A 113469-nucleotide genomic window follows, 5' to 3' on the forward strand; every position below is an offset into this window, starting at 1 on the left:
TTCGGCGGCGGACAATTGGAGCTCAACCCCAACGGATCCACCCACCCCGTCGGATTCGGCACGTACTGGTACTGGTTCAGTCCACCCGCCAGCTTCACCGGATCCGGCGTCAGGTACCGCCCCACGTCCGGGTCGTAGTACCGGTGCCGGTTGTAATGCAGCCCGCTTTCCTCATCGAAGTACTGCCCCTGAAACCGTAGTGGCTGGTTCAAGTAGTCCTCGGTCGCGAGCTCCAGCGAGGTGACCTTGCCGTAGGCGCTGTATTTGGCTGACCAGACGATCTCGCCGCTGTAGTCGGTCAACTCCTGCGGGGTGCCGAGGTGGTCGAGTTGGTAGTAGAACGGGCAGGCGCGTTTCGGGCCTTTGCCGTCGAGCATGGCCAATGGGCGGAAGGTGCCGGGTTCGTAGATGAAACTGCGGTGCTGTTCCTGGCTGCTTTCGGCGATCAGGTGGTCGCCTTGCCAGAAGAACTCGGTGGTCTGGCCGTTGACGGTTTTGCGGATGCGCCGGCCGAAGGCGTCGTATTGGTAGGTGGCGCTGGTGCCGTCGGGGCGGGTGAGGCCGATCAGGCGGTGCTGGCTGTCGTAGCGGTATTCGGTGACGAGGGTTTGCGCACGGCCACGGCGTTCGCGGATCAGGTTGCCGAAGGCGTCGTAGTCGTAGTGCCGGTCGCCCTGCATTTGCAGGCGATTGCCTTTGATCTGCGTCGGGCCGGGGCGATCCTGCATCAGCAGGTTGCCGGCCGGGTCGTGGGCGAAGGTTTCCGGCACATCGTCGCGGGTGTGGCGCACGCGGATCAGCCGGTCGAGGGCGTCGTAGGTGTAGCTGCGCTGGCCGTGGCGGGTGTCGGCGATGTGTTCGAGGTTGCCGTTGGCGCTGTAGGCAAAGTCGCGACGGTACAGCGCACTGCGTTGATGGCCTACGGCGTGGGCGCGTAAGCGGCCCTGTTCATCGTAGGCATATTCGCTGAGCAGCAGGCCTTGCTGGCGCTGCTGTTCGCGGCCGTTCTGGTAGACGTGACGGGTGAGCAAGGCGCCGTTGAGGTCAATCGCGGTCAGCGCGCCGCCCTTGGCGTAGTGATAATCGAGCTTGCTGTTGTCCGGCAGGCGCATCCGGCTGAGCTGGCCGCAGGCGTCGTAGGTGTAACGCAGGGTGCCCCAGCCCTGATGCTCGCGCACCAGCCGGTCCTGCAGGTCATATTCGAAGGCCAGCGGGTGATCCTGGCCGTCATCCACGCCGACCAAACGGCCTAAACGGTCATACCGGTAGCTGACCTCGACCCCGTCCGGCAGGGTCTTGAGCAGCAATCGCCCAGCAGCATCACGTTGATAGCCGGTGACCAGCGTCGAGCCGTCGTCGCCGAACTCGGTCTTTTCCAGCAGGTGGCCGTTGCGGTCGTAGGCGTAAGCGGTACGCCGGCCATCGAAGCCGGTTTCCTGTCGGATCAGTCCGGTGGGCGTGTAGTCCAGCCGGTACTTTTCGCCGGACTCGTTCTCGATTTCCGTGAGCAACAGCTGCGCATGGTCGTAGCGGTACCGGAGTTGCGTGCCGTCGGGGTTGATCCGCCGGCTGACCAAATGCAGGTCATCGTCATATTCGTAGCGGGTGATGCGCCCCAGTTCATCGCGCTCGGCGGTGATCTGGCCGTAGGCGCTGTAGGACCAGGCGCGGGTGGCGCCATTCGGCGAGGTGGTCTGGATCAGCCGGCCAACGGCGTCCCAGGCGTGACGGGTGACCGCGCCATGTTCGTCTTGAACCGTCGTCCGCCGCCCCAACGCATCGTAGGAAAACTTGCGAACCCCACCGTCCGGCAGACTTTCTTCGACCAATTGGCCCAGGTCGTTCCACACGAACACATGCCGACCCGAATCCGGATAACGGATCGACAGCAACCGCCCCTGTGCATCGCGGTGGTAGTGGGTGACATGGCCATCCGGATCGACCGCCTCGGTGATGTCACCCTGGGCATTGCGCCGGTACGTCCACACCGCATCGCCACGTGAACGACTGTGCAGGAAACCATTGCGGTACTCGTAGGACGTCGGCGCATCGTCCGGCGGAATCAGCGCGATCAGCCGTCCGGCATCGTCGTAGCGGTATTCGGTGACCGCCCCCAGCGCATCCTGCTCGGCGACCAGCCGGCCTTGCGCGTCATAGGCCTTGAGCTGCTCACCACCGTCGGCGGCAACCTGACGCACCATCCGCGCGGTGTCGTCGTGGACGTAAGTTTCTTCAGTGCCATCGACGTAATGCACCGTGACACGGCCGGCGTCATCCCAGACGTAACGCGTATCCATCTGCGAAAACGAGGCCCAGTGCCGCACGCAACGCGCCGCCTTGCCGGCGCGCTCCCACGCCCAGAAGAAGCTCGCGCCGCCGGCCAGTTGCCGTTGCAGGATGACGTGCTGGTCGTCGTAGTCGTAACGCTCGCTTTCGCCGACCGCATTGGTCGCCTCGATCAATCGATGACGGGCGTCGTACCGATAACGGGCGAGGGTCTGCTCGGTGCGCCAGGCAGACTCCCGAAAAACCTGATAATCGACCGCGACCAGATGCGCCCGCTCATAGCGCAGCAACAAGGAACGACCAGCGCCGTTGTCGAGGCGCTCAATGCGATCCAGGCGATCCCGCGTAATACGCAACCGGTTACCGTAGGCATCGCTGACCGCCGTCAGACGCCCAGCCCGAAAGTGATAAAACCGCGCCGCCTCACCCGCCAGCGCAACAATCAGCTCCTGCGGCTCATCCCCCAGAAAGATCGCCGCCCGCGACAAGCTGTTGTGGATTTCCGGCCGCTCGACACTCGGCAACGGAAACCGCGTGCGCCGGTTCTCGTGGTCAACCCAGACCACCGCAGCGCCATCGACCTCCAGCCGATGCGCCAGCGAGTGACTCCAGCCAAACCCCAGCCCGACATCGATCTCGACCGCACTGGTGCGATACAAGCGGCTGAACTCAAACGGCAGCAGCCCGTCGAGCACGCCATCGGTCAGCGTCAGCAGCTCTTCGCCGGTGACCATCGACACCGGACACCCGTTGGTGCAGGTTCGGGGTGCACAATCGGCGCTGTCACCGTTGGGATTTTTCGCCTGATCCGGCGTGTCGTCGTGGTGCTCGTCTTTTTTCAGGGAGGCATTGCGCCGGGCATCCCAGCGCAGTTGCATGCGGCCCTTTTTCACCCCGGCGGCGATGCCCCGCGCGGCGACGGATTTGTACTGGTTCACGTAGCCGATGAAGGTGCTGACGATGCCGAACATCGCCTTCACCAGGCGCGTCACCGCCGACAGCAACTGAGCGCCACGATCCGCCAGACGCAAGGTCAGATACGCAATCCCCGCCCCGGCACCAACGAAGGTCAACACAACGCCGATCAACACATCGATCAGCAGTTGCACCACTACCATCGATACCGCCTCGGCGGTTTTCCCGGCAATTTCACTGGGTGGCAGCATCTCCAGCCAGAGGCTGGCAGTTCGCAGCAACAAACACAGCGCTGCTTCGTCACTGACCAGTAACTGAAGCTTCTCCATCATTTCAGGCGCGGTTTCTGCCAGCGCGATCAGCTGTGCTGCGCCACTGCCCAACCGCTCGGCAAACTTTCCGGGATCCTTGAGAATCTCCGACAGCAACCCGATGCTGTCCCACACCCCCTCGATCGCCGCCCAACTCCCGGCCAGCATGCCGTTCCCGGCTGCCGTGGCCACCGACTGCGACCACTGCGGCTTGAAACCCTGCCACTCGCTGCGCAGCCAGCCATCCAGCTGCCGAGTCAGGCCATCGTAGGATTCGAAAAGCGCATCAACCTGCTGCTCGCTGGCCTCGCCGTGCACCACCACCCGATAAAACTTGCCCGCCTCACCGGTGAACACCCCTTTGCCTTGAGCATCGAGGGTGACCGACTTGACTGCACCGCCCTCCACCGCCACCACATCGACAACGATGTCGCCCAACGGAATGTCGTACGCCGACTCGAACTTGCTCTCGATCTCCATTCGCCCGGAATACGGGCATTGCACGACCGCAGAGGAGAAGCGGTTGTCGTCAATCGCAACCGCCGTGCTGTGCTCGCCGAAACGGATGATCCGCTCCATCCCCATCAGCGAAGGCAGATCAGCCGCATGACTGACGCCGTCTGCCGAGCGACTGAGCCAGTGCTTGAGCTGCTCGCGATAGAGATCAAGGGTGCGGGGAAAGCTGTCGAGTTCTTGCTCGATGCGGGTGACGGCATCCATCAGCGCATTTCCATGCGCATGGCGAAACGAAAAACCGGGTCAAACATGTGCGTTCCCTCGCGCAAAAATCAGGCGAGGGACTTTGCGGGGGATCAATCAGAAAAGAAGTCAGGCGAGTAGGCAGAGGATGTAGGAGAAGTCTGTAACTGCTTTTTTATCGAACTGCAGACGCAAAAACGGGGCGGGAGGTTTCCCTCGCGCCCCGTTCACGGAACAGATGACTTGCTTATCGAGAAGCGTCCCGGCCGGCCAGCTCTTTCAACTTGAGCTCGGCCAACGGATGCCCGGCCTTCGCGGCCATCGTCCACCAGCGAGCGGCTTCCGAAGGATCCGGCGCTTTGCTCGGTGTACCTGCCAGACTGATGACACCCACCTGATACGCCGCTTTGCCATCCCCGGCCAGCGCCGCCAGTCGCAGCAACCGGATACCTTCTTCACGTGCGCCCAGGCCAACCCCGCGAAATGTCAGGATGTGTCCGTAAAAACTCTGCGCGCCGACATCGCCCAGATTGGCCATGCGCGCAAACTGCCCTTCGAGCCAGCGCCAGCCGCGGGGCTGACGGACAAACCACGACCAGTGAAAAAGCCTACGGGCCAGCCAGTAACTGGCCCGCGCCTTGAGTCGTAAAAACACTCAGGCCTCCGCCGATTCCGGGTACTCGTACTCAAAGACCCGCACCACTTCCGAAGCATGCCAGGAGGCGGCGGCAACACCGTCGGACGGCCCGGAAAAACGCCCCAGACGCTCGACACATTCAAAGAATCCGGTGCGTGGCAGGCGACTGGCGCCCTGGCTGATCACCAGCGAGCTGCGCAATGGTTGTTCGGCTTTCGCGTCCAGTGCCGCGAGATGCTCCAGTGCAGCGGTCAATGTCTGCATCGCCGGCGTCGGCAGTTGCAGGCGTTCAAGCAACGCTCGATAAGTCAAAAGATGGCGCTGCCTGCGCGCCTGATCCAGCTCCCCCAGCAATCCGTCCCAATGTTGACGACTGATGCGTACGCTCACGATTGTTCCCTCCACCCTGGCACCGTCAACTCCCAGGCCAGGCTGCGGCGAATCGCGGCGTCGGGCAGACGCTCGCCACTTTCGATCATGGCCAGGTAAGACGGGCTGATGCCTACCGTGCGGGCCAGCGCCTCGATGGCGATGCCCTTCCCTTCGCGCAAACTGCGTAACTGATCCAGACCTGGAAGAATCGGGTCCGGGGTTGCCGCAAGCGGCGCCGGAGCCGGTTGCGACGGTGCTTCGTTGATGCCTGCTGCTTTCAGTAGAGCCTGATACTGAGCCCATGGCAAAACCGCATATTCGGGTTCGCCATCGCGTGCAATTATCTGAATATCCATGACTACCCCGTAGGACAACAACACTTAGCGAGTCGGCACTTTTCCCTAGAAGTGTAATCCTAACAGCGGCCAAGGTCGTGGGGGGTATCTATCTGTGTACGAGGCTGTCGCGATTCAGGACTTTTTCGGCCCCTGAAGCTGAAGTTGCTCGGGCGTATCGGGCAGACGCTCGACCACTCTGAGCTTTTCCGGCGCCTGGCGCTGACGCCACAGGCGGAAGGCATTCAGTTCATCGTCGAGGGTTTTCATCAGCCAGGCGAGGACGGCGATGTCATCGAGCATGCCGAACATGGGAATGAAATCCGGGATCGCATCCACCGGACTGAGGAAGTACATCAGACCGGCCACTACCGAAACGATCGCCTTGGCGCTGATCGCACGGTACTCGCCGCGCCAGTACGCCAGACACAGTGCCTGCAACAGACGCAAATCGTCCTTCAGCTTGCCGAGACGATTGCCTTGGGCGGCGCCTTTGCTGGCCACGGCGAACAACAAGGTCGGCAAGCGGCCTCGAGCCAGCAAGCGGCCGGCCAAAGGCAGGAATCGGGCGAAATTCCATGGCGCTTTCATTTATTTCTCCCGTTGAAATGTTATCCACACAAATTGTGGATAACCTTGTGAACAGAGCTGCATTTCAGCGCTGAGAGCCCCGTTTCATAAGGGCTGCGCTTAAATCGGGCGTTTTTTACTCACATAAAAAATCCCAATATTTCATTGACTTGGCGGTTCCAGACGTCTAGCGCTGACAACCTTAAAGTCTAGGACTGCCCTGGCCGGCATCGGTTCGGTCTGTTTACGCCGACCATCGTCCAGATGCAACAACGCCCCGCATAAGCGAGGCGTTGTTGGGGAAACCGGTGCCGAAGTTTATTGCTTGGCGGCAGCGGGGTCTTCTTTGGCTGGATCCTTGATGGCCAGCAGTTCCAGGTCGAAGACCAGAACCGAGTTGGCCGGAATTGCCGGGCTTGGCGATTGTGCGCCGTAAGCCAGATCGCTAGGGATGTACAGCTTGTACTTCTCGCCAACGTGCATCAGTTGCAGGCCTTCGACCCAACCCGGGATCACACCGCTGACCGGCAGATCGATCGGGCTGCCGCGCTCGACGGAGCTGTCGAAGACGGTGCCGTTGGTCAGCTTGCCGGTGTAGTGAACGGTCACGACATCGGTAGGCTTGGGCTGCGGGCCGTCGGCTTTCTTGACCACTTCGTACTGCAGACCGGAAGCGGTGGTGGTAACGCCAGCCTTCTTGCCGTTTTCTTCGAGGAATTTCTTGCCGGCGGCTGCCGACTCTTCGCTCATCTTGGCCATGCGCTCTTCGGCACGCTTTTGCAGCGCGGCGAAAGCTTCGACCAGTTCTTCATCTTTCAGCTTCTGTTCTTTCTTGCCGACGGCATCTTCGATGCCCTGGGCTACCGCTTTGGAGTCCAGATCATCCATGCCTTCCTGAGCAAGGCTCTTGCCCATGTTCAGGCCGATACCGTAGGAAGCTTTTTGCGCCGGGGTTTTCAGCTCTACGCTGGTCTGCGAATCACAACCCGCGAGTACCAGGCTAACCAGGGCAACCGCCGCCGCCAACCGATGCTGTTTCATGCTATTTCCTTGTTCATGCGCCGAAAGGGCAATCGAGTAAAGCCGCGAGCTTATCAGGCCGCCACGACCAATGGCTACCGGCATGAGAGCAGGAATCTTCCGATAAGTTCAGGGATTAAAAAGCATTTGGCGAAAGGCACGATGAAGCTTCTGTCATCTTTCGCCGACAGTGATTGATGCCGCTTCCCACAACACTTGGCGTAATGGCCACTTGCCGCACACGACCTGGCTCAGGCATAACAGCGCAACAACTCGACAAGGATGTTTATCTTGCGCCTCTTATACCGTGTGTTGACGCTGATCGTGGTGCTGCTGGGACTGGCTCTGGCGGTGGTTGTTTACTATGTCGCCAATCCGAGATTGCCCTTCCCCGCACCTGCAAAACAGGTGCATTACCTGAACCAGTGGACTGAGCAAGAGCGCCAGACCTACTACTTCACCCCGCAGGGGACGCAGGTCAAAGGCCTGCGCTATGAATGGTTCCAGGCGCTGGAGCTGCCGTTCTCGCAGCAACGCTTTGCCTCTCCGGAATACCTCGCGCGCTTCGGCTTTCTGATCGATCCGCAACAGAAAGCCACGCCGGACAACCCGGGGAATCTGCCGGTGGGTTTCGCCCGGCACCAGAATCCCGGCAGCTCCGAGCAATATCTCGACATCACTTGCGCGGCCTGCCACACCGGGGAACTGCACTTCAATGGCCAGGCAGTGCGCATCGACGGCGGTTCGGCCCAGCATGTGTTGCCCTCCAGCGTTCCTACATTGCGCGGCGGCAGTTTCGGACAGGCATTGGTCGCCAGTCTCGCCTCGACCTACTACAACCCATGGAAATTCGAACGCTTCGCACGCCACGTGCTGGGCAATGACTACGAAGCACGCCACGAACAACTGCGCAAAGACTTCAAAAGCTCACTGAACACCTTCATCAAAGTGGCCTGGAACGACACTCACCGTGGCCTCTACCCCACCGAAGAAGGCCCGGGCCGCACCGATGCCTTCGGGCGTATCGCCAACGCGACCTTCGGCGATGCGATATCCCCAAACAATTACCGCGTGGCCAATGCCCCGGTGGATTACCCACAGCTGTGGGACATGTGGACCTTCGACTGGGTGCAGTGGAACGGTTCGGCGCAACAACCGATGGCGCGCAATATCGGCGAGGCTTTGGGCGTCGGCGCCACTCTGAATTTCTTCGACGCTAACGGCCAGCCGCTGCAAGGCGATGAGCGCTATGCCTCCAGCGTACGTGTGCGCGATCTGCACAAGATCGAAGAAACCCTGCAAAGACTGCGACCGCCGGCATGGCCTGAAGAGTTGCTCGGCGTCGTCGACAGACCCTTGGCAGCCAAGGGGCGAGCCCTGTTCGCCGAGAATTGCGCCGGATGCCACGTCCCGCGTCAGACCCAGGAAGGCGAGCGTTGGGTGCAACACCTGCACATGCTCCCGGTGGACGTCATCGGCACCGACCCGAACGCCGCCAACAACATCGCCAATCACCGTTTCGACCTGACCGCCCTGCAATGGAACCCGGCAGAGCTTGAACAAATGGACGTGAAGTTGCACCCCACCCCCAAGGAGCCGCTGGATCTCAGCCGGCTGTCAGTGGCCAAGGGACTGGCTTACGTCACCGCCTTCGTGGAAAACCGTGCGTACCGTGAAGCGGGTGTCACCGCCGCCGAGAAACCACAGCTCGATGGCTTCGGCCTGCCGATCGGCGTTCGCGAAAAAGTCGCCTACAAAGCGCGTCCGCTTGCCGGCGTATGGGCCACGGCCCCATTCCTGCACAACGGCTCGGTGCCGAGCCTTTATCAGTTGCTGTCGCCTCAGGACGAGCGCGCCACCACGTTCTATAAAGGCACCTTCGAATACGACCCGCGCCATCTGGGCTATCGCACCGAAGCCTTCACCAACGGCTTCCTGTTTGACACCCGCATTACCGGTAACCACAACAGCGGCCACGAATTTCGCGCCGGCGAGCGCGGCAATGGCGTCATCGGCCGACTGCTGCAGCCAGAAGAGCGCTGGGCGCTGCTCGAATACCTGAAAGTGCTGGGCGGCCCGCTGGAGGCGCAACTGCCATGATCTTCAACTCCTTCAAAAGACCCTCGCTGCTGGCGCGTTTCTGGCTCTGGCTGGGACGGTTACTGGGCAAAACCCTGTTGATCCTGCTGGTGATCGGCCTGATCGGCTGGGCCTTGGCGACCGCCTGGTTCGCCTGGCAGCACCGTGGCCCGGTGTCGGCGCTGGAGCAGATTCCAGATGGCGAAGCCGCCATGACCCAGGACGTGATTCAGACCGCGGTGCGCATCGTCGATCAGCACCGCGAAAGCACCCGCTACCTGCGCGACGCCCATGCCAAGGCCCATGGCTGCGTGAAAGCCGATGTGCAGGTGTTGCCGGATCTGGCTCAGGAACTGCGCCAGGGCGTCTTCAGCGAACCGGGCAAGCTTTGGAAAGCGACGATGCGCCTGTCCAACGGCAACGCCTATCCGCAATTCGACAGCATCCGCGATGCCCGGGGCATGGCGCTCAAATTGCTCGATGTGCCGGGTAAATCCTTGCTGGCCGATCGTCAGGGGCTGCGCGAGCAGGATTTCGTGATGTTCAGCCATCCGAATTTCTTCGTCAGCGATGTCGCCGAGTATCGTCAGAATGTGTCCGCGCAGGCTGACGGCAAGAAGGTCATGGCGTTTTTTCCGGGGTGGGATCCGCGCAGCTGGCAAATCCGGCATCTGTTCATTGCGCTGGCGACCCTTTCGCCACCACCGGAAAGCCCGACCCGCACCACATATTTCTCGGTATCGCCCTACAAGTTCGGCGAGGCCAATGCCAAGTTTCGGGTGATGCCGGATCCGGAGCGCTGCCCCGCGTACACCCTGCCGAAACAGAACCAGGATCTGCCGAACTTCCTGCGCAACGCGTTGAATCAACAGCTGTCGACCGATCGAATTCCGGCGTGTTTTGTGTTGCAGATCCAGCGCCAGGACGCGAACAAGTACATGCCGATCGAAGACACCAGCATCGAATGGCGCGAACAGGACAGCCCATTCCAGACAGTGGCCCGGATTACCCTGCCCCCGCAGGACTTCGACACCCCGGCGCTGAACCTGCAATGCGACAACCTGTCGTTCAATCCCTGGTTCGGCATCGACGCTCATCGCCCGATTGGCGGGATCAACCGCCTGCGCAAAGCGGTGTATGAAGCGGTCAGCGATTACCGCCACAGCCGCAATTCGGCGCAATAGCAGCGCCAGAAACGAAAAAAGCGACCATCAAAGGTCGCTTTCTCATGTTCAGGCCCGGCAAAAGCCAAATCCCGGACAGCAAAAAGCCCGCACTAGGCGGGCTTTCTGTGGTGATCTGGCGTTCAGTGTTCCAGATTACCGAATATGGCGCAGCGGACGGGACTCGAACCCGCGACCCCCGGCGTGACAGGCCGGTATTCTAACCGACTGAACTACCGCTGCGCGAAACGCTTGAAACGAATGGTGGGTGATGACGGGATCGAACCGCCGACATTCTGCTTGTAAGGCAGACGCTCTCCCAGCTGAGCTAATCACCCTTCGCTTCGTTACGGGGCGCATTATGCCACAAATTTTCGTAATGTGTTGATTTAATTGAAGTTTTTTTCAAATAAATCCGAAAACCGGTGAAATGACACATCCCGCAGGTACAACTCGAGGCAGAAAAAAACCCGCCTTGGCGGGTTCTTCCGTGGTGACCTGGCGTTCAGTGTTCCAGGTTACCGAATATGGCGCAGCGGACGGGACTCGAACCCGCGACCCCCGGCGTGACAGGCCGGTATTCTAACCGACTGAACTACCGCTGCGCTAAACACTTGAAACGAATGGTGGGTGATGACGGGATCGAACCGCCGACATTCTGCTTGTAAGGCAGACGCTCTCCCAGCTGAGCTAATCACCCTTCGCTTCGGTGTGGCGCGCATTCTACGGAGCGCCCCAACCTCTGGCAAGCACTTTTTTAAATAATTTTCTTAGCCCTTCCAAAGGCTTAGAGAAGGGTTGGCCTATGACCCGGCGAAGACAATAATGCCCCCCTTTGTATAAAGGAGAGACTCACCCCATGTGGTTCAAAAACCTGCTTATCTATCGCCTGACCCAAGACCTGCCTGTCGATGCCGAGGCGCTGGAAACTGCACTGGCCACCAAACTGGCGCGTCCATGTGCAAGCCAGGAGTTGACCACCTACGGTTTCGTCGCGCCATTCGGCAAAGGCGAAGATGCTCCACTGGTGCACGTCAGCGGTGACTTCCTGCTGATCTCCGCCCGTAAAGAAGAACGCATTCTGCCGGGCAGCGTCGTGCGTGACGCGGTCAAGGAAAAGGTCGAAGAGATCGAAGCCGAGCAGATGCGCAAGGTCTATAAGAAGGAACGCGATCAGATCAAGGATGAAATCATCCAGGCTTTCCTGCCGCGCGCCTTTATCCGCCGCTCGTCGACCTTCGCCGCCATCGCGCCGAAACAGGGTCTGATCCTGGTCAACTCGGCCAGCCCGAAACGCGCCGAAGACCTGCTCTCCACCCTGCGTGAAGTGATCGGCACCCTGCCGGTTCGTCCGCTGACCGTGAAAACCGCGCCGACCGCCGTGATGACCGAATGGGTCACCACCCAGCAAGCCGCCCCGGACTTCTTCGTCCTGGACGAATGCGAACTGCGCGACACCCACGAAGACGGCGGCATCGTGCGTTGCAAGCGTCAGGATCTGACCAGCGAAGAAATCCAGCTGCACCTGAGCACCGGCAAGGTGGTGACTCAACTGTCGCTGGCCTGGCAGGACAAACTGTCGTTCATGCTTGACGACAAGATGACCGTCAAGCGCCTGAAGTTCGAAGATCTGTTGCAGGATCAGGCGGAACAGGACGGCGGCGACGAAGCCCTCGGCCAACTGGACGCCAGCTTCACCCTGATGATGCTGACGTTCGGCGACTTCCTGCCGGCGCTGGTTGAAGCGCTGGGCGGCGAAGAGACTCCGCAGGGGATCTAAGCGTAAAGCGGTTGCAACGGAAGAAACCGAATCAACTGTGGGAGCTGGCTTGCCAGCGATAGCGGTGTTACAGATAGCTCAAATGGCGTCTGACATGCCGCCATCGCTGGCAAGCCAGCTCCCACAATGTTTTGTGGTGTCATTAATAACAAGGAACAGGCCATGCGCGCACTGGCTGCACTGAGTCGTTTTGTCGGCAATACCTTCGCTTACTGGGTTCTGATTTTCGCGGTGATCGCGTTCCTCCAGCCGGCCTGGTTTCTCGGCCTCAAAGGCGCCATCGTGCCGCTGCTCGGGCTGGTGATGTTCGGCATGGGCCTGACCCTCAAACTCGACGACTTCGCCGCCGTCGCTCGCCATCCGTGGCGTGTGGCGCTGGGGGTCGTCGCGCATTTCGTGATCATGCCGGGGATGGCGTGGTTGCTGTGCCAGATCTTTCATCTGCCGCCGGAAATCGCCGTCGGCGTGATTCTGGTCGGTTGCTGCCCGAGCGGCACCTCCTCGAACGTCATGACCTGGCTGGCCCGTGGCGACCTGGCGCTGTCGGTGGCCATCGCCGCCGTCACCACCCTCCTCGCCCCGTTGCTGACGCCGGCGCTGATCTGGCTGCTGGCCTCGGCCTGGTTGCCGGTTTCGTTCATGGAACTGTTCTGGTCGATCCTGCAAGTGGTGCTGCTGCCAATCGTCCTCGGCGTGGTCGCGCAACGCGTGCTCGGTGACAAGGTGCGCCACGCGGTGGAAGTGCTGCCGTTGGTGTCGGTGGTCAGCATCGTGATCATCGTCGCTGCCGTGGTTGCCGCCAGCCAGGCGAAAATTGCCGAATCCGGTCTGCTGATCATGGCCGTGGTGATGCTGCACAACAGCTTCGGCTATTTGCTGGGTTACTTCACCGGGCGCCTGTTCGGCCTGCCTCTGCCACAGCGCAAGTCCCTGGCACTGGAAGTCGGCATGCAGAACTCGGGGCTGGGGGCTGCGCTGGCCAGTGCGCATTTCTCGCCCCTGGCGGCGGTGCCGAGTGCGCTGTTCAGTGTTTGGCACAACATTTCCGGGGCACTGCTTTCGACGTACTTCCGGCGGATGAGCGAAAAACAAGACCGTGAAACGCTGGCGCAACAGACGGCCGACTGATTCCGGATCGCGGTGCGGCGCACATTTTTAGGTAGTATGTGCGCCACGCGGGGACGACCCTGCGGCTCAATCGAGTTTTCAATCTGGGGACGGCCCCGTCAATCGATGGAGGCTTTTCATGTCCTGGATCATTCTGTTTTTCGCCGGCCTGTTCGAAGTCGGCTGGGCCGTCGGCCTGAAATACACCGATGGCTTCAGCCGTCCGCTTCCGACCGTTCTCACCGTTGCCGCCATGGCAGTCAGCTTGGGCTTGCTGGGTCTGGCGATGAAGGAACTACCGCTGGGCACGGCTTATGCGATCTGGACCGGGGTCGGTGCCGTGGGCACGGTGATTGCCGGGATCATTTTGTTTGGCGAATCGATGGCGTTGATTCGCCTGGCCAGTGTCGCGTTGATCGTCACCGGACTGATCGGGCTCAAGGTCAGCGCTTAAGCCACTGGCCTCATCGCGGGGAAGCCCGCTCCCACAGGTTTTCGGTTGTGCACAAAGCTCATGTTCTCTGGAGAGCCTGTGGGAGCCGGGCTTGCCCGCGATGAGGCCGGCACGGCCAATGATTATCTGACAGTCCCGCGCAATTCCCCGACCAACACCTGCAGCTCCGCCGGTTGCGCTGCTTCAACGGCGACCGGTGCACCCGCCACCAGCGTCACCCGCGACCACAAGCGCCGGAACAGTCCTTTATTGGGATCGCGGCTGAAGAAACTCCCCCACAACCCCTGCAACGCCAGCGGAATCACCGGCACCGGCGTTTCTTCGAGAATCCGCGTCAGCCCGCCCTTGAACTCGTTGATCTCGCCATCGGCGGTCAACTTGCCTTCCGGGAAGATGCAGACCAGCTCACCCTCCTTCAGGTACTGGGCAATCCGGGTGAAGGCTTTTTCGTAGATCTGGATGTCTTCCTGGCGTCCGGCGATAGGAATCGTCCCCGCCGTGCGGAAGATAAAGTTCAACACCGGCAGGTTGTAGATCTTGTAGTACATGACAAAGCGAATCGGCCGACGCACCGCGCCGCCAATCAGCAAGGCATCGACGAACGACACGTGGTTGCATACCAGCAACGCCGCGCCCTCATCGGGAATCGCCTCAAGGTTGCGATGCTCCACGCGGTACATGGAATGGCTGAGCAGCCAGATCATGAAACGCATGCTGAACTCGGGGACGATCTTGAAGATGTAGGCGTTAACGCCGATGTTCAGCAGCGACACCACCAGGAACAGCTGTGGAATCGACAGCTTGGCCACGCTTAACAACACGATGGTGACAATCGCCGAAACCACCATGAACAGCGCGTTGAGAATGTTGTTGGCCGCAATCACCCGCGCCCGCTCGTTCTCGGCGGTGCGCGACTGGATCAGCGCGTACAGCGGCACGATGTAGAAACCGCCGAAGATCCCGAGCCCCAGCACGTCGATCAACACCGCCCAGGCATGACCAAAACCGAGCACTTGGGTCCAGCTATGGCCGATAGTGCTTTCTGGAATTCCACCGGAATGCCACCACAGCAACAGCCCGAAAACCGTCAGCCCGAACGAGCCAAACGGCACCAGGCCGATCTCGACTTTGCGCCCGGACAGCTTCTCGCACAGCATCGAGCCCAGTGCGATACCGACCGAAAACACCGTCAGAATCAGGGTAACGACGGTTTCGTCGCCGTGCATCCACTCCTTGGCATAAGCCGGGATCTGCGTCAGATAAATCGCCCCGACGAACCAGAACCACGAGTTGCCGACAATCGAACGCGACACCGCAGGCGTCTGTCCCAGGCCCAGTTTCAGGGTCGCCCAGGACTGACTGAAGATGTTCCAGTTCAGGCGCATTTCCGGGGTCGCCGCTGCTGCGCGCGGGATGCTGCGACTGGCCAGATAACCCAGCACCGCGATGCCGACAATCGCGGCGGACACCACCGGCGCGTAATTGGCCGACGACATCATCACCCCGGCCCCAATGGTCCCGGCCAGAATGGCCAGAAACGTGCCCATCTCCACCAGCCCGTTGCCGCCGACCAGTTCGTCGTCGCGCAAGGCCTGTGGCAGGATCGAATACTTCACCGGCCCGAACAGCGCCGAGTGCGTGCCCATGGCGAATAGCGCCACCAGCATCAATGACAGGTGATCGAACAGGAAGCCGACGGATCCCACGGCCATGATGGCGATTTCCGCCAGTTTGATCAGACGGATCAACGCATCCTTGGCGAATTTTTCCCCGAACTGCCCGGCCAGCGCCGAGAACAGAAAGAACGGCAGAATAAACAGCAACGCACACAGGTTGACCCAGATCGAGCGGTCACCCTCGATGGTCAGCCGATAGAGAATGGCGAGGATCAGCGACTGCTTGAACACGTTGTCATTGAACGCGCCCAGCGACTGGGTGATGAAAAACGGCAGGAAGCGCCGGGTACGCAGCAGGTTGAACTGTGAGGGGTGACTCATCTTCCGTGTGACCCTGTTGTTTTTGGAAAGAGAAGGTAGTCAGTGGCCTGGCTACGCTTATAAGAATCTCGAACCGCGATCCAGGCCACACATTACCTAATCTTCGCAGGTTATTTCTTCAAACCTGCAATGCACGGTGAAACAAACAGCTCGCCGCGCCACGCACCTTGCAGCGTGCGCTTGCCGACGATCAGCCACATCACCGCCAGCAACGCCACCAGCACACAACCGGCCACACTGAAGAACGTCAGGTGCAAGGTGCTGCCCAGTTTCAGGGTTGCCAGCGAATACACGCCCAACGGAAAGGTGAAGCCCCACCAGCCGAGGTTGAACGGAATGCCGTCACGCAGGTAACGCAAAGTGATCAGCAGCGCCATCAACATCCACCACAGACCGAAACCCCACAGTGTGATCCCGGCAACCAGGCCCAGGCCCGAAGCCATTTCGCCGATGCCTGTCAGACCATTGGCCGCGAAGATCGCCGGGGCGTCGCCACCCAGCAGCAACATGCCCAGGGCGCCGGTGCCGATTGGCCCCAAGGCCAGCCAGCTCGAGGCTGCCATGTTTTCGTGGGGCAGCTTGTGCAAGGCCATGCGCAGCAAGAGGATGGTCAGGATGCTGAACGCCACCGGCAGGGAAAAGGCCCAGAGCACGTAACTGGTCACCAGCACCACCAGTTGCGAGTGCGCATCAGCGAGATGCGGCACCAGCAGTCCACCGCTGGCCGCGGCCACTTCTGCCGCCACCACCGGCAGCAGCCAGACGGCGGTCATCTGATCGATGCTGTGTTCCTGACGGGTAAACATCATGTAGGGGATCAGCACACCGCAGGCCAGCGACATCGCCACGTCCAGCCACCACAACACCTCGGCAAGCTGAATCACGCCGTCGCCCCAGCGCGGCAGACCGAACAGCAGAAAGCCGTTGATGATGGTTGCCAGGCCCATGGGAATGGTGCCGAAGAACATCGAAACCGTGGAGTGGCCGAAGATCCGCCGCGCCTCGTCGAAGAACAGAATCCAGCGGGCGGCGTAGGCAGCGGTAAACAGCACGAACAACAGAATGTTGAACAGCCACAGCCCTTCGGCCACGGCGCGCAGGCCGGGAATGGACACCGGCAATTGCGCCAGCGCCAACGCCAGCACGCCGGTACCCATGGTGGCGGCGAACCAGTTCGGGGTGAATTGACGGATCACTTCAAGCGGGTGCTGAAGCTGGCTGAATGGCTTGATGCCGGGTTTGACGCTATTGGGGCAAATCATTATGAACTCCTGTCCTCAGGTGAGGTTGAGTCCATGGTAGAACTAAATCGAATATCTATATAACGGGTAATATCTCTAACTGTTATCTGTTTTGTAGATATGCAGTCAGACACTGCCTTCGGTTTCGATCACCAGAATCCGCGCTGCGCCCTGAGGATGAGCGACGTGTTCAGTGCCAATGGACGCGTAAAAGATGTCGCCAACGTCGAGCAAGGCCTGCTTCTCCTCACCTGCTTCGCGATAGTGCATGAGCACCTGACCGTCGAGCACCACAAACACTTCTTCACCGTCATTGACGTGCCATTTGTAAGGCTGATCGGTCCAGTGCAGGCGCGTGGTGATGCCGTTCATGTTGGCGATGTCGAGCGCGCCCCAGGCGCGCTCGGCGGTGAAGGTTTTGCTGCGGATAATCTTCATGCGTCGATCCGTGAGAAGAAGTGGGGCTGGCCAAGGCTAACCGAATCCGACGGGCTTATGGAGCGCTGCAGGTCTTCGCCGCTTGCGCCCGGAAACTCATCAACAGCGCACCGACCGCCAACACGATCAGCACTGCACCATACACATCGGTGGTGGCCAGCAGACCCACACTGTGGGTGAAGTGCCCGGCCAGCAACGCCGGCAGGCAGAACGCCAGGTAACTCAGCACATAAAATGCCGACATCAAACCCGCACGCTCATGAGGCAATGCCAACGGCACCAGAGTGCGCACCGCTCCGAGAAAACCGGAGCCAAAGCCACAACCGGCCACCAGCGTACCGAAGAAGAACAGCGACAGGCTGGCGCTGTGCACGCCCAACAGAATCAGCACGATACCGGCCGGCAGCAGACTCGCCCCGAGTTGCAGCGCGCGGGAGGCAGGACGATTGCGCAACGTGAAGATCATCAATGCACCGGTCACGGTCAGCGCCGCCACGGTCGCGCCGCCGATCAGATTGGAGGTGGAGCCGGTGGCCGTGCGCACCAGCGACGGCGCCAGCGAGGCATAAAATCCGCCGAGCGCCCAGGTCGCGGTGTTCAGCGGCAACACTCGCCACAGCGTCGAGCGGGCCTGAACCGGCACGTGCAGGGTCGGCCGTAACGAGGCCCACGCTCCGGCCTGCGGCGAGACGCTTTCCGGCAGGCGCCAGACATAAATGCCTTGCAACACAAACAGCGCGAGCAGCAACCAATAGGTCAACTGCAACGGCGCCGGGGCGAATTCCGCCAGCAAACCGCAGCCCATGCCGCCCAACGCCATGCCCAGCAAAGGCGCAACGCTGTTGATCAACGGCCCTTGCTGACGATCAGTGTCCAGCAGTGTCGCGCTCAACACGGCGGTGGCCATGCCGGTGGCGAAACCTTGCAGCACTCGCGCGCCGATCAGCCAACCCACGCTGTCGGCATAGATGAACAACAGCATCGCCAGCGCATTGAGCGTCACGGCGGTGAAGATCACCGGTTTGCGTCCCAGGTGATCCGACAGCGACCCGACCGTCAGCAACGCGGCCAGCAGACTGAGGGCGTAGACGCCGAAAATCAGGGTCAGTACCGCTGCCGAAAAATGCAGCTGATCCTGATACAGGTGATACAACGGCGTCGGCGCAGTGGAAGCGGCGAGAAAACTCAGTAAGGTGATCGCCAGAAACCACAGGCTGGAACGGTTGGAAGCAAGACTGGTCATGGGCACACTCCGCAAAAGCTAATTTTTTGCTTTTGCGGAGTGTGCTCTCGGCTTGCGCTTAAAGCAAATTCTTTGTGTTAAGGTCTGCTGCATGGCTATTAAAGAAGGTTTACGCCCGGGTGGTCGCAGTGCCCGGGTGCAAGAGTCGATTCATTCGGCAGTCCGCGCGCTTCTGCAAGAACAGGAGCGCTCAACGGTGACCGTCCCGCAAATCGCGGCGCGCGCCGGTGTGACGCCGTCGACGATCTATCGGCGCTGGGGCGATCTGGCGACCTTGCTGGCCGACGTCGCCCTCGCCCGCATGCGTCCCGACAGCGAGCCGGCGGAAACCGGCAGCCTGCGCAGCGATATCCGCGCGTGGGCCGAACAATACCTCGATGAAATGAGCTCGGAACCCGGGCGCAACATGATGCGCGACGTGCAGGCGAGTGCAACGCCGGGCTACTGCGTGGCGATCATCGGCGCGCAGTTGCAGACCATCATCGAGCGCCATCCCAAGGAACCGGCGCCGAGCGTGGATCGGCTGATCAATCTGGTGGTGTCCCCCGTGGTGTTCCGCATTCTGTTTTCGGCAGCGCCGCTGGAAGTCGAAGAGCTGCACCGCTTGATCGACATCGCGCTGAAAACGGACTGACCACAAAACTGCCCGGTTCTGTTCCTGCGACACCCCGCCGCGTCACGACCTTGGTCGACACTGACTAACCGCCGCGCCCGTGCGAGACTGTCTGACCGGGCGCGAGTCCGGTCGTTTTCTGTCGGGAGTGTTCCATGTCGTTGTCCACCGGGCTGATCGCCGCCGTCGCCCTGGCCTATATGGCCATCATGTTCGCCATCGCCTTCTACGGCGACCGTCGCAGCACGCCGCTGCCGCCACGGGTGCGTGCCTGGGTGTACAGCCTGTCGCTGGCGGTCTATTGCACCAGCTGGACGTTTTTCGGCGCGGTCGGCCAGGCCGCCGAACAACTGTGGTCATTCCTGCCGATTTATCTGGGGCCGATCCTGCTGTTGCTCGGCGCGCCGTGGGTGCTGCAGAAAATGGTGATGATCAGCAAACAGGAGAACATCACCTCCATCGCCGACTTCATCGCCGCCCGCTACGGTAAATCCCAGTCCTTGGCGGTGGTCGTCGCGCTGATCTGCCTGGTTGGCGTCCTGCCTTATATCGCCTTGCAGCTCAAAGGCATCGTCCTCGGCGTGAATCTGCTGATCGGTGCCGGCGCCGACGCCATGGGCACCCGCGCCCAGGACACGGCACTGATCGTGTCGCTGGTGCTGGCGCTGTTCACCATCGTTTTCGGTACGCGCAACCTCGATGCCACCGAGCACCACCGGGGCATGGTGCTGGCGATTGCCTTTGAATCGCTGGTCAAACTGTTTGCCTTCCTCGCCGTCGGCGCTTTCGTCACCTACGGGCTGTATGACGGTTTCGACGACCTGTTCAATCAGGCGATGCTCGCCCCGCGCCTTGAGGAATACTGGAAAGAAACCATCAACTGGCCCTCGATGGTGGTGCAGACCGGCGTGGCGATGATGGCGATCATCTGCCTGCCCCGGCAGTTCCACGTGACAGTGGTCGAGAACATCGACCCGCAGGATCTGCGCCTGGCCAAATGGGTGTTCCCGGCCTACCTCGCATTGGCCGCGCTGTTTGTAGTCCCGATCGCCCTGGCCGGTCAGATGATGCTGCCCAACTCGGTCATCCCCGACTCTTTTGTTATCAGCCTGCCGTTGGCCCAGGCTCATCCGGCGCTGGCGATGCTGGCGTTTATCGGCGGTGCGTCGGCAGCCACCGGCATGGTGATCGTGGCGAGCGTGGCGCTGTCGACCATGGTCTCCAACGACATGCTGTTGCCGTGGCTGCTACGCCGCAACAATGCCGAGCGCCCGTTCGAAGTGTTCCGCCAGTGGATGCTCTCGGTGCGCCGGGTCAGCATCGTGGTGATTCTGTTGCTGGCTTACGTCAGCTACCGTTTGCTCGGTTCCACTGCGAGCCTGGCAACCATCGGCCAGATCGCTTTCGCGGCGGTCACTCAACTGGCCCCGGCAATGCTCGGCGCGCTGTACTGGAAACAGGCCAACCGCCGCGGCGTGTTCGCCGGCCTCGCCGCCGGTACGTTCCTGTGGTTCTACACCCTGGTCCTGCCGATCGCTGCGCGCAGCCTCGGCTGGTCGCTGGACAGTTTCCCCGGCCTCGCCTGGCTGCACAGCAACCCGCTGAACCTGCCGATTACCCCGCTGACCCAAGGCGTGGTGCTGTCGCTGGCGGGCAACTTCACGTTGTTTGCCTGGGTCTCGGTGCTGTCGCGCACCCGGGTGTCGGAGCATTGGCAGGCCGGGCGCTTCATCGGTCAGGAGATCAGCGCAAGGCCAAGCGCACGCTCGATGCTGGCGGTGCAGATCGACGACCTGCTGCAACTGGCGGCACGCTTTGTCGGTGAAGAACGCGCCCGGCAGAGTTTCATTCGCTTCGCTTACCGCCAAGGCAAAGGCTTCAACCCGAATCAGAACGCTGACGGCGAATGGATCGCTCACACCGAACGATTGCTGGCAGGTGTCCTCGGCGCCTCTTCGACGCGAGCTGTAGTAAAAGCCGCCATCGAAGGTCGGGAAATGCAGCTGGAGGACGTGGTACGGATCGCCGACGAAGCGTCGGAAGTGCTGCAGTTCAACCGCGCGCTGCTGCAAGGCGCCATCGAAAACATTACTCAGGGCATCAGCGTGGTCGACCAGTCGCTCAAGCTGGTGGCCTGGAACCGCCGTTATCTGGAGCTGTTCAACTACCCGGACGGCTTGATCAGCGTTGGCCGGCCGATTGCCGACATCATTCGCCACAACGCCGAGCGTGGTTTGTGCGGCCCCGGTGAAGCGGAAGTTCACGTCGCCCGGCGCCTGCACTGGATGCGTCAGGGTCGTGCTCACACGTCCGAGCGTTTGTTCCCCAACGGCCGGGTGATCGAACTGATCGGCAACCCGATGCCCGGCGGCGGTTTCGTCATGAGTTTCACCGACATCACCGCGTTCCGCGAAGCCGAACAGGCCTTGACCGAAGCCAACGAAGGGCTGGAGCAACGGGTCAGCGAACGAACCCAGGAACTGTCGCAACTCAACGTCGCACTGACCGAAGCCAAGGGCAATGCCGAGGCGGCCAACCAGTCGAAAACCCGTTTCCTCGCAGCGGTCAGCCACGACTTGATGCAGCCTTTGAACGCCGCACGTTTGTTCTCCGCCGCCCTCTCCCATCAGGCGGACGGCTTGAGCGAGGAAGCGCAGAAACTGGTGCAGCATCTGGACAGTTCACTGCGTTCGGCCGAAGACCTGATCAGCGATCTGCTGGACATTTCCCGCCTGGAGAACGGCAAGATCAATCCGGATCGCAAGCCTTTCGCGGTCAATGAGCTGTTCGATATTCTCGGCGCGGAGTTCAAGGCACTGGCCCAGGAACAGGGCCTGAGCTTCCGGGTACGGGGCAGTCAGTTGCGCATCGACAGCGACATCAAGCTCCTGCGGCGCATTCTGCAGAATTTCCTCACCAACGCGTTCCGCTACGCAAAAGGCCCGGTGCTGCTGGGCGTGCGTCGGCGTAAAGGCGAAATCTGTCTGGAAGTGTGGGATCGCGGACCGGGGATTCCGGAGGACAAACAGCAAGTGATCTTCGAGGAGTTCAAACGCCTCGACAGTCACCAGACCCGCGCCGAAAAAGGCCTGGGCCTGGGCCTGGCGATCGCCGATGGCCTGTGCCGCGTGCTCGGCCATACCTTGCGCGTGCGCTCATGGCCGGGGCGCGGCAGCGTGTTCAGCGTTCGTGTGCCGTTGGCCAAAGCGCAGACCGTGCAGCCAACCGCGGCGGTGGAAATAAACGGTAAATTGCACAGCGGCGCGCAGGTGCTGTGCATCGACAACGAAGACAGCATTCTGATCGGCATGAACAGCCTGCTCACGCGCTGGGGCTGTCAGGTGTGGACGGCGCGCAACCGAGAAGAATGCGCGGCACTGCTCGACGAGGGCGTGCGCCCACAGTTGGCACTGGTGGACTATCACCTGGATCACGGCGAAACCGGCACCGAGTTGATGGCGTGGTTGCGCACAAGGCTGGGCGAGCCGGTGCCGGGCGTGGTGATCAGCGCCGACGGGCATCCGGAAACCGTGGCCCAGGTGCACGCAGCGGGGCTGGATTACCTGGCCAAACCGGTGAAACCGGCGGCGTTGCGGGCGTTGTTGAGTCGCTACTTGCCGCTCTAGCAGAGCGGCTTATTCAGGCAGCTCGACCAGGCCGTCGGCGTCGGTCATCGCGCGTTCCAGCAGATCCGCCGGCAAGCTTTTGCTGGCTCGTGCGCCGAGCAACTTGAGCTGCTCGCTGCGGCTGACCAGGTTGCCGCGCCCTTCCGTCAGCTTGTTGCGCGCCGCGCTGTAGGCCTTGTCCAGTTGCTGCAAGCGATTGCCGACTTCGTCCAGATCCTGAATGAACAACACGAACTTGTCGTACAGCCAGCCGGCGCGCTCGGCGATTTCCCGGGCATTCTGGCTCTGGCGTTCCTGCTTCCACAGACTGTCGATGACCCGCAGCGTTGCCAGCAGCGTGGTCGGGCTGACAATCACGATGTTGCGGTCGAATGCTTCCTGAAACAGCGCCGGCTCAGACTGCAACGCAGCGGAAAACGCCGCTTCGATGGGCACGAACAGCAAGACGAAATCGAGGCTGTGCAAGCCTTCCAGACGTTTGTAATCCTTGCCGGCCAGGCCTTTGACGTGGCTGCGCAAGGACAGCACGTGCTGCTTCATGGCGATCTGGCCGATGGCCTCGTCGTCCGCCGCCACGTATTGCTGATAGGCGGTGAGGCTGACCTTGGAGTCGACCACCACCTGCTTGTCGCCCGGCAGGTAAATGATCACGTCCGGCTGGAAACGTTCGCCATCCGGCCCCTTGAGATTGACCTGGGTCTGGTACTCGCGCCCCTTCTCCAGCCCGGCATGCTCAAGCACGCGCTCGAGAATCAGCTCGCCCCAGTTGCCCTGGGTTTTCTGGCCCTTCAGAGCGCGAGTCAGGTTGGTCGCTTCGTCGCTCAGGCGCAGGTTCAGTTGTTGCAAGCGTTCCAGTTCCTTGGCCAGCGAAAAACGCTCGCGGGCTTCGGCCTGGTAGCTTTCCTCGACGCGTTTTTCGAACGACTGGATGCGCTCCTTCAACGGGTCGAGCAATTGGCCGAGGCGTTGCTGGCTGGTTTCGGCGAAACGCTGTTCACGCTCATCGAAGATCTTGCCGGCCAGTTCGGCGAACTGCGCGCGCAGCTCGTCGCGGGAACCTTGCAGGTCATCCAGGCGTTGTTGATGGCTTTCCTGTTGCTCGCGCAATTCGGCATTCAGCGAAGCGGCCTGGGCGTCCAGGCGGCGCAATTCAGCTTCCTTGTTGGCGCGCTCGAGGTTCCAGGCGTGGGCGGCGTCACGGGCGTCATCGCGCTCGATCTGCAGCAGCTCGACTTCCCGGCGCACGGCGGCGAGATCCGCCTGCTTGGCGGCATTGGCCTGGCCGAGGTCGGCGATTTCATCGCGGCAGGCTTCAAGTTGAGCAGTGAGGCCATCCTGGGCCATCTGCGCCATGGCCAGCCGCTCTTCGAGCAACGCGACTTCAGACTGGTTCTGACTGGCCCGACGTTGCAGTTGCCAGGCCAGTGCCAGCAGCGGCACCGCCGCACCTGCCAGCCCCAGCAGGATGCTGGTCAAGTCCATCGCCATAGTGATTCCCGCCAATCCGATAAAGCCTGAAGGTTAACCAAGGCGTCTGGTCTTGGACAGCTCAGTCTTCGATCAGGCCGAGTTCCTGTTGCGCGCGTCGGTCACCGGCACGGGCGGCCTGGCGCAGCAGGTCCTGGCCGATCCGCCGATCCCGGGCATTGCCGCACTCGCGGCACATCAACTGGCCGAGGCGACTCTGCGCCGCGACCACCCCTTCCCGGGCCGGTTGCTTGAGCAGGCGGCCGGCGAGGTGTTTGGCGTTCTGGCTATCGCCCAGTCGCGGGCTGTCCAGCAGCCATTCGGCCACGCGCACGGAAAATCGCTTGGGAGCGGTAACACGAGGGGGTTGGGAGGTAACAGAGTCTGTAGCTGAACGAAACTTCATAAAGCACTGTGGGGCAGATCGGAAGGCGCGCCACTCTACTCTTTTTTTCGCACAGGTAAAGTCGAAAAAAACCCGGCACGCCCGTGCTAGAGCAAGCGCTCGGGACAATCCACAGAAGCTGTGGATAACTCAGTGGACAACCGCCCCTGACTCGTCGCAAAGCCTTATGGAATGGGGCTCTCAGTCAAACTGACGATTTTTTCACCAGTAAAAAAAAGCGATGTTTTTCATTGACTTAAACTTTCGTTACAGGCAGCCACCAGGGTCAGGATCGTTATGACAGCGCCGTTACAGTCTGCGCAACTAATGTGCACAAGTACCTGTTACGCGGTTATATCGATGCGCCTTTTCGGGTCGTTTTGGCATTCGGCCTGGGGATAGGCCTCTGCGTCGAGCTTCCGCGCCTGCCAGGTTGTGGCGACCGACGGTCATGATCTGAACCGGATCGGGGCAAGTTTCAAGGCCTGGGCGATATCTCGGGATTTTTTTGTTCAGCGGGTTTGCCTTCTTTGGAGCGTTCGGTTAGTATCCGCGGCGTTAGTACCAAGCTGAAAGTCAATTCCGGTCGAATACACCCCCACGGTCAAGGTTCTCTCACAGAAGCCTTCACCGAAAAAAGCGGGATCGACCCCTCGATGGTTTCCAGGTAAATCTTGCGACGACACAGCCTTTGAACTGAATGCAAAGGGTGTTGCGAAGACCATTTACTCTGACCTAACCAACCTGCAAATTGATCAGGATCTTCACCCCGGGCCCAGAACCTCTGCCCTCGATGTGTTGCCTGTCCTCCTAAGTACCTACCTGCCAGCCCAAGCGCGCCAACTTTTATAGCGCTCGAACTGGCTGCCTTGTTCCAGTCGGGTTCTTCGTTCGACCAATGGTGGTTGACGTTACTGGAACGTTTTAACGTTGCACGGTTCTTATCCGTGTCATTTGTAGGAACACCTAATAACTATGTCGACTCAAATCCAGACTCAGGATGCCATTCGCACCCTAACCAACGCTTTTGCCCCAATGAACTGCCTGATCATGGCCGCTCGCAAAGGCTGCTTCAGCTTCACCGTGGTCAATGAACACGGGATCGCCCGCCACAGCGAGCGTCTGTACCCCGATCAATACTCCAGCGCCGAACCGCTGCAGGCCGTGATTGATCGCACCCGTCAGGCATTGATCGCCTGAGAGGCCTAAATGGCTGCAAAAGCAAAAGCCCCGCTGAAAATGCGGGGCTTTTTATTGCCCGATATTTCACCCTTACCCTTTTCGCTTAAGCACCAACCGATATAACGGTTATAACGCCTCGCCGGAAATATTTTAAAAACAGGCCTTTACGTCGTGAATATGACACTACACTTCAACTCAAGCGGCGTGATCCGCTTCCGGCGAGCCTGAGTCGATCCACAGCTGCCAAGCTCCCCTTCAGGCTCGCCGCCCGATAACAAGATCCGAGGGATTTATGGGTATCGCTGCCAGCGAACTGTGCCGCTATGTGATCCGTCCTACGCTGATCTACCTGGGACGTCACTGCGCAACCGCCGAATCCCTGCTGCTGGGTATTGCCGCCAGCCAGTCCGCCCTCGGTTCAGCCCTGCATGACCGCCGTGGCCACGGCCTGTACCGGATAGCCGAGCATCGTCACCAGGCCCTTTGGGACCATTACCTGGCGCTGGATCCGGAACGCGCCAGCCTGGTTCGCGGCCTCGCCAGCCAGCATGCTTTCCTCAGCGGCCCGCACCTCGAACTGACCGTCAATTTGCGTTATGCCACAGCCATCGCCTGGCTGCTGGTCGAAGAACAAAACCCTACCCTCCCCGAGCCGGACGATCTTCTGGGCATGGCGCGTATCTGGCGTCAGACCTTCCAGCCTCAAGGTCGTCTGCGCGACTTCACCTGCGCCTGGCAAACCTGTGTTTCACCGTTGAATCAGGTCGCTTGCTGACCCAGCGGTTTCGCAACATCGCCCAACACGCAGCGAATTTGGTCGGATTGTCCTACAAAACCGCTCTAACTCAAGGCATACGGACTATAGCGCCGGGACGAAAATGTTGGTAATTTTCGCCCCGGTGATCACCAGGAGTTCTAATAATGAAAAAAGTCATGCTCAAAACCACCCTTAGCCTTGCCGTAACCGTGGCATCCACCCAGATCTTCGCGGCTGGCTTTGCCATCAACGAACACAGCATCAGCGGGATGGGGACTGGGTACGCCGGGCGATCTTCTTCTGCCGACGACGCAAGCACTGTTTACGGCAACCCTGCCGGCATGTCGCGCATCACGCGCGAACAAGTCACCGGTGGCGTTGCATTCCTCGATGCAAAAACCGATATCAGCGACGCCAGCTCCAGCCCGAACGGCGGCAGCAACAAAGGCGACATGGTGCCCTTCACCTCCGTACCTATGGGCTACTACGTCAAGCCGATCGACGAGCATTGGGCATTCGGTCTGGGTGTGTACGTACCCTTCGGCCTGATCACCGACTATGAAAACGGCTTCGCCGGCCGTTACTTCGGCAGCAAGTCCGAAGTCAAGATCATCACCTTCCAGCCAACCGTCAGCTACAAGTTCAACGACGTGGTGTCGATCGGTTTCGGCCCGACCATCAACCGTATCGACGGCTCGCTGGAATCCAACCTGTCGATCACTCAGGCTGCGCCGGACGGCAAGGTCAAGATCAAGGGCGACGACACTGCACTGGGCTACAACATCGGCGTGCTGGTACAGGCTACCGACAGCACTCGCCTGGGTCTGACCTACCACTCGAAAGTCGACTACAAGCTCGAAGGCAACACCAAGGTCAACTACGGTGTGCTGGGCGCGATCGGCCTGGGTGCGAACCAGAAGTACGACGCTTCGCTGAAGATCACCACGCCTGAATCCGTGGACCTCTCGGTCACCCAGGCGATCAACGATCGCTGGAACGTCTACGCCGGTACCACCTGGACCCGCTGGAGCCAGCTGGAAAAGATCACCGTCAAGAACTCCGGCGTACAGCCTCTGCTGGCTGGCCAGTTCGGCGAGATCACCGAAGAACAGAACTGGCATGACACCTGGGCTTACGCCATCGGTACGTCCTACCAGTTGAACAAGGAATGGGTACTGCGTACCGGTCTGACGTTCGACCAGTCGCCAACCAACAACGTCGACCGTTCGCCACGCATCCCGACCGGCGACCGGACCATCTTCAGTATCGGTGCCGGCTGGAGCCCGACCGAAGACCTGACCATCGACGTTGCCTACTCGTACCTGAAGGAAGAGAAGGTCAACATTCGCAACGAAAACGATCGTGGCCAGAGCTACAACTCGCAGTATGAAAACTCGGCAAACGGCTTTGGTGTCGGCGCAACCTACCGCTTCTGATGCTGCACGGCGAGGCTAATGCCTCGCCCACTAAAAAGCCCCGCTCTCTTCACAGAGGCGGGGCTTTTTGATGGGTGTCGATCAGGGTTTCAGCGGCTGGGAGGCAATGGCTTTCTCGATGGCTGCGAGAAATTCCGGATCATCCGGTTTGGTCAGGCTGGAGAAGTTGGCGATCACCTTGCCCTGGCGGTCGACGACGTATTTGTAGAAATTCCACTTCGGTGCACTGCTCTGCCTGGCCAGCACCTGGAACAAGTGAGTCGCATCGTCACCCCGCACCTTCTGCGGTTCGGTCATGGTGAACGTTACGTCGTAGTTGGCGTAGCAGACCTTGGCGGTCTCGGCGCTGTCCTTGGACTCCTGCTTGAAGTCATTGGAAGGCACGCCGAGCATTTCCAGGCCCTGGGCCTTGTAGCGCTGATTGAGCGCTTCGAGCCCCTCGAACTGCGGCGCGAAACCACAGAAGCTGGCCGTGTTGATCACCACCAGCGGTTTGTCGGCGTAACGCTGACACAGGTCGATGGATTCCTTGGCCCGCAACTTGGGCAACGAACCTTGCAACAGATCCGGACAGTCCGCGGCCTGGGCCAGTCCGGTCAACGCCATCAGCAACGCGGGAACAGCACACCAGCGCTTGAGCATGTCGGGCATCCTTGAGCAATCGTCAGACCTCGACGTTACTCGCCCTCCCGCCGATCTAGCAAGCACCCATGCCCAACTGCATCAGCGCCAGCCCGCCCTGATGCCAGCCCCACCACACCAGCGCCAGCAACGCGGCGCCGAGTGCGGTGACGACGATCTGCGGCCAGAAACGGTTCATGCAGCGCTCGCACGCGGTTGCAGGCGCTCGACCGGACGCTCGCGCACCGGCCAGTTCAGCGCTGCCGCCAACAGGCTCAAGAGAATCGCCACTTGCCAGATCAAGTCATAACTCCCGGTCCGGTCATACACCACCCCGCCCAGCCAGCCGCCGAGGAACGAACCCAACTGATGGAACAGAAACACGATGCCGCCGAGCATGGACAGGTTTCGCACGCCGAACAAGGTCGCCACCGTACCGTTGGTCAACGGCACCGTCGACAGCCACAGGAAGCCCATCGTCATGCCGAACAGATAGGCCGAAGTCGTCGTCACCGGCAGCCACAGGAACAACACGATCACCACGGCGCGCAATAGATAGAGCCCGGTCAGCAGACGCGGCTTGGACATCCGCCCACCGAGCCAACCGGCGGTGTACGTGCCGAAGATGTTAAACAGGCCGATCAACGCCAGCACGGTGGTGCCGACGGTGGCCGGCAGATGCTGATCAACCAGATACGCCGGCAGGTGCACGCCAATGAACACCACCTGAAAACCACAGACGAAAAAGCCGAAGGCCAGCAACCAGAACCCGGAATTCGAGCAGGCCTCGCGCAAGGCTTCGGACAGGGTTTGTTCATGGCCGAGTACCGGCAGCGGCTTGTCCTTGAGCATGCTCACCAGCGGTACGATCAGCGCCACCAGCAGCCCCAGCACCAACAATGCCGCCGACCAGCCGAGCCAGCCAATCAGCCCGAGAGTACCCGGCAGCATGGCGAACTGGCCGAAAGACCCGGCGGCGCTGGCAATGCCCATGCCCATACTGCGTTTTTCCGGCGGCACCGCGCGGCCGACCACACCGAGAATGACCGAAAACGAGGTGCCGGACAGACCGATACCGATCAGCAGGCCAGCGCTCAGGGACAAGCCCAACGCGGTTTCCGACAGGCCCATGAACACCAGGCCCAAGGCGTAGAGCCCCCCGCCGATCAGCACCACTTTCGCAGCGCCAAAGCGGTCGGCCAGCGCGCCGGTAAACGGTTGCGCCAGGCCCCAGATCAGGTTCTGCAAGGCGATGGCAAAGGCGAACACTTCACGGCCCCAGCCGAACTGGGCGCTCATCGGCGACAGGAACAGTCCGAAGCCGTGCCGCACGCCCAATGACAACGCCAGAATCAGCGCACTCCCCAGCAACACCCAACCGCACGTACGCCACATCGAACTCATTATTATTCTCCAGTCGCGGGTATATACCCGCTTAGATTCGGAAAAACCGGCCCTCAGGCCAGTTCATCCAATAGCCGCAGCAAGGTTTCACGCTTCTCGGCACCCAGTCGGTCGATCAACCGCTGTTGCGCCGCTTCCCAGGCTGGCAGTGCCGCTGCCAGGCGTTGCGCACCGGTTTCGGTGAGCCGGACGATGCGGTTGCGCATGTCTTCGCCTTCAGCCAGCGCCACCAGCCCCTCGCCTTCCAGTACCCGCAGATTGCGCCCGAGGGTGCTGCGATCCAGGCCCATCGCCTCGGCCAGTTCGGAAATGCTCGGTTGATCCAGCCGCTGCAGATTGCACAGCAAAGAATACTGGGCAACGTTGATCCCGAAGCCGTCGAGAGCGCCGTCGTAATGCCTGCTGACGCCACGCGCGGCGCGACGCAAGTTGGTGCACAAACACTGAGATGGAAGCATGATGCGTGTATATACCCGCGACTGTGTTAAATCAAGTTACAGATCAAAGTTACTTATCAAAACAAGGCCAGCCCGACCAGCACTGACATCTCCAGCAATTCCAGCAACGCACCGGCCGTATCACCGGTGGTTCCGCCCAGTCGCCGCACCATCAAATGCCGTAGCCAGATGAACACGACAACCGCCAGCAGCAACGCCACGACAGCGTTGAACCCGGCGATCACCACACACGCCGTCGCACTCACCGCCAGCACCTGCCAACCCGCCTTGCGCGGCAGATGATCGGCCAGCGCCTGCCCCAACCCGCCGGCCCGCACATAGCTCGTGGTGAGAAACAGTCCGAGCAACGCCGCCCGGCCAATCAGCGGCACGATGATCAACGCTATCCCCTGCTGCTGCTCGATCAACGCCAGCAACGCGGCAAACTTGAGCAACAAGACGAGCACCAGCGTCACCACCGCGATCGGCCCGCTACGCGGATCCTTCATGATCGTCAGCGTGCGCTCGCGATCACCGAAACCGCCGAGCCATGCATCGGCGCTATCCGCCAAACCATCAAGGTGCAACGCCCCGCTGAGCAGCACCCACACCGTCAGTAACAACGCGGCATGCAACAGTAAAGGTGCGCCGGCCAGAGCAATGTTAAGCGCCCAGAGAATCACACCGAACAGCAAGCCCACCAGCGGATAAAACAGCAGCGAGCGGCCGAGCTGTTCAGGTGCCGGCATGCCCGGCAGACGAATCGGCAGGCTGCTGAGAAATTGCAGGGCGATCCACAGAGGCAGCATGTCAGAGCACTTCCCTGAGCGAACCGTCGGCCTCGACGATCAGCGAAAACAGCGCGCCGTGGCCGACTTCGACATTGAGCAGTTGTTCACGGGGCAAGCCACGGGCCTGCGCCAGCAACAGACGCATGACGCCGCCATGACTGACCAGCAACACCCGCTCACCCGCGTGCGCCGCGTGCAGGCGCATCACCGCCGCCAGCACCCGCGCAGAGAAATCGCTGACCGGCTCACCCTGCGGCGGAGTAAAGCCATAGGGATCGGCCCAGAACAGCCCCAGCGCTTCAGCATCAGTCTGCATCAGCGCCGCCGCGCTCTGCCCTTCCCAGGCACCGAAATGCAGCTCCTGAAGATTCTTGTCCAGAGATACCGGCAGATCCCGCTGCGCGCTCAACTCTTCAGCAAACCGCGCGCAACGCTGCAACGGCGAACTGACCAGCCGATCCCACGGCCCATGCCCGCTCACCGCCTCACGCATCTGCGCCCAGCCTTTTTCGGTCAACGCATCGTCGAGGCTGCCGCGCAGGCCGCCGCCGAGTTCGGTTTCACCGTGGCGCAACAGATCCAGACGCAAGGTCATGCCGGGCGGTCCGCCACCGCGGCTTCGGCGAAGGTCGCCATCTGACCGTGCAGGTCGCAGGCCAGACGCAGCAGCGGCACCGCCAGCGCCGCACCACTGCCCTCGCCCAGACGCAGACCCAGTTCCAAAAGCGGTTCAGCGCCAAGGGTCTCCAGTACATGACGATGACCCGGCTCGGCACCGCGATGACCGAACAGCAGCCATTCACGGCAGGCTGGATTCAGGCGCACCGCCACCAGTGCGGCGACCGTGCAGATGAAACCGTCCACCAGCACCGCCACACCTTCCTGAGCACAGGCCAGATACGCGCCGACCAATGCAGCAATCTCGAAGCCGCCGAGATTGAACAGAGTCTGCAGTGCATCACCGCGCTGTGCCGCATGCAGCGCCAGCGCGCGCTCGATCACCTGCGCCTTGTGGCTGACGCCTTCGGCATTCAACCCCGTGCCGGGGCCGGTCAGGTGTGCCACCGGGCAGTCGAGCAAAGCACAGGCCAGCGCACTGGCGGCGGTAGTGTTGCCGATGCCCATTTCGCCGCCGATGAACAATTGCGCGCCTGCCGCTTTCGCCCGCAGCGCGCTATCGCGACCGCCCTGCAAGGCGAGTTCACCCTGGGCCCGAGTCATCGCCGCGCCCTTGGCGAAATTCGCCGTGCCCGGGCCGATGTTCAAATGGCGCACACCCGGCAGGTCCAGCGACGGAGTCACGGTGCCCAGATCCACCACTTCCAGCTGCGCGCCAAGTTGTCGCGCCAGCACGCTGATCGCCGCGCCGCCGCTGACGAAATTCAGCAGCATCTGCCCGGTGACCTCCTGCGGAAACGCGGAAACCCCTTCGGCGACAACACCGTGGTCACCGGCAAAAATCGCAATCCAGACCTGATCCAGTGTCGGTTTGACCTGGCCCTGCAATCCGGCCAGTTGCACCGCCACCGATTCGAGCCGGCCAAGAGAGCCGGCGGGTTTGGTCAATTGCTGCTGACGCGCCGCGGCGTTTTCAACGGCGTCCGTATCCACCGGTCTGCACGGGTTCAGCCACCAGGCTTGGGTCATAACGCAGGTCCTTTCAGAGTCAGGGGCAGGCCGGCGACCGTCAGGACGACTCGCTGACAACGCTCGGCCAGAGCTTGATGCAGCCAACCGGCTTCATCGACGTAGCGGCGAGTCAATTCGCCCAGCGGCACGACACCCATTCCGGTCTCGTTGCTGACAAAAATGATTTCACCCGGCAGCGACGCCAGGCATTCGAGCAGGGCCTCGCGTTCGGCGGCGAGTCGTTCGGCGTCATCGAGCATCAGCAGATTGGTCAGCCACAGCGTCAGGCAATCCACCAGCAGGCAGCGCTCGGGGCCGGCGTTTTCGCGCAGTACCCGGGCCAGCTCCAGCGGCTCTTCGATCAACGCCCATTCGACGGGACGACGCGCACGATGATGGGCGACGCGCTCATTCATCTCGCCATCCAGCGGCTGACTGGTGGCGATGTACGTCACGGCCAGCGCACTGTCGGTGGCGAGTTTTTCAGCCAGACGACTTTTGCCGGAGCGGGCGCCGCCGAGGATCAACTGGAGCATGGAGGCATCCTGAAAAAAATTCGTTGAGACAACTGGCCTCTTCGCGGGCAAGCCCGCTCCCACAATGGATTTAGGCCAAACATGGCATTTGAGTACACCTCAGCAACCTGTGGGAGCGGGCTTGCCCGCGAAGAGGCCATCACATCCAGCCTGGATGTCACAGAGTTCACACAACAGATCGGTATCGAGGTGCTTCTCCACCAGGTCCGCCAAGCGCTCGATATCGCGTTCGCGCAGGCCGTGGTAATCCACATCCTGCACATCGTTCAGACCGGCCCAGCGCAACAACGCGGCACTGGCCGCCGGCGATTCGAACAGTCCATGCAGGTAGGTGCCGAAAATCTGCCCGTCGAGACTTTGCGCGCCATCACAACGGCCGTCGTCCAGATGCACGGCAGCATTTTCCAGCGCCGCTCCCGTGGTCACGCCGGCATGAATTTCGTAGCCGCTGACCTCGGCATCTTCCAGCGCCAGACGCCCGCGCACATTGCGCAACTGCTTCTCGGCTTCGAGCTGCGTTTCAAACGCCAGCAACCCCAGACCGGCGCTGGAACCCGGCGCGCCTTCCAGGCCCAGCGGATCGTGCACCTGCTCGCCGAGCATTTGCAGACCGCCGCAGATTCCCAGCAATTTGCCGCCGTAACGCAGGTGACGGCGGATAGCCGATTCCCAGCCATTGGCGCGCAGGTACGCCAGGTCACTGCGCACGCTTTTCGAGCCTGGGAGAATGATCAGATCGGCCGGCGGAATCGCCTGCCCCGGCCCGATGAATTGCAGATCCACCTGCGGATGCAGGCGCAGTGGATCGAAATCGGTGTGATTGCTGATGCGCGGCAGCACCGGCACCACCACTTTCAGGACTTGCTCAGCCTTGTCGGTCTGGCGCTGGTCGATGCCGTCCTCGGCCTCCAGATGCAGGTCCATCACGTACGGCAGCACGCCCACCACCGGTTTGCCGGTGCGCTGTTCCAGCCAGTCGAGACCCGGTTGCAACAAAGCGATGTCGCCACGAAAACGATTGATGATGAAGCCTTTGACCCGTGCCTGCTCGCTCGGCGACAGCAATTCCAGCGTGCCCACCAGATGGGCAAACACCCCGCCACGATTGATGTCGGCGATCAGCAGCACCGGGCAATCCACCGCTTCGGCGAAGCCCATGTTGGCGATGTCGCCGGCGCGCAGATTGATCTCTGCCGGCGAACCCGCGCCTTCGACCATTACCAGCGGATAGACGGCACTCAAACGTTCGTGGGAAGCGAGCACGGCCTCCATGGCGATCGCTTTGTAGTCGTGATAAGCGACGGCGTTCATGCTGGTGACCGCGCGACCGTGGATGATCACCTGGGCGCCAGTGTCGCTGTTGGGCTTGAGCAGCACTGGGTTCATGTCGGTGTGCGGTTCGAGGAACGCCGCTTGGGCCTGCACCGCTTGCGCGCGGCCGATTTCGCCGCCGTCGGCCGTCACCGCGCTGTTGAGCGCCATGTTCTGCGGCTTGAATGGCACCACCGCAACGCCCTGACGGGTGGCCCAACGGCAGAGCGCCGTCACCAGCGTGCTTTTGCCGGCGTCGGAGGTGGTGCCCTGCACCATTAATGTGGTCATGCTGGTTTTTCCATGGAGCAATGCTTGGCGAATGCTTGCAGGGCTTGCTCAAGGCGCGCCTCGTCGGCGGCATCGGCGGGCAGCCCGAATCGCAGGCTGCTGTTGTGCGCGAACAGACGCAGAAGAATGCCGCGTCGGGCCATGAATTCGTGCAGCGCGGCGGCTTGTTCGGTGATCAGCCACTGAAACAGCGCGCAGCCGCCCTGCGGTTTGAAGCCGTGGCGCTCAAGCAGCGCAGCCAATCGTTCGCTGGCCTCGTCGCTGCGGATGCGCTGACGGGTATGGCCTTCTGTGTCGCGCAGACAGGCCTGACCCAGCACGCGGGTCGGTCCGCTGACCGCCCAAGGACCAACCTGCTCGGCCAGCAACCGGAGCAACTTGCGCTCGGCCAGCACGAACCCCAGCCGCACACCGGCCAGACCGAAAAACTTGCCGAACGAGCGCAGTACGATCAAACCCACTTGATGCGCATGCGGGGCAAGGCTCAACTGCGGCGTGTTGTCCATGAACGCTTCATCGACCACCAGCCAGCCGCCGCGCTGGGCCAGCCGCGCGTGCCAGTCGAGCAGACGCGCCGGAGTCAGGTTCAGGCCTGTTGGATTGTTCGGATTGACCACCACCAGCACGTCGAGGCTGTCGAGAAAGAAGTCGACTTCCTGCTCCAGCACTTCACGCACGACATAACCACTGCGCCGCCAGGCTTCGGCATGCTCGGCGTAACACGGCGACAGCACGCCGACCTTGCCGGCCCGGCGCAATCGCGGCAGCAACTGGATGGCCATCTGCGAACCGGCCACCGGCAGCACCTGGCTGGCACCGTAGTAATCGCAGGCCGCCTGCTCCAGGCCGTCATCGTTTTCCGGCAAACGCGCCCAGGCCCGCAGCGGGATCTCCGGGACCGGAAACGGCCACGGCGCCAGGCCCGTAGACAGGTCGAGCCAGTCTTCTTCCGCGATGCCGTATTCGAGCGCCGCCCTGCGCAACCGGCCACCGTGTTCAAGCATAGAATTCAGCCCCCACGCAGAGAATCAGCAGCCATAACCATACCCCGCGCTGGACCAATTGCCAGCCGCGATCAATGGAATCGGCATCCGCCGGCGCGCCCTCGCCCAGTTGCGGACGCTCGTGCAGCTCGCCGTGGTAAATAGCCGGGCCGCCCAGCTCGACGCCCAAGGCACCCGCGCCGGCGGCCATCACCGGGCCGGCGTTCGGGCTGTCCCATTTCGGCGCCTGGGTGCGCCAGCATTTCAACGCCAGTCGGGTTTTGCCGAGCAAGGCGTAGGTCAACGCCACCAGCCGCGCAGGAATGTAGTTGAGGACGTCGTCGATTTTTGCCGCTGCCCAGCCGAAACGCTCGAAGCGCTCGTTGCGATAGCCCCACATTGCGTCGAGCGTATTGCTCAGACGATAGAGCACCACGCCCGGCGCACCGGCCACGGCAAACCAGAACAGCGCGGCGAACACTGCATCGCTGCCGTTTTCCAGCACCGACTCGGTGGCGGCGCGGGCGACGGCGGTGCTGTCCAGCTCATCGGTCTGACGGCTGACCAGATAACCCACACGCTTGCGCGCCTCTTGCAGATCATCGGCGCGCAAGGCCTTGGCCACCGGCTCGACGTGCTCACCCAGGCTGCGCATGCCGAGGGCGCAATACAGCGCAAGAATCTCGACGACCCAGCCCACATACGGCGCCCAGGAAAACGCCGTGGCCAGCAGGGTCAGCGGCAACACCGCGATCACCCACGCGGTGACACCATGGCTGCGCCAACCACGACCAGCGCTATTGAAGCGTTGCTCGATACGCCCGGCGAAATTGCCGAACGCCACCAGCGGATGCCAGCGTTTCGGTTCACCCAGCAGCGCATCCAGCGCAACCGCGGCGACACTCAACAACGCCACACTCATTGACTCACTCCCCAAAAATTTTCATACAGCAGCTCATTCAGCGGACGCGCCTGCGCCCACCCTTCGAGTACCAGCATCGGTGCCGGATAAAATTCCTTGACCGGCCCCAGGCAAAGCACCGCCAGCGGCTTGGCCCCGGCCGGCAGTTGCAGCAGATCGGCCAGCGCCTGTGGCTCGAACAGCGACACCCAGCCCATGCCCAGCCCTTCGGCACGCGCGGCCAGCCACAGGTTCTGGATCGCACAGGACAACGAGGCCATGTCCATTTCCGGCAGCGTGCGGCGGCCGAAAATATGCCGCTCGCGATCATCCATCAACGCGGCAACCAACACTTCGGCGCAGTCGTTGATGCCTTCGACCTTGAGCTTCATGAACTCGTCGCTGCGCTCGCCGAGGGCTTCGGCAGTGCGCACGCGTTCTTCTTCAACCAGGTTCTGGATCTGGCCACGCAACGCGCGGTCGCTGATACGGATGAATCGCCACGGCTGCATCAGGCCGACACTCGGTGCCTGATGTGCGGCCTCAAGCAAGCGGCGCAACAGCTCAGGCTCGACCTTGCCACCGCTGAAGTGGCGCATGTCGCGGCGTTCGGCGATGGCGCGGTAGACCGCTTCGCGCTCGGCGTCAGTGAAGGCGTTGTCGGTCATGGCCCCATCGCTGGCAAGCCAGCTCCCGCAAGGGTTTGCGTTTCTTCAGACATCACACCGCCCACTGTGGGAGCTGGCTTGCCAGCGATGGGAGCCTTATGGTCCGGCGCAAATAATGTTGCGATAGCTGCAGGATTCGACGGGAAATAGAAATGCACGTACGAGGCGGTCATCCGACCTTGCCGGTACACCGCTTCCGCCCCGCGCCCGCCGTTGGGGCTGTGGCCACGGGCAATCGGTGTCAGTTCGGTGGTGGTCAGGGAATGGTGATAGGTGTGGCCGCGCAACAGGCCTTCCGGCAGGTCAACCTCTTGCAGCGCCAGCGCGGCGAGGCGCTTTTGCATCACGGCGTCGCCACTCAACAGGCCGACCAGCTCAGCGCGGGTGCCTTCGACATCAGTCAACGAGTCGAGCAGATAGAGCATGCCGCCACATTCGGCAAGCAGCGGTTTGCCGGCCGCATGATGCGCGCGGATCGCTTCAACCATCGGGGTGTTCTGCGCCAGTGCCACGTGGTGCAATTCCGGATAACCGCCGGGCAGGTACAGGCTGTCAGCCTCGGGCAATTGCGTATCGCGGATCGGCGAGAAGAAACTCAACTCGGCGCCCATCGCCCGCAACAGATCAAGACTGGCGCCGTAGGTAAAGGCGAAAGCTTCGTCGCGGGCGACGGCGATGCGCACGCCTTCGAGCAGCTTTTCGGTCTCAACGACTGCTGGCGCGGCGAATTCCACGGCCGGTGGCAGCGCTACCTCGCAAGTGCCGGCCAGCGCTTCGGCGGCGGCGTCGAGGCGCACATCGAGGTCATTCAGTTCGCTGGCCTGCACCAGACCGAGATGGCGGCTCGGCAGTTCGATCCCGGTTTCCCGGGACAACGCGCCGTACCAGCGCAGGCCTTCAGTGAGGCTACCTTCCAGCAACTGCGCATGACGCACGGTGCCGACACGGTTGGCCAGCACGCCGGCGAACGGCAAGTCCGGCTGATAGCGCGCCAGGCCCAGGGCCAGTGCGCCGAAGGTCTGGGCCATGGCCGTGCCATCGATCACGCCGAGCACCGGTACACCGAAATGCCGCGCCAGATCGGCGCTCGACGGCGTACCGTCAAACAAACCCATCACGCCTTCGATCAGGATCAGATCGGCTTCGGCGGCGGCTTCCCACAACAGGCGACGACTTTCCTGCTCGCCGACCATCCACATGTCCAATTGATAGACCGGCGCACCGCTGGCGCGCTCGAGGATCATCGGGTCGAGAAAGTCCGGGCCGCACTTGAATACGCGGACTTTGCGCCCCTGATTGCGATGCAGACGGGCAAGCGCGGCGGTGACGGTGGTCTTGCCCTGACCGGAAGCCGGTGCGGCGATCAGTACCGCCGGGCAGTGACGTGGTTGATTCAAAGTTCGACGCCTTTCTGCGCTTTGATGCCGGCCTGGAAGGCATGCTTGATCATGCCCATTTCGGTGACGGTGTCGCCCATCTCGAGCATTTCCGGCTTGGCGGCGCGGCCGGTGACGATCACGTGTTGCATCGGCGGACGCGCTTGCAGATCGCTGAGCACCTGATCCAGATCGAGGTAACCGTGCTTGAGCGCGATGTTCAGTTCATCGAGCACCACCAGACCGATCGACGGATCACGCAGCAGTTCGCGGGAGACTTCCCAGGCCGCTTCGGCGGCGGCGATGTCGCGCTGGCGGTCCTGGGTTTCCCAGGTGAAGCCCTCGCCCATCACATGAAAACGTACCTGCTCGGGGAAGCGACGGAAGAACAGCTCTTCACCGGTGCTGTTGCGCCCCTTGATGAACTGCACCACGCCGCACTGCATGCCGTGGCCCATGGCGCGGGCGAGCATGCCGAACGCCGAGCTGCTTTTGCCTTTGCCATTGCCGGTCAGCACCAGCACCAAGCCGCACTCGTCTGGCGAATTGGCGATGCGCTCGTCGATCACGGCTTTTTTGCGCTGCATGCGCGCCAGGTGGCGCTCGTCGCGTTCGGGGGAATCAGTCATGGGGGAGCTCTCCGTTGAGGCTGGATAACGGCGGGCAGGCACAAGAATAGACGGCAACAAGCCTGGCATCGCCCACCGTGATGCCGCTGGATGGATCAGGCCGGTCTCCGGGCTCATGAGCGGCTGGTGCCTGGCTGCGCGCCTTCCCGCTGTTAAGCAGTGGCATCAGGCGCAGCTTTTACTCATTTACCGTTGCGGGGGCAGCGCCGGGATCGTGAGGGTTCTTCGCTCGAAGACCCGCCTCACCGGCTTCCCTGTTTCACTCTGTCGACATGCGCCACAGAGCACCTGAAACAAGCCGCGAAGGTTAGAGGGTTGGGGGTGGAGCGTCAATTGAAGAGGGGCTTGTGCGGCGAATATCTGCCGTCGATCAATTAACTGACGCCAATCTTGTGCCACACTGCCATGAGTGATATCAAAGAGCCATGCTTTTTGACTGCAGAGAGCACATCACAATAACAAGGGAGAGCACCATGCAAGGCATGATCATCAGCAATCCGCGGCTGGAATTCCTGCGCCCGGTGCTGGAACGCTGGTTTGACTGTATCGACCGCTACAACGCCGTGCGCGGCGACAATGACACACCTTATTGGCACGACGAAAAAGCCAACCTCGGCCTGCTGTCGGCCGCTGCCTGGATGGCCGAACTGGTCACCCTGCGCGACACCGCCACCCGCAAACAAAACGAAGAAGGCGAGCGCAATGCCCGCGCCGACCTGTTTATCGCTGGGGCCGAAGATCGCGCCTTCATTCAGGCCACCCAACGCTGGCCGCGCGTCACCAGCCTGAATCTGACCCAGGCCCTGGCGGATATCACCAGCGACGCCAAGCGCATCAGCTACGCCAGCGACCTGAAACTCGGCTGCCTGTTCGTCGCCCCGCAAAAAGCCCAGCACAGCGCCAGCCCGGAAGAGTTGCAGGACATGGTCGACGACCTGCAAAAGGAACACTCCTGCGCCGTCGCCTGGTACTTTCCCTACGCCTACCGCAAATTGCGCAGCGAAGCCGGCAACTATCACCCCGGCATTGCCGTGCTGTTCAAGGAAGCCCGCGGCTGAGGGTTGAACCATCGGGCTTGTGCGCTTCTCTATGATTAGGAATGCATTCATAGGGAAGATCAGCAATGCGCAAGCCCCAGTTCGTTTTCGTCATCATGATCGCCGGAGGGCTCGCCGCCTGTGGTGAATCCTCCAGCCTGCAAGTCTCCGACGGCACCGGTCCGTCACCCAAACTGCCCGAACCGAACAAGACCCTGATCCCGACGGTGAACATCGCCCCGGCCATTGGCTGGCCGGCCGGCGCGAAGCCGACGGCAGCGGCAGGCACTCAGGTGGCGGCTTTCGCCGAAAATCTCGATCATCCGCGCTGGCTTTACGTACTGCCAAACGGCGATGTACTCGTGGCAGAAACCAACGCCCCGCCAAAACCGGACGACAGCAAGGGCATTCGTGGCTGGGTGATGAAAAAAGTCATGGGCCGTGCCGGTGCCGGCGTGCCCAGCCCGAACCGCATCACCCTGCTGCGCGATGCCGATCATGACGGCGTGGCCGAAACCCGCACGGTGTTCCTGCAGAACCTCAACTCGCCGTTCGGCATGACCTTGGTCGGCAACGATCTGTACGTGGCCGATACCGATCGCCTGCTGCGCTTCAACTACGAGCCCGGCGCGACCGAAATCAAGAGCCAGCCGATCAAGGTCACGGATTTGCCGGGCGGCACGCTCAATCATCACTGGACCAAGAACGTCATCGCCAGCAAAGACGGCAGTAAGCTGTACGTCACCGTCGGCTCGAACAGTAACGTCGGCGAAAACGGTCTCGATCAGGAAGAAGGCCGCGCGGCGATCTGGGAGGTGGACCGCGCCACCGGCAATCATCGGATCTTCGCCTCGGGCATCCGCAACCCCAACGGCCTGGCCTGGGAGCCGCAAAGCGGTGCGCTGTGGACCGCCGTGAACGAGCGCGACGAAATAGGCAGCGATCTGGTGCCGGACTACATCACTTCGGTCAAGGACGGTGCCTTCTATGGCTGGCCGTTCAGCTACTACGGCCAACACATCGATGTGCGCGTGGAACCACAGCGCCCGGACATGGTGGCCAAGGCCATCGCTCCGGACTACGCCGTCGGCCCGCACACCGCATCACTGGGCCTGACCTTCGCCGAGGGCAACCGCCTGCCGGCACAGTTCAAGGAAGGCGCATTCATCGGCCAGCACGGCTCGTGGAACCGCAAACCGCATAGCGGTTACAAGGTGATCTTTGTGCCGTTTGCCGCCGGCAAGCCGAGCGGAACGCCAGTGGACGTGCTGACCGGTTTCCTCGACAAGGACGAGAACGCTTTGGGTCGCCCGGTCGGCGTGGTGATCGACCAGCAAGGTGGATTGCTGGTAGCCGATGATGTGGGGAACAAGGTGTGGCGGGTGTCAGCGACCCGCTAGCGTGTTGCAGGCATAAAAAAACCCGTGGGAGCCATTCAGCTCCCACGGGTTTTTATGTATCTGGACTACGGGTTATGCGCCAGATGCTCTGGCTGCAGAACGCGCTTGGCGCTCAGATAGGCTTTCTGCCAATAGGCTTTCGACAAGCTGTCCAGCTTCACCGTGCCGCCAGTGGCCGGCGCGTGAACGAAGCGCCCTTCCCCGACATAGATCCCCGCATGGCTGACCTGAGAGCCGCCGTTGGTGGCGAAGAAGATCAGGTCGCCGGTTTGCAAGCCTTCCTTGCCGACGTTCGGCGCCTGCATGACGATCATCTCGCGGGTCGAGCGCGGCAGGCTGATCCCTGCGGCATCGCGGTAGACAAAGCCGATCAGACCGCTGCAGTCGAAGCCTGAGTCCGGTGTATTACCGCCCCAACGATAAGGCGTGCCCACCAGCCCGAGCGCGCGAAACAGCACGTCTTCGGCAGCGGGTGAAAAGGCCTGGGAGGATCCGAACACGACCGGAGCGCGAACCACCGGCGCGGGCGGCGGAGTGCGGCTGGCGCAGGCGCTGAGCAGCGCTGCGAAGAACATCAGGGCAAAGCGGGCCGACATCGTCATTTGCAGAACATCCTGATCTGGCTGCGGCTTTGACTGCCGATTCGATAGAAAACAAAACCGCCTGCGTTGGGACGCAGGCGGTTTGCCATCAATATAGATCAGGATTCTAGCGGCTACGCGGCAAACTTCAAGTAAGACTTTAACTTCACCTTGTAAAGTTTAGGTCTATTGCCCCTGAAGTACCGCTTGTCGCCATTAGCGTGACGACAAAGGCGTGATTACTTGCGAGCGGTAACCACGGTTGGAGCGTTCGCCAAAGCGCGTTTGGCTTCGATGAAAGTCTTGCTCCAGTAGCTGTCGCCCAGGCTGTCGATGCGAACACCGCCGCTGCGACGAGAGCTGGAATGGATGAACTGGTTGTCGCCCAGGTAGATCCCGGCGTGGCTTACACGACCGCGACGACCGTTGGTAGCGAAGAACAGCAGGTCGCCCGGCTCGAGATTGCTGCGCGAAACCAGCGGCGCATCAACGTTGATCATTTCGCGGGTGGAGCGCGGCAGGTTCATGCCGGCTTCTTCGCGGAACAGGTAGCCGATGAAACCGCTGCAATCGAAACCGGCTTCAGAGGTACCGCCGAAACGGTAACGGGTACCGATCAGGGACATGCCGCGTTCGAGGATGCTGTCAGCCAGAACCGGAAGCTGGTAAGGCTTCTTGCCGTTGAAGTCGGCGAGTTCTTTTTCGGTGTCCAGCTCTTCCTGATAAATAACGGAAGACTGGGCGGTGGCAGAATTTTTAGCCTGTTGTTGCTGCTCTTGATTAACAGGTGAATGAGCAGCGCAACCGAACAACAGGGTGACGAGTGCGAGAGGCACGAGGGGTGCGAAGCGCTTTAGCATGGGCACGACCGTGGCTGATAGTTGTAAAGAAGCCGAGACTATGCCCGCTATCAGCCTCATTTGCAAATTCAATCGATCTTTTTGTGACTTCCCGGTTTCTCGTTAACATCTAAGCGCTTAAGCCTATTTGAATCGAGACGTGGCCTGTGCAACCCACAGGAAAGCGGGTTTTCTGGCGCCTGAAATATGCCAAAACCGGCTGAAAGCCCCGGTTTTACCAGCCCAGGGTTTCTTTCAGGAAGGGAATGGTCAGCTTGCGCTGAGCCTGCAAAGAGGCCTGATCGAGCTGCTCCAGAAGATCGAAAAGCGCGCTCATGCTGCGGGTACCGCGAGTCAAAATAAAATGCCCGACTTCGTCGGTCAGATGCAGACCGCGACGTGATGCACGCAGTTGCAGGGCACGCAATTTGTCTTCGTCGGAGAGCGGACGCATCTGGAAGATCAGCGCCAGGGTCAGCCGTGATTTCAGGTCAGCCAGTTTGATCGGCAGTTCACGCGGCGAAGTGGACGCCGCAATCAGCAGACGCCGACCGCTGTCACGCAGACGGTTGAACAGATGAAACATCGCCTCTTCCCAGTCCGCCTTGCCGGCAATCACCTGCAAGTCGTCCAGACAGACCAGTTCGTACTGTTCGAGGTTGTCGAGAATTTCGATGCCGCGATCCATCAACTCGGCCAGCGGCAGGTACACCGCCGGTTCACCCATCTGTTCGAAGCGCAGGCACGCGGCCTGCAACAGATGCGTACGCCCTACCCCGTGCTTGCCCCACAGATAGATCAGGCTTTCGGTCCAGCCGGCGTCGGCTTCGCATAGACGCTCGACATAGCCGAGTGCAGCGGCATTGGCGCCTGGGTAGTAGTTGATGAAGGTGGCGTCGTCACGCAGACGCACACCTAGGGGCAGCTGAATCGGTTTCATGCTGACTGAACAGTTCCCAAGGAACCGTTAGTGGCCTCTGTGTAAAGTGAGCGAAGTTTATACCCGTGAAGCGGAGCGCACAATGCGACAGACCCCAAGCAAAATCAAAGGTTTGCGTTAACGTGCTGGTTTTATGACAGTTTCTTTGGCGCCATGGCCTGCAGGAGACGGGCCAACCCGGTGATCCACCGGACGGCCCGCGCTTCACGATTACAACTCCGGCTCATCCACCCCGCTATAAATCTCGGAATCCTTGTACAGATCGTGGACATGCCGCACCAGCACCATGATCACCGCCGCCACCGGCAATGCCAGTAGCACACCGGTAAAACCGAACAGCTCGCCACCGGCCAGAATCGCGAAGATCACCGCCACCGGATGCAGACCGATCCGGTCCCCCACCAGCAAAGGCGTCAGCACCATACCTTCCAGCGCCTGACCGACCATGAACACCGCGACGATTCCGATCATCGGATACAGATCGCCACCGAACTGGAATAACCCGGCAATCAGCGCGGCGCCAATACCGATCACGAACCCCATGTACGGAACGATCGCCGCCAGCCCTGCAATCAGACCGATCAACAGGCCCAGTTCCAGCCCGACGATCATCAGGCCAGCCGCGTAAATCACACCCAGCGCCAGCATCACCAGCAACTGCCCGCGCACGAACGCGCCCAGCACTTCATGACACTCACCCGCCAGCGCCACCACCCGCTCTTCGCGATCACGGGGCAACAGGCCGCGGATCTTGGCCATCATCACGTCCCAGTCGCGCAGCAGGTAAAAGCTCACCACCGGGATCAGCACCAGATTCGCCAACCAGCCGATCAGCGCCAGGCTCGAGGCCGTCGCCTGACTCAGCACCACACCGACGATGTCAGTGGTCTGGCCCATGTGCTCGCTGATGGCGGCTTTGACCTTGTCGAACTTCCAGAAACCGTCAGACAGGCCGAGCTTCGATTGCGCCCATGGCACAGCGGTGTGTTGCAACCAGTCGAGCATTTGCGGCGCCAGTTCATAGAGCCGCAGCAATTGCTTGGCGAGCATCGGCACCAGTACCAGCAACAGCGCAGTGACGATCAGGGTGAACAAGGCGAACACCGCAATCACACCCCAGGTACGGGACAAACCCAGACGCTCCAGACGATCAACGAGCGGATCGAACAGGTACGCGAGCAGCAGCGCCACCAGAAACGGCGTGAGGATCGGATGCAGCAACCAGACAAACGCGCAAAGCAGGAGCACCCCACCGAGCCAGAACCAACGCCGCGTATCGGCCATGTAACACTCCATTGCTTATATATAAGAAAGAAAACCTACCAACGGAACCGCAAGGACGGTGCTGCCGGTGTCGGTGTCGGCGCAACGACAGGCGCCGCGCCGGCGACAGCAGGTTGCGGCGGCACCACCGGAGCAGGCGCCTCGGCCGGCAGCTCCTGCAGCTTCGCCAGCGATAATTGCGCCCGCAACTGATCGGCACTGCCGTTGACCCGATACAGAATGCGATCGGCATCGACACTCTGCAGACGCACGCCAAACGGTTCGAGTAACCGCAGCAGCGCCGCGTAGTGCTCCAGATTCATGCCCTGCACTTCCAGAGTCTGCTGGCCGGACGCGCCCGGCTTGGCAACAAAGCGAGGTGCCAGACGCTCAGCGACCGCCAGCATCACCGCATCGGTCACGGCAGCCTGATCCGCGCCCTGCACGTTGCCCGCCTCTTTTTTATCGCCCAGCCACAGTTGCCATTTAGCCTGCCATTGTCCGCCTTCTTCGCGGGCATGCACGGCGAGCAAGGCATCGGCGTTGTAGCGTTCAGAGGCATCGCGCAATGGCGCCGGGTCGGCGCCTTCAAGCGCCGGTGCCGTTGCGACCAATTGCTCGCTCAAGTCCGCCAACGGCAGGCGCAACGGCAAGCCACGGTGCTGGGCCGCACGGCGCAACGGCGCGGCACTGGCCTGACCGTCGCCCACCAGGCTCGTACCTTCGCTCGAATCGTTCAGCCACCAGCTCAGGATCGAGGGCCGATTGGCGCCCCACAGCGCCAGCCCGGCGCGGCGCAACGCCTGTTCGGTGGTTCCCGGGTCGAAATCGACTTTCAGCACTTCCGGCGGCCCGGCATCGAAACCGAACTGACTGATAATTTGCTGCGGATCCTTGCGAACCGGCGCCAGCCCTGGGTTTTGCGGGGCTTTCGGGTCACCGGTCAGGCGCAACACCAGCGTATCCAGTGCGGCCTGGGTCGCGCGATCGCGCTCCTCTGGCGACTGGCCAGTGACCGGTTCGCGCACCTGATAGAGACCTTTGAGATTTTCGGCCTGACTCGCCAGGCTGATCAGCGACAAACCACCCACTAACAGCAATTTACACAAACCCATGGAGAATTCCCGTCGACAAGAGCGGCTGGAACAGGCCGCGTGTACCGTTCTGCAAGCCTGTGACCACAGGCCGTCGCAAAACATTCACACGCGGTCGGTAAGTTTTTGCACAGTCCTAACGATAGACGGTTCCTTATACAGGCACCCGTGATGTCGCCCACAGCGTCAATTGCAAAATTTTTCCATCGATATGCCCCTGCCCGTCGGCGTGAGGATGGCCGCTGCCCCTCAAGCCTGATAAAATCGCGCGCCTTCGCAGACCGGCAACAGCCGGGCACCCCGAACTTCGCGTGAGGCAATCGCCCCTGTCGGATTCGGCGCTCCCGCTGAACTCGGTCGTTACCCCTGAATCCCCTCCCCTAAAGGCCTGGATCATGAGCAAGCAACCCTCCCTGAGCTACAAGGACGCCGGTGTAGACATCGACGCCGGTGAAGCATTGGTCGAACGCATCAAGAGCGTCGCCAAGCGCACTGCGCGCCCGGAAGTCATGGGCGGCCTGGGCGGTTTCGGCGCCCTCTGCGAGATCCCGGCCGGTTACAAACAGCCGGTACTGGTTTCCGGTACTGACGGCGTCGGCACCAAACTGCGCCTGGCGCTGAACCTGAACAAGCACGACAGCATCGGCCAGGACCTGGTCGCCATGTGTGTCAACGATCTGGTGGTGTGCGGCGCCGAGCCGCTGTTTTTCCTCGACTACTACGCCACCGGCAAGCTGAACGTCGACGTGGCCGCCACCGTGGTTACCGGTATCGGTGCAGGCTGCGAACTGGCTGGCTGCTCGCTGGTCGGCGGCGAAACCGCTGAAATGCCTGGCATGTACGAAGGCGAAGACTACGACCTGGCCGGTTTCTGCGTCGGCGTCGTGGAAAAAGCCGAAATCATCGACGGCTCGAAAGTCGCCACTGGTGACGCCCTGATCGCCCTGCCATCGTCCGGTCCGCACTCCAACGGCTACTCGCTGATCCGCAAGATCATCGAAGTGTCCGGTGCCGACATCGAAACCGTTCAGCTCGACGGCAAGCCGCTGACCGAACTGCTGATGGCCCCGACCCGCATCTACGTGAAGCCGCTGCTCAAGCTGATCAAGGATACCGGCGCGGTCAAGGCCATGGCCCACATCACCGGTGGCGGCTTGCTCGACAACATCCCGCGCGTTCTGCCAAAAGGCGCTCAGGCCGTGGTTGACGTGGCCAGCTGGAACCGTCCGGCCGTCTTCGACTGGCTGCAAGAGAAAGGCAACGTCGACGAAACCGAAATGCACCGCGTGCTGAACTGCGGCGTGGGCATGGTGATCTGCGTGGCTCAGGAGCACGTTGAAGTTGCCCTGAACACCCTGCGTGACGCCGGCGAGCAGCCTTGGGTCATCGGTCAGATCGCTGTCGCTGCCGAAGGCGCGGCTCAGGTCGAACTGAAGAACCTCAAGGCTCACTGATGTCCCAGACCTGTGATGTCGTGGTGCTGTTGTCCGGCACCGGCAGTAACTTGCAGGCCCTGATCGACAGCACGCGGACCGGCGACAGCCCGGTCCGCATCGCTGCGGTGATTTCCAACCGCGCCGACGCCTACGGCCTGCAACGCGCCAGTGACGCGGGTATCGCCACCCGATCGCTGGATCACAAGGGATTCGAGGGCCGCGAGGCCTTCGATACCGCTCTGATCGAACTGATCGACGAATTCAACCCCAAACTCGTGGTACTGGCCGGCTTCATGCGCATCCTCAGCGCTGACTTCGTCCGTCACTACCAGGGTCGCCTGCTCAACATCCACCCGTCGCTGCTACCCAAATACAAAGGGTTACACACTCACCAGCGCGCTCTGGAGGCCGGCGACGCCGAACACGGCTGCTCCGTGCACTTCGTCACCGAGGAACTCGATGGCGGACCACTGGTCGTACAGGCAGTAATACCGGTAGAGTTGCACGATTCGCCGCAAAGTCTGGCGCACCGGGTTCACGCTCAGGAACACCTGATCTACCCGATGGCCGTACGCTGGTTCGCCGAAGGACGGCTGAGCCTCGGCGAGCAAGGTGCTTTACTGGATGGCCAGCCATTGCCGGCCAGCGGTCACTTGATTCGAAACTAGGAGATATTATGCGTCGCGCCCTGCTCTTCGCTTGCGCTCTGCTCGCCCTGCCCTTCGCGCAGGCGGCAGACCTTCAACCGTTCTCCGCCAGCTACACCGCCGACTGGAAACAGCTGCCCATGAGCGGCACTGCCGAGCGCAGCCTGACCAAACAGGCCAACGGCGTCTGGAAGCTCAGCTTCAAAGCCTCGATGATGATTGCCAGCCTGTCCGAGGAAAGCACCCTGACCCTGGACAAGGACACCCTGCTGCCACAGTCCTACCACTTTGAACGCGGTGGTCTGGGCAAGGCGAAAAAGGCTGACCTGGACTTCGACTGGGCCAACAAGCTGGTGACCGGCACCGACCGCGGCGACGCGGTGAAAATCCCGCTCAACCGCGGCATGGTCGACAAATCCACCTATCAACTGGCGCTGCAGCATGACGTGGCCGCCGGCAAGAAAAGCATGAGCTATCAGGTGGTCGATGATGGCGAAGTCGATACCTACGACTTCCGCGTGCTGGGCTCGGAGAAAGTCGAAACCAAGGCCGGCCAGATCGATGCGATCAAGGTCGAGCGCGTTCGCGACCCGACACAAAGCAAGCGCATCACCGTCCTGTGGTTCGCCAAGGACTGGGATTACCTGCTGGTTCGCCTGCAACAGGTCGAAACCGACGGCAAGGAGTACAACATCATGCTCCTCGACGGCACGGTCAACGGCAAGACGGTCAAAGGCAGCTGATCCAACGAAAAGCCCCGCAAATGCGGGGCTTTTTTTCGCCTGTCGAACGCTGATCAGACCGAGAACCTGGCGACCATGCTGTTCAGGTCCACCGCCAGCCGCGACAACTCCTGGCTCGCGGCGCTGGTCTGATTGGCCCCCGCCGAGGTCTGCATCGCCAGGTCACGGATATTCATCAGATTGCGGTCAACCTCCCGCGCCACGGCGGCCTGCTCTTCCGACGCACTGGCGATCACCAGATTGCGCTCGTTGATCAAGGTGAATGCCGAAGCGATTTCCTCCAGCGCAACGCCGGCGGCCTTCGCCAGCTCCAGCGTCGAGCGCGCCCGGACGTTGCTCTGCTGCATCGAGCTGACCGCCGAATCAGTGCCCTGCTGGATGCCGCCGATCATCTGCTCGATTTCCTGGGTCGACTGCTGAGTGCGATGGGCCAGCGCCCGCACTTCGTCCGCCACCACCGCAAAACCCCGTCCGGCATCCCCCGCCCGCGCGGCCTCGATCGCCGCGTTCAACGCCAGCAGATTGGTCTGCTCGGCAATCGAGCGGATCACATCCAGCACCTTGCTGATGCTGTAGACCTTCTGCGCCAGATCTTCCACCTGCGTGGCATTCGCCGTGACATCGTCCGCCAGCAGCTCGATGGACGACACGGTCTGCTGGACCTGCTCGCGACCATGCTGGGCAATTCGATCTGATTCACGGGAGGCCTCGGAAGTCGCGACGGCATTGCTCGCCACCTCTTCCACGGCAGCGGTCATCTGATTGACCGCCGTGGCCGCCTGTTCAATTTCCAGACTCTGCTGGTGCAGCCCCCGCGTGGCGTCTTCGGTAACACAGCTCAATTCTTCCGAAGCCGAGGCCAGTTGACTGGAGGACTCCGAGATCTGGCGGATAGTGTCGCGCAGGTTGTGCTGCATGCTCTTGAGCGCATGCAGCAGCCGCGCCGGTTCGTCCTTGCCGGAAATGCTGATATCCCCGGTCAGGTCGCCACCGGCCACCACTTCCGCAACACTGAGTGATTGCGACAGCGGCAGCACGATGCTGCGGGTCAGCAACAACGCCAGGGCGATGGTAATCAGCGCGGTGATGCCGATCATCACCCCGACCCACACCCGCGAGTTAGTGAACACCAAACGTGCGGCCTCAGTGGCCAGATTGGCGTTGTGCTTGTTCAACTCGACCAGTTCACGCAGGGTCACTGCAATTTCATCCGCCAGCGGGCTCATTTGCCCATTGAGAATGGCGGCCGCCTCTTCCACTCGTCCCTGAGCAGACAAGGTCATCACCTGTGCCTGAAACTCCAGATACTTGTGTTCGGCGACCTTGAAGCGGTCGAACAGCGCGCGCTCTTCGGGCAATGCGATCAAGATGTCGTAACGTTGCTGGGCTTCACTCAGCACACCGCGCAAATCATTGAGCTTGGCCACGTTCTGATCCAGCGCCTGCGGATCGCGATTGAGCAACAGGCGCATGGTCAACGCGCGCAGGCGCAGCATGTCCTGGCTCATCTCGCCCACCGCCATCACGCTGGGCAACCAGTTGTTGTCGACCTCGTCGGACTGCGCGCGCATGTTCGACATCTGCAACAGTGCGAACGCCCCAAGGGCAAACACCATCAGCGCCAGCACGCCAAAACCCAGCCCGGCCCGGGGTGCAATATTGAGACTACGGATACTCATTGCTCTGGTTCCTTCCAAAAGCGCTGCATCAACCCTGCAGCTGGTTGCTCTAGAAGGTATCGGCCCTTTTAAAAAATGCGTAAGACCAAAACGCGATATCAAAAGGCCTTGATCCTACGAACCGTCGGCATTAACGATTCAGCGCAGGTTGACCGGACTTGAGCGCTGTTCGCGGCAAGATCGCCAGGAAGTTGTCCCGTGCGACTTTTTTCGCGACTGCCTCAGGCAAGGCGTCGAGAAACGGCTTGAAGCTATGAATTTCCTTACCGAGTTTGTTGAATCGCCCGACCACGTCCGAACCAATCATGAAGCGATCCGGATAGCGCTCCACCAGTTGCACCCACTCGGCTCGCGGCTGTTCCTTTTCATCCAGCAGATAAGGCGTCAGCAGGCTCCACGACAGATCAATGAACAGGTTCGGGTATGTCTCCAGCATTCGCGTCAGGGTCGGCAGCAGAAAATCCAGCTTTGTCTGATGACGATGGATCTCGGCACTGGTGCCGGCATGGGCCCAAATGAACCGGGTGTGCGGATGATTACGCAGCGGCTCTTCGATTTCCTTCAGGTACAGCGGATTCTTCTCACGCTTGGAGGTGATGTTGGAATGCAGCATCACCGGCAGATCGTTTTCGGCGGCCAGGTGATAGATGCGGGTCATGGCTTCATTATTGGCGCGTGGCGTGTCGCCGGAGGTGAGTGCCGTGAGATCGTCGTGACGGGTGAAGACCTCGCCGATGCCCTGCCACAAGCCGGGATACAGATCGAGCATGCGCTGGATGTGCGCGGCGGAGTTCTTGTCGTTGGGGTTGAAGCCTGAAAGAAACGGGTGAAAGGACTGGCGCTGCTCCGGCGTGAGCTTCTGCACCGCGTCGGCGACGATCACGTCCGTCGCGCTGTACCAATAGGCATCGGCATCATCGCCAGCGTAATAACGCGGGCGCTTCGGCTCGTCTTCGTGCCATTTCTTCGCCACGGGAATGCCGGAAATCATCACGTGCTCAATGGAGTTTTCCTTCATGGCCGTGAGCAATTTCGGCATGCCGGCAGTTTCCTGGAAAAAATCCACGTAATGCAGGTGCGCGTCACTGTAGGTGTATTCCCGGGCGCTGGCGGCGCCGGTGAAAACCATCAGGACGGCAAGGCTCAAACGAAACACGGACACAAGCATTCTCCGGCAGACAGGCATAGCCTAGACCCTCGCCGGGCAACGAGGGTTCACCCGGCAAGAAAGTGGAACGCGCCTGTGTGGGAAATGCTCTATACCTGCAAGGTCTTTTTTGATCGAATCCCTTTTCCTACAGCTTGCGAGGTTCACATGACCGTTACCGTCAATACCGTGTCCGCCGAGGGTTTTCGCCACACCGTTCAGATCGATGAGCATGAGCTGTTTGCCGATGTCCCGACGACTGCCGGCGGTGAAGGCTCGGCTCCCGAGCCGCACGATTACTTCGACGCCGCCCTCGGTGCCTGCAAGGCTCTGACCCTGAAGCTGTACGCGAAGAAAAAGGACATCCCGCTGACCGGCGTCGGCGTTGAGGTCAAACGCGACAACAGCCAGGAACAGAAAGGCAAGTACGCCTTGCACGTGACCCTTACCCTGAAGGGCGTGCTCACCGATGCCCAGCGCGAAGAACTGCTGCGTGTTGCCGACCGCTGCCCGATCCACAAGCTGATGACCACCAGCGAAGTCACCATCGAAACCCACGCCCCCGTCGGCTTCGACAGCCAGTAATCACCCCGACGACACCGGCGGGTTATGCTCCACGCATCACCCGCCCAGCCTGGAATGGACTATGGACACCCAACCCCTGATCATCCGCCCGCGCGCCGAAGACGTCGAAGGCCAGCCGATCTTGCGCCCGCTGCCGTCAGCCAAATGCCGCAGCGTCGGGCCTTTCGTGTTTTTCGATCACATGCTCGAAACGGTTTATCCGGCGGGCAAAGGCATGAACATCCGACAGCATCCGCACATCGGTCTGTCGACCCTTACGTATTTGTTCGACGGGCAGATCCAGCACAAGGACAGCCTGGGTTCGGATCAGGTGGTCAGCGCCGGCGATGTCAGCTGGATGACTGCCGGCACGGCGATCGCTCACGTCGAGCGCACGCCCGAACCGCTGTGGGAACAATGCTTCAAGATGCACGGCCTGCAAATCTGGCTCGCCTCGCCCAAGGATCACGAACAAGGCCCGGGGCATTACAGCCACCACCCGGCCTCGACCTTGCCGGTCAGCGATAACCTCGGTGTACAGATCCGCATGATCGCCGGGTCAGGCTTTTGCCTGGAATCGCCGGTGCCGGTGCTTTCTCCTACGCTGTATGCCGAATTGAAGATGCAAACCGCGACCACACTGCTGATCCCGACCGAGCATGAAGAGCGGGCGCTGTACGTGTTGAGTGGTGATGTGCAATTGAATGGCGAAGCGGTCGAACCCCATGCGCTGGTAGTGTTGCCGGCCGGGGAAGAGATGAGCCTGTTCGCCGAAAGCGACAGCCACGCGGTGTTGTTCGGTGGTGCGCCACTGGACGGGCCACGGCGGATCAACTGGAACTTTGTCGCGAGCGATCCGGCGGCGATCGATGAGGCGCGGCGCAAGTGGGCGGCCGGGGACTGGCCTACGGTGCCGGGGGAAGTCGAGCGGATCGAGCTGCCTAAATCGCGCAGCGAGCCGACACCGCTGTAAAGCAACACTCCCACGCCAGGCGTGGGAGTGTGTCAGCCGATTCAGCCCTTGAACACCTCTTCCAGCAAATCATGCATCGACTTGAACGCACGCGCTGCGATCTTCGCGTCGTACATCATCTTGCCCGGCACATTGGCGTGCGGATCGGTGAACGAGTGCACCGCGCCGCCGTAGCTCAGCAACTGCCAGTCCACACCAGCAGCGTTCATCTCGTCTTCGAATGCCGGCAACTGCTCTTTCGGCACCAGCGGATCGGAAGCGCCGTGCAGCACCAGCACCGAGCCCTTGATGTTCTTGGCGTCCGCCGGATTCGGCGAATCCAGGGTGCCGTGGAACGACACCGCCGCTTTCACCGAGGCACCGGTGCGAGCCAGATCCAGCGCACAGCAGCCGCCGAAGCAGAAACCGAACACCGCCAGTTTCGAGGTATCGACCGACGCTTCGCCCTGCTTCTGCAATTGTTCGAATGCGGCCTGCATACGCTTGCGCAGCAGCGCACGATCATTCTTCAGTGGCATCATCGCCGCACCGGCCTCATCAGCGTTCTGCGGACGCACGGCCTGGCCGTATACGTCAGCGATCAGCACCACATAACCCTTGGCCGCCACCGATTTGGCGATCTCTTCAGCGCCAGCGCTGACACCCATCCAGTTCGGCGCCATCAGCAGGCCCGGACGCGCGCCCTTGTGCTCGGCGTCAAATGCCAGGCAACCTTCATAAGGCTGGCCGTCAATCTGATAGACCACGGAACGTACAGTGACTTGGCTCATTTCTGACTCCAGATTGGTTGAATTCCAGAATGAAAAAACCCGCCGAAGCGGGTTTTTCTACAGCTTGATCAGGCCGACAGCTCAACCAGCAGCTTGTTCAGACGGCTCACGTAAGCGGCCGGGTCTTTCAAGCTGTCGCCCGCCGCCAGGGCGGCCTGGTCGAAGAGGATGTGCGCCAGGTCGCTGAAGCGATCTTCGCTGGCCTCTTTGTCGAGCTTTTCGATCAGCAGATGTTTCGGGTTGAATTCGAAGATCGGCTTCGAATCCGGCACCTTCTGCCCGCTGGCCTCGAGGATCTGACGCATTTGCAGACCCAGGTCCTGCTCGCCGATGGCCAGAATGGCCGGCGAATCGGTCAGGCGATGGGAAACCCGGACTTCGGCAACGGAATCGCCCAGTGCGGTTTTCAGACGCTCGACCAGACCTTCTTTCGACTTGGCGACTTCTTCTGCGGCCTTCTTGTCCTCTTCCGAGTCCAGGTTGCCCAGGTCCAGGTCACCGCGCGCGACGTCGACAAAGCTCTTGCCGTCGAATTCGCTGAGGTAGCTCATCAGCCACTCGTCGATACGGTCGGTCAGCAGCAGCACTTCGATGCCTTTCTTGCGGAAGACTTCCAGGTGCGGGCTGTTCTTGACCTGCGCGTAGGTTTCGCCGGTGAGGTAGTAGATCTTGTCCTGACCTTCCTTGGCGCGCGCCAGGTACTCGGCCAGACCGACGATCTGCTCGCCATCGGTGCCGTTGGTCGATGCGAAACGCAGCAGACCGGCAATTTTTTCCTTGTTGGCGAAATCTTCTGCCGGGCCTTCTTTCATGACCTGACCGAAGTTTTTCCAGAAGCCCTTGTATTGCTCAGGCTCGTTCTTCGCCAGTTTTTCCAGCATGTCCAGAACACGCTTGGTCAGCGCCGACTTCATCGAGTCGATGATAGGGTCTTTCTGCAGGATTTCCCGCGACACGTTCAGCGACAGGTCGTTGGAATCGACCACGCCCTTGATGAAGCGCAGGTACAGCGGCAGGAAGGACTCGGCCTGATCCATCACGAACACGCGCTGCACGTACAGCTTCAGGCCTTTCGGCGCTTCACGCTGGTACAGATCGAACGGTGCGCGGGCCGGCACATACAGCAGCGAGCTGTACTCGAGCTTGCCTTCAACCTTGTTGTGACTCCACGACAGCGGGTTTTCGAAGTCGTGGGCGATGTGTTTGTAGAACTCCTGATATTCCTCGTCCTTGACTTCGGTGCGAGGACGGGTCCACAGGGCGCTGGCGCGGTTGACGGTTTCCCATTCAACTTCAGGCTTCTCTTCACCTTCGGCCGCGGCCACTTCTTTCGGCAGCTCGATCGGCAGCGCGATGTGGTCGGAGTACTTCTTGATGATGTTGCGCAGGCGCCAGCCATCGGCAAACTCGTCTTCACCGGATTTCAGGTGCAGGACGATGCGGGTGCCGCGGTCCGGTTTGTCGATGGTGGCGACTTCGAATTCGCCCTCGCCTTTCGACGACCAGTGCACGCCTTCGCTGGCGGCGGTGCCGGCGCGACGGCTGTACACGTCAACTTTGTCAGCAACGATGAAGGCCGAGTAGAAACCCACGCCGAACTGACCGATCAGGTGCGAATCCTTTTTCTGATCGCCGGACAGGTTTTTCATGAAATCGGCGGTGCCGGATTTGGCGATGGTACCCAGGTGGGTGATCACATCGTCACGGTTCATGCCGATGCCGTTGTCTTCGAGGGTGACGGTCTTGGCGTCCTTGTCGAAGCTCACACGGATTTTCAGTTCATCGCCACCTTCGAGCAACTCAGGCTTTGCCAGGGCTTCGAAGCGCAATTTGTCGACGGCGTCAGAGGCGTTCGAGATCAATTCGCGAAGGAAGATTTCCTTGTTGGAATACAGCGAATGGATCATGAGGTGCAGCAGTTGCTTCACCTCGGTCTGGAAGCCCAGGGTTTCCTTTTGAGTTTCCACACTCATGGTCATCAAACTCCAATCAGATGGCATTGGCCGCGACCTTGCCGGTCGGCGGCGGGTTGTTCTGTGAGTTGGGGGCGTGCTTCAGGATTTCAAGGGCTCATCGATTTTGAAATGCGCGCGGGCGGTCGCGACCGGTTCACTTTCGGTGCTTTGCCAGGCCGTGACCGCGACGTTGGCCACCCGCCGGCCCTGGCGGCAGACCTGACACCGGGCCCAGGTGTCGCGAAATTGCCCGGCCCGCAGGTAATCGAGGGAGAAATCGATAATCTTCGGCACACCGGGCGCGCCAGTGAAAATCAGCAGGTGCAGAGCGGCGGACAGTTCCATGAACCCGGCAATCACCCCGCCATGAATCGCCGGCAATAAAGGGTTACCAATGTTGTCCTTGTTCGCGGGCAGCTTGAACAGCAAGTCATCACCGACCCGCGAACACTCGACACCAATCAGCCCGGCATAGGGAATCAGCTTCAGCAGCGGCGCATAGTCTCCCTTTGCGTGTGCCTCTTGCAGTTGCTGCTTGAAGTCGTCGCTCATGGGCTTTCTCCCTTGATCGCGCCACCAAAGCCTTTCGTGCCTTTAAGGCCTTTGCCCATGCGCATGAAGGTGCCGACGACATGGGCAATCGGCTGCTCGGGATCATCCTGATAGGCAAAACCGCGAGCGAAGATCACATCGGTGGTGACTCGATAACATTGGGCGAAGCCATACACGTCTTTATGTGGCTCGGCGGCGTGCATGTAGTCGATGCGCAGATCGAGGGTCGGGCAGACTTCGAATTCCGGCAGCACGCACAGGGTCGACATGCCGCATGCAGTGTCCATCAGCGAAGTGATCGCCCCGCCGTGGACCACGCCGGTCAGCGGGTTGCCGACGATCTGCGTACTGTACGGCAGCACCACCGTCAGGCCTTCGTGGCTGGCGCTGTGCACTTTCAATCCCAGTACCTGACAGTGACGCAGGGCCGAGAGAAACCGTGTCGCACGCTCAAAAACGGGGTTTTCGGCCATTTGATAATTACTCTTGTTAGTCGCTGTTCCCGGTAGTGGAAAGAACAGCAAAAGTTCCATTGCAAAACAAACTTATATATCTGAAACAAATGAGGAACTTAACCCTTGGGCGCGAGTTCTTAAGGCCAGTAGTTATTTTCCATAAGGAGAAACACCCCATGCGTAAGACTTTAGCTATTGCCTTGATGTTGACCGCTTCCCTCGGTCTCGCTGCCTGCGATAAAAAATCCGAGGACAAAGCTCAAGATGCCAACCAACATGCTGAACAAGCTCAGCAGAAAATGAACGAAGCTCAGGATAAAGTGAACGACGCGGCGAAAGAAAATGCCGAAGCCGCCAAAGATCAGGCCGAATCGAGCGCTGCAGCGCAAGAAGAAGCTGCCAAGAAGCAATAAGCCGCTTCTCGCTGGCCAAAAAGAAAACCCGCCAAGTGCGGGTTTTCTTTTGCCTGTGATTTTTTGCCCATGCCGGCTTAGAGCAAGACGGTTCTAAAAGTCGGACTAATCATCAGCAACAATGAACACACTAAGCCGACCAGCCAGACCAGACTGCGCAGCTTGGGAATATCCGCCAGGTAGAACCACAGATAGAAAATCCGTGAGATCACAAAGATGATCGCCAGTGTATCGATCAGCCATCCCGCCGTCTGCGTGGTGTGTGCCATCAGCACACCAACGGCAAACAGGGCGAAGGCTTCGATGCTGTTCTGATGTGCCGCCAGCGCCCGGGCCCCATAACCGGTGAGTTGCGCCTGCTGCTGACGCGGCAAGTGGTTGTTGTAACCGCCCTGCTCTTTCATGGCCTTGCCGACCGGCATACGCGCCACGTAGATCAACAATGCACTGATAAACACACACCAGAACGGAATACTCATCAAGCAGCCTCTTTGTTCGCTTCGGGCAATGGCGCCTCTGTAGGGGTATAGACCATTACATCGAGCACGTCGGAATGAAACTCCCGGCGATACAACACCAGCACCACGCCTGCGCTCATCAACATGAACAACCACGGGCTGACGAACCACGCCAGCATGCTCATCCCGAAGTAATAGGAGCGCAGACCGAAGTTGAACTGGTTGGCCGCCATCGAAATCACCCGCGCCGCCCGCGAGGCGAACGCCTTGCGCTCCTGCTCCGAGACCTGCCGCTCACCGATCATCGGGGCCGAGCCGACCAGAATGGCGGCGAAGTTGTATTGGCGCATGCACCAGCTGAAGGTGAAGAAGGCATAGACGAACACCAGCGCCAGGCACAGCAACTTGATCTCCGACATCCCCTGCGAGGCCTGTTGCACCATCGGAATGTCTGCCAGCAGCGACACCGCGCGCTCGGAAGCACCGAGCACGGTCAGGATGCCCGCCAGGATAATCAGTGTGCTGGAGGCGAAGAACGAGGCGTTGCGTTCAAGATTGCCGATTACGCTGGCGTCGGCAATACGGTTGTCACGCAGCAGCATGCGGCGCATCCAGTCTTCGCGGTACAGGTGCAGCACGCTGGCCAGGCACGCCGTGTCACGGCCCTTCCAGGTGGCATAACGGGTGTAACCGCCCCAGCAGATGACAAACCAGAGCGCGGCCAGCAGATGGATCAGGTTGGCTTGGATGAACGACATGCAATTCCCTGTGATGAAGATTTCGGCTCCACTTCGACGTTAGCCGGGGGAAAAAGACACTGCCTGAAGCCCATAAAAAATGCCCCGTATCGATTGATACGGGGCATTTCTGTTTAATCGCTCGGGAGCCGCTTGTGGCGGCCCGGCAATCTTAGGCGAGTGCTTCGGCGCGCTTGCCCAGCAGGCGGTCGCAAACCACGGCAACCACCAGAGTCATCACGCACGGCACCAGCCACGCCAGACCTTGCTCGCTCAGCGGCAGGTGGGCCAGTTGCGATGGCATCCAGTCAGCCAGGCCCGCACCTTTCAGCGCATCGATGGTGCCGAACACGAACGACACCAGCATCACCGGGCCCATGATGCGGCTCTGCTCATGCCAGAACGCGGCGCAGAAGCTCAGGGCCACCAGCACGATGCACGGCGGGTAGATCGCAGTCAGCACCGGGATCGAGAACGCGATCAGCTTGGTCAGGCCCAGGTTGGACACCAGCAGCGAGAACGCCGCCAGGATGATCACCAGAGTCTTGTAGGACAGCGGCAATACGCGGCTGAAGTATTCGGCACAGGCGCAGGTCAGGCCAACCGCCGTCACCAGGCACGCCAGGGAAATCAGCACGGCTAGGAAACCACTGCCCAGCGAACCGAAGGTGTGTTGCACGTAAGCGTGCAGCACCGCGGCGCCGTTGGTCGCGCCCGCAGCGACTTCGTGGCTGCCGGAACCCAGACGGAACAGGCTGACATACACCAGCGCCAGACCGACACCGGCAATCAGCCCGGCGATGATCGCGTAACGGGTAATCAGCGCCGGCGACTCGACGCCACGGGAGCGGATCGCGTTGACGATGACGATGCCGAACACCAGCGCACCGAGGGTATCCATGGTCAGGTAACCATTGATGAACCCTTGCGAGAACGGTGCCGCGACGTATTCCGGGGTGGCTACGCCGATGTCACCGGCCGGCAGCGCGAACGCGGCGATGCCGAGCACGGCCAGGGCAATGATCTTCAGGGGCGCGAGGAAGCGACCGACGGTGTCCAGCAGACGCCCGGGGTAGAGCGAAATGAAGAACACCAGCAGGAAGTACACCGAACTGTAGAGGAACAGTGCCAGCGGGCTCTCACCGGTCAACGGTGCCAGACCTACTTCAAAGGAGACGGTCGCGGTACGCGGGGTCGCGAACAACGGGCCCACCGCGAGATAGCAAGCCGCTGCCAGCACGCCGCCGGCAATCTTGCCGATCGGGCTGCTCAGGGCGTCCATTGCGCCACCGACCTTGGCCAGTGCAACCACGGTGACCACCGGCAGACCGACTGCCGTGATCAGGAAGCCCAGCGCCGCGATCCAGACGTTAGGCCCGGACTGCAAACCGACGATAGGCGGGAAGATGATGTTGCCGGCCCCGACGAACAGGGCGAATGTCATAAAACCAAGTGCCAGGATGTCCTGACCTTTCAAAACTTTCATTAAGGAAATACCACACTACTGAATCGGAATTTAGAGGGGGATTTCCCTGTGGGGTGAGGGAAATGCTGTCAATCCGTATAAGACTGACCCGTTTAGCGCGTTGCATGCCTTGTGGGCGGCAGACGCAAAATGGCGGCTAGCCTAACGAATTTGCCTGACAAACGCACTGTTCGAGGGCGAACTATCCGATACGCGACGTTTCCGTGTCGCGTTTTTGCATGTTATTGGGTGAGTGCTTATAAATTGCCATCGTCCACCCGAACCCCAGAAACGACAAAGGCCACCCGAAGGTGGCCTCTGTTGCTGGAGCAGAGAAGTCAGCCGAAGCTTACTTCTTCACTTCCCAGCCAGTCAGCTCGGCCAGGGCCTTGCCGATGTCTGCCAGCGAACGCACGGTTTTCACGCCTGCGTCTTGCAGAGCAGCGAATTTCTCGTCTGCAGTGCCTTTGCCGCCGGAGATGATTGCGCCAGCATGGCCCATGCGCTTGCCCGGAGGAGCAGTCACACCAGCGATGTAGGAAACAACCGGCTTGGTCACGTGTGCCTTGATGTAGGCAGCCGCTTCTTCTTCAGCCGAACCGCCGATCTCGCCGATCATGACGATCGCTTCGGTCTTCGGGTCTTCCTGGAACAGCTTCAGGATGTCGATGAAGTTCGAACCCGGGATCGGGTCACCACCGATGCCGACGCAAGTCGACTGACCGAAACCGGCGTCAGTAGTCTGCTTCACAGCTTCGTAGGTCAGGGTGCCGGAACGGGAAACGATACCGACCTTGCCTGGCAAGTGAATGTGACCTGGCATGATGCCGATCTTGCATTCGCCTGGGGTGATCACGCCTGGGCAGTTAGGGCCGATCAGGGTAACACCCAGCTCGTCGCACTTAACTTTGGCGTCCAGCATGTCCAGGGTAGGAATGCCTTCGGTGATGCAGACGATCAGCTTGATGCCGCCGAAAGCTGCTTCCAGGATCGAGTCCTTGCAGAAAGGAGCCGGAACGTAGATGACGCTGGCGGTGGCGCCAGTGGCTTCTACAGCTTCTTTCACGGTGTTGAACACTGGCAGGTTCAGGTGAGTGGTGCCACCTTTGCCTGGCGTCACGCCGCCAACCATTTTGGTGCCGTAGGCAATGGCTTGTTCGGAGTGGAAAGTACCCTGCGCACCGGTGAAGCCCTGGCAGATTACTTTGGTGTCTTTATTGATCAGGACGCTCATTACTTGCCCTCCGCAGCTTTAACGACTTGTTGAGCAGCGTCGGTCAGGCTGGTAGCAGCGATGATGTTCAAACCGCTTTCTGCCAGTACTTTAGCGCCCAGTTCAGCGTTGTTGCCTTCAAGACGAACAACAACCGGGATTTTCACGCCGACTTCTTTCACTGCACCGATGATGCCTTCGGCAATCATGTCGCAACGAACGATGCCGCCGAAGATGTTAACCAGTACTGCAGCGACATTGCTGTCGGACAGAATGATTTTGAAAGCTTCGGTTACGCGTTCTTTGGTAGCACCACCACCTACGTCGAGGAAGTTGGCTGGCTTGCCGCCGTGCAGGTTGACGATGTCCATGGTACCCATGGCCAGGCCGGCACCGTTCACCATGCAGCCGATGTTGCCTTCCAGCGCTACGTAGTTCAGTTCGAACTTGGCAGCGTGCGCTTCGCGCGGATCGTCCTGCGACGGATCGTGGAAAGTCTTCAGCTTTGGCTGACGGTACATTGCGTTGGCGTCGATGTTGATCTTGGCGTCCAGGCAGTGCAGATCGCCGTCAGCCTTGATCACCAGCGGGTTCACTTCCAGCAGAGCCAGGTCGTGATCCTTGAACAGCTTGGCCAGACCTACGAAGATCTTGGCGAACTGAGCAACCTGCTTGCCTTCCAGACCCAGCTGGAATGCCAGCTCGCGACCCTGGAATGGCTGAGCGCCAACCAGTGGATCGATAGTGGCTTTCAGAATTTTTTCTGGAGTGTCGTGAGCGATTTTCTCGATGTCCACGCCACCTTCGGTGGAAGCCATGAACACGATGCGACGGCTCGAACGGTCAACGACAGCGCCCAGGTACAGCTCTTTAGCGATATCAGTGCACGATTCAACCAGGATCTTGGTGACTGGCTGGCCGTTGGCGTCAGTCTGGTAAGTCACCAGACGCTTGCCCAGCCACTGCTGTGCGAAGGCTTTGGCGTCTTCTTTGCTGCGAACCAGCTTGACGCCGCCCGCTTTACCGCGACCACCGGCGTGAACCTGGGCTTTGACAACCCACTCGTTGCCGCCGATTTTGTCGCAAGCTTCTGCTGCTGCTTCCGGGGTGTCTACTGCGAAACCAGTGGAAACTGGCAGGCCGTATTCAGCGAACAGCTGCTTACCCTGATACTCGTGAAGATTCATGCTTTTTACCGTCTTCGTTAGGTACTGCGCATTCGGCGCTGCGCTCTTTATGAGTGCCGCGCCACCTGTGACTGCTGCTTGCGTAGCTTTTCCGGATACCCGGTGCAGCTACGCAAGGCTGCGTCCAGCGGACATTCCGCGGTGAGTCTTGCACGCAAGGCTCACGACGGGCCGTACCGCCGTGGTTTCTTATTGTGTGTCTTAACGCTTCTTGCGGTTGGCAATGTGGATGGCGCCGCCATTCACTGCCAGAGCTGCTTCGTGCAAGGCTTCAGACAGGGTCGGATGGGAGAAAACCATCATGCCCAGGTCTTCAGCGCTGGTGCCGAATTCCATACCGATCGCGCCCTGCTGAACCAGTTCTGCGGCGCTCGGGCCAATCACGTGCACGCCCAATACGCGGTCAGTCTTGGCATCGGCGATGACCTTGACGAAACCACCGGTATCGTTGGCGGCCATGGCACGGCCGGATGCTGCGAACGGGAAGGTGCCGACGTTAACTTCAACGCCTTCAGCTTTCAAGGCCTGCTCGGTTTTACCGACCCATGCGATTTCCGGGTGAGTATAAATAACCGAAGGGATCAGGTCATAGTTCATCTGGGCCTTGTGGCCCTTGATGCGCTCGACAACCATGATGCCCTCTTCCGAAGCCTTGTGAGCCAGCATCATGCCGCGAACCACGTCGCCGATGGCGTAAACGCCCGGTACAGTGGTGGCGCAGTGATCGTCAACGTGCACGAAACCGCGCTCGTCCAGGGTCACGCCGCTGTCGGCAGCCAGCAGATCAGTGGTCACCGGACGGCGACCAACGGCTACGATCAGCTTGTCGAAAGTGATGGTCTGTTCGCCGTTGGCGTCGGTGTAGTTCACAACGACTTCGTCGCCGTTCACTTTCGAGCCGGTTACACGGGCGCCCAGCTTGATGTCCAGACCCTGCTTGGTCAGGGTTTTCAGCGCTTCCTTGGAAACCGCGGTGTCCGCTGCCATCAGGAAGGTGTCCAGGGCTTCCAGAACAGTCACTTCTGCACCCAGACGCGACCACACCGAACCCAGTTCCAGACCGATCACGCCAGCGCCGATCACGCCCAGACGTTTAGGTACGGATTGGAATTCCAGAGCGCCGGTGGAATCAACGATGACTTTCTGATCGACCGGAGCCGGTGGAATGTCGATCGGACGCGAGCCTGGAGCCAGGATGACGTTTTCGGCTTCGATGACTTCAACCGAGCCGTCCGGCTTGGTGACTTCGACTTTCTTGCCGGCCAGCAGCTTGCCGTGGCCCTGGATCGAAGTAACGCCGTTGGCCTTGAACAGGGTGGCAACACCGCCGGTCAGGTTCTTGACGATACCAGCCTTGCGGCCAACCATCGCAGCGACGTCCATTTTGACTTCGCCGGTCGAGATACCGTGGACGTTGAAGCTTTCTTTCGCTTCCTTGTATTTCCAGGAGCTGTCCAGCAGCGCCTTGGAAGGAATGCAGCCTACGTTCAGGCAGGTGCCGCCCAGGGCTTGCTTGCCTTCAGCATCGGTGTACTTCTCGATGCAGGCAGTGCTCAGGCCGAGTTGAGCGGCCTTGATGGCTGCCACGTAGCCGCCAGGGCCCGCACCGATCACTACTACGTCAAATTTCTGCGACATTCAAAAAATCCTCTTTAGCGAAAAGCTTCAAGCCACAAGCTTCAAGCCAAGCCGCCCTTTCTTGCGGCTTGTTGCTCGAAGCTTGCAGCTGCTTCTATCAGATATCCAGCAACAGACGAGCCGGATCTTCCAGCAGGTTCTTGATGGTCACCAGGAAGGTTACAGCTTCTTTGCCATCGATCAGACGGTGATCGTAGGACAGCGCCAGGTACATCATCGGACGGATCACGACCTGACCGTTGATGGCCATCGGACGCTGGATGATGTTGTGCATGCCCAGAATCGCTGCCTGCGGCGGGTTGACGATCGGGGTCGACATCATCGAACCGAAGGTACCACCGTTGGTGATGGTGAAAGTACCGCCGGTCATTTCGTCCATCGACAGTTTGCCGTCACGGGCTTTCTTGCCGAAGGTGGCGATGCCGCCTTCGATCTCAGCCAGGCTCATGTGCTCGGCGTTACGCAGAACCGGAACTACCAGGCCACGATCGCTGGAAACTGCGACGCCGATGTCGGCATAACCGTGGTAAACGATGTCGTTGCCATCGATCGAAGCGTTGACCGCCGGGAAGCGTTTCAGCGCTTCGGTGGCAGCCTTCACGAAGAACGACATGAAGCCCAGGCGTACGCCGTTGTGGGACTTCTCGAACAGGTCCTTGTACTTCGAACGCAGGGCCATGACTTCGGTCATGTCGACTTCGTTGAAAGTGGTCAGCATCGCCATGTTCGATTGAGCTTCAACCAGACGCTTGGCAACGGTGGCACGAACGCGGGTCATCGGAACGCGCTTCTCGATGCGGTCGCCAGCGGCGAACACAGGAGCGGCGGCGGCCGGAGCAGCAGCCTTGGCAGGCGCGGCAGCCGGAGCGGCTTTCTTGGCAGCAACGGCTGCAACCACGTCTTCCTTGGTCACGCGACCGCCTTTGCCGGTGCCGGCAACGGAAGCGATGTTGATGCCGTTCTCTTCAGCCAGCTTGCGCGCGGCAGGAGCAGCGATCGGGTCGTCTTCGCCATCAGCGGCAGCAGGTGCAGCGGCGGCAGCGGCCGGAGCAGCAGCGGCAGCCGGAGCAGCGGATGCAGCGCCGCCTTCAACGATGGAGCCCAGGACTTCGTCGGACAGGACGGTTTCGCCCTCGCCCTTGACGATTGCGCCCAGCACGCCGTCGGCGGTAGCCAGCACTTCCAGTACGACTTTGTCGGTTTCGATGTCGACGATCAGTTCGTCACGCTTGACGGCGTCGCCCGGTTGTTTGTGCCAGGTGGCAACGGTGCCATCGGCAACCGATTCCGGGAAAGTGGGGGCTTTGATCTCGATAGCCATTATCTGTGGTTCCTTAAATTCGGTTTCAGGTGCGCGAAGGCGTTAAACGGTAAACGCGTCTTGCAGCAGTTGTTCCTGCTGCTCGGCGTGCATCGATGCGTAACCACATGCTGGGGCAGCAGAAGCCTCACGGCCCGCGTACTCGAGTACGAGAGATTTGTTGAGGTTGCTGATGCTGCGACGCAGGTGGTGCTGGCTGCAGTACCAGGCGCCCTGGTTCATCGGCTCTTCCTGACACCACACGGCCGCTTTGGCATTGGTGTAAGGAGCCAGGACTTCTTTCAAGTCGTCCTCAGGGAACGGGTACAGCTGCTCGATACGCACGATGGCGATATCTTCGCGGCCTTCGGCACGACGTTTTTCCAGCAGGTCGTAGTAGACCTTGCCGCTGCACAGAACAACGCGCTCGACCTTTTTCGGGTCCAGTGCATCGATTTCCGGGATAACGGTCTGGAACGAACCTTCAGCCAGATCTTCCAGGGTCGAGATGGCCAGCTTGTGGCGCAGCAGCGACTTTGGAGTCAGAACGACCAATGGCTTGCGCAGCGGGCGAATCACCTGACGGCGCAGCAAGTGGTAGATCTGGGCCGGAGTGGTCGGCATGCACACCTGAATGTTGTGCTCGGCGCACAGCTGCAGGTAACGCTCAAGACGTGCCGAGCTGTGCTCAGGGCCCTGACCTTCGTAGCCGTGCGGCAGCAGCATGGTCAGACCGCAGAGACGGCCCCACTTGTGCTCGCCGCTGGTGATGAACTGGTCGATAACGACCTGCGCACCGTTGGCGAAGTCGCCGAACTGGGCTTCCCAGATCACCAGCGCGTTTGGCGTGGTGGTCGAGTAACCGTATTCGAACGCCAGTACGGCTTCTTCCGACAGGAACGAGTCGTACAGGTCGAAGCGTGGCTGACCTTCATACAGATGCTTGAGCGGAATGTAGGTACCGGCATCTTTCTGGTTGTGCAGCACAGCGTGACGGTGCGAGAACGTACCGCGGCCGATGTCCTGGCCAGTCATGCGGATCGGGTGACCTTCGAACGCCAGGGTCGCGTACGCCATGGTTTCGGCGTAACCCCAGTTGATCGGCAGGCCGCCGGCTTGCATCTTCTGACGGTCTTCGTAGATCTTCGCGACCTGACGCTGAACCACGAAGCCTTCCGGAATTTCCAGCAGCTTGGCGGACAGTTCCTGCAGGGTCTTGAGGTCGAAGCGAGTGTCGTGACGCGCAGTCCAGGCGTGGCCCAGATACGGACGCCAGTCCACGAACAGCTCTTTGTTCGGCTCTTTGACCAGCGATTTCACGACGTGCAGACCGTTGTCCAGCGCGTTGCGGTATTCGTCGACTTTCGCCTGAACACGCTCTGCGTCCAGTACACCGGCCTGGGTCAGACGATCAGCGTACAGCTCACGGGTGGTGCGCTGCTTGGTGATCTGCTGATACATCAGAGGCTGGGTGCCGCTTGGCTCGTCGGCCTCGTTGTGGCCGCGACGACGGTAGCAGACCAGGTCGATCACCACGTCACGCTTGAACTGCATGCGGTAGTCGATGGCCAGCTGGGTCACGAACAACACGGCTTCCGGATCATCACCATTCACATGGAGGATCGGCGCCTGGATCATTTTCGCAACGTCGGTCGCGTACTCGGTGGAACGCGAATCTAGCGGGTTGCTGATGGTGAAACCGACCTGGTTGTTGATCACGATGTGCACGGTACCGCCGGTCTTGAAACCGCGGGTCTGCGACATCTGGAAGGTTTCCATTACCACGCCCTGACCGGCGAATGCCGCGTCACCGTGGATGGAGATCGGCAAAACCTTCTCACCGGTAGGGTCGTTGCGACGATCCTGACGGGCGCGAACCGAACCCTCGACCACCGGGGAAACGATTTCCAGGTGGGACGGGTTGAACGCCATGGCCAGGTGAACTTCACCGCCGGTGGTCATTACGTTGGACGAGAAGCCCTGGTGGTATTTAACGTCACCGGAACCCAGCTCGACCTTCTTCTTGCCTTCGAACTCGTCGAACAGCTCGCGCGGGTTCTTGCCGAAGGTGTTGACCAGTACGTTCAGACGGCCACGGTGGGCCATGCCAATGACGACTTCCTTGGTGCCGTAGGAACCGGAACGCTGGATCAGTTCGTCGAGCATCGGAATCAGGCTTTCGCCGCCTTCCAGACCGAAACGTTTGGTGCCCGGGTATTTGGTGCCCAGGTATTTTTCCAGGCCTTCACCGGCCGTCACGCGCTCGAGCAGGTGGCTCTTGATGTCCGCGGAATATTCCGGACGGCCACGCACGCTTTCCAGACGCTGCTGGAACCACTGGCGCTGCTCGGAATCGGTGATGTGCGTAAATTCAGCGCCGATGGTGCGGCAATATGTCTGCTGCAACGCTTCGTGAATTTCACGTAGGCTCGCTTCCTCTTTGCCGATGAACAGGTCGCCGGCACGGAAGGTCGTATCAAGATCGGCATTGGTCAAGCCGTAGTGATTGATCGACAGGTCTGCAGGTGCAGGACGCTGCCACAGCCCCAGCGGGTCAAGCTGGGCTGCCTGGTGGCCACGCATACGGTAGGCCTGGATCAATCGCAGCACTTCAACTTGCTTCTTCTCGTGCTCACTGCTCACGCTGCCGGCGGAAACCGGTTGGGCGCGGCGCTGGTTCTTTGCCAGCAGCACGAAATGATCGCGAATTGTGGAGTGCGAAACATCGGTGGCAGAGCTGCCGTCGGCAGGCAGCTTCTGAAAGTAGGTGCGCCACTCTTCTGGCACAGCGTTAGGGTCGTGCAGGTAGAGCTCGTAGAGCTCTTCCACATAGGCAGCGTTTCCACCTGAAAGGTAGGCGCTGTTCCACATGCGCTGCATCACGCTTTCTTGCATGCTTGGTCACCCTCGGTTAGGGGAACACCATCGGTGCCGACACCGAGCAAGCTTGCAGAAGTCCGAATGCAGCGACCAAAACAAGCCACTTAGGATCACACTGATAGTCCGGGTACCAGCCCGGATGCCCCTGCTTGTCTCATTTCTTCAAAATAAGAGCCGCAGCTTATGGCTGCTGCTCTGGTTATAGCCATGGCGCGGGTTGAAGCCCGCGCCGAAGCCCTCTGCGGGTACAGCGGTTACAGCAGCTGAATCACACGCCGCTCGAAAGCAGCATGTTACGGATGTGACCGATGGCCTTAGTCGGGTTCAGGCCTTTCGGACATACGTTGACGCAGTTCATGATGCCCCGGCAGCGGAAGACGCTGAACGGGTCATCGAGGGACGCCAGACGCTCGGATGTCTTGGTGTCACGGCTGTCTGCCAGGAAGCGGTACGCTTGCAGCAGGGCAGCTGGACCCAGGAACTTGTCCGGGTTCCACCAGAAGGACGGGCAAGAGGTCGAGCAGCAGGCGCACAGGATGCACTCGTACAGACCGTCGAGCTTTTCACGCTCTTCAGGGGACTGCAGACGCTCGATGGCCGGAGCCGGCGTGTCGTTCTGCAGGAATGGCTTAACCTTCTCGTATTGCTTGTAGAAGATGCTCATATCGACAACCAGGTCACGGATAACCGGCAAACCTGGCAGCGGACGAACGATCAGCTTGTTACCTTTGACGACAGCGGACAGCGGCGTGATGCACGCCAGGCCGTTCTTGCCGTTGATGTTCATGCCGTCGGAGCCGCAGACGCCTTCACGGCAGGAGCGACGATAGGAGAAACCTTCGTCCTGCTCTTTGATCAGGGCCAGCACGTCCAGCACCATCAGGTCTTTACCACCGGTATCGACCTGGAATTCCTGCATGAACGGCGCAGCGTCCTGATCAGGGTTGTAACGATAAACACTGACTTGCAACATGGCGGTCACCCTTAATAAGTCCGGACTTTAGGTTCGAAAGTCGGAACAGTCTTCGGCGAGAAGTTCACGGCACGCTTGGCGACGCGTTTCTCACCCGGGAAGTACAGGGTGTGGCACAGCCAGTTTTCGTCGTCACGGTCTTCGAAGTCTTCACGGGCGTGGGCGCCGCGGGACTCTTTACGTACTTCGGCAGCGATGGCGGTAGCTTCAGCCACTTCCAGCAGGTTTTGCAGTTCCAGCGCTTCGATACGTGCAGTGTTGAACGCCTGCGACTTGTCGTTGATCTTCACGTTGGCGATGCGTTTGCGCAGATCGGCCAGCTGGGCAATACCCTTCTGCATGTATTCGCCGGTACGGAATACGCCGAAGTAGTTCTGCATGCAGCTTTGCAGCTCGCGACGCAGAGTAGCGACGTCTTCGCCGTCGGTACGGCTGTTCAGGGCGTTCAGACGCGCCAGGGCAGCTTCGATGTCGGCTTCGGTAGCGTCGTCGTATTCGATGCCGTCGGTCAGCGCCTTTTCCAGGTGCAGGCCGGCAGCGCGGCCGAATACCACCAGGTCGAGCAGCGAGTTGCCGCCCAGACGGTTGGCACCGTGAACCGATACGCAAGCCACTTCACCTACCGCGAACAGACCAGGGATGATCTGATCCACGCCTTCGGCGTCCTGGGTGATCGCCTGGCCGTGAATGTTGGTGGCAACGCCGCCCATCATGTAGTGGCAAGTCGGAACAACCGGAACCGGAGCAACCACCGGGTCAACGTGTGCGAAGGTCTTCGACAGTTCGCAGATACCTGGCAGACGGCTGTGCAGCACTTCCTCGCCCAGGTGGTCGAGTTTGAGCATCACGTGGTCGCCATTCGGACCGCAACCGTTACCGGCGATGATCTCTTTAACCATCGAACGGGCAACCACGTCACGACCGGCAAGGTCTTTGGCGTTCGGAGCATAACGCTCCATGAAACGCTCGCCGTGCTTGTTGATCAGGTAACCACCTTCACCACGGCAACCTTCGGTCACCAGTACACCGGCGCCGGCGATGCCGGTCGGGTGGAACTGCCACATTTCGATGTCTTGTACCGGCACGCCAGCACGCAGCGCCATGCCGACGCCGTCACCGGTGTTGATCAGGGCGTTGGTGGTGGAGGCATAGATACGACCTGCACCGCCGGTAGCCAGTACGGTGGCTTTGGCGCGGATGTAGGTGGTTTCGCCGGTTTCGATGCAGATTGCGATCACACCGACGAATTCGCCTTCCTGGTTTTTCACCAGGTCGACAGCGTAGTACTCGTTCAGGAACGTGGTACCGGCTTTCAGGTTGCCCTGATAAAGGGTGTGCAGCAGTGCGTGACCGGTACGGTCGGAAGCGGCGCAGGTACGGGCAGCCTGCCCGCCTTTACCGTAATCCTTCGACTGACCGCCGAACGGACGCTGGTAGATACGGCCTTGCTCGGTACGCGAGAACGGCAGACCCATGTGGTCCAGCTCGAAAACGGCAGCCGGGCCTTCCTGACACATGTATTCGATAGCGTCCTGGTCACCGATGTAGTCGGAACCCTTGACGGTATCGTACATGTGCCAGCGCCAGTCATCGTTCGGGTCGGCCGAAGCGATGGCGCAGGTGATCCCGCCCTGTGCGGACACAGTGTGCGAACGGGTCGGGAAAACCTTGGTGATCACGGCCGTCTTGTGACCGCCCTGGGCCAGTTGCAGCGCTGCGCGCATGCCGGCACCGCCGCCACCAATAATGATGGCGTCGAAAGAAATCGTTGGAATGTTAGCCATGAATCAGATACCCCAGAGAATCTGCACACCCCAGACGAAGTAAGCGAACATCGCGACGCCGCATACTGCCTGGAAAAGGAAACGTACTGCAGTCGCGGACTTGCCCAGCGCCATTGGCGTCAGGTAGTCGGTCGCGATGGTCCACATGCCGACCCAGGCGTGAGCGCCCAGGGCAACCAGTGCCAGCAGACTGAAGATACGCATTCCGTTGTGGGCGAACAGGCCGTGCCATTGGTCGTAGCCAATGCCCGGGTTCGCGGCGAGGTAGCCGATCAGGAATATGAAATAAGCCGCGAGAACGACCGCAGACACACGCTGTGCCATCCAGTCATAGAGGCCCGAACGCGAAAGGTTTGTAACGCTGGTTACCATATCCAAACTCCTGCCAGAACGATCAGCACCACGGAAACGGCGATGATCAGTTTCGAGCCCAGGCGGCCGCCTTCCAGCGTCTCACCGATGCCCATGTCCATGATCAAGTGGCGCACACCGGCAACCAGGTGATACAGAAGAGCGGACAGGAGGCCCCATGCTACGAACTTGGCCAGCGGGCTGGTCAAGCATGCCTTCACCTCGACATAACCTTCCTCGGAACCCAGGGATTTGCCCAATGCATAAAGCATGATGCCAAGGCCCAGGAAGAGGATGATGCCGGAAACACGGTGAAGAAACGACGTAACGCCGGTGATGGGGAGTTTGATGGTCCTTAGGTCTAGGTTTACAGGTCGTTGGCTTTTCACGGCTTTTTTTTCACACTGAAGAGCCCCTAACAATCAGGGCAAAGTTGTTGGGGAGTGCACTGGTCAGGTAACCACCACCCAGGGATGCGACCCCCAATGAAAGCAAGCCCAAAAGCCCTTGGCGGTCGGTCGCCGAGTATAGACAGTTAGGCTACTAATGACAACGCAATCGCCTACCCCCAATAGCGGATTGCACAAGTCGTATAAAAGGCGTAAATGGCAGGCAATTTCGAGGAAAAAGTACGGTTAAAGCCTTCTGGAGCAAGACTTTAGGCAAATTGACATTCGAATTTATCTCACTATAGTGGTGCGGGCCCTGCGTGGGGGGTCTGTCTGATGATTTCAAGCATAAATAGGAGGCCACATGGCTGACAAAAAAGCGCAGTTGATCATCGAGGGCGCAGCCCCCGTCGAGCTGCCCATTTTAACCGGCACCGTTGGTCCCGATGTTATCGATGTTCGGGGCCTGACGGCCACGGGCCGCTTCACTTTCGACCCCGGTTTCATGTCGACCGCTTCCTGCGAATCGAAGATCACCTATATCGACGGCGACAACGGCATCCTGCTGCACCGCGGCTACCCGATCGAACAGCTGGCTGAAAAGTCGGACTACCTGGAAACCTGCTACCTGCTGCTGAACGGCGAACTGCCGACTGCAGAGCAAAAGGCCCAGTTCGTCGGCACCGTGAAGAACCACACCATGGTTCACGAACAGCTGAAAACCTTCTTCAACGGCTTCCGCCGCGACGCCCACCCAATGGCCGTCATGTGTGGTGTAGTCGGCGCCCTCTCGGCCTTCTACCACGACTCCCTCGACATCAATAACCCGCAGCATCGCGAAATCTCCGCGATCCGCCTGGTTGCCAAGATGCCGACCCTGGCCGCGATGGTTTACAAGTACTCCATGGGCCAACCCATGATGTACCCGCGCAACGACCTGTCGTACGCGGAAAACTTCCTGCACATGATGTTCAACACCCCGTGCGAGATCAAACCGATCAGCCCGGTACTCGCCAAGGCCATGGACCGGATCTTCATCCTCCACGCCGACCACGAGCAGAACGCCTCGACCTCCACCGTGCGTCTGGCGGGCTCCTCGGGCGCCAACCCGTTCGCCTGTATCGCCGCCGGCATCGCCGCACTGTGGGGCCCTGCCCACGGCGGTGCGAACGAAGCCGTGCTGACCATGCTCGATGAAATCGGCGATGTTTCGAACATCGACAAGTTCATCGCCAAGGCCAAGGACAAGAACGATCCGTTCAAGCTGATGGGCTTCGGTCACCGCGTCTACAAGAACCGCGACCCTCGCGCGACTGTAATGAAGCAGACCTGCGACGAAGTGCTGAAGGAACTGGGCATCCAGAACGACCCGCAACTCGAACTGGCCATGCGCCTGGAAGAGATCGCCCTGACCGATCCGTACTTCATCGAGCGCTCGCTGTACCCGAACGTCGACTTCTACTCGGGGATCATCCTCAAGGCGATCGGCATTCCGACCAGCATGTTCACTGTGATCTTCGCCCTGGCACGTACTGTCGGCTGGATTTCGCACTGGAAGGAAATGCTCTCCAGCCCGTACAAGATTGGCCGTCCGCGTCAGCTGTACACGGGTTATGAGTCGCGGGATATCACCAAGCTGGAAGACCGCAAATAAGAGCTGTCTTGCGATAGCGTCTTAGCGCTGTACCGGGAACGGCCTCCATGTGAATGGGGGCCGTTTTTCGTTTTGGGCATCTCAGCGGCCTTTGGGCCGACTGTTTTTTTTGTTGATTGGGTGTATATCCGTTGCTTCGGGTGCTGCCGCTGGCGGTTTCGCTCTTACAGCGAGTCCCTTTTTCAAACGCCAAAAAGGAACCAAAAGGCTTTTGCCCCGGCGTACGGCACTTCGCCTAGGCTCAGTGTTCCCTCGCTACGGTGTCCATCAGGGGGCATCGCCTACGGTTTGCTTCGCTGCACCTCCTCTCGATGTATGCGGCTTCGCCGCACGGCGCTGCGCGCCTCCCCCCTGATGGACACCTACGCTCGGCCTGCCGAAGGGGCAAAAAATCAAAAGCCAGAGCCAGAGCCAGAGCAAAAGCCAAACACGCCGCGCCCCTCCCCACTCACCACAATGAGCGTTAGCTCGAGTACCGCTGTTGATCGCAGGGCCCGTCGGCAGGCTGAGTGGAGGGATTGATCCGGGGGTGGGAGCGCAGCGACCGTGCGGCGCAGCCGCATGCATCGAGAGGAGGTGCAGCGAAGCAAACCGTAGGCGATGCCCCGGATCAATCCCGGAGCGAAGGAACCCGAGCCACAGCGAGGGCCGTACGTCAGGGTAAAGCCTTTTTGGTTACTTTTTCGGCGTTTGGAAAAAGTGACCCGCCGTAAGGGCGGAACCCCAAGCAGCCGTTACCGCAGCAACGGATATACACACAAACCAAAACCACCCTAAGAAAGTCCGATAACCGCCCACAAAAAAAATGCCCCAATCTCTCGACCAGGGCATTTTCATTCAACTCAACCTACACAAAAAGCCTCAGTGCGAAACCGCCCCACTAGCCCCCAACCCAGTCTGCGAACGCACAAACTGCGGGAAGAACAGCGCACGCTCATTCTCGGCTTCGGCCGACTTATCGGTGACCGAGAAGAACCAGATCCCGATAAACGCAATGATCATCGAGAACAACGCCGGATACTCGTAAGGGAAGATCGCCTTCTCATGATGCAGAATCTGCACCCAGATGGTCGGGCCAAGAATCATCAGACCCACCGCACTCACCAGGCCCAGCCAGCCGCCAATCATGGCGCCACGGGTGGTCAGCTTCTTCCAGTACATCGAAAGCAGCAGCACCGGGAAGTTGCAGCTTGCCGCGATGGAGAACGCCAGGCCAACCATGAACGCAATGTTCTGGCTTTCGAACAGGATGCCCAGGCCAATGGCCAGAACGCCCAGCGCGATGGTGGTGATCTTCGAAACGCGGATCTCATCTTTCTCGTTGGCCTTGCCCTTCTTGATCACGCTGGCATACAGGTCGTGAGACACCGCCGAAGCACCGGCCAGGGTCAGACCGGCCACGACCGCCAGAATGGTCGCGAACGCTACCGCCGAGATGAAGCCGAGGAACACGCTGCCGCCCACGGCGTTGGCCAGGTGCACCGCCGCCATGTTGTTGCCGCCGAGCAGAGCGCCCGCCGCATCCTTGAAGGCCGGATTGGTGCTGACCAGCAGGATCGCGCCGAAGCCGATGATGAAGGTCAGGATGTAGAAGTAGCCAATGAAACCGGTCGCGTACAGCACGCTCTTACGGGCTTCTTTCGCGTCGCTGACAGTGAAGAAGCGCATCAGGATGTGCGGCAGGCCGGCGGTCCCGAACATCAGCGCCAGACCCAGGGAGAACGCCGAGATCGGATCTTTCACCAGACCGCCCGGGCTCATGATCGCTTCGCCCTTGGCGTGAACCTTTATCGCTTCGGAGAACAGGGTGTTGAAGTCGAAATTGACGTGCTTCATCACCATCAGCGCCATGAACGAGGCACCGGACAGCAACAGCACCGCCTTGATGATCTGTACCCAGGTGGTCGCCAGCATGCCGCCGAACAGCACGTACAGGCACATCAGGATACCGACCAGAATCACCGCGACGTGGTAGTCGAGACCGAACAGCAGCTGGATCAGCTTGCCGGCACCGACCATTTGCGCGATCAGGTAGAACGCTACCACCACCAGCGAACCGCAGGCAGACAGCGTGCGGATCTGGGTTTGCCCGAGGCGGTAGGACGCCACGTCGGCAAAGGTGTATTTGCCCAGGTTACGCAGACGCTCGGCGATCAGGAACAGAATGATCGGCCAGCCCACCAGGAAGCCGATCGAGTAGATCAGGCCGTCGTAGCCGGAGGTGAACACCAGCGCGGAAATACCCAGGAAGGACGCCGCCGACATGTAGTCACCGGCAATTGCCAGACCGTTCTGGAAACCGGTGATCTTGCCGCCCGCCGCATAGTAGTCGGCCGCCGATTTGTTGCGCTTGGACGCCCAGTAGGTAATGCACAGGGTCGCACCGACAAACACCACAAACATGACGATCGCGGAAACGTTGAGTGGTTGTTTGTGGACTTCGCCGGTCAGGGCGTCAGCGGCCCAGACGGCCGGAGCGAACGCTGCGATGCTCAAAAGAGCCAGTAGACGCCGGATCATTGCTGAGCCTCCTTGAGAATCGCGTTGTTCAGGTCGTCGAACTCGCCATTGGCGCGGCGCACGTAAATGCCGGTCAGGATGAAGGCCGAGACAATCAGTCCTACACCGATCGGGATACCCCAGGTGATGGATGATTCGGGGCTGATTTTCGTCCCGAGCACTTGCGGCCCGTACGCGATCAGAAGGATGAAGCCGGAATAAAGCCCGAGCATGATCGCCGAGAGTATCCAGGCGAACCTTTCTCTTTTCTTCACCAGCTCCTTGAAGCGCGGGCTGTTCTGAATCGAGAGGTAAATGCTGTCGTTCATTGTTTTTATCCTCGCAGCACAGATTTTTATTTTTGGAACATATCCACTGTATGCGGCTGCGAGCCGGGTTCCAGACGACCTTAGTAGTAGAACGCCATGACGTTTTCGCCAATTTCCAGACGGATCGAAAACGGCCAACGCTGCCTATTAATAGAGGACAAACAAAAAAGGCCGCCCGACGGTCATGTCGGGCGGCCCTGGGAAGCGCAGATTAGACGCTTCGGCTTAAATCACTTGGTCCAGTCGGCAACACGCTCAGGGTGCTTGGCAACCCAATCCTTGGCCGCTGCGTCAGGTTTTGCACCGTCCTGAATCGCCAGCATGACTTCGCCGATTTCGTCCTTCGAAGCCCACTGGAAGTTCTTCAGGAACTTGGCCACTTCCGGCGCCTTGGTCGCCAGTTCCTTGCTGCCGATGCTGTTCACGGTTTCAGCCGCGCCATACACGCCTTTCGGGTCGTCGAGGAAGCGCAGTTTCCACTTGGCGAACATCCAGTGCGGCACCCAGCCGGTGACGGCGATGGATTCGTTTTTCTTCTCGGCGCGAGTCAGCTCGGCAATCATGCCGGCGCCGGAACTGGCCTTGAGGGTGTATTTGTCGAGGCCGTAATCCTTGATCGCCTGATCGGTCTTGAGCATCACGCCTGAACCGGCATCGATGCCGACGATGCGATTCTTGAAGGAGTCGTCGGTTTTCAGGTCCTCGATCGACTTGGCCTTGACGTACTCCGGCACGATCAGACCGATTTTCGCGTCCTTGAAGTTCGGGCCGTAATCGACGACCTGATCCTTGTTCTTGGTCCAGTATTCGCCGTGGGTCACTGGCAGCCAGGCCGAGAGCATGGCGTCGAGTTTGCCGGTGGCAACACCCTGCCACATGATGCCGGTGGCGACGGCCTGCAGTTTCACGTCGTAGCCGAGTTTCTGCTTGATCACTTCGGCTGCCACGTGAGTGGTCGCGACGCTGTCGGACCAGCCGTCAACGTAACCGATGTTCAGGGTCTGTTTTTCAGCGCTGGCGAAAGTGGAGCTCATCGCAAGTACCAGAGCGGCACCTGCGCCTAAAAGTCGTCGCATCTTCATCGTTACTTCCCCGAAATGCTGCGCCCGACGGATGCCGGGCATCGTCAACGTGTTGTTATGGTGCTCGGCGCCCCCATCACGCCCGTTCGCGAATTCGTTCGAACATCAGCGGAGTACTGACGCTTTTGATCATCAACCTGACGCCCGATAAGACCTGCTCTGCCAGCGACCTCGAAGCAACGAGAAACGACATCAGAAAGCCATTAACTGCGTTCGGTTATTTGGCGCCAGACAATCCGCCCGAACTTTGCATGTCAAAATCGTGCGGGCCACCAACCTGCTTATAAATGCAGGTAACATGCGTCGCTTTGCAGCCACTCGGCCTGACCATGTCCGCGACTTCCCGCTTCCCCTTTCTTCCTTATGTGTTCGCCTGCCTGCTCGGGCTGTTTGCCCTGTGCGGTTTCTGGTACGGCCTCGGCAAACCGGTGATCCTGCCGGACGTCGCCACCCCGACCCACAAGCTGCAATGCGCCTCCTATACCCCGTTCGACAAAGACCAGTCGCCGTTCAACGTGCCGTTCAAACTGCGCCCGGAGCGCATGGACGCCGACCTCGCCCTGCTCGCCACCCGCTTCGAATGTATCCGCACCTACTCAATGAGCGGCCTCGAAGCGCTGCCGGATCTGGCGCGCAAGCACGGTTTGAAGTTGATGATCGGCGCGTGGGTCAACAGCAATCCGGTGGACACCGAGAAGGAAGTCGATCTGCTGATTGCCTCGGCCAACGCCAACCCGGATGTGGTCAGCGCCGTGATCGTCGGCAACGAAGCCTTGCTGCGCAAAGAAGTTACCGCGACCCAGCTGGTGAAGCTGATCAACAAGGTCAAGAGCCACATCAAGCAGCCGGTGACCTACGCCGATGTCTGGGAGTTCTGGCTCAAGCACCCGGAAGTCGCGCCGGCGGTTGATTTCCTGACCATTCATTTGCTGCCGTACTGGGAAGACGATCCGTCGAACATCGACGCCGCGCTGCATCATGTAGCGGAAGTGCGCCAGGTGTTCGGCAACAAGTTCGCCCCCAAGGACGTGATGATTGGCGAAACCGGCTGGCCGAGCGAAGGTCGCCAGCGCGAAACCGCCCTGCCGAGCCGGGTCAACGAGGCCAAGTTCATTCGTGGTTTTGTCACCCTCGCCGAACAGGAAGGCTGGCGTTACAACCTGATCGAAGCGTTCGACCAGCCATGGAAGCGCGGCAGCGAAGGCGCGGTCGGCGGTTACTGGGGGCTGTTCGATGCTGATCGCCAGGACAAGGGCGTGCTGGCCGGCCCGGTGTCGAACGTGCCGTACTGGTCGCAGTGGCTGGCGGTCGGCGGGCTGATTTTCCTCGGAACATTGCTGCTGGGCGGTCGGGTTAGTACGACGCGTTCGGCGCTGATCCTGCCGCTGCTCGGCGCCCTCGCCGCCTGCTCGATCGGTGCCTGGGGTGATCTGGCGCGGGTGACCACGCGATTTGCCAGCGAATGGCTCTGGGTCGGCTTGCTGACGGCTCTGAATCTGTTGGTGCTGGCCCATGCTGCGCTGACCTTGAGCGCCCGTAATGGCTGGCGTGAACGGGCGTTCAACGCTTTCGAGCGACGGGCCGGCTGGCTGGTGGTGGCAGCCGGTTTCGCCGCTGCGGTGATGATGCTCGAGCTGGTGTTCGATCCGCGCTATCGCAGCTTTCCGAGCGTGGCGTTCATCCTGCCGGCGCTGGTTTACCTGTGCCGTCCAGTGCCCGTGGCCCGTCGGGAGATCGCCCTGCTTATCTTCATCATCGGCGCCGGCATTGCGCCGCAGCTGTACCGCGAAGGACTGCAGAATCAGCAGGCCTGGGGCTGGGCGCTGGTCAGCGTGTTGATGGTGGCTGCACTATGGCGCTGCCTGCGGGTTCGCAACCACTGATCTTCAGGGCTGAACCGGCCTCTTCGCTGGCAAGCCAGCTCCCACAGGATTCCTGTCTGCCACAGGTTCTGTGTCTACATGGATCAAATGTGGGAGCTGGCTTGCCAGCGATGGCTGACTGTCAGACGCCGCGAGACGCTCTAACCAGTCGCAAACCGGCAATCACCACCGCAAACACCGCCAGCGTCGTGTTGTACAGCGCCAGCGCCGGCAACCCGAACACCAGCGCCAGCAACGCCAGCCACCACCCGGCTCGGCCCGGCACGACAAAACCGATCACCGCAGCCGCGACCGCCGCCCAGCCAGGCAGCTGAAAATGAATCATCAGGCCCAGATTCGAGCGCACCGAGCATTCCCAGCGGCTCGCCTCATCCACGCAGATGCCCACCCACTGCGCGTCCTCCATGAAGCCATAACGCGCGCCATAACTGGCAGCCAGCCACAGCGGCAACAGAACGAGCAGCAGAATCACGGGCAAGCGGCGGGACATGGAACACTCCAATCGATGAAATCGGCGGCCAGCTTAATCTGCCGCGGCGCATACGCAAGGACTAACAACTCTTAACTGGTCATTCCTTCCTTGCAAAGTGTATCGTCCGGCTACTATTACTCCGAATTCCGTCAGTTTGGTGCCGAGGCATGGCACTTTGGCGCATACCCGGTGGTCATAGCCTGCGAACTTCATTCGGCACCTTCCTCTAAGGGATCCAGTCATGCTCCGTTCCTTGCGCTTCGCCGCCCTGTTTGGCGGCCTTATTCTGAGTGCGTCCGCACTGGCGGTGGATATCGACGCCGCCAGCTATGGCTATCCCCTGACCAATCCGTTCGAGGCGACCATCGCCACCACGCCGCCGGACTTGCGCCCGGAACTGCCACTGGACGACGACATCGATCAGGCCGATCGCAGCGTCACCCTGCGCCCCGAGCGCGAATTCATCCTGCCGGACAATTTCTGGCCGGTGAAAAAACTGACCTACCGCATCGCCACCCAGGACAAGGCCGCACCGCTGATCTTCCTGATCGCCGGCACCGGCGCGCGTTATGACAGCACGCTCAACGAGTACCTGAAGAAGCTTTATTACAAGGCCGGCTACCACGTCGTGCAGCTGTCATCGCCGACCAGCTTCGACTTCATGAGCGCCGCCTCGCGTTTCGCCACCCCCGGCGTGACCAAGGAAGACGCCGAAGACATGTACCGGGTGATGCAGGCCGTGCGGGCGCAAAACCCGAAACTGCCGGTCACTGACTATTACCTCAGCGGCTACAGCCTGGGTGCGCTGGACGCGGCGTTCGTCGCCCATCTGGATGAAACCCGGCGCAGCTTCAACTTCAAGAAAGTCCTGCTGCTCAATCCGCCGGTCAACCTCTACACCTCGATCACCAACCTCGACAAGCTGGTACAGACCGAGGTCAAGGGCATCAATAACAGCACGACGTTCTATGAACTGGTGCTGAACAAACTGACCCGCTACTTCCAACAGAAGGGCTACATCGACCTCAACGATGCGCTGCTCTACGACTTCCAGCAGTCCAAGCAACACCTGAGCAACGAGCAGATGGCGATGCTGATCGGCACGTCATTCCGCTTCTCGGCGGCGGATATCGCGTTCACCTCGGACCTGATCAACCGTCGCGGCCTGATCACCCCGCCGAAATTCCCGATCACCGAAGGCACCAGCCTCACGCCGTTCCTAAAGCGTGCGCTGCAATGCGACTTCGACTGCTACCTCACCGAACAGGTGATCCCGATGTGGCGCGCCCGCACCGACGGCGGCAGCCTGCTGCAACTGATCGATCAGGTGAGCCTGTACGCCTTGAAGGATTACCTGCACGACAGCCCGAAAATCGCCGTCATGCACAACGCTGACGACGTGATCCTCGGCCCGGGCGACCTCGGTTTCCTGCGCCGCACCTTCGGCGATCGCCTGACCGTTTATCCGCTGGGCGGCCATTGCGGCAACCTTAACTACCGCGTCAACAGCGACGCCATGCTGGAGTTCTTCCGTGGCTAAATATCTCCTGCTGATTGCAGCGCTCCTCAGTGCATGTATGGCCCAGGCCGACAACAGCAAAGCCAATGCACCGGTGGTCATCGACAGCGACGGTTTCAAGGAGCCGCTGTCCAAACTCAAGTTCAACCCGGGGCTGGATCAGCGCGAATTCGAGCGCTCGACCCTCAGCGCGCTGAACGTCTATGACCCGCTGGAAGAGTGGAACCGCCGCGTCTACCACTTCAACTACCGCTTCGACCAATGGGTGTTCCTGCCGGTGGTCAATGGCTATCGCTACGTCACCCCGAGCTTCGTGCGCACCGGCGTGAGCAACTTCTTCAACAACATTGGCGACGTACCGAACCTGGTCAACAGCCTGTTGCAGTTCAAGGGCAAGCGCTCGATGGAAACCACCGCGCGCCTGCTGCTCAACACCACCATCGGCATCGCCGGGCTTTGGGATCCGGCCACCGCCATGGGCCTGCCGCGCCAGAACGAAGACTTCGGCCAGACCCTGGGCTTCTACGGCGTACCGGGCGGTGCTTACTTCGTGCTGCCGATCCTCGGCCCGTCGAACCTGCGCGATACCGCAGGCCTGGCCGTGGACTACACCGCCGAGTCTGCGATCAACTTCCTCAACGTCTCGGAAGTCAGCTCCAACCACCCGGAAGTGTGGGTACTGCGTGGCGTCGACAAGCGTTACCAGACCAGCTTCCGCTACGGTCAGTTGAACTCACCGTTCGAGTACGAGAAGGTGCGCTACGTCTACACCGAGTCGCGCAAGTTGCAGATCGCCGAGTAAAAACAACAGCCACAAAAAAGGCCATTCGATGCAAGTCGAATGGCCTTTTTATTTGCCTCAGGATTTAGCCTTTCAGGGCTTTCCAGACTTTACCGATCACGGACACGCCCGCCAGCACCACCGCACCCGCGATGATCCCCGCCACGCCGTTCAACAGCATCGGCACCACAAACCCGGCACCACCGGCCGCTGCGCCGAGGCTTTCGATCCAGTGATGCACCACCGGCACGCCGTGGGTCAGGATGCCGCCACCGACCAGGAACATCGCAGCAGTGCCGATCACCGACAGGCCTTTCATCATGTACGGCGCCGCACGCAGAATGCCGCTGCCAATGCGTTTTGCCGCAGCGCCGGGCTTCTGAGTCAGCCACAGACCGAGGTCATCGAGTTTGACGATACCGGCCACCAGGCCGTAAACGCCGACGGTCATGACGATGGCGATGCCCGACATCACGATCACTTGCTGGGTCAGCGAAGCATCGGCCACGGTACCGAGGGTGATGGCGATGATTTCCGCCGAGAGGATAAAGTCGGTGCGGATCGCGCCTTTGATCTTGTCCTTCTCGTACGCCACCAGATCGGTTGCCGGATCAGCCACGGCCTCAACCAACTGGGCGTGCTCGGCCTCGTCCTCGGCCTTGCTGTGCAGGAACTTGTGCGCGAGTTTTTCGAAACCTTCGAAACACAGGTAAGCGCCACCGACCATCAACAGTGGCGTCACCAGCCACGGCACGAACGCACTGATCGCCAGCGCCGACGGCACCAGGATCAGTTTGTTGACGAACGAGCCCTTCGCCACCGCCCAAACGACGGGAATTTCCCGCTCCGCGCGTACGCCGGAGACCTGCTGGGCATTGAGCGCCAAGTCGTCGCCGAGCACGCCGGCGGTCTTCTTGGCAGCCATTTTGGTCATCAACGCAACGTCGTCCAGAACGGTGGCGATGTCGTCGATCAGCACCAGCAAACTGCTTCCTGCCATGAATCATGTTTCCTTATGTGAATAATGCCGCGCAGCATACCGCGACTGCGGGCCACACGGGGCATTGTTGAGCGCCGCGCGAGGCCGGTGCTACCATGCGCAACCGCCAGAACAGGCAAGGAACCACCGGGTTTATGAGCACAATCCGCGAGCGCAACAAAGAACTGATCCTGCGTGCAGCCAGTGAAGAGTTTGCCGACAAGGGCTTCGCTGCGACCAAAACCAGCGACATCGCCGCCAAGGCAGGACTGCCCAAGCCCAACGTCTATTACTACTTCAAGTCCAAGGAAAACCTCTACCGCGAGGTGCTGGAAAGTATCATCGTGCCGATTCTGCAGGCCTCGACCCCGTTCAACCCGGACGGCGTACCGAGCGAAGTGCTGAGCGGCTACATCCGCTCGAAGATCCGCATCTCCCGCGACCTGCCCTTCGCCTCCAAGGTGTTCGCCAGCGAAATCATGCACGGCGCCCCGCACCTGAGCGCCGACCTGGTCGAACAGCTCAACGGCCAGGCCAAGCACAACATCGACTGCATCCAGACCTGGATCGACCGCGGCCAGATCGCCCCGATCGACCCCAACCACCTGATGTTCAGCATCTGGGCCGCAACCCAGACCTACGCCGACTTCGACTGGCAGATCTCCGCCGTCACCGGCAAGCACAAACTCGACGAAGCCGATTATGAAGCGGCAGCACAAACCATTATCCGGTTGGTGCTCAAGGGCTGCGAGCCGGACTGAAAATTCGCGGTGCGACTATCTCGAGCAAGTCGAATCGTCGCACCGCAGCCCCCACAGGTTTCTGTGCTGAATTCAGATTTAGCAAACAACACAAATCCCTGTGGGAGCTGGCTTGCCAGCGATGAAGGCAACTCGGTTCAAAGTTGCTAAAGCCAAACTGCATCCCACAGCGGATAGTCGCCGATTTTACCCACCAGCCCAGCGCGCAAAGGGTTGGCCACTACATACCGTGCCATTTTCACCAAGTCATCTTCCCGCCTCAACGCCCGGTCATGGTAACCCTGCTGCCATAACGGCCCATGTCTGCCACTGTGCAGATTCACCTCTCGCGCAATCAGGGATTTGGTCTCGCGCATCAGTTTGCGGAGAGAGCAATTTTCCAGCTCGACCAGCCAGTGAAAATGATCGGGCATCACAACCCACGCCAACGATTTCGCCATTCCGTGGTCCTGTGCGCGACGAAGTTGATGAACAACCAGTCTGCCCAACGCGAAATCGGCAAAGATCGGTTCTCGATCAAGAGTGTTTGAAGTCAGTAAATAGATTTGATTCGGCTCGGCATAGCGACCGGTTCGCAGCCGATGCGAAGCAGGAAGATCAAGCAATCCGTTGCCCCTTTCTGATGAGTTCATCAGAAGGCTAGACCTCAATGATTCCTTTGACTGGGTCAGTCTGTTATCTGGATGTGTCAGTAAGACCGCCATCGCTGGCAAGCCAGCTCCCACAGGGTTTGGTGCCGTTCGCAGAGTTTGAATGCAACGCACAATGTGTGGGAGCTGGCTTGCCAGCGATGACTTTCGATCAATCGCCGCACATCACGCAGCCACCCCCGCATCGGCGCGCAGGTCCAGGGCCTCTACGGCCTTGATTGCCACCTGTTCATCAATGTCCGAGAGATCGCCGCTGATGCCGATCGCACCCAGCACGTTCCCCGCCTGATCACGAATCAACACACCGCCCGGTGCCGGCACGACGCTGCCCTGCCCCATGCTGTTGAGCGCCGCGATGAACGCCGGGCGTTGTTGCGCATCCAGCGCCAGCAGGCGTGAGCCCTTGCCAAGAGCGATGGCGCCCCAGGCTTTGCCGATGGCGATGTTCGGGCGCAGCAGGCTGGCGCCGTCTTCGCGTTGCAAGGTGACCAGGTGGCCGCCGGTATCCAGTACTGCAATGGTCAGCGGCGCGGCGGAGATCGCCCGCCCTGCGCTGATGGCTTCGTTGACCAGCTTGACTGCGACTTTCAAGGTTAAAGCGCTCATGGTGCCGTCCTCATTTTGTTATTGGGAAAGTCGTTGGGCTGCGTTTTTTTGCTGCGCGCTTGCGTCGCAGCCCGATGCAACAAATAGAACACAATGAATTATTTTTTTGTATACAATAATTCTCGAAAAGCGCCTCATGCGACGAAAAGCCACAGCAGAACGGGCTTCCGACGAATGAAACAGGCGCTTGAGAAAATGGATTGACCTGCGCCGTCCGCCGTGAATACACTCTGCGCAAAGCCACTTGTATACAATTACAAAACGTAAAGAGGCACAAAACCATGAGCAAAATGAGAGCAATCGAAGCCGCCGTTCTGGTGATGCGCCGTGAAGGGGTTGATACCGCTTTTGGCATTCCGGGCGCTGCAATCAACCCGCTGTACTCCGCCCTGCAGAAAGTCGGTGGCATCGATCACGTCCTCGCTCGCCACGTTGAAGGCGCCTCGCACATGGCCGAGGGCTACACCCGCACCAAAGCCGGCAACATCGGCGTGTGCATCGGTACTTCCGGCCCGGCCGGTACCGACATGGTCACCGGTCTGTACAGCGCCTCCGCGGACTCGATCCCGATCCTCTGCATCACCGGGCAAGCACCCCGCGCCCGTATGCACAAGGAAGACTTCCAGGCCGTCGACATCACCAGCATCGTCAAGCCGGTGACCAAGTGGGCCACCACCGTTCTGGAGCCGGGCCAGGTGCCTTACGCCTTCCAGAAAGCCTTCTACGAAATGCGCTCCGGCCGCCCGGGCCCGGTGCTGATCGACCTGCCGTTCGACGTGCAGATGGCTGAAATCGAATTCGACATCGACGCCTACCAGCCACTGCCGCTGGCCAAGCCGAGCGCGACCCGCGTGCAAGTCGAAAAAGCCCTGGCGATGCTGGACCAGGCCGAGCGTCCATTGCTGGTGGCCGGCGGCGGCATCATCAACGCCGACGCCAGCGAGCTGCTGGTCGAGTTCGCCGAACTGACCGGCATTCCAGTTATTCCGACCCTGATGGGCTGGGGCACTATCCCGGACGATCACCCGCTGATGGTGGGCATGGTCGGTCTGCAGACTTCGCACCGTTACGGCAACGCCACGATGCTGAAATCCGACGTGGTACTGGGCGTCGGCAACCGCTGGGCCAACCGTCACACCGGCTCGGTCGACGTTTACACCGAAGGCCGCAAGTTCATTCACGTCGACATCGAACCGACCCAGATCGGCCGCGTGTTCACCCCGGACCTGGGCATTGTTTCCGACGCCGCTGCCGCGCTGACCGTGTTCATCGAAGTCGCCCGTGAATGGCAAGCCGCCGGCAAGCTGAAAAACCGCAGTGCCTGGCTGCAGGATTGCCAGCAGCGCAAAGCCAGCCTGCAACGCAAGACACACTTCGACAATGTGCCGGTCAAGCCGCAGCGCGTTTACGAAGAAATGAACCAGGTGTTCGGCAAGGACACCTGCTACGTCAGCACCATCGGTCTGTCGCAGATTGCCGGCGCGCAGTTCCTGCACGTCTACAAACCGCGTCACTGGATCAACTGCGGCCAGGCCGGCCCGTTGGGCTGGACCATTCCGGCAGCGCTGGGCGTGGTGAAGGCCGATCCGAACCGTAAAGTCGTGGCCCTGTCGGGGGACTATGACTTCCAGTTCATGATCGAAGAACTGGCGGTCGGCGCTCAGTTCAAACTGCCGTACATCCACGTCGTGGTGAACAACTCGTACCTGGGGCTGATCCGTCAGGCCCAGCGCGGGTTCGATATGGACTACTGCGTGCAGCTGTCCTTCGATAACCTGAACGCGCCGGAACTCAACGGTTATGGTGTCGACCACGTCGCAGTCGCCGAAGGCCTGGGCTGCAAGGCACTGCGTGTGTTCGAACCGGCTGACATCGCCCCTGCCCTGCGCAAGGCCGAAGAGCTGATCGAAGAGTTCAAGGTGCCGGTGATCGTCGAGATCATTCTGGAGCGTGTGACCAACATCTCCATGGGGACCGAGATCAACGCCGTCAACGAATTCGAAGACCTGGCGCTGGTCGGCAACGATGCGCCTACCGCGATTTCGTTGCTCGACTGATTGCTTTTGCTTGATCGTTCCCACGTCGAGGCGTCGAACCGTCTGCGTGGGAACGCAGCCGGGGACGCTCTGCGTCCCAAAGCGGACGCAGAGCGTCCAAAGAGGCATTCCCACGCAGAGCGTGGGAACGAGAATCTAGAACGGGAGACCACCATGCCGCGTTTCGCAGCCAACCTGTCCATGCTGTTCACCGAACAGGATTTCCTTGCCCGTTTCGACGCCGCCGCCAAGGCTGGCTTCAGCGGTGTCGAGTATCTGTTCCCGTACGATTTCAGCTCTGCCGAAATCAAGGCCAGGCTCGATGCCAACGGTCTGACCCAAGTGCTGTTCAACCTGCCGGCCGGTGACTGGGCCAAGGGCGAGCGCGGTATCGCGTGCCTGCCGGACCGGGTCGAAGAGTTCCGCGCCGGGGTCGATCTGGCCATCGCTTACGCACAGGTGCTGGGCAACACCCAGGTCAACTGCCTGGCCGGTATCCGTCCGCAGGGCGTGGACGATGCCACTGTTGAAAAGACCTTCGTCGCCAACCTCAAGTACGCCGCCGACAAACTGCAAGCCGTCGGCATCAAACTGGTGATGGAAGCGATCAACACCCGCGACATCCCGGGCTTCTACCTGAACAACACGGCACAGGCCCTGTCGATTCGCGAGCAGGTCGGCAGCGCCAATCTGTTCCTGCAATACGACATCTATCACATGCAAATCATGGAAGGCGATCTGGCCCGCACCCTGCAATCGCACCTGGCCGAGATCAACCATGTGCAGCTGGCCGACAACCCGGGCCGCAACGAGCCGGGCACTGGCGAGATCAACTACCGCTTCCTGTTCGAACACCTTGATCGCATCGGTTATCAGGGCTGGGTCGGCTGCGAGTACAAACCGCTGACCACCACTGAAGCGGGCCTCGGCTGGCTGAAGACCCACAACGCGATCTGAACGAACACCACAAAAGCCTGTGGGAGCGGGCTTGCCCGCGATGGCGTTGGCACACACAACAGATATGTTGCCTGACCCACCGCCATCGCTGGCAAGCCAGCTCCCACAATGAATCTGCTGCGTCTCCCAGACTGCATTGCAGCATCAGAATAAAAAGAGGAATTTCTCATGGCTAAAATCGGATTCATCGGCACCGGCATCATGGGCCACCCAATGGCGGCGAACCTGCAGAAAGCCGGTCACAGCCTGTTCCTGTCGGCGCACCACGACGCCGCCCCTGCCGACCTGGTCGCCGCTGGCGCCGTCGCTCTGGCCAACCCGCGCGACGTGGCCCAGGAAGCCGAATTCATCATCGTCATGGTGCCGGATACCCCGCAGGTCGAAGACGTGCTGTTCCGCGCCGACGGCGTCGCGGCCGGCATCGGCAAAGGCAAGGTGGTGATCGACATGAGCTCGATCTCGCCGACCGCCACCAAGGCGTTCGCCGCGAAGATCAACGAGAAAGGCGCGCAATACCTCGACGCCCCGGTGTCCGGCGGTGAAGTCGGCGCCAAGGCCGCGACCCTGAGCATCATGGTCGGTGGCGACGCCGATGCCTTCGAACGCGCACTGCCGCTGTTCCAGGCCATGGGCAAGAACATCACCCTGGTCGGCGGCAATGGCGACGGTCAGACCGCCAAGGTGGCGAACCAGATCATCGTTGCCCTGAACATTCAGGCCGTCGCCGAAGCGCTGCTGTTCGCTTCGAAAAACGGTGCCGATCCAGCCAAGGTGCGTGAAGCGCTGATGGGTGGTTTCGCCTCCTCGAAGATCCTCGAAGTGCACGGCGAGCGCATGATCAAAGGCACCTTCGATCCGGGCTTCCGTATCAGCCTGCACCAGAAAGACCTGAACCTGGCCCTGCAAGGCGCCAAGGAGCTGAACATCAACCTGCCGAACACCGCCAACGCCCAGCAAGTGTTCAGCACCTGCGCGGCCATCGGTGGCAGCAACTGGGACCACTCGGCGCTGATCAAGGGCCTGGAACACATGGCCAACTTCTCGATTCGCGACAAGAAGTAAGTTACGTCCCTGACCCGCTCCCTGTGGGAGCGGGCTTGCCCGCGATGGCATCGACTCGCTCGGCCTGAAAGACCGCAGCGCCTGAATCGCTGGCAAGCCAGCTCCCACAAGGATCGCGTCGCTGCATCGCTGTCGCTCTATCCCAATAACAAGAATTCCGGGAGCCCGCCATGTCGGTCGATCCGCAACAACTGCTGCGCGAGCTGTTTGCCACAGCCATCGACGCGGCCCATCCGAACCAGGTCCTCGAAGCTCATTTGCCGGCCGACCGCACAGGTCGCGTGATCGTCATCGGCGCCGGCAAGGCCGCCGCTGCCATGGCGCAAGTGGTCGAGCGCTGCTGGGAAGGTGAAGTCTCGGGTCTTGTGGTGACCCGCTACGGTCACGGCGCCCCGTGCGAAAAAATCGAAGTGGTCGAAGCCGCGCACCCGGTGCCGGACGCTGCCGGTCTGGCCGTGGCCAAGCGCGTGCTGGAACTGGTCAGCGACCTGACCGAAGACGACCGCGTGATTTTCCTGTTGTCCGGCGGCGGCTCTGCCCTGCTGGCGCTGCCGGCCGAAGGCATCACCCTGGCCGACAAGCAGTCGATCAACAAAGCCCTGCTCAAATCCGGCGCGACCATCGGCGAGATGAACTGCGTGCGCAAGCACCTCTCGGCGATCAAGGGCGGACGCCTGGGCAAAGCCTGCTGGCCAGCGACTGTTTATACCTACGCGATTTCCGATGTGCCGGGCGATCTCGCCACGGTCATCGCCTCCGGCCCGACCGTGGCCGACCCGAGCACCAGCGCCGAAGCGCTGGCCATCATCAAGCGCTACGGCATCGAGATTCCGGCGTCCGTGCGCAGCTGGCTGCAAAGCCCGGAATCGGAAACCGTCAAACCCGGTGATCCGAGCCTGGCCCGCAGTCACTTCCAGTTGATCGCCCGCCCTCAGCAATCGCTGGATGCCGCGGCAGTAAAATGCCGTCAGGCCGGCTTTAGCACGCTGATTCTTGGCGACCTGGAAGGCGAATCCCGGGAAGTGGCGAAAGTCCACGCCGGCATCGCGCGCCAGATCATCCATCACGGTCAGCCGCTGGCGGCGCCGTGCGTGATTCTCTCCGGTGGCGAAACCACGGTGACCGTGCGCGGCAATGGCCGTGGCGGACGCAACGCCGAATTCCTCCTCAGCCTCACCGACAGCCTCAAGGGCCAGCCGGGCGTTTATGCGCTGGCCGGTGACACCGACGGCATCGACGGCTCGGAAGACAACGCCGGCGCGATCATGACCCCGGACAGCTACGCCCGCGCCGCCGCCCTGGGCCTGAGCGCCAGCGACGAGCTGGATAACAACAACGGTTACGGCTACTTCGCGGCGCTCGATGCGCTGATCGTCACCGAGCCGACTCGCACCAACGTCAACGACTTCCGCGCCATCCTGATCCTCGAGAGCTCTAAATCATGACGCCTGATAAAAAGGTCAAAATCCTCGCCACCCTCGGGCCTGCCGTCGACGGCATCGAAGACATCCGCGAGCTGGTCGAGGCCGGGGTCAATATCTTCCGCCTCAACTTCAGCCACGGCGATCACGCCGACCACGCCAAGCGTTATCAGTGGATCCGCGAAGTCGAGCGCCAGCTCAACTATCCGCTCGGGATCCTGATGGACCTGCAAGGGCCGAAACTGCGGGTCGGCAAGTTCGCTGACGGCAAGGTTCAGTTGCATCGCGGTCAGGCCTTCCGCCTCGATCTGGATGCGACACCGGGCGACGAACGCCGGGTGAACCTGCCGCATCCGGAGATCATCGCGGCGCTGGAAGCCGGGATGGATCTGCTGCTCGATGACGGCAAACTGCGCCTGCGGGTCGTCACCAAATACTCCGACGCGATCGACACCACCGTGCTCAACGGCGGCGAACTGTCGGACCGCAAAGGCGTGAACGTGCCGCAAGCGGTGCTCGACCTGAGCCCGCTGACCACCAAGGATCGTCGCGACCTGAGCTTCGGTCTGGAGCTGGGTGTGGACTGGGTCGCGCTGTCGTTCGTGCAGCGCCCGCAAGACATCCTCGAGGCCCGCGAACTGATCGGCGACAAGGCGTTCCTGATGGCGAAAATCGAGAAGCCGTCGGCGGTCGAGCAACTGCGCGAGATCGCCGAACTGAGCGACGCGATCATGGTGGCTCGCGGTGATCTGGGCGTGGAAGTGCCGGCCGAGAGCGTGCCGCAGATCCAGAAAAACATCATCACCACCTGCCGCCAGCTCGGCAAACCGGTGGTGGTGGCGACGCAGATGCTCGAGTCGATGCGCTTCTCCCCGGCGCCGACCCGCGCCGAAGTCACCGACGTGGCCAACGCCGTGGCCGAAGGTGCCGATGCGGTGATGCTGTCGGCGGAAACCGCGTCCGGCGAATACCCGCTGGAAGCCGTGCAGATGATGAGCAAGATCATCCGCCAGGTGGAAAACGGTCCGGACTACCAGACCCAACTCGACGTCAGCCGGCCGAAAGCCGAAGCGACCGTGTCCGATGCGATCAGCTGCGCGATTCGCCGGATCAGCAACGTGCTGCCGGTGGCAGTGCTGGTCAACTACAGCGAGTCCGGGGCATCGAGTCTGCGTGCGGCGCGGGAGCGGCCAAAGGCGCCGATCCTCAACCTGACGCCGAACCTGCAGACCGCCCGCCGGTTGAGCGTGGCATGGGGCATTCATTCGGTGGTCAATGATCGCCTGCGTCAGGTGGATGAAGTGTGCTCGACCGCGCTGGAAATCGCTCAGGCGCAAGGAATGGCCGAGCGTGGCGATACGTTGCTGATCACCGCGGGGGTGCCGTTTGGCCAGCCGGGATCGACTAATTCGCTGCGGATCGAAACATTGATTTAACCACTGACCAAGATCGTTCCCACGCTCCGCGTGGGAATGCGGCCCGGGACGCTCTGCGTCCCAAGAGCAGACGCAGAGCGTCCTTTGAGGCATTCCCACGCAGACGGTTCGACGCCTCGACGTGGGAACGATCAGTACCGAATGACCTGCCATGCCTGCCAATCATTTCAACACCCACTGCCCTGACTGGGCCGAGGCTTTGCTCAACGGCTTCAGTCAAATCTTCCTCCAGCGCCATCCGCTGTGTGGCCTGCTGTGCCTTCTGGCCATTTTATTCACCGCGCCAGTGTTGTTTGCTGGCGCGCTGCTCGGTGCGGTCGCCGGTTTGCTCACCGCGCAACGGCGCAACTACGCCAAGGCGGATCGTCAGGCCGGACTGTTCAGCTACAACGGCGTGCTGGTCGGCCTGTTGCTGAGCCTGTATTTCCCCTGGTCGCCGATGCTGCCGCCGCTGATTCTGGCGGCCGGCGGACTGAGCGCGATGATCACGCAGCAGTGGCTCAAACGCGCACGCCTCACCGAATACCTGCCCGCCTACACCGCGCCGTTCGTGCTGCTGAGCTGGGTGTTCCTGTGTTTCGCCGAGCCTTTGTCCGCCGCACCAGTGCTTGAACTGAACACCGTGAACCTGCTCGGTGCCGCCCTGAAAGGCTTCGGTCAGGTGATGTTCCTCGGCCATCCGCTGGCCGGTGGACTGATCGCCGCCGGTTTGCTGATCGCCGATCGCCGGGCCTTTGCCTGGGCGCTGCTGGCTTCGGCGATTGGCCTGGGTTCCAGCCTGTTGCACCACGACAATCAGGTCGCGTTGCTCGGTCTGGGTGGCTACAACGCGGTACTTGCCGCCCTCGCCTTCAGCGCCCAGCGCCAGCAACCGTGGCTGCCGCTGTTCGGCATCGGCCTGGCGCTGCTGCTGACGCCGCTGTTCAGTGCCCTGGGTCTGGCGACTCTCACGGCACCGTTCATTCTTGCCTGCTGGCTGCTGCGCACCGGCATTCGCCTGACGCAGCAACCGCAGATCAGCGGCGCGCCTTGCGCTCACGGGGAGAATCAACCTAGGCTGCGCTGATCTTTGATTCAGGCGTGATCCATGGACAGTAACCAGCACTGGCGTGAACAGCTTTACGTCATGATTTTCCAGAGCGACACCCCCGCCGGGCGACGTTTCGACGGCATTCTGCTGCTGATCATTCTGGCCAGCCTGGTGATCGTGATGCTCGACAGCATCGACAGCGTTCACCGCAATTACGCCGATGTGCTGGCGTATATCGAGTGGGGGTTCACCATCATCTTTGCCGGCGAGTACATTCTGCGTCTGTACTGCTCGCCCAAACCGTTGCGCTATGCCTTCAGTTTTTACGGATTGGTGGATCTGCTGGCGATCGTGCCAGGCATCCTCGCGCTGTACTACAGCGATGCGCAGTACCTGTTGATTATCCGGATCATCCGGATGCTGCGAATTTTCCGCGTCCTCAAACTCAGTCCCTATCTCAAACAAGCCAACTATCTGATGTCGGCGCTGCGTGGCAGCAAGCAGAAGATCGTGGTGTTTCTGGTGAGCGTCTGCACTCTCGTAACCGTGTTCGGTACGTTGATGTACGTGATCGAAGGCCCGGAACACGGTTTCACCAGCATTCCCAAGGGCATCTATTGGGCTATCGTGACCCTGACCACCGTCGGCTTCGGCGACATCGTGCCAAAGACTCCGTTGGGCCAGGTGATTTCGTCGCTGGTGATGATCACTGGTTACTCGATCATCGCCGTGCCCACCGGGATCTTCACCGCTGAACTGGCCAATGCGATGCGTGGTGAACAGTTGCAACACGACTGCCCGGTTTGCCAGAAAAAGAGCCATGAAAGCAGCGCCGCCTTCTGTTCGCGATGCGGCAACCCGTTATTCAAGAAAATGGAATAAGCAAAGTTCTTTTTAATCTTTAAACGACTATGCGTGCCCCGCTATAGTCGCTGGCAAATGGCCTCATCTTTATAAAAACACCCCCACAGAACAAGGAATGCGCAGTGAAAAAACTCTTTGGCGCCTCACTTCTCGCCGCAGGTCTTGCCTTCGGCAGCGTGGCTCAGGCCGCACCGACCCTGCTCAACGTGTCCTACGACGTGATGCGCGATTTCTACAAGGACTACAACACTGCGTTCCAGAAACACTGGCAGGCCGAACACAACGAAAACATCACGGTGCAGATGTCTTTCGGCGGTTCGAGCAAGCAAGCCCGTTCGGTCATCGACGGCCTGCCGGCTGACGTCATCACCATGAACATGGCCACCGACATCAACGCCCTGGCCGACAACGGCCAACTGGTGCCGAAAGACTGGGTCACCCGCCTGCCGAACAACAGTGCGCCGTTCACCTCGGCCACGGTGTTTATCGTGCGCAAGGGCAACCCGAAAGCCCTGAAAGACTGGCCGGACCTGCTCAAGGATGGCGTGCAAGTGATCGTGCCGAACCCGAAAACCTCGGGCAACGGCCGCTACACCTACCTGTCGGCCTGGGGCTACGTGCTGAAAAACGGCGGTGACGAGAACAAGGCCAAAGACTTCGTCGGCAAGCTGTTCAAGCAGGCGCCGGTGCTGGACACCGGTGGCCGCGCCGCGACCACCACGTTCATGACCAACCAGATCGGCGACGTGCTGGTGACCTTCGAAAACGAAGCCGAAATGATCGCCCGCGAGTTCGGCCGCGACCAGTTCGAAGTCATCTACCCGAGCGTCTCCGCCGAAGCCGAGCCGCCGGTGTCGGTGGTCGACAAAGTGGTCGAGAAGAAAGGCTCCCGCGCCGCTGCCGAGGAATACCTGAAGTTCCTGTGGTCGCCGGAAGGCCAGGAAATCGCGGCCGCCAACTACCTGCGTCCACGTGACCCGGCGGTGCTGGCCAAGTACACCGACCGTTTCCCGAAAGTCGACTTCCTGTCGGTCGAGAAGACCTTCGGCGACTGGCGCACCGTGCAGAAGACCCACTTCAACGATGGCGGGATCTTCGACCAGATCTACAACGGCCAGTAAGGCGTGAGCTGACATGAAGAAGGCGACCTGAAGAGGTCGCCTTTTTTGTGGCCGGCTACATGGGTGGCTTCACGCCATCCTTTCCCGCCGAGATCGATTGCGCGGTCAGCGTGCCGTCCGCGCTCTGGGTCACGAAAGTGACGATCTTCACCCCGACCTTGAGCAGGCTGCGATCGCCCGGCGTCAGGTTGACGATCGGCACATCCTCCGGCACCAGGATCTTCTGCTGACCGCCCTTGTAGTTGACGGTCAGCACCCGGCCGTTGCTGACCACCAGATCGCCGACGCTGCCGTTGGTCATGCTGCTGCCCTTGGCCAGGTCGAACGGCCGATGACCGTCGCCGCTGCCGGCCAGCTCCGGCGGGAAGACATGAACCTCCAGCGCCTTGAGCGTGCCATCCTCTTGGGGAATGGCGGCCGAACCGATGTAGCTGCCGGGCTTGATGTCTTCGATATTGGCCAGGGTAACCGCGCGGACCTTGGTGTCCGGGGTCAACTGGACCACCACGTTTTCACCCGTGTTGACGTGAATCTTGAGCGAGTCGGGACTGACCCCGGTGATTTCGCCGCGCACGCCCATGCGCATGCCGGGCGCTTCGGCGGCCTGCACGGCCGTGGCGCCGAGCAGACTGATCAGGGCAATCGTTGTGGTGTGGCGAAGCAACTGACGAAACATCGCAATCCTCCGTTGATGAATGCTGAAACCCGGTCACAACATAAGCACGCTATCGAACAAGATGTAAGTGAATGTATCATCGACGCTCGACGGTCGGACGCAAGGTTCGCCGATGAACAATGGGTTGTTCGGCGCCACCCATTCCGCAACGGAATAACTGATATCGATCAGAAGCCTCTACTGCCGGCTCGGCCCGTCCCATAGCCTCACCGCATTCCTTTTCGCTGGATCGAGAAACCCTATGACCGCCACAACTCACGCAATGACCCGAGGCATGGTGCTGCTGTTCGCTTTCTGCTGCGGCGCCATCGTTGCCAACATCTACTACGCCCAGCCGATCATCGGCCTGATCGCGCCGGACATCGGCCTGAGCGACACCATGGCCAGTTTCATCGTGTCGCTGACCCAGATCGGCTATGCGCTGGGCCTGTTCTTTCTGGTGCCGCTGGCGGACCTGCTGGAAAACCGCCGGTTGATGATCATCACCACCGTGGTGGCAATTGCCAGCCTGCTGGGTGCGGCGTTTACCGATCAACCGAATGTGTTCCTGCTGATTTCGTTGCTGGTGGGCTTCAGCTCGGTGTCGGTGCAGGTGCTGATTCCATTGGCGGCGCATCTGGCGCCGGAAGAATCCCGTGGCCGGGTGGTCGGCGGGATCATGGGCGGTCTGCTGCTGGGGATTCTGCTGGCGCGTCCAGTGTCGAGCGTGGTCGCCGACCACCTCGGCTGGCGGGCGATGTTCATGATCGCGGCAGGCTTGATGGCAGCGATCAGCGTGGTTTTGGCGCTGACTGTGCCCAAACGCCAGCCGGATCACAGCGCCTCCTACGGCCAGTTACTCGGATCGTTGTGGACGCTGCTGCGCAAACAACCGGTGCTGCGTCAGCGAGCGTTCTACCAGGCCTGCATGTTCGCCACCTTCAGCCTGTTCTGGACCGCCGTGCCGCTGGAACTGGCGCGCAACCATGGCCTGTCCCAGAGTGAAATCGCGATCTTCGCCCTGGTCGGCGCCATCGGTGCCATCGCCGCGCCGATCAGCGGACGCCTGGCCGACGCCGGCCACACCCGCATCGCTTCGTTGCTGGCCATGCTGTTCGCCAGTCTGAGTTTCCTGCCCGCCTTCATCCACCCGGCCTACAGCGTGATCGGCCTGGCCGTGACCGGCGTGGTGCTCGATTTCTGCGTGCAGATGAACATGGTGCTCGGCCAGCGCGCGGTCTACTCCCTCGACGCCAAAAGCCGCGGCCGCCTCAATGCGCTGTACATGACCAGCATCTTCGTCGGCGGCGCCTTCGGCTCGTCGGTGGCCAGTGCGGTGTACGAGCATGGCGGCTGGTTGTGGATCGTGATTGTCGGCAGCGCGTTCCCGCTGCTGGCGCTGGTGCGGTTTTTGAGTGCTTCGCAGAAGACCGTTCTGGCAACGGCCTAGAACCTGAAAAGCCCTGTTGGATCGCTGATCCGACTGGGCTCGAGGTTCAATGCCGGACCAGTTTTTCCATGGCGGCATCCGCCAGAAAAGAGGAGCGGCTTTTGACATTGTGTTCACGCACATAGCGGTCAATGCGCTGGATGACATAGCCCGGCAACGTCACATTGACCTTTTCGGTCTTGCCCATGTACGGCGAGATGTCCAGCTCCAGCATGCCCCAGCCCATGTCGGCAAATTCCGGATTGTTGCGATGGGTCGCCGCCGAGGTCGGCATCGGAATCGAATCACCATCCGCCGCGATTTCCTGCAGCATGATGTGGGCAATCTCGACGGCTGCGTTGTAGGCATCCTCAAACGTATCCCCGGCCGTTACCGCGCCGGGAATATCGGGGATCTGAATACCGATGGCGGTGTTCTCGTCACCCCATTCGATGCAGATTGGGTATTGCATTGTGGAATTGCCTCGCCCATTAAAGTAACTCTAGAGATACCTTTAGTAGTCTGCGGAAGGTTGTGACACAACGTTGGTTGTATTGCAGGATGTTTTGACTACCTGTCGGCGGTGTTTTTCCGACGGGTAGGCTGGCCAGTGTCAAGGCGCGGGCGTTCGTTGAATATGTGCAGGGGTTATTGGCGAAAAAACCATAAAACCCACACCTGTTTCGTTTATTGCGATTTTCGCTTATTTCGAATAACGTTCCGGCATTCCTCATTTCCAAAGCCGGACTCGCCATGTCGACCGTTATTCATCCCTCCATCAGCCTCCCCGTAGAACGCGAAGTCAAAGCCGCCATTGAAGGGCAGCGTGCCCTGGCCGCTTACCTTGCGACCCATTTCGAGACTCAGCACATCCAAATTTTCGACGAGCAGAATGAAGCTCATCGCGTTGAACTGCCCACCTCGGCCCTGCGTCTGCTGATCGACATTCTGGCGGAGCTGGCAGCCGGCAACGCGGTACAGGTCGTACCGGTGCATGCCGAATTGACGACCCAGGAAGCCGCGGACCTGCTCAACGTCTCACGTCCACACCTCATAAAACTGCTGGAAAGCGGCGAGTTGTCCTACCACAAAACAGGCAAGCACCGACGTGTGCGCTTTGCCGATCTGATGGACTATAAGAACCGGCGCACCACCGCCAGCGAGCAGGCAATGGCGCTTCTCGCAGAGCAAGCTCAGGCGTTAAGGACAGGATACGAGTGAGGCATTCCTCTTTTACTGCTTTGTACGATGCATGCGTCTTGTACCCCGCCCCCTTGAGAGATTTCCTCATGTGGCTTGCCCTCTCGGGGCGATTTCGGGCGCGATGGACCCAGGAGATTCACTGCGAATGGAAACGCAATCTGCTGAAGAACCGCCCTGACCTGACGATGGAACAGCTGGATCGTACGTCCGGCCTGATGGATCAAGCGATACCCGACGCCTGTGTCCATGACTATGAAGACCTGATTGCCGGACTCAGCTTGCCCGACTGCGATGATCGTCATGTTCTGGCAGCGGCCATCCGTTGCGGCGCAAGCGTGATAGTGACGTTCAACCAGAAAGACTTTCCCTGCAAAGCGCTGGAGCCTTTCGGCATCGAAGCGCAGCATCCGGACGAGTTCGTCGACAACCTCTTGGGGCTTGATGCGGCAGCAGTGGTTGCAGCGGCCCAAAAACAGCGTCGGCAGCTGAAAATGCCTGCCATGGACGTCGAACCCTTTCTTGATCTACTGCAACGACAAGGCCTGATTAAATCGGTCCAGGCACTCAGCAGTTATCACGCGATCCTTTAAAAACTCATCACCCCAGACAGCAAAACGGCGATCCTGAGATCGCCGTTTTTCATTACTCCCCGAACTGCTTGCCCAGTCCCGCCGGTACGCCGTGGATGTTGGTTTCTTCCCACGGGCCGTTGGGGCTGATCGAGCGGCTCCAGCCGTTGTTCCAGCGGTAGTAGGTGCGCTGGCGGTAGAAGGTGTTGGTCTGGTCGTCGAGTACGTACACGCCCAGTTTCTGGTCCCAGTGGCTGTTGCCGCCCGGGGGCGGTGCGAAGCTGGCGGAGGTGCGCGGGACGGGTTTGGCGGGTTTGGCCGGGATGCCCGGTTTGCTCGGCGTCGGGGTGGTTGACGGGGTCGGGCCGGGTTGTGACGGCGGGATCGGCGGCAGCCGTGTGGTCGGCTCCGGTCGTTGCACCGCACATGCGCTCAAGCCCAGGGCCAGTGTGAGGACTGTGATTCGGGCGATGGCGTTCATGGCGGTGCTTTCCTGTTGTGTCCGGCTATTTGTCCGGGCTGTCGATGGTCAGTGTCTGCGGCGCGGTGGTGCTGCTGGGCAGAGGCCCGCTGCGACCGACCCACTCACCGGCGGTCGGCTGACCGGCACGGGAGATGCGCGCAACCAGTTGGACTTCGGGGAAGTTCGACAGTTTCAATTGCGGCATCATTGCGTCGGCATCGCCCAGTTCGACGGTCACCGGCAGGTCGGCGACGGTCAGACGCTTGGCCGCCAGCGGCGCCGGTGGGCCCGAGGTGGCGCGGGCAAAAATGAACACGCTGTCGCCCGGTTGCACCTTGGCTTTGAGCTCGCTGGCCAGATCCACACGCACTTTCAACAACGCCGCCGCTTTCGCCGCCGGCGCCTGGGCGACCTTACCGCCGCTGGCCTGCAGTTTCTCGGTGGCGCGGGTGATGCCGCCCTGCAGGGCCTCACGGGATTTGTCCTGCGGCGGCAGTTGCGCCAGCAGACGGTTCCAGTAGTCGATGGCTTCCTGATAGCGCTCGCCTTCGAACGCGGCGATGCCCAGCAGGCCGAGACTGGTGACTTCTTTCGGATCGGCTTTCAGCGCTTCATCGGTCAAGGCCTGAACCTTGTCCGACCATTTCTTGTTGTCGGCGAAATATTGGGCCTGCGCCCACTGGCCGAGCAGTTCCGGCTGACGACCGGCGAGATTGACCGCGCGTTCGAACATCTTCGCCGCGTCCGCCGGGCGATCCTGAGCCATGTAGGTGCGACCGAGGAAGTACACGCCTTCAGCCGAATCCGGTTGTGCTGCGACTGCGCGCTCCAGACGTTGGGTCATCTCTTCCATCGACTGTGGCGCCTGGGCGAACTCGCGGGTCAGTTCGACCTTGTCGCTCGCGCCAAAGTGCAGGTACAGACCGAGGCCCAACACCGGCACCAGCACCGCTGCCAGCAATGGCAAAGGCTTGCCCAAACGCGAAACCCGCGCCGGCGCCACGCCTTCGGTGTCGGCCAGCAATTCACGGGCGGCTTCGGCGCGGCCGCTGTCCATTTGTGCGGCGTCGAGGACGCCTTCGGCCTGCTGCGATTGCAGTTCGGCGACGCGTTCCTGATACAGGGCGACGTTGAGAGCGGTTCGATCCTCTTCACGCTGGGCGCGACGTTCGCGCAGGACGGGGATCAGCAGAAAACTCAGGGCGACCAGAAGCAACAGCCCTGCGGCAAGCCAGAAATCAATCATTCTTGGTTTTTATCCAACAGTTGGTCGAGGCGCTGACGCTCTTCAGGGGACAGCGATTGCGGCGTCTCGGCGCGTTGCCCGCGACGGCGGCGGACGATCACGGCAATCACCACGAACCCACCCAGCAGCAGACCGGCCGGGCCGAACCAGAGCAAAGCGGTCTTGGCATTGAGCGCCGGTTTGTAGCGGACGAAATCACCGTAGCGATCGACCATGAAGTCGATGATCTGCTGATTGTCCTTGCCCTCGCCGAGCATGCGGAAAATCTCTTTGCGCAGGTCGGCGGCAATCGGCGCGTTGGAATCGGCGATGTCCTGGTTCTGGCACTTGGGGCAGCGCAGTTCCTTGGTCAGTTCGCGGAAACGCTCGCGATCGCCTTCTTTGGCGAACTCGTAGGTGTCGATGGCAGCGTGGGCCACACCGGCCAGGCTCAAGCCCAGCACCACAGCAGCTAAGAAGCGCTTCATGGCTTGGCCTCGTCAACCAGTGCCTGATACTTGGCCGCCAGTTTTTCCCGCCAGACCTGCTCGTCGATCACGCCGACGTACTTGTCGCGGATGATGCCCTTGGCGTCGATGAAGAAGGTTTCCGGTGCGCCGTAGACACCCAGGTTCAAGCCCAGCGAGCCCTCATCGTCACGGATGTCCAGTTGATAAGGGTTGTGGAACTCGGCCAGCCACTTCAACGCATCGGCGTTGGTGTCCTTGTAGTTGATCCCGTAGATCACCACGCCGCGCTCGGCGAGTTTGTTCAGCACCGGGTGCTCGACCCGGCAGGAAATGCACCAGGTGCCCCAGACGTTGACCAGTGCCGGCTTGCCGAGGATGTCAGCCTTGGTCAGAGTCTTGTCGCCCTGCACCGCCGGCAGGGAAAACTCCGGAAACGGTTTGCCGATCATCGCCGACGGCAGCTCCGCCGGATCCAGGTACAGACCGCGATAAAGGAATACGGCCACCAGCAGGAAAATCGCCAATGGCACCAGCATCAACCAACGTCTCATGCAGCGGCTCCTTCCATGCCCAGCGCTTCACGCATCTTGGCTTTGACCTTCACTCGATAACGCCGATCCAGCGCCGCCAGCAGACCACCGAAACCGGTCAGCAGGCCGCCGAACCAGATCCAGCGCACGAACGGTTTGACGTGAACCCGCACCGCCCAGGCGCCGTCACCCAGCGGTTCACCCAAGGCGACGTAGAGGTCACGGGTGAAACCGGCGTCGATCCCGGCCTCGGTCATCACCGAGTTCTGCACGGTGTACAGGCGTTTTTCCGGGTGCAGTACGCTGATTTCCTGACCGTTGCGGATCACTCGGACGGTGCCCTTGTCGGAGGTGAAGTTCGGGCCTTCGAAGTGCTTGGCGCCTTCAAACACGAACTGATAACCGGCCAAATCCATCGACTCGCCCGGCGCCAGGCGCAGGTCACGTTCGGCACTGTTCTGGCTCGACAACACCACGCCCAGCGCACAGACGGCGATCCCGAGGTGGGCGATCTGCATGCCCCAGTAGCTGCGGGTCAGGATCGGCAGGCCTTTGATCAGGCCTTTGTGACGAGTCTTGTCGAAGATGTCGCGCACACCGGCCAGCAACACCCAGGCCGCAAGCAGGAACGTCGCGATCACCGCCCAGTTGAAATCGCCGTAAGCGACACCGGCCACCACCGCCAGCGCCACGCTGCCGAGCAGCACCGGAGTCAGCATGCTGACCAGCCATTTCACCGGGGTGTCTTTCCAGCGCACGATCACGCCGACCGCCATCACCAGCATCAACAGCGCCATCAACGGAATGAACAGCGCGTTGAAGTACGGCGGGCCGACCGACAGCTTGGCGCCGCTGATCGCATCGAGAATCAGCGGGTACAGCGTGCCGAGCAGGATCATCGACGCCGCCACGACCAGCACCAGGTTGTTACCCAGCAGCAGGGTTTCCCGCGACCACAGGTTGAAGCCGACCTGGCTCTTGACCACCGGCGCGCGGAGCGCAAACAGGGTCAGCGAACCACCGACCACGAACAGCAAGAAGATCAGGATGAACACGCCGCGCTCGGGATCGGAGGCAAACGCGTGCACCGAGGTCAGCACGCCGGAACGCACAAGGAAAGTGCCGAGCAGGCTCAGGGAGAATGCGGCAATCGCCAGCAACACCGTCCAGCTCTTGAACACGCCACGTTTCTCGGTGACCGCCAGCGAGTGAATCAGCGCCGTGCCCACCAGCCATGGCATGAACGATGCGTTTTCCACCGGGTCCCAGAACCACCAGCCACCCCAGCCGAGTTCGTAGTAGGCCCACCACGAACCGAGGGTGATGCCGATGCCGAGGAAAGCCCAGGCAACAATGGTCCACGGACGCGACCAACGCGCCCACGCGGCATCGAGACGACCGCCGAGCAGTGCGGCGATGGCGAACGCGAACGCCACCGAGAAACCGACGTAACCCATGTAAAGCATCGGCGGATGAACGATCAGGCCGATGTCCTGCAGCAGCGGATTGAGGTCACGACCGTCGGCCGGGATCTGCGGCAGGATCCGCGAAAACGGGTTTGAGGTCAGAATCAGGAACAGCAGAAAACCGGTGCTGATCATGCCCATCACCGCCAGCACGCGAGCGAGCATGACTTGCGGCAACTGCCGCGAGAACACCGACACCGCGAAGGTCCAGCCGCCGAGGATCAGCGCCCACAGCAGCAGCGACCCTTCGTGGGCGCCCCACACCGCGCTGAACTTGTAGTACCACGGCAGCGCGCTGTTGGAGTTCATCGCGACGTAGGCCACGGAGAAATCGTCGGTCATGAAGGCGTAGGTCAGGCAACCGAAGGCGAACAGCAGGAATGCGAACTGCCCCCACGCGGCCGGTTGAGCCAAGCCCATCCACAGACGATCGCCGCGCCAGGCACCGAGCAACGGCACCACGGCCTGCACCAGCGCAAAACACAGCGCGAGGATCATGGCCAGATGGCCCAACTCAGGAATGAAAATGCTGGATGTCATCGATCAACCCTCCTTCGCAGGGGTTGGCGCGGATTGACCGCTGTCCTTCAGGGCTTTGGTCACTTCAGGCGGCATGTATTTCTCGTCGTGCTTGGCCAGCACTTCATCGGCAACCACCACGCCATCGGCGTTGAGCTTGCCCAGTGCGACGATGCCCTGCCCTTCACGGAACAGATCCGGCAGGATTCCACGGTAGGTGATGGTCACGGACTTGTTGAAGTCAGTGACCACGAATTTCACGTCCAGCGAATCCGTGGAGCGTTGCAGCGAGCCCTTCTCGACCATGCCGCCGGCGCGGATGCGGGTGTCCTGCGGCGCTTCGCCGTTGGCGATCTGGGTCGGGGTGTAAAACAGGTTGATGTTCTGCTGCAGGGCGCTCAGGGCCAGGCCGACGGCAGCGCCGACCCCGACCAGAATTGCCAGGATGATGATCAGACGCTTTTTACGCAGCGGATTCACTTGCCGTTCTCCCGGCGCAGACGACGCGCCTCTTGTTGCAGATAACGCTTGCGGGCCGCGATCGGCGCCGCCACGTTGAGGATCAGTACCGCCAGACAGATGCCGTAGGCCGACCAGACATACAGGCCGTGATGGCCCATGGCGAGGAAGTCGCCGAATGACGCGAAACTCATCGAGCGGCCTCCAGACAGTTCTGCACTTCTTCTTTCACCCAACTGGCGCGGGCTTCGCGCTTGAGCACTTCAAGGCGCATGCGCAGCAACAGCACGGCGCCGAAGAAACAGTAGAAACCCAGCACCGTCAGCAGCAGCGGCAGCCACATCTCGACGGGCATCGCCGGTTTTTCGGTGAGGGTGAAGGTCGCGCCCTGATGCAGGGTGTTCCACCACTCCACCGAGTATTTGATGATCGGAATGTTGATCACACCGACGATGGCCAGCACCGCGCAGGCCTTGGCGGCGCTGTCGCGATTGCTGATGGCGTTGCCCAGGGCGATCACGCCGAAGTACAGGAACAGCAGAATCAGCATCGAGGTCAGCCGCGCGTCCCAGACCCACCACGAACCCCAGGTCGGCTTGCCCCAGATCGCCCCGGTGACCAGCGCCACGGCGGTCATCCACGCGCCGATCGGTGCGGCGCATTGCAGGGCGACGTCGGCCAGTTTCATCTTCCACACCAGCCCGACCACCCCGCACACCGCCAGCATCACGTAGATCGACTGAGCGAGCATCGCGGCGGGTACGTGGATATAGATGATGCGAAAGCTGTTGCCTTGCTGATAGTCCGGCGGCGCGAAGGCCAGGCCCCAGATGACGCCAACGCAGATCAGCAACAACGCTGCGATGCTCAACCACGGCAGGAACTTGCTGCTGATGCCGTAGAACCACTTGGGCGAGCCGAGCTTGTGAAACCAGGTCCAGTTCATACTGTTTCCATCACGGGTGCCGCTCATCGGTGTGAGCAGTCTCAGGGTCTTTGCTGGTTAAATTTTAACCAGACCTCATTATTCGCCGACGCTGATCTTCAGGCCAGCCGCTATTGCAAAAGGTGTCAGGGTTATTGCCAGGGCGGTCAGGCTACCAAGCCACAACAGATAACCAAGCGCCGGCATGCCCTGCAACGCCGCCTGCAAGGCGCCACTGCCGAGGATCAACACCGGGATGTACAACGGCAGAATCAGCAGCGCCAGCAACAGGCCACCGCGTTTCAGACCGACCGTCAGCGCCGCGCCCACCGCTCCGAGCAAGCTCAGCACCGGTGTTCCCAGCAGCAACGAAAGCAGCAATACCGGCAGACACGCAGCCGGCAACCCGAGCATCAACGCCAGTAACGGCGAGAGCAAAACCAGTGCCAGCCCGGAAAAAAGCCAGTGTGCCAGCACCTTGGCCAATACCAGAAGTGGCAGGGGGTGCGGCGAAAGGACCCACTGTTCAAGGGAGCCATCTTCGAAATCACTGCGGAAAAGCCCGTCCAGCGAGAGCAGGACCGACAACAGTGCCGCCACCCAGACTAACCCCGGGGACAAGTTTTGCAATACTTGAGTTTCCGGTCCGACGGCCAGCGGGAACAGCGCGATGACGATGGCGAAGAAAATCAGCGGATTGGCCAGCTCCGCCGGGCGGCGGAACAGCAGTCGGGATTCACGGGCAACCAGCAGGCCGAACACACTCATACCGCCCAATTCCCCAGGTCGATGTCGCGATAACCGGCCGGCATCCGGCTCAGCGTGTGGTGGGTGGTGAGCACCACCAGCCCTCCCCGTTCGCAGTGCCCGGCCAGGTGTTCTTCAAGCTGTGCCACGCCCTGTTTGTCCAGCGCAGTGAACGGTTCATCGAGAATCCACAACGGCGGGCTATCGAGATACAACCGCGCCAGCGCCACGCGGCGCTGCTGACCAGCGGACAGACTGTGGCAGGGAACATCCTCGAAACCGCGCAATCCAACCGCCGCCAGGGCCTGCCAGATCGCGTCGCGTTCGGCGGGTTGATGCAGGGCGCAGAGCCAGGCGAGATTTTCTTCCGGCGTGAGCAAGTCCTTGATCCCGGCAGCATGGCCGATCCACAGCAGGTTGCGCGCCAGTTCACTGCGTTGCTCGCCCAGTGGCTTGCCGTTGAGCAATACCTGGCCATCGGTCGGCTGCATCAGACCGGCCAGCAAACGCAGCAAACTGGTCTTGCCGCTGCCGTTGGGGCCGCTGATCTGCACCATATCGCCACTGGCCAGTCTCAATTCGAGATTGTCGAAGAGCAGTCTGAGATCACGTTCACACGCGAGGGCGACGGTTTGCAGGACAGGACTGGTCAAGGGTTCACGGGCCTTATACGGTTCAAGTCGGCTCTGGCGCGGCCGTTAAAGAGTTGCAGCATAAATGCAATGACGGCTCAATCCAGAGAGCTGCGTCAAACAATTGCTATGTTTTTTGAACGAATGGAAGGACGGGCGGCATTATACATGGCGTCCCCCGCTCTCCCGAGTGCATTTTCCTCAGGTTGTGTCCGCGTATGACAGGCGAAATGAACATCCTCCCGCTCCCGCCCACCACCCCGGCGACCGTTCGCCCGCAGGTGGGTGAGCTGCTGAAGTTGCTGACGCCGGTCGACGGGCTGATTGCCGCCGGCCAGAGCGCAAAAGCCGAGGTGTTGTCGCTCAAGCAGGCGGATCAGACCTTTCAATTGCTGCTCAAGGTGACACTGGACAGCGGCCGTCAGACCACCGTGCAGGCGACCAGCAATCTGCCGCTGCCTCAGGGCACCAGTCTCGCGATCACCCAGCCGTCGGCGGGCAATCTGGCGATCACCGTGCAACAGGCCATCGCCAGCAGCGTCGCTACCCTCACCCGCATCGACACCGCGCAACTGCCGGTCGGCACGCTGCTGCAAGGCAAGGTGCTGACGGCTCAGGTCTTGCCGCAGGTGCCGGGGCAACCGACGGTGTACCGCTCGATGGTCAGCCTGCTCAACACCGCGTTGAGCGGCACCACCCTGAGCATCGACAGCCCGCAACCGCTGCGCATCGGCACCTTGCTGTCGGCGCTGGTGCAGGACTCGCAGACCCTGAAGTTTCTGCCGCTGAGCAATCGCCAGGAACAACTGGCGGTCAGCCAGCAACTGGTCAGTCAGCAAAGCCGTCAGGGTTCGCTCGACGGCTTGCTGAAAATGCTCCAGAGCCTTCCCCCCGCCACCGATCAGACCTCCCAGGACTTGCGCGCCGCCGTAGACAAACTGCTCGCCAATCTGCCGGACGTGCAGCAACTGAGCACGCCGAAAGGTCTGGCCCAGGCGCTGGCCAACAGCGGCGTGTTCCTCGAAACCAAACTGCTGACCGGGCAGACCCCGACGCAGGCCCCGGACATGAAAGCCGATCTGCTCAAGCTGATCGCCCAGCTCACCCCCGGCCTGCCCGGCAATACCAATCTGAATGCGATCATCGCCGCCAACACGCTGGCCCAGGCGCTACCGAGTTTCGTGCGCAACGCCCTCGGCATGCTCGGTCAGGTCAGCGCGAAACCGGTGCCGAGCAGTTTCCCGCTGCCCGACCGGCTGCTGCAAAGTCTGGAAGGTGAAGGCGATCTGGAACATTTGCTGCGCCTGGCCGCAGCTGCCGTTTCGCGCCTGCAAAGTCATCAGCTGTCGAGTCTGGAACAGACCGGCGTGACCGACGACGGCCGTCTGCTCAGCACCTGGCAACTGGAAATCCCGATGCGCAACCTGCAGGACATCGTGCCGTTGCAGGTCAAGTTCCAGCGCGAAGAAGCACCGGAGAAACAGGAAGCCAACGAGCAGCGCCGCGATGAGCGCGAACCGAAGCAGCAACTGTGGCGCGTCGATCTGGCGTTCGACATGGAACCGCTGGGGCCGATGCAGATTCAGGCGCAATTGATCAGCGGCAGCCTGTCCAGCCAGTTGTGGGCCGAGCGGCCGTACACCGCGAGCCTGATCGAAAACAACCTGAGCGCACTGCGCCAGCGTCTGCTGGATTCCGGGCTGAACGTCGGCGACCTCGACTGCCACCTCGGCACCCCGCCGCAAGGCATCCAAACCCGCCTCGAACACCGCTGGGTCGACGAAACCGCATGAATGACACCACCGCTCCACGCCAGGCCATCGCCCTCAAATACGACGGCAGCCACGCCCCGACCCTCACCGCCAAGGGCGACGAAGAACTGGCCGAAGAAATCCTGCGGATCGCCCGCGACTGTGAAGTACCGATCTACGAAAACGCCGAGCTGGTGAAATTGCTGGCGCGAATGGAACTGGGCGACAGCATCCCCGAAGAGCTGTACCGCACGATCGCCGAGATCATCGCGTTTGCCTGGAATCTCAAGGGCAAGTTCCCGGCGGGACAGGACCCGAATGCACCGATGGTCGAGAAGGACATCACCGAGCGCGGTGACGATTACTGAAGGCAAAAAAATCGCAGCCATCGATGACTGCGATTTTTTTCGCTGATTGTTCCCACGCTCTGCGTGGGAACACCCGCCCGTGACGCTCTGCGTCACCCTTCACACGCGGAACGCGGAGCGTTCCAAGATGCATTCCCACGCAGAGCGTGGGAACGATCCAGATCGCAAATATCAGTTCTTGTGCAGCTTGCGCATCAACTCCGCCTCAGCCTGGGTCAACCCGCAGGACTGGGTCAGCTCATCGACACTCGCGCCCATTCCCACCAGTTTCGCCGCCTGGGCGAATGACAGGCTGGAAGGATCGCGCTGTTCGAGCTGGGAAAGCTTGTCCGGAATCGGACTGACTACCGCGCGCAGCTCGTGCAGGGCTTCGCCCATGCGCACGTTGCCGTTCTGGTAATCGTCGACACGTTTGGCCAGGTCCCTGATGCGCTGATCACGCAGCGCATCGCCCTGGGCCTGTTGCGCAGCGATCACCCGCTGCGCCTTGATGTACGCCAGAAACATCGCCAGCGTGCCTGCCCAGAACAGGAACAGGACAATGACCGCTACCTCGAGAATCAATCAGATGTTCTCCAGTTCCGACCACTCTTCTTCGCTCATCATCTTGTCCAGCTCGACCAGGATCAGCAACTCGTTGTTCTTGTTGCAAACGCCCTGGATGAACTTGGCCGACTCTTCGTTACCGACGTTCGGTGCGGTCTCGATTTCCGACTGACGCAGGTAAACCACTTCAGCCACGCTGTCGACCATGATGCCCACGACCTGCTTGTCGGCTTCGATGATAACGATACGGGTGTTGTCGCTGATCTCACCGCTCATCAGGCCAAAGCGCTGACGGGTATCGATCACGGTCACCACGTTGCCGCGCAGGTTGATGATGCCCAGCACGTAGCTTGGCGCACCCGGAACCGGGGCGATCTCGGTGTAGCGCAGGACTTCCTGAACGCGCATCACGTTGATGCCGTAGGTTTCGTTGTCCAGCTTGAAGGTCACCCATTGCAGGATCGGATCTTCGGAACCCTTTGCCGCCGTAGCCTTGTCGTTCATACCCTAGCCCCTCGAAAAACCGCGCCTGGCGGTGTGTGTTTCGTTCGCCGGCATTTGAATGCCGGTACTGTCGTTATGTCGGTTTGTGGTTCGGCTTACTGCCGGACATGTGCTTTGCCCCACCGCTGGCGATCAACTCGGCCAGTGCGGAAACATCGAGCAAGGCGCACATGTGCTCAATCACCGTGCCGGCGAGCCATGGCCGCTGACCCCGGTGACTTCTCCATTTGATTTCATTCGGGTCCAGGCGCAACGAGCGACTGACCTGATGCACTGCCAGGCCCCACTCGTAACCCTGAACCGAAATCACGTATTGCAGACCCTGACGGAAATCGTCGCGATAACGGTCCGGCATGACCCAGCGTGCGGTGTCCAGCACCTTCAGATTCCCGGCCTGGCTTGGCAGGATGCCGAGGAACCATTCCGGCTGACCGAACAGCGGCGTCAGCTCATGGCCGGCCAGCGAATAGATCGAGCCCAGGCACACCAGCGGCACGGCCAGGGTCAACCCGGCGACGTCGAACAGCAGGCATTCGAACGCTTCCGAAGCCCAGGCCGGACGACCGTCGGTTTCTACCGGTGGCGGCGTGTTGCTGGGTGGCAAATGTACTTCCACCAACGGCGCAACCAGAGTCGGTTCGACCGATGCTGGCGCAGGCGCATCAGGCTCTGGCGCCGCCGGAACCGGCGGCGTTTGCAGAAGTTGGGTTTGCAGCAACGGGGCCAGCGTCGAGACCACGCGTACCGGCTCAGGCTCTTTGATCAACGTCGCAGGTGCCTTCGCTACCACAGCGGCAGGCGCTGCAACCGGGACGATCGGCCGGGCGGCTTTTTGCGCATCCCGGGCCTGCTCTTCAAGCACGGCGGCCTGGAATTCATCCAGCGCCGCAGCGGTCTCGACCACCTCGACCGGCGCCACGACTGGTTGCTCGACCTCGTCCGTCACTTCCTGCAGCAAGCCGTCCAGATAGGACTGCAGCGCCAGTTGCGGCTTGGACGTCAGCTTGATCGGCCGATTCATGCTCAAGCCACCTGCGGAACGAGTTGCTGCGCCAGCAGATGCTTGAGCAGCGCGCGGTAAGCCAGCACACCACGGCTCTTGCCGTCAAACTGCGAAGGCGTGACACCGGCACGACTGGCGTCGCGCAGACGGGTATCGACCGGGATGTAACCCTGCCAGATCTCGTCGGGGAATTTGTCGCGCAGCACGCGCAAGGTGCCCATCGACGCCTGGGTACGGCGGTCGAACAGGGTCGGCACGATACTGAACGGCAGCGCCTGTTTGCGTGAGCGGTTGATCATCGCCAGGGTGTTGACCATGCGCTCCAGGCCTTTGACGGCCAGGTGCTCGGTCTGCACCGGGATCACCAGTTGCTGACTGGCGGCCAGGGCGTTGACCATCAGCACGCCGAGCAGCGGCGGGCTGTCGATGATTGCGTAATCGAAGTCCTGCCACAGCTGCGCCAGACTCTTGGCGATCACCAGACCCAGGCCACTCTGCCCCGGCGATTGGCGCTCGAGGGTGGCCAGCGCGGTGCTCGACGGCAACAGGGAAATGCGCTCATCGCTGGTCGACAGCAGCAGTTGGCCCGGCAGACCTTGCGGCACGCCGCCCTTGTGCAGAAACAGGTCGTAGTTGCTGTGTTCCAGGCTGTCGGGGTCGTAACCGAAATAGCTGGTCATCGAGCCGTGCGGGTCGAGATCGACCACGACCACGCGCTTGCCCGCCTCTGCCAGCAACCCGGCTAAAGCGATGGAAGAAGTGGTTTTACCAACACCACCCTTTTGATTGGCGACTGCCCAGACTCTCATTCGGATCGTTCCTCCCGGCCGGAATACTCGGCCGAGACATGGTTCAGCGTATTAATGCGGGCGACGGAGAATTGACGGCACTCTCGCGTCCCGGCGTCTTGACCGGGGTCGGTGCAGTTTGTGTGCCAGCACGCTTCAACGCGGCATCCGGTTGCGCATGGGCGGTTCCGGTGCCGGTCAGGCTGCGGCGCACATCGAGATTGCGCGACACCACCAGCACCACACGACGGTTCTTCGCCCGGCCTTCGGCGGTGGCGTTGTTGGCCACCGGCTGGAATTCGCCGTAGCCCACCGACGCCAGGCGGCCAGGGTTCACACCCTGCATCGCCAGCATGCGCACGATGCTCGCCGAACGCGCCGAGGACAGTTCCCAATTGGTCGGGTACTGCGCAGTGCGGATCGGTTGATCGTCGGTGAAGCCTTCGACGTGGATCGGGTTGTCGAACGGTTTGAGGATCGCTGCGACCTTGTCGATGATGTTGAACGCGATGTCGCTCGGCATCGCATCACCGCTGCCGAACAACAGGCTGGAGTTGAGTTCGATCTCGACCCACAGCTCGTTGCCGCGCACGGTCATCTGGTTCGACGAGATCAGGTCGCCGAACGCGGCACTGATGTCATCGGCGATGCTTTTCAGCGGATCGCTGGCCCCGGCGATGCCGGCGTCAACCTGCTCGGCGTCCTTGACCAGCGGCTTGGCCGGGGTAACGGTCTTCGGTCGTTCTTCGCCGATCGGGATCGGCTTGAGTGCGCGGTCGGAGTCGGTGAAGACCCCGATCAGCGCTTCGGAGATGATCTTGTACTTGCCTTCGTTGATCGACGAGATGGAGTACATCACCACGAAAAAGGCAAAGAGCAAGGTGATGAAGTCGGCGTAGGAAACCAGCCAACGTTCATGGTTTACGTGCTCTTCATGCTGGCGACGACGTGCCATGAGGTCAGTCCCTTAATCCATGAAGCCCTGGAGCTTCAACTCGATGGAGCGTGGGTTTTCACCTTCAGCGATCGACAAAATACCTTCCAACAACATTTCGCGATAACGCGATTGCCGCAACGCGATTGACTTCAGTTTGGCGGCAACCGGCAGCAGCACCAGGTTGGCACTGGCCACACCATAGATGGTGGCGACGAATGCCACGGCGATGCCGTTGCCCAGTTGCGACGGATCGGCCAGGTTGCCCATCACATGGATCAGGCCCATCACCGCACCGATGATGCCGATGGTCGGCGCGTAGCCGCCCATGCTTTCAAACACTTTGGCCGCTTCGACATCGCGGGCTTCCTGGGTGTAGAAATCCACTTCGAGGATGCTGCGGATCGCTTCCGGCTCCGCGCCGTCGACCAGCAGTTGCAGGCCCTTGCGCGAGTAGGCATCAGGCTCGGCATCCGCCACGCCTTCCAGACCCAACAGGCCTTCCTTGCGCGCGGTGAGGCTCCAGTTGACTACGCGGTCGATGCCGCCGGCCAGGTCCACACGCGGCGGGAAAAAGATCCAGGCCAG

Annotated in this window: 110 protein-coding genes, 4 tRNA genes and 1 riboswitch (1 of these 115 only partly in view); of the genes, 36 read left to right on the forward strand and 78 right to left on the reverse strand. The window is 60.8% G+C overall.

From position 1 onward, the window contains the following. The 6 genes from ACTJK7_RS14945 to ACTJK7_RS14970 all read right to left on the reverse strand — a co-directional run. Positions 1-4232: RHS repeat-associated core domain-containing protein (locus tag ACTJK7_RS14945; RefSeq protein ID WP_440819228.1), on the reverse strand; the 4232-nt coding region annotated here is incomplete at its 3' end. Between the two features lie 226 nt (positions 4233-4458). Next, positions 4459-4866: an SEL1-like repeat protein gene (locus ACTJK7_RS14950; RefSeq protein WP_085655490.1), complete on the reverse strand. Its 408-nt coding sequence runs from the start codon at positions 4864-4866 to the stop codon at positions 4459-4461. Continuing rightward, complete coding sequence (locus ACTJK7_RS14955) at positions 4867-5238, reverse strand: hypothetical protein (protein ID WP_003223109.1); 372 nt, start codon at positions 5236-5238, stop codon at positions 4867-4869. Further along, positions 5235-5576: a helix-turn-helix domain-containing protein gene (locus ACTJK7_RS14960; protein ID WP_007950435.1), complete on the reverse strand. Its 342-nt coding sequence runs from the start codon at positions 5574-5576 to the stop codon at positions 5235-5237. Before ACTJK7_RS14960 ends, ACTJK7_RS14955 begins: the two co-directional genes overlap by 4 nt. A gap of 114 nt (positions 5577-5690) precedes the next feature. Next, a complete protein-coding gene (locus tag ACTJK7_RS14965; protein WP_007950434.1) occupies positions 5691-6146 on the reverse strand; it encodes a YkvA family protein in 456 nt (151 codons plus the stop codon). Between the two features lie 297 nt (positions 6147-6443). Then, positions 6444-7166, reverse strand: a complete 723-nt coding sequence (locus ACTJK7_RS14970) for an FKBP-type peptidyl-prolyl cis-trans isomerase (RefSeq protein ID WP_440780991.1) — start codon at positions 7164-7166, stop codon at positions 6444-6446. Positions 7167-7436: 270 nt separating this feature from the next. Here ACTJK7_RS14970 and ACTJK7_RS14975 point away from each other — a divergent pair, with 270 nt between their 5' ends. Next, positions 7437-9245 carry a di-heme-cytochrome C peroxidase gene (locus tag ACTJK7_RS14975; protein ID WP_064378692.1) on the forward strand — a complete coding sequence of 603 codons (1809 nt, stop codon included), beginning with the start codon at positions 7437-7439 and terminating at the stop codon, positions 9243-9245. A 26-nt stretch (positions 9246-9271) separates the two neighbouring features. Further along, positions 9272-10408 (forward strand): catalase family protein, encoded by a 1137-nt coding sequence (locus ACTJK7_RS14980; RefSeq protein WP_323151951.1) that lies wholly within the window; start codon positions 9272-9274, stop codon positions 10406-10408. A gap of 145 nt (positions 10409-10553) precedes the next feature. Here the strand turns inward: ACTJK7_RS14980 and ACTJK7_RS14985 are convergent. The 4 genes from ACTJK7_RS14985 to ACTJK7_RS15000 form a co-directional block, all read right to left on the reverse strand. Beyond that, positions 10554-10630, reverse strand: a tRNA-Asp gene (locus tag ACTJK7_RS14985). Positions 10631-10649: 19 nt separating this feature from the next. Next, positions 10650-10725, reverse strand: a tRNA-Val gene (locus ACTJK7_RS14990). A 190-nt stretch (positions 10726-10915) separates the two neighbouring features. Next, positions 10916-10992, reverse strand: a tRNA-Asp gene (locus ACTJK7_RS14995). Positions 10993-11011: 19 nt separating this feature from the next. Next, a tRNA-Val gene (locus ACTJK7_RS15000) sits at positions 11012-11087 on the reverse strand. Positions 11088-11246: 159 nt separating this feature from the next. On the opposite strand from ACTJK7_RS15000, the gene rdgC reads away from it, so the two are divergent. From rdgC to sugE, 3 genes are all read left to right on the forward strand, one after another. Next, complete coding sequence (gene rdgC / locus ACTJK7_RS15005) at positions 11247-12167, forward strand: recombination-associated protein RdgC (RefSeq protein WP_007950430.1); 921 nt, start codon at positions 11247-11249, stop codon at positions 12165-12167. A 162-nt stretch (positions 12168-12329) separates the two neighbouring features. After that, complete coding sequence (locus ACTJK7_RS15010) at positions 12330-13295, forward strand: bile acid:sodium symporter family protein (protein ID WP_236196565.1); 966 nt, start codon at positions 12330-12332, stop codon at positions 13293-13295. Positions 13296-13413: 118 nt separating this feature from the next. After that, positions 13414-13728, forward strand: a complete 315-nt coding sequence (gene sugE, locus ACTJK7_RS15015; RefSeq protein ID WP_064378689.1) for a quaternary ammonium compound efflux SMR transporter SugE — start codon at positions 13414-13416, stop codon at positions 13726-13728. Between the two features lie 122 nt (positions 13729-13850). Here the strand turns inward: sugE and ACTJK7_RS15020 are convergent, their stop codons facing one another. From ACTJK7_RS15020 to ACTJK7_RS15035, 4 genes are all read right to left on the reverse strand, one after another. After that, complete coding sequence (locus ACTJK7_RS15020; protein ID WP_323151284.1) at positions 13851-15725, reverse strand: MFS transporter; 1875 nt, start codon at positions 15723-15725, stop codon at positions 13851-13853. A 110-nt stretch (positions 15726-15835) separates the two neighbouring features. Further along, positions 15836-16987, reverse strand: a complete 1152-nt coding sequence (locus tag ACTJK7_RS15025; protein WP_440780989.1) for a TDT family transporter — start codon at positions 16985-16987, stop codon at positions 15836-15838. A 105-nt stretch (positions 16988-17092) separates the two neighbouring features. Further along, entirely contained in the window at positions 17093-17404 is a 312-nt protein-coding gene (locus ACTJK7_RS15030) for a cupin (protein ID WP_085655482.1), read from the reverse strand. Positions 17405-17459: 55 nt separating this feature from the next. Further along, positions 17460-18647 (reverse strand): MFS transporter, encoded by a 1188-nt coding sequence (locus ACTJK7_RS15035; protein ID WP_108560395.1) that lies wholly within the window; start codon positions 18645-18647, stop codon positions 17460-17462. A gap of 91 nt (positions 18648-18738) precedes the next feature. On the opposite strand from ACTJK7_RS15035, the gene ACTJK7_RS15040 reads away from it, so the two are divergent. Both ACTJK7_RS15040 and ACTJK7_RS15045 read left to right on the forward strand, forming a co-directional pair. Next, positions 18739-19281 carry a TetR/AcrR family transcriptional regulator gene (locus ACTJK7_RS15040; RefSeq protein ID WP_108560392.1) on the forward strand — a complete coding sequence of 181 codons (543 nt, stop codon included), beginning with the start codon at positions 18739-18741 and terminating at the stop codon, positions 19279-19281. Positions 19282-19415: 134 nt separating this feature from the next. Next, on the forward strand, positions 19416-22886 hold the full coding sequence (locus ACTJK7_RS15045; RefSeq protein ID WP_011333154.1) for a hybrid sensor histidine kinase/response regulator: 3471 nt from the start codon (positions 19416-19418) through the stop codon (positions 22884-22886). Positions 22887-22895: 9 nt separating this feature from the next. Here ACTJK7_RS15045 and rmuC read toward each other — a convergent pair whose 3' ends face one another. Further along, on the reverse strand, positions 22896-24260 hold the full coding sequence (gene rmuC / locus ACTJK7_RS15050) for a DNA recombination protein RmuC (RefSeq protein WP_440780994.1): 1365 nt from the start codon (positions 24258-24260) through the stop codon (positions 22896-22898). Between the two features lie 175 nt (positions 24261-24435). Then, entirely contained in the window at positions 24436-24759 is a 324-nt protein-coding gene (locus ACTJK7_RS15055) for a hypothetical protein (protein ID WP_011333152.1), read from the reverse strand. A 954-nt stretch (positions 24760-25713) separates the two neighbouring features. On the opposite strand from ACTJK7_RS15055, the gene ACTJK7_RS15060 reads away from it, so the two are divergent. The 3 genes from ACTJK7_RS15060 to ACTJK7_RS15070 all read left to right on the forward strand — a co-directional run bounded on the left by ACTJK7_RS15060 (position 25714) and on the right by ACTJK7_RS15070 (position 28113). Beyond that, complete coding sequence (locus tag ACTJK7_RS15060) at positions 25714-25938, forward strand: hypothetical protein (protein ID WP_007950419.1); 225 nt, start codon at positions 25714-25716, stop codon at positions 25936-25938. Between the two features lie 274 nt (positions 25939-26212). Then, positions 26213-26695, forward strand: coding sequence for a hypothetical protein (locus ACTJK7_RS15065; protein ID WP_064378682.1), 483 nt, complete (start codon positions 26213-26215; stop codon positions 26693-26695). A gap of 146 nt (positions 26696-26841) precedes the next feature. Next, a complete protein-coding gene (locus ACTJK7_RS15070; RefSeq protein WP_064594534.1) occupies positions 26842-28113 on the forward strand; it encodes an OmpP1/FadL family transporter in 1272 nt (423 codons plus the stop codon). Positions 28114-28194: 81 nt separating this feature from the next. On the opposite strand, the gene ACTJK7_RS15075 is transcribed toward ACTJK7_RS15070, so the two are convergent. The 14 genes from ACTJK7_RS15075 to cobO form a co-directional block, all read right to left on the reverse strand. Continuing rightward, positions 28195-28755 carry a glutathione peroxidase gene (locus tag ACTJK7_RS15075; protein ID WP_440780987.1) on the reverse strand — a complete coding sequence of 187 codons (561 nt, stop codon included), beginning with the start codon at positions 28753-28755 and terminating at the stop codon, positions 28195-28197. 55 nt (positions 28756-28810) lie between these two features. Next, positions 28811-28933 carry a hypothetical protein gene (locus tag ACTJK7_RS15080; protein ID WP_007950415.1) on the reverse strand — a complete coding sequence of 41 codons (123 nt, stop codon included), beginning with the start codon at positions 28931-28933 and terminating at the stop codon, positions 28811-28813. Next, a complete protein-coding gene (locus tag ACTJK7_RS15085) occupies positions 28930-30138 on the reverse strand; it encodes an MFS transporter (protein WP_440780985.1) in 1209 nt (402 codons plus the stop codon). The genes ACTJK7_RS15080 and ACTJK7_RS15085 overlap by 4 nt, the downstream gene beginning before the upstream one ends. Positions 30139-30191: 53 nt before the next feature. Next, positions 30192-30596, reverse strand: coding sequence for a MarR family winged helix-turn-helix transcriptional regulator (locus tag ACTJK7_RS15090; protein WP_007950413.1), 405 nt, complete (start codon positions 30594-30596; stop codon positions 30192-30194). 56 nt (positions 30597-30652) lie between these two features. Further along, positions 30653-31384: an adenosylcobinamide-GDP ribazoletransferase gene (locus ACTJK7_RS15095; RefSeq protein ID WP_440780983.1), complete on the reverse strand. Its 732-nt coding sequence runs from the start codon at positions 31382-31384 to the stop codon at positions 30653-30655. Between the two features lies 1 nt (position 31385). After that, positions 31386-31961 carry an alpha-ribazole phosphatase family protein gene (gene cobC / locus ACTJK7_RS15100; RefSeq protein ID WP_440780981.1) on the reverse strand — a complete coding sequence of 192 codons (576 nt, stop codon included), beginning with the start codon at positions 31959-31961 and terminating at the stop codon, positions 31386-31388. Next, positions 31958-33013, reverse strand: a complete 1056-nt coding sequence (gene cobT / locus ACTJK7_RS15105; protein ID WP_440780980.1) for a nicotinate-nucleotide--dimethylbenzimidazole phosphoribosyltransferase — start codon at positions 33011-33013, stop codon at positions 31958-31960. The genes cobC and cobT overlap by 4 nt, the downstream gene beginning before the upstream one ends. Next, positions 33010-33531 (reverse strand): bifunctional adenosylcobinamide kinase/adenosylcobinamide-phosphate guanylyltransferase, encoded by a 522-nt coding sequence (gene cobU, locus ACTJK7_RS15110; RefSeq protein ID WP_064378675.1) that lies wholly within the window; start codon positions 33529-33531, stop codon positions 33010-33012. The genes cobT and cobU overlap by 4 nt, the downstream gene beginning before the upstream one ends. A gap of 99 nt (positions 33532-33630) precedes the next feature. Further along, positions 33631-35133: a cobyric acid synthase gene (locus ACTJK7_RS15115; protein WP_108560377.1), complete on the reverse strand. Its 1503-nt coding sequence runs from the start codon at positions 35131-35133 to the stop codon at positions 33631-33633. Continuing rightward, the gene (gene cobD, locus ACTJK7_RS15120) at positions 35130-36137 is read right to left on the reverse strand and encodes a threonine-phosphate decarboxylase CobD (RefSeq protein ID WP_085655473.1); all 1008 of its coding nucleotides are present in this window, start codon (positions 36135-36137) and stop codon (positions 35130-35132) included. The genes ACTJK7_RS15115 and cobD overlap by 4 nt, the downstream gene beginning before the upstream one ends. Further along, complete coding sequence (cbiB, locus tag ACTJK7_RS15125) at positions 36130-37038, reverse strand: adenosylcobinamide-phosphate synthase CbiB (protein ID WP_440780978.1); 909 nt, start codon at positions 37036-37038, stop codon at positions 36130-36132. Before cbiB ends, cobD begins: the two co-directional genes overlap by 8 nt. After that, entirely contained in the window at positions 37035-37685 is a 651-nt protein-coding gene (gene bluB / locus ACTJK7_RS15130; RefSeq protein WP_108560371.1) for a 5,6-dimethylbenzimidazole synthase, read from the reverse strand. Before bluB ends, cbiB begins: the two co-directional genes overlap by 4 nt. Beyond that, positions 37682-39082, reverse strand: coding sequence for a cobyrinate a,c-diamide synthase (locus ACTJK7_RS15135; protein ID WP_108560368.1), 1401 nt, complete (start codon positions 39080-39082; stop codon positions 37682-37684). The genes bluB and ACTJK7_RS15135 overlap by 4 nt, the downstream gene beginning before the upstream one ends. Beyond that, complete coding sequence (cobO, locus tag ACTJK7_RS15140; RefSeq protein ID WP_064378669.1) at positions 39079-39690, reverse strand: cob(I)yrinic acid a,c-diamide adenosyltransferase; 612 nt, start codon at positions 39688-39690, stop codon at positions 39079-39081. Before cobO ends, ACTJK7_RS15135 begins: the two co-directional genes overlap by 4 nt. 81 nt (positions 39691-39771) lie before the next feature. Then, positions 39772-39997: riboswitch (cobalamin riboswitch) on the reverse strand. 166 nt (positions 39998-40163) lie between these two features. Between cobO and ACTJK7_RS15145 the strand changes: the two genes are divergently transcribed. After that, positions 40164-40748, forward strand: coding sequence for a hypothetical protein (locus ACTJK7_RS15145; protein ID WP_085747068.1), 585 nt, complete (start codon positions 40164-40166; stop codon positions 40746-40748). A gap of 65 nt (positions 40749-40813) precedes the next feature. Beyond that, complete coding sequence (locus tag ACTJK7_RS15150; RefSeq protein ID WP_440780977.1) at positions 40814-42127, forward strand: PQQ-dependent sugar dehydrogenase; 1314 nt, start codon at positions 40814-40816, stop codon at positions 42125-42127. A gap of 65 nt (positions 42128-42192) precedes the next feature. Here ACTJK7_RS15150 and ACTJK7_RS15155 read toward each other — a convergent pair whose 3' ends face one another. The 5 genes from ACTJK7_RS15155 to ACTJK7_RS15175 form a co-directional block, all read right to left on the reverse strand. Continuing rightward, entirely contained in the window at positions 42193-42729 is a 537-nt protein-coding gene (locus tag ACTJK7_RS15155) for a C40 family peptidase (protein WP_108560363.1), read from the reverse strand. Positions 42730-42947: 218 nt separating this feature from the next. Further along, a complete protein-coding gene (locus tag ACTJK7_RS15160) occupies positions 42948-43568 on the reverse strand; it encodes a C40 family peptidase (protein ID WP_007950397.1) in 621 nt (206 codons plus the stop codon). 214 nt (positions 43569-43782) lie between these two features. After that, positions 43783-44487, reverse strand: coding sequence for a DnaA regulatory inactivator Hda (gene hda, locus ACTJK7_RS15165; RefSeq protein ID WP_007950396.1), 705 nt, complete (start codon positions 44485-44487; stop codon positions 43783-43785). Between the two features lie 210 nt (positions 44488-44697). Continuing rightward, positions 44698-45771: an AI-2E family transporter gene (locus tag ACTJK7_RS15170; protein ID WP_064378666.1), complete on the reverse strand. Its 1074-nt coding sequence runs from the start codon at positions 45769-45771 to the stop codon at positions 44698-44700. Positions 45772-45806: 35 nt separating this feature from the next. Next, complete coding sequence (locus ACTJK7_RS15175; RefSeq protein WP_440780975.1) at positions 45807-46865, reverse strand: DUF2066 domain-containing protein; 1059 nt, start codon at positions 46863-46865, stop codon at positions 45807-45809. A 374-nt stretch (positions 46866-47239) separates the two neighbouring features. Here ACTJK7_RS15175 and purM point away from each other — a divergent pair, with 374 nt between their 5' ends. The 3 genes from purM to ACTJK7_RS15190 are packed head-to-tail and all read left to right on the forward strand — an operon-like array spanning position 47240 to position 49670. Further along, on the forward strand, positions 47240-48298 hold the full coding sequence (gene purM / locus ACTJK7_RS15180) for a phosphoribosylformylglycinamidine cyclo-ligase (RefSeq protein WP_007950393.1): 1059 nt from the start codon (positions 47240-47242) through the stop codon (positions 48296-48298). Further along, on the forward strand, positions 48298-48948 hold the full coding sequence (gene purN / locus ACTJK7_RS15185; protein WP_085655469.1) for a phosphoribosylglycinamide formyltransferase: 651 nt from the start codon (positions 48298-48300) through the stop codon (positions 48946-48948). The genes purM and purN overlap by 1 nt, the downstream gene beginning before the upstream one ends. A gap of 8 nt (positions 48949-48956) precedes the next feature. Further along, a complete protein-coding gene (locus ACTJK7_RS15190; protein ID WP_007950391.1) occupies positions 48957-49670 on the forward strand; it encodes a DUF3108 domain-containing protein in 714 nt (237 codons plus the stop codon). Positions 49671-49723: 53 nt separating this feature from the next. Here ACTJK7_RS15190 and ACTJK7_RS15195 read toward each other — a convergent pair whose 3' ends face one another. Then, positions 49724-51349: a methyl-accepting chemotaxis protein gene (locus ACTJK7_RS15195; protein WP_440780974.1), complete on the reverse strand. Its 1626-nt coding sequence runs from the start codon at positions 51347-51349 to the stop codon at positions 49724-49726. A gap of 130 nt (positions 51350-51479) precedes the next feature. Further along, positions 51480-52517, reverse strand: a complete 1038-nt coding sequence (locus ACTJK7_RS15200; protein WP_371915548.1) for an amidohydrolase family protein — start codon at positions 52515-52517, stop codon at positions 51480-51482. Between the two features lie 147 nt (positions 52518-52664). On the opposite strand from ACTJK7_RS15200, the gene ACTJK7_RS15205 reads away from it, so the two are divergent. Both ACTJK7_RS15205 and ACTJK7_RS15210 read left to right on the forward strand, forming a co-directional pair. After that, positions 52665-53081: an OsmC family protein gene (locus ACTJK7_RS15205; protein ID WP_007959010.1), complete on the forward strand. Its 417-nt coding sequence runs from the start codon at positions 52665-52667 to the stop codon at positions 53079-53081. Positions 53082-53142: 61 nt separating this feature from the next. Next, positions 53143-54033, forward strand: coding sequence for a pirin family protein (locus ACTJK7_RS15210; RefSeq protein ID WP_323151277.1), 891 nt, complete (start codon positions 53143-53145; stop codon positions 54031-54033). A 41-nt stretch (positions 54034-54074) separates the two neighbouring features. On the opposite strand, the gene ACTJK7_RS15215 is transcribed toward ACTJK7_RS15210, so the two are convergent. From ACTJK7_RS15215 to ACTJK7_RS15230, 4 genes are all read right to left on the reverse strand, one after another. Next, positions 54075-54803 (reverse strand): dienelactone hydrolase family protein, encoded by a 729-nt coding sequence (locus tag ACTJK7_RS15215; RefSeq protein WP_440780973.1) that lies wholly within the window; start codon positions 54801-54803, stop codon positions 54075-54077. 68 nt (positions 54804-54871) lie between these two features. After that, positions 54872-56776: a molecular chaperone HtpG gene (gene htpG, locus ACTJK7_RS15220; protein ID WP_440780972.1), complete on the reverse strand. Its 1905-nt coding sequence runs from the start codon at positions 56774-56776 to the stop codon at positions 54872-54874. An 81-nt stretch (positions 56777-56857) separates the two neighbouring features. After that, entirely contained in the window at positions 56858-57310 is a 453-nt protein-coding gene (locus ACTJK7_RS15225; protein WP_440780970.1) for a PaaI family thioesterase, read from the reverse strand. Continuing rightward, the gene (locus ACTJK7_RS15230; protein WP_440780969.1) at positions 57307-57783 is read right to left on the reverse strand and encodes a PaaI family thioesterase; all 477 of its coding nucleotides are present in this window, start codon (positions 57781-57783) and stop codon (positions 57307-57309) included. Before ACTJK7_RS15230 ends, ACTJK7_RS15225 begins: the two co-directional genes overlap by 4 nt. 158 nt (positions 57784-57941) lie before the next feature. Here ACTJK7_RS15230 and ACTJK7_RS15235 point away from each other — a divergent pair, with 158 nt between their 5' ends. Beyond that, entirely contained in the window at positions 57942-58178 is a 237-nt protein-coding gene (locus ACTJK7_RS15235) for a hypothetical protein (RefSeq protein ID WP_440780968.1), read from the forward strand. Between the two features lie 77 nt (positions 58179-58255). Here the strand turns inward: ACTJK7_RS15235 and ACTJK7_RS15240 are convergent, their stop codons facing one another. The 12 genes from ACTJK7_RS15240 to sdhC all read right to left on the reverse strand — a co-directional run bounded on the left by ACTJK7_RS15240 (position 58256) and on the right by sdhC (position 72553). After that, a complete protein-coding gene (locus ACTJK7_RS15240) occupies positions 58256-58657 on the reverse strand; it encodes an MAPEG family protein (protein ID WP_064378658.1) in 402 nt (133 codons plus the stop codon). After that, complete coding sequence (locus ACTJK7_RS15245; RefSeq protein WP_011333121.1) at positions 58657-59394, reverse strand: DUF599 domain-containing protein; 738 nt, start codon at positions 59392-59394, stop codon at positions 58657-58659. The genes ACTJK7_RS15240 and ACTJK7_RS15245 overlap by 1 nt, the downstream gene beginning before the upstream one ends. Before the next feature lie 151 nt (positions 59395-59545). Then, complete coding sequence (brnQ, locus tag ACTJK7_RS15250; protein ID WP_039769790.1) at positions 59546-60859, reverse strand: branched-chain amino acid transport system II carrier protein; 1314 nt, start codon at positions 60857-60859, stop codon at positions 59546-59548. Between the two features lie 328 nt (positions 60860-61187). Further along, positions 61188-62072, reverse strand: a complete 885-nt coding sequence (sucD, locus tag ACTJK7_RS15255; protein ID WP_007959025.1) for a succinate--CoA ligase subunit alpha — start codon at positions 62070-62072, stop codon at positions 61188-61190. Beyond that, positions 62072-63238, reverse strand: coding sequence for an ADP-forming succinate--CoA ligase subunit beta (gene sucC, locus ACTJK7_RS15260; RefSeq protein WP_007959029.1), 1167 nt, complete (start codon positions 63236-63238; stop codon positions 62072-62074). The genes sucD and sucC overlap by 1 nt, the downstream gene beginning before the upstream one ends. Before the next feature lie 201 nt (positions 63239-63439). Then, positions 63440-64876 (reverse strand): dihydrolipoyl dehydrogenase, encoded by a 1437-nt coding sequence (gene lpdA, locus ACTJK7_RS15265; protein WP_011333117.1) that lies wholly within the window; start codon positions 64874-64876, stop codon positions 63440-63442. A 97-nt stretch (positions 64877-64973) separates the two neighbouring features. Further along, on the reverse strand, positions 64974-66197 hold the full coding sequence (gene odhB / locus ACTJK7_RS15270) for a 2-oxoglutarate dehydrogenase complex dihydrolipoyllysine-residue succinyltransferase (RefSeq protein ID WP_011333116.1): 1224 nt from the start codon (positions 66195-66197) through the stop codon (positions 64974-64976). A 42-nt stretch (positions 66198-66239) separates the two neighbouring features. Next, positions 66240-69071, reverse strand: a complete 2832-nt coding sequence (locus ACTJK7_RS15275; RefSeq protein WP_011333115.1) for a 2-oxoglutarate dehydrogenase E1 component — start codon at positions 69069-69071, stop codon at positions 66240-66242. A gap of 253 nt (positions 69072-69324) precedes the next feature. Further along, on the reverse strand, positions 69325-70029 hold the full coding sequence (locus ACTJK7_RS15280; RefSeq protein ID WP_007959035.1) for a succinate dehydrogenase iron-sulfur subunit: 705 nt from the start codon (positions 70027-70029) through the stop codon (positions 69325-69327). Between the two features lie 11 nt (positions 70030-70040). Next, positions 70041-71813 carry a succinate dehydrogenase flavoprotein subunit gene (gene sdhA, locus ACTJK7_RS15285; protein WP_085655464.1) on the reverse strand — a complete coding sequence of 591 codons (1773 nt, stop codon included), beginning with the start codon at positions 71811-71813 and terminating at the stop codon, positions 70041-70043. Positions 71814-71816: 3 nt separating this feature from the next. Beyond that, positions 71817-72185: a succinate dehydrogenase, hydrophobic membrane anchor protein gene (gene sdhD / locus ACTJK7_RS15290; RefSeq protein ID WP_007977503.1), complete on the reverse strand. Its 369-nt coding sequence runs from the start codon at positions 72183-72185 to the stop codon at positions 71817-71819. Beyond that, complete coding sequence (gene sdhC, locus ACTJK7_RS15295) at positions 72179-72553, reverse strand: succinate dehydrogenase, cytochrome b556 subunit (RefSeq protein ID WP_011333113.1); 375 nt, start codon at positions 72551-72553, stop codon at positions 72179-72181. The genes sdhD and sdhC overlap by 7 nt, the downstream gene beginning before the upstream one ends. A gap of 364 nt (positions 72554-72917) precedes the next feature. Here sdhC and gltA point away from each other — a divergent pair, with 364 nt between their 5' ends. Then, on the forward strand, positions 72918-74207 hold the full coding sequence (gene gltA / locus ACTJK7_RS15300) for a citrate synthase (RefSeq protein WP_007959044.1): 1290 nt from the start codon (positions 72918-72920) through the stop codon (positions 74205-74207). Between the two features lie 861 nt (positions 74208-75068). On the opposite strand, the gene ACTJK7_RS15305 is transcribed toward gltA, so the two are convergent. From ACTJK7_RS15305 to ACTJK7_RS15315, 3 genes are all read right to left on the reverse strand, one after another. Continuing rightward, positions 75069-76727, reverse strand: coding sequence for a cation acetate symporter (locus ACTJK7_RS15305; RefSeq protein WP_011333112.1), 1659 nt, complete (start codon positions 76725-76727; stop codon positions 75069-75071). Continuing rightward, positions 76724-77035 carry a DUF485 domain-containing protein gene (locus ACTJK7_RS15310; RefSeq protein ID WP_011333111.1) on the reverse strand — a complete coding sequence of 104 codons (312 nt, stop codon included), beginning with the start codon at positions 77033-77035 and terminating at the stop codon, positions 76724-76726. The genes ACTJK7_RS15305 and ACTJK7_RS15310 overlap by 4 nt, the downstream gene beginning before the upstream one ends. A gap of 230 nt (positions 77036-77265) precedes the next feature. Further along, positions 77266-78117, reverse strand: a complete 852-nt coding sequence (locus ACTJK7_RS15315; protein WP_064378654.1) for a glycine betaine ABC transporter substrate-binding protein — start codon at positions 78115-78117, stop codon at positions 77266-77268. Positions 78118-78404: 287 nt separating this feature from the next. Here ACTJK7_RS15315 and ACTJK7_RS15320 point away from each other — a divergent pair, with 287 nt between their 5' ends. Continuing rightward, on the forward strand, positions 78405-80000 hold the full coding sequence (locus ACTJK7_RS15320; protein ID WP_440780659.1) for a glycoside hydrolase family 17 protein: 1596 nt from the start codon (positions 78405-78407) through the stop codon (positions 79998-80000). Between the two features lie 121 nt (positions 80001-80121). On the opposite strand, the gene ACTJK7_RS15325 is transcribed toward ACTJK7_RS15320, so the two are convergent. Then, on the reverse strand, positions 80122-80490 hold the full coding sequence (locus ACTJK7_RS15325; RefSeq protein WP_323151788.1) for a hypothetical protein: 369 nt from the start codon (positions 80488-80490) through the stop codon (positions 80122-80124). 223 nt (positions 80491-80713) lie between these two features. On the opposite strand from ACTJK7_RS15325, the gene ACTJK7_RS15330 reads away from it, so the two are divergent. Together ACTJK7_RS15330 and ACTJK7_RS15335 are read left to right on the forward strand one after the other, a co-directional pair. Continuing rightward, positions 80714-82012 carry a serine/threonine protein kinase gene (locus tag ACTJK7_RS15330; protein ID WP_085611502.1) on the forward strand — a complete coding sequence of 433 codons (1299 nt, stop codon included), beginning with the start codon at positions 80714-80716 and terminating at the stop codon, positions 82010-82012. Then, positions 82005-82793, forward strand: a complete 789-nt coding sequence (locus ACTJK7_RS15335) for an MlaA family lipoprotein (protein WP_440780658.1) — start codon at positions 82005-82007, stop codon at positions 82791-82793. The genes ACTJK7_RS15330 and ACTJK7_RS15335 overlap by 8 nt, the downstream gene beginning before the upstream one ends. Positions 82794-82857: 64 nt before the next feature. On the opposite strand, the gene ACTJK7_RS15340 is transcribed toward ACTJK7_RS15335, so the two are convergent. Further along, a complete protein-coding gene (locus ACTJK7_RS15340) occupies positions 82858-83772 on the reverse strand; it encodes a DUF808 domain-containing protein (protein ID WP_440780657.1) in 915 nt (304 codons plus the stop codon). Positions 83773-83906: 134 nt separating this feature from the next. Here ACTJK7_RS15340 and ACTJK7_RS15345 point away from each other — a divergent pair, with 134 nt between their 5' ends. Further along, on the forward strand, positions 83907-84512 hold the full coding sequence (locus ACTJK7_RS15345; protein WP_085655462.1) for a TetR/AcrR family transcriptional regulator: 606 nt from the start codon (positions 83907-83909) through the stop codon (positions 84510-84512). A gap of 146 nt (positions 84513-84658) precedes the next feature. Here ACTJK7_RS15345 and ACTJK7_RS15350 read toward each other — a convergent pair whose 3' ends face one another. Both ACTJK7_RS15350 and ACTJK7_RS15355 read right to left on the reverse strand, forming a co-directional pair. Beyond that, positions 84659-85117 (reverse strand): REP-associated tyrosine transposase, encoded by a 459-nt coding sequence (locus ACTJK7_RS15350; RefSeq protein ID WP_108563656.1) that lies wholly within the window; start codon positions 85115-85117, stop codon positions 84659-84661. 210 nt (positions 85118-85327) lie between these two features. Then, the gene (locus ACTJK7_RS15355) at positions 85328-85768 is read right to left on the reverse strand and encodes a GlcG/HbpS family heme-binding protein (protein WP_007959289.1); all 441 of its coding nucleotides are present in this window, start codon (positions 85766-85768) and stop codon (positions 85328-85330) included. 281 nt (positions 85769-86049) lie between these two features. Here ACTJK7_RS15355 and gcl point away from each other — a divergent pair, with 281 nt between their 5' ends. The 8 genes from gcl to ACTJK7_RS15395 all read left to right on the forward strand — a co-directional run bounded on the left by gcl (position 86050) and on the right by ACTJK7_RS15395 (position 95695). Then, positions 86050-87825 (forward strand): glyoxylate carboligase, encoded by a 1776-nt coding sequence (gene gcl, locus ACTJK7_RS15360; protein ID WP_064378647.1) that lies wholly within the window; start codon positions 86050-86052, stop codon positions 87823-87825. A 153-nt stretch (positions 87826-87978) separates the two neighbouring features. Next, positions 87979-88761, forward strand: a complete 783-nt coding sequence (gene hyi, locus ACTJK7_RS15365; RefSeq protein ID WP_011333102.1) for a hydroxypyruvate isomerase — start codon at positions 87979-87981, stop codon at positions 88759-88761. A 168-nt stretch (positions 88762-88929) separates the two neighbouring features. Beyond that, positions 88930-89823: a 2-hydroxy-3-oxopropionate reductase gene (locus ACTJK7_RS15370; protein ID WP_085747089.1), complete on the forward strand. Its 894-nt coding sequence runs from the start codon at positions 88930-88932 to the stop codon at positions 89821-89823. Positions 89824-89993: 170 nt separating this feature from the next. Beyond that, entirely contained in the window at positions 89994-91268 is a 1275-nt protein-coding gene (locus ACTJK7_RS15375) for a glycerate kinase type-2 family protein (RefSeq protein ID WP_440780656.1), read from the forward strand. Then, positions 91265-92680 carry a pyruvate kinase gene (pyk, locus tag ACTJK7_RS15380; protein WP_064378645.1) on the forward strand — a complete coding sequence of 472 codons (1416 nt, stop codon included), beginning with the start codon at positions 91265-91267 and terminating at the stop codon, positions 92678-92680. The genes ACTJK7_RS15375 and pyk overlap by 4 nt, the downstream gene beginning before the upstream one ends. 151 nt (positions 92681-92831) lie before the next feature. Next, the gene (locus tag ACTJK7_RS15385) at positions 92832-93746 is read left to right on the forward strand and encodes an urea transporter (RefSeq protein ID WP_108560314.1); all 915 of its coding nucleotides are present in this window, start codon (positions 92832-92834) and stop codon (positions 93744-93746) included. Positions 93747-93767: 21 nt separating this feature from the next. Next, a complete protein-coding gene (locus ACTJK7_RS15390) occupies positions 93768-94592 on the forward strand; it encodes an ion transporter (protein ID WP_064594438.1) in 825 nt (274 codons plus the stop codon). A 104-nt stretch (positions 94593-94696) separates the two neighbouring features. Further along, entirely contained in the window at positions 94697-95695 is a 999-nt protein-coding gene (locus ACTJK7_RS15395; RefSeq protein ID WP_011333096.1) for a sulfate ABC transporter substrate-binding protein, read from the forward strand. Between the two features lie 55 nt (positions 95696-95750). On the opposite strand, the gene ACTJK7_RS15400 is transcribed toward ACTJK7_RS15395, so the two are convergent. Further along, a complete protein-coding gene (locus tag ACTJK7_RS15400; protein WP_108560311.1) occupies positions 95751-96371 on the reverse strand; it encodes a DUF5666 domain-containing protein in 621 nt (206 codons plus the stop codon). Between the two features lie 241 nt (positions 96372-96612). Here ACTJK7_RS15400 and ACTJK7_RS15405 point away from each other — a divergent pair, with 241 nt between their 5' ends. Beyond that, complete coding sequence (locus ACTJK7_RS15405; protein WP_064378641.1) at positions 96613-97800, forward strand: MFS transporter; 1188 nt, start codon at positions 96613-96615, stop codon at positions 97798-97800. A gap of 46 nt (positions 97801-97846) precedes the next feature. Here the strand turns inward: ACTJK7_RS15405 and ACTJK7_RS15410 are convergent, their stop codons facing one another. Then, on the reverse strand, positions 97847-98251 hold the full coding sequence (locus ACTJK7_RS15410) for a type II toxin-antitoxin system HicB family antitoxin (protein WP_085666700.1): 405 nt from the start codon (positions 98249-98251) through the stop codon (positions 97847-97849). 281 nt (positions 98252-98532) lie between these two features. Between ACTJK7_RS15410 and ACTJK7_RS15415 the strand changes: the two genes are divergently transcribed. Both ACTJK7_RS15415 and ACTJK7_RS15420 read left to right on the forward strand, forming a co-directional pair. Continuing rightward, a complete protein-coding gene (locus ACTJK7_RS15415; protein ID WP_108560308.1) occupies positions 98533-99000 on the forward strand; it encodes a helix-turn-helix domain-containing protein in 468 nt (155 codons plus the stop codon). Beyond that, positions 98997-99572, forward strand: a complete 576-nt coding sequence (locus ACTJK7_RS15420) for a PIN domain-containing protein (RefSeq protein WP_108560305.1) — start codon at positions 98997-98999, stop codon at positions 99570-99572. Before ACTJK7_RS15415 ends, ACTJK7_RS15420 begins: the two co-directional genes overlap by 4 nt. A 52-nt stretch (positions 99573-99624) precedes the next feature. Here ACTJK7_RS15420 and ACTJK7_RS15425 read toward each other — a convergent pair whose 3' ends face one another. The 10 genes from ACTJK7_RS15425 to ccmA all read right to left on the reverse strand — a co-directional run bounded on the left by ACTJK7_RS15425 (position 99625) and on the right by ccmA (position 107008). Continuing rightward, positions 99625-100032, reverse strand: a complete 408-nt coding sequence (locus tag ACTJK7_RS15425; RefSeq protein ID WP_064378639.1) for a hypothetical protein — start codon at positions 100030-100032, stop codon at positions 99625-99627. 25 nt (positions 100033-100057) lie between these two features. Then, the gene (gene ccmI, locus ACTJK7_RS15430) at positions 100058-101260 is read right to left on the reverse strand and encodes a c-type cytochrome biogenesis protein CcmI (RefSeq protein WP_011333090.1); all 1203 of its coding nucleotides are present in this window, start codon (positions 101258-101260) and stop codon (positions 100058-100060) included. Next, positions 101257-101727, reverse strand: a complete 471-nt coding sequence (locus ACTJK7_RS15435) for a cytochrome c-type biogenesis protein (RefSeq protein ID WP_064378637.1) — start codon at positions 101725-101727, stop codon at positions 101257-101259. Before ACTJK7_RS15435 ends, ccmI begins: the two co-directional genes overlap by 4 nt. Then, positions 101724-102260 (reverse strand): DsbE family thiol:disulfide interchange protein, encoded by a 537-nt coding sequence (locus ACTJK7_RS15440; protein ID WP_011333088.1) that lies wholly within the window; start codon positions 102258-102260, stop codon positions 101724-101726. The genes ACTJK7_RS15435 and ACTJK7_RS15440 overlap by 4 nt, the downstream gene beginning before the upstream one ends. Next, a complete protein-coding gene (locus ACTJK7_RS15445) occupies positions 102257-104245 on the reverse strand; it encodes a heme lyase CcmF/NrfE family subunit (RefSeq protein WP_440780655.1) in 1989 nt (662 codons plus the stop codon). The genes ACTJK7_RS15440 and ACTJK7_RS15445 overlap by 4 nt, the downstream gene beginning before the upstream one ends. A 3-nt stretch (positions 104246-104248) precedes the next feature. After that, a complete protein-coding gene (gene ccmE, locus ACTJK7_RS15450; RefSeq protein WP_011333086.1) occupies positions 104249-104704 on the reverse strand; it encodes a cytochrome c maturation protein CcmE in 456 nt (151 codons plus the stop codon). Continuing rightward, the gene (ccmD, locus tag ACTJK7_RS15455) at positions 104701-104877 is read right to left on the reverse strand and encodes a heme exporter protein CcmD (protein ID WP_011333085.1); all 177 of its coding nucleotides are present in this window, start codon (positions 104875-104877) and stop codon (positions 104701-104703) included. The genes ccmE and ccmD overlap by 4 nt, the downstream gene beginning before the upstream one ends. Beyond that, entirely contained in the window at positions 104874-105629 is a 756-nt protein-coding gene (gene ccmC, locus ACTJK7_RS15460) for a heme ABC transporter permease (RefSeq protein WP_108560299.1), read from the reverse strand. Before ccmC ends, ccmD begins: the two co-directional genes overlap by 4 nt. A 78-nt stretch (positions 105630-105707) precedes the next feature. Continuing rightward, on the reverse strand, positions 105708-106376 hold the full coding sequence (gene ccmB / locus ACTJK7_RS15465) for a heme exporter protein CcmB (RefSeq protein ID WP_011333083.1): 669 nt from the start codon (positions 106374-106376) through the stop codon (positions 105708-105710). Then, the gene (gene ccmA, locus ACTJK7_RS15470; protein ID WP_007959232.1) at positions 106373-107008 is read right to left on the reverse strand and encodes a cytochrome c biogenesis heme-transporting ATPase CcmA; all 636 of its coding nucleotides are present in this window, start codon (positions 107006-107008) and stop codon (positions 106373-106375) included. Before ccmA ends, ccmB begins: the two co-directional genes overlap by 4 nt. 197 nt (positions 107009-107205) lie before the next feature. Here ccmA and fliK point away from each other — a divergent pair, with 197 nt between their 5' ends. Both fliK and ACTJK7_RS15480 read left to right on the forward strand, forming a co-directional pair. Next, complete coding sequence (gene fliK / locus ACTJK7_RS15475) at positions 107206-108780, forward strand: flagellar hook-length control protein FliK (RefSeq protein WP_108560293.1); 1575 nt, start codon at positions 107206-107208, stop codon at positions 108778-108780. Beyond that, positions 108777-109106, forward strand: a complete 330-nt coding sequence (locus tag ACTJK7_RS15480) for an EscU/YscU/HrcU family type III secretion system export apparatus switch protein (RefSeq protein ID WP_064378633.1) — start codon at positions 108777-108779, stop codon at positions 109104-109106. The genes fliK and ACTJK7_RS15480 overlap by 4 nt, the downstream gene beginning before the upstream one ends. A gap of 171 nt (positions 109107-109277) precedes the next feature. Here ACTJK7_RS15480 and ACTJK7_RS15485 read toward each other — a convergent pair whose 3' ends face one another. From ACTJK7_RS15485 to ACTJK7_RS15510, 6 genes are all read right to left on the reverse strand, one after another. Continuing rightward, positions 109278-109670, reverse strand: a complete 393-nt coding sequence (locus tag ACTJK7_RS15485) for a DUF2802 domain-containing protein (RefSeq protein ID WP_039769738.1) — start codon at positions 109668-109670, stop codon at positions 109278-109280. Next, positions 109671-110156, reverse strand: a complete 486-nt coding sequence (locus ACTJK7_RS15490) for a chemotaxis protein CheW (RefSeq protein ID WP_007959223.1) — start codon at positions 110154-110156, stop codon at positions 109671-109673. Positions 110157-110229: 73 nt separating this feature from the next. Then, the gene (locus tag ACTJK7_RS15495) at positions 110230-111177 is read right to left on the reverse strand and encodes a CheW domain-containing protein (RefSeq protein ID WP_108560288.1); all 948 of its coding nucleotides are present in this window, start codon (positions 111175-111177) and stop codon (positions 110230-110232) included. Positions 111178-111179: 2 nt separating this feature from the next. Then, the gene (locus ACTJK7_RS15500; protein ID WP_011333076.1) at positions 111180-111968 is read right to left on the reverse strand and encodes a ParA family protein; all 789 of its coding nucleotides are present in this window, start codon (positions 111966-111968) and stop codon (positions 111180-111182) included. Positions 111969-112011: 43 nt separating this feature from the next. Then, positions 112012-112902, reverse strand: a complete 891-nt coding sequence (motD, locus tag ACTJK7_RS15505) for a flagellar motor protein MotD (RefSeq protein WP_011333075.1) — start codon at positions 112900-112902, stop codon at positions 112012-112014. Between the two features lie 12 nt (positions 112903-112914). Further along, positions 112915-113469: the 3' portion of a flagellar motor protein gene (locus ACTJK7_RS15510; protein ID WP_064384022.1), read on the reverse strand. 186 nt of this gene lie beyond the right edge of the window; only the last 555 of its 741 coding nucleotides appear in the window; the start codon falls outside the window, past its right edge — the gene reads right to left on this strand; the stop codon is at positions 112915-112917.

Source organism: Pseudomonas sp. 22085 (assembly GCF_052045815.1).
Lineage (GTDB): Bacteria > Pseudomonadota > Gammaproteobacteria > Pseudomonadales > Pseudomonadaceae > Aquipseudomonas > Aquipseudomonas glycinae.

Coding starts and splice junctions, on each gene's coding strand:
- ACTJK7_RS15230 (WP_440780969.1), bottom strand. CDS start 57,783: ATGGCCGAAAACCCCGTTTTTGAGCGTGCGACACGGTTTCTCTCGGCC.
- ACTJK7_RS15415 (WP_108560308.1), top strand. CDS start 98,533: ATGTCGACCGTTATTCATCCCTCCATCAGCCTCCCCGTAGAACGCGAA.
- ACTJK7_RS15155 (WP_108560363.1), bottom strand. CDS start 42,729: ATGACGATGTCGGCCCGCTTTGCCCTGATGTTCTTCGCAGCGCTGCTC.
- pyk (WP_064378645.1), top strand. CDS start 91,265: ATGACGCCTGATAAAAAGGTCAAAATCCTCGCCACCCTCGGGCCTGCC.
- ACTJK7_RS15400 (WP_108560311.1), bottom strand. CDS start 96,371: ATGTTTCGTCAGTTGCTTCGCCACACCACAACGATTGCCCTGATCAGT.
- ccmB (WP_011333083.1), bottom strand. CDS start 106,376: ATGAGTGTGTTCGGCCTGCTGGTTGCCCGTGAATCCCGACTGCTGTTC.
- ACTJK7_RS15390 (WP_064594438.1), top strand. CDS start 93,768: ATGGACAGTAACCAGCACTGGCGTGAACAGCTTTACGTCATGATTTTC.
- ACTJK7_RS15175 (WP_440780975.1), bottom strand. CDS start 46,865: ATGGGTTTGTGTAAATTGCTGTTAGTGGGTGGTTTGTCGCTGATCAGC.
- purN (WP_085655469.1), top strand. CDS start 48,298: ATGTCCCAGACCTGTGATGTCGTGGTGCTGTTGTCCGGCACCGGCAGT.
- ACTJK7_RS15190 (WP_007950391.1), top strand. CDS start 48,957: ATGCGTCGCGCCCTGCTCTTCGCTTGCGCTCTGCTCGCCCTGCCCTTC.
- ACTJK7_RS15020 (WP_323151284.1), bottom strand. CDS start 15,725: ATGAGTCACCCCTCACAGTTCAACCTGCTGCGTACCCGGCGCTTCCTG.
- ACTJK7_RS15205 (WP_007959010.1), top strand. CDS start 52,665: ATGACCGTTACCGTCAATACCGTGTCCGCCGAGGGTTTTCGCCACACC.
- ACTJK7_RS15195 (WP_440780974.1), bottom strand. CDS start 51,349: ATGAGTATCCGTAGTCTCAATATTGCACCCCGGGCCGGGCTGGGTTTT.
- ACTJK7_RS15500 (WP_011333076.1), bottom strand. CDS start 111,968: ATGAGAGTCTGGGCAGTCGCCAATCAAAAGGGTGGTGTTGGTAAAACC.
- ACTJK7_RS15280 (WP_007959035.1), bottom strand. CDS start 70,029: ATGTTGCAAGTCAGTGTTTATCGTTACAACCCTGATCAGGACGCTGCG.
- purM (WP_007950393.1), top strand. CDS start 47,240: ATGAGCAAGCAACCCTCCCTGAGCTACAAGGACGCCGGTGTAGACATC.
- cobO (WP_064378669.1), bottom strand. CDS start 39,690: ATGACTGATTCCCCCGAACGCGACGAGCGCCACCTGGCGCGCATGCAG.
- ACTJK7_RS15345 (WP_085655462.1), top strand. CDS start 83,907: ATGAGCACAATCCGCGAGCGCAACAAAGAACTGATCCTGCGTGCAGCC.
- ACTJK7_RS15080 (WP_007950415.1), bottom strand. CDS start 28,933: ATGAACCGTTTCTGGCCGCAGATCGTCGTCACCGCACTCGGCGCCGCG.
- ACTJK7_RS15150 (WP_440780977.1), top strand. CDS start 40,814: ATGCGCAAGCCCCAGTTCGTTTTCGTCATCATGATCGCCGGAGGGCTC.
- ACTJK7_RS15070 (WP_064594534.1), top strand. CDS start 26,842: ATGAAAAAAGTCATGCTCAAAACCACCCTTAGCCTTGCCGTAACCGTG.
- brnQ (WP_039769790.1), bottom strand. CDS start 60,859: ATGAAAGTTTTGAAAGGTCAGGACATCCTGGCACTTGGTTTTATGACA.
- ACTJK7_RS15030 (WP_085655482.1), bottom strand. CDS start 17,404: ATGAAGATTATCCGCAGCAAAACCTTCACCGCCGAGCGCGCCTGGGGC.
- ACTJK7_RS15045 (WP_011333154.1), top strand. CDS start 19,416: ATGTCGTTGTCCACCGGGCTGATCGCCGCCGTCGCCCTGGCCTATATG.
- ACTJK7_RS15425 (WP_064378639.1), bottom strand. CDS start 100,032: ATGAACGCCATCGCCCGAATCACAGTCCTCACACTGGCCCTGGGCTTG.
- ACTJK7_RS15075 (WP_440780987.1), bottom strand. CDS start 28,755: ATGCTCAAGCGCTGGTGTGCTGTTCCCGCGTTGCTGATGGCGTTGACC.
- ACTJK7_RS15495 (WP_108560288.1), bottom strand. CDS start 111,177: ATGAATCGGCCGATCAAGCTGACGTCCAAGCCGCAACTGGCGCTGCAG.
- sucD (WP_007959025.1), bottom strand. CDS start 62,072: ATGAGCGTCCTGATCAATAAAGACACCAAAGTAATCTGCCAGGGCTTC.
- ACTJK7_RS15040 (WP_108560392.1), top strand. CDS start 18,739: ATGGCTATTAAAGAAGGTTTACGCCCGGGTGGTCGCAGTGCCCGGGTG.
- hda (WP_007950396.1), bottom strand. CDS start 44,487: ATGAAACCGATTCAGCTGCCCCTAGGTGTGCGTCTGCGTGACGACGCC.
- sucC (WP_007959029.1), bottom strand. CDS start 63,238: ATGAATCTTCACGAGTATCAGGGTAAGCAGCTGTTCGCTGAATACGGC.
- ACTJK7_RS15325 (WP_323151788.1), bottom strand. CDS start 80,490: ATGTCCCGCCGCTTGCCCGTGATTCTGCTGCTCGTTCTGTTGCCGCTG.
- ACTJK7_RS15410 (WP_085666700.1), bottom strand. CDS start 98,251: ATGCAATACCCAATCTGCATCGAATGGGGTGACGAGAACACCGCCATC.
- ACTJK7_RS15065 (WP_064378682.1), top strand. CDS start 26,213: ATGGGTATCGCTGCCAGCGAACTGTGCCGCTATGTGATCCGTCCTACG.
- ACTJK7_RS14965 (WP_007950434.1), bottom strand. CDS start 6,146: ATGAAAGCGCCATGGAATTTCGCCCGATTCCTGCCTTTGGCCGGCCGC.
- sugE (WP_064378689.1), top strand. CDS start 13,414: ATGTCCTGGATCATTCTGTTTTTCGCCGGCCTGTTCGAAGTCGGCTGG.
- ACTJK7_RS14960 (WP_007950435.1), bottom strand. CDS start 5,576: ATGGATATTCAGATAATTGCACGCGATGGCGAACCCGAATATGCGGTT.
- ACTJK7_RS15305 (WP_011333112.1), bottom strand. CDS start 76,727: ATGATCCGGCGTCTACTGGCTCTTTTGAGCATCGCAGCGTTCGCTCCG.
- ACTJK7_RS15095 (WP_440780983.1), bottom strand. CDS start 31,384: ATGCTGCCTCTGTGGATCGCCCTGCAATTTCTCAGCAGCCTGCCGATT.
- ACTJK7_RS15010 (WP_236196565.1), top strand. CDS start 12,330: ATGCGCGCACTGGCTGCACTGAGTCGTTTTGTCGGCAATACCTTCGCT.
- rdgC (WP_007950430.1), top strand. CDS start 11,247: ATGTGGTTCAAAAACCTGCTTATCTATCGCCTGACCCAAGACCTGCCT.
- ACTJK7_RS15445 (WP_440780655.1), bottom strand. CDS start 104,245: ATGACATCCAGCATTTTCATTCCTGAGTTGGGCCATCTGGCCATGATC.
- ACTJK7_RS15275 (WP_011333115.1), bottom strand. CDS start 69,071: ATGCAAGAAAGCGTGATGCAGCGCATGTGGAACAGCGCCTACCTTTCA.
- ACTJK7_RS15405 (WP_064378641.1), top strand. CDS start 96,613: ATGACCGCCACAACTCACGCAATGACCCGAGGCATGGTGCTGCTGTTC.
- lpdA (WP_011333117.1), bottom strand. CDS start 64,876: ATGTCGCAGAAATTTGACGTAGTAGTGATCGGTGCGGGCCCTGGCGGC.
- ACTJK7_RS15200 (WP_371915548.1), bottom strand. CDS start 52,517: ATGCTTGTGTCCGTGTTTCGTTTGAGCCTTGCCGTCCTGATGGTTTTC.
- cobD (WP_085655473.1), bottom strand. CDS start 36,137: ATGCTTGAACACGGTGGCCGGTTGCGCAGGGCGGCGCTCGAATACGGC.
- cobC (WP_440780981.1), bottom strand. CDS start 31,961: ATGACCTTGCGTCTGGATCTGTTGCGCCACGGTGAAACCGAACTCGGC.
- ccmI (WP_011333090.1), bottom strand. CDS start 101,260: ATGATTGATTTCTGGCTTGCCGCAGGGCTGTTGCTTCTGGTCGCCCTG.
- gcl (WP_064378647.1), top strand. CDS start 86,050: ATGAGCAAAATGAGAGCAATCGAAGCCGCCGTTCTGGTGATGCGCCGT.
- ACTJK7_RS15235 (WP_440780968.1), top strand. CDS start 57,942: ATGCGTAAGACTTTAGCTATTGCCTTGATGTTGACCGCTTCCCTCGGT.
- ACTJK7_RS15215 (WP_440780973.1), bottom strand. CDS start 54,803: ATGAGCCAAGTCACTGTACGTTCCGTGGTCTATCAGATTGACGGCCAG.
- ACTJK7_RS15310 (WP_011333111.1), bottom strand. CDS start 77,035: ATGAACGACAGCATTTACCTCTCGATTCAGAACAGCCCGCGCTTCAAG.
- ACTJK7_RS15160 (WP_007950397.1), bottom strand. CDS start 43,568: ATGCTAAAGCGCTTCGCACCCCTCGTGCCTCTCGCACTCGTCACCCTG.
- ACTJK7_RS15340 (WP_440780657.1), bottom strand. CDS start 83,772: ATGGCAGGAAGCAGTTTGCTGGTGCTGATCGACGACATCGCCACCGTT.
- ACTJK7_RS15060 (WP_007950419.1), top strand. CDS start 25,714: ATGTCGACTCAAATCCAGACTCAGGATGCCATTCGCACCCTAACCAAC.
- motD (WP_011333075.1), bottom strand. CDS start 112,902: ATGGCACGTCGTCGCCAGCATGAAGAGCACGTAAACCATGAACGTTGG.
- ccmC (WP_108560299.1), bottom strand. CDS start 105,629: ATGAACTGGACCTGGTTTCACAAGCTCGGCTCGCCCAAGTGGTTCTAC.
- ACTJK7_RS15225 (WP_440780970.1), bottom strand. CDS start 57,310: ATGAGCGACGACTTCAAGCAGCAACTGCAAGAGGCACACGCAAAGGGA.
- ACTJK7_RS15385 (WP_108560314.1), top strand. CDS start 92,832: ATGCCTGCCAATCATTTCAACACCCACTGCCCTGACTGGGCCGAGGCT.
- gltA (WP_007959044.1), top strand. CDS start 72,918: ATGGCTGACAAAAAAGCGCAGTTGATCATCGAGGGCGCAGCCCCCGTC.
- sdhD (WP_007977503.1), bottom strand. CDS start 72,185: ATGGTAACCAGCGTTACAAACCTTTCGCGTTCGGGCCTCTATGACTGG.
- ACTJK7_RS15315 (WP_064378654.1), bottom strand. CDS start 78,117: ATGAAGATGCGACGACTTTTAGGCGCAGGTGCCGCTCTGGTACTTGCG.
- sdhA (WP_085655464.1), bottom strand. CDS start 71,813: ATGGCTAACATTCCAACGATTTCTTTCGACGCCATCATTATTGGTGGC.
- ACTJK7_RS15355 (WP_007959289.1), bottom strand. CDS start 85,768: ATGAGCGCTTTAACCTTGAAAGTCGCAGTCAAGCTGGTCAACGAAGCC.
- ACTJK7_RS15145 (WP_085747068.1), top strand. CDS start 40,164: ATGCAAGGCATGATCATCAGCAATCCGCGGCTGGAATTCCTGCGCCCG.
- ACTJK7_RS15330 (WP_085611502.1), top strand. CDS start 80,714: ATGCTCCGTTCCTTGCGCTTCGCCGCCCTGTTTGGCGGCCTTATTCTG.
- ACTJK7_RS15085 (WP_440780985.1), bottom strand. CDS start 30,138: ATGAGTTCGATGTGGCGTACGTGCGGTTGGGTGTTGCTGGGGAGTGCG.
- htpG (WP_440780972.1), bottom strand. CDS start 56,776: ATGAGTGTGGAAACTCAAAAGGAAACCCTGGGCTTCCAGACCGAGGTG.
- ACTJK7_RS15245 (WP_011333121.1), bottom strand. CDS start 59,394: ATGTCGTTCATCCAAGCCAACCTGATCCATCTGCTGGCCGCGCTCTGG.
- odhB (WP_011333116.1), bottom strand. CDS start 66,197: ATGGCTATCGAGATCAAAGCCCCCACTTTCCCGGAATCGGTTGCCGAT.
- ACTJK7_RS15240 (WP_064378658.1), bottom strand. CDS start 58,657: ATGAGTATTCCGTTCTGGTGTGTGTTTATCAGTGCATTGTTGATCTAC.
- cobT (WP_440780980.1), bottom strand. CDS start 33,013: ATGACCCAAGCCTGGTGGCTGAACCCGTGCAGACCGGTGGATACGGAC.
- ACTJK7_RS15035 (WP_108560395.1), bottom strand. CDS start 18,647: ATGACCAGTCTTGCTTCCAACCGTTCCAGCCTGTGGTTTCTGGCGATC.
- cobU (WP_064378675.1), bottom strand. CDS start 33,531: ATGCTCCAGTTGATCCTCGGCGGCGCCCGCTCCGGCAAAAGTCGTCTG.
- ACTJK7_RS15435 (WP_064378637.1), bottom strand. CDS start 101,727: ATGAAGCGCTTCTTAGCTGCTGTGGTGCTGGGCTTGAGCCTGGCCGGT.
- ccmD (WP_011333085.1), bottom strand. CDS start 104,877: ATGAGTTTCGCGTCATTCGGCGACTTCCTCGCCATGGGCCATCACGGC.
- ACTJK7_RS15370 (WP_085747089.1), top strand. CDS start 88,930: ATGGCTAAAATCGGATTCATCGGCACCGGCATCATGGGCCACCCAATG.
- ACTJK7_RS15170 (WP_064378666.1), bottom strand. CDS start 45,771: ATGGCCGATACGCGGCGTTGGTTCTGGCTCGGTGGGGTGCTCCTGCTT.
- ACTJK7_RS15480 (WP_064378633.1), top strand. CDS start 108,777: ATGAATGACACCACCGCTCCACGCCAGGCCATCGCCCTCAAATACGAC.
- ACTJK7_RS15490 (WP_007959223.1), bottom strand. CDS start 110,156: ATGAACGACAAGGCTACGGCGGCAAAGGGTTCCGAAGATCCGATCCTG.
- ACTJK7_RS15115 (WP_108560377.1), bottom strand. CDS start 35,133: ATGACCACATTAATGGTGCAGGGCACCACCTCCGACGCCGGCAAAAGC.
- ACTJK7_RS15440 (WP_011333088.1), bottom strand. CDS start 102,260: ATGAGACGTTGGTTGATGCTGGTGCCATTGGCGATTTTCCTGCTGGTG.
- ACTJK7_RS15320 (WP_440780659.1), top strand. CDS start 78,405: ATGCAGGTAACATGCGTCGCTTTGCAGCCACTCGGCCTGACCATGTCC.
- ACTJK7_RS15055 (WP_011333152.1), bottom strand. CDS start 24,759: ATGAAGTTTCGTTCAGCTACAGACTCTGTTACCTCCCAACCCCCTCGT.
- hyi (WP_011333102.1), top strand. CDS start 87,979: ATGCCGCGTTTCGCAGCCAACCTGTCCATGCTGTTCACCGAACAGGAT.
- ACTJK7_RS15025 (WP_440780989.1), bottom strand. CDS start 16,987: ATGATTTGCCCCAATAGCGTCAAACCCGGCATCAAGCCATTCAGCCAG.
- ACTJK7_RS15210 (WP_323151277.1), top strand. CDS start 53,143: ATGGACACCCAACCCCTGATCATCCGCCCGCGCGCCGAAGACGTCGAA.
- bluB (WP_108560371.1), bottom strand. CDS start 37,685: ATGACCGACAACGCCTTCACTGACGCCGAGCGCGAAGCGGTCTACCGC.
- ACTJK7_RS14970 (WP_440780991.1), bottom strand. CDS start 7,166: ATGAAACAGCATCGGTTGGCGGCGGCGGTTGCCCTGGTTAGCCTGGTA.
- ACTJK7_RS15375 (WP_440780656.1), top strand. CDS start 89,994: ATGTCGGTCGATCCGCAACAACTGCTGCGCGAGCTGTTTGCCACAGCC.
- cbiB (WP_440780978.1), bottom strand. CDS start 37,038: ATGAGTGTGGCGTTGTTGAGTGTCGCCGCGGTTGCGCTGGATGCGCTG.
- ACTJK7_RS15090 (WP_007950413.1), bottom strand. CDS start 30,596: ATGCTTCCATCTCAGTGTTTGTGCACCAACTTGCGTCGCGCCGCGCGT.
- fliK (WP_108560293.1), top strand. CDS start 107,206: ATGACAGGCGAAATGAACATCCTCCCGCTCCCGCCCACCACCCCGGCG.